120 protein-coding genes, 1 tRNA gene and 2 pseudogenes (1 of these 123 running past the window's edge) are annotated in these 110,792 nt (G+C 63.0%); 36 read left to right on the top strand and 87 right to left on the bottom strand.

Annotated elements, in window-relative coordinates; all coding sequences use genetic code 11:
• From P9273_RS08545 to P9273_RS08535, 3 genes are all read right to left on the bottom strand, one after another.
• On the bottom strand, window positions 1-244 hold the 5' portion of the coding sequence (locus tag P9273_RS08545; protein ID WP_278048500.1) for a DUF6252 family protein. The gene continues 158 nt to the left of window position 1, outside the view; 244 of the gene's 402 nt are visible here — the first part of the coding sequence; its start codon is at window positions 242-244; the stop codon falls past the left edge of the window.
• Between the two features lie 252 nt (window positions 245-496).
• Window positions 497-1,177, bottom strand: a complete 681-nt coding sequence (locus P9273_RS08540; protein WP_278048499.1) for a DsbA family oxidoreductase — start codon at window positions 1,175-1,177, stop codon at window positions 497-499.
• A gap of 107 nt (window positions 1,178-1,284) precedes the next feature.
• Entirely contained in the window at window positions 1,285-3,105 is a 1,821-nt protein-coding gene (locus P9273_RS08535; RefSeq protein WP_278048498.1) for an extracellular solute-binding protein, read from the bottom strand.
• 295 nt (window positions 3,106-3,400) lie between these two features.
• Here P9273_RS08535 and P9273_RS08530 point away from each other — a divergent pair, with 295 nt between their 5' ends.
• The gene (locus tag P9273_RS08530) at window positions 3,401-4,021 is read left to right on the top strand and encodes an invasion associated locus B family protein (RefSeq protein ID WP_040982846.1); all 621 of its coding nucleotides are present in this window, start codon (window positions 3,401-3,403) and stop codon (window positions 4,019-4,021) included.
• A gap of 200 nt (window positions 4,022-4,221) precedes the next feature.
• Here P9273_RS08530 and hspQ read toward each other — a convergent pair whose 3' ends face one another.
• Both hspQ and P9273_RS08520 read right to left on the bottom strand, forming a co-directional pair.
• Window positions 4,222-4,545, bottom strand: coding sequence for a heat shock protein HspQ (gene hspQ / locus P9273_RS08525; protein WP_040983419.1), 324 nt, complete (start codon window positions 4,543-4,545; stop codon window positions 4,222-4,224).
• Window positions 4,546-4,769: 224 nt separating this feature from the next.
• Window positions 4,770-5,981: a UbiH/UbiF family hydroxylase gene (locus P9273_RS08520; protein WP_278048497.1), complete on the bottom strand. Its 1,212-nt coding sequence runs from the start codon at window positions 5,979-5,981 to the stop codon at window positions 4,770-4,772.
• 101 nt (window positions 5,982-6,082) lie between these two features.
• Here P9273_RS08520 and P9273_RS08515 point away from each other — a divergent pair, with 101 nt between their 5' ends.
• The 8 genes from P9273_RS08515 (at window position 6,083) to P9273_RS08480 (ending at window position 14,510) form a co-directional block, all read left to right on the top strand.
• Complete coding sequence (locus P9273_RS08515; RefSeq protein ID WP_278048496.1) at window positions 6,083-6,973, top strand: DUF2182 domain-containing protein; 891 nt, start codon at window positions 6,083-6,085, stop codon at window positions 6,971-6,973.
• Between the two features lie 12 nt (window positions 6,974-6,985).
• Window positions 6,986-7,600 (top strand): DUF1326 domain-containing protein, encoded by a 615-nt coding sequence (locus P9273_RS08510; protein ID WP_278048495.1) that lies wholly within the window; start codon window positions 6,986-6,988, stop codon window positions 7,598-7,600.
• Between the two features lie 53 nt (window positions 7,601-7,653).
• Window positions 7,654-8,415 carry a phosphatidylcholine synthase gene (gene pcsA / locus P9273_RS08505; RefSeq protein ID WP_442920207.1) on the top strand — a complete coding sequence of 254 codons (762 nt, stop codon included), beginning with the start codon at window positions 7,654-7,656 and terminating at the stop codon, window positions 8,413-8,415.
• A gap of 127 nt (window positions 8,416-8,542) precedes the next feature.
• A complete protein-coding gene (locus P9273_RS08500; protein ID WP_278048493.1) occupies window positions 8,543-9,520 on the top strand; it encodes a quinone oxidoreductase family protein in 978 nt (325 codons plus the stop codon).
• Window positions 9,521-9,772: 252 nt separating this feature from the next.
• Window positions 9,773-11,347, top strand: coding sequence for an ABC transporter ATP-binding protein (locus tag P9273_RS08495; protein ID WP_278048492.1), 1,575 nt, complete (start codon window positions 9,773-9,775; stop codon window positions 11,345-11,347).
• A complete protein-coding gene (locus P9273_RS08490; RefSeq protein WP_040994781.1) occupies window positions 11,344-12,471 on the top strand; it encodes an ABC transporter permease in 1,128 nt (375 codons plus the stop codon). Before P9273_RS08495 ends, P9273_RS08490 begins: the two co-directional genes overlap by 4 nt.
• A complete protein-coding gene (locus tag P9273_RS08485) occupies window positions 12,471-13,391 on the top strand; it encodes an ABC transporter permease (RefSeq protein WP_278048491.1) in 921 nt (306 codons plus the stop codon). The genes P9273_RS08490 and P9273_RS08485 overlap by 1 nt, the downstream gene beginning before the upstream one ends.
• Before the next feature lie 51 nt (window positions 13,392-13,442).
• Entirely contained in the window at window positions 13,443-14,510 is a 1,068-nt protein-coding gene (locus P9273_RS08480) for a BMP family ABC transporter substrate-binding protein (RefSeq protein ID WP_278048490.1), read from the top strand.
• Window positions 14,511-14,589: 79 nt separating this feature from the next.
• On the opposite strand, the gene rimO is transcribed toward P9273_RS08480, so the two are convergent.
• The 4 genes from rimO to P9273_RS08460 all read right to left on the bottom strand — a co-directional run bounded on the left by rimO (window position 14,590) and on the right by P9273_RS08460 (window position 17,851).
• A complete protein-coding gene (gene rimO, locus P9273_RS08475) occupies window positions 14,590-15,903 on the bottom strand; it encodes a 30S ribosomal protein S12 methylthiotransferase RimO (RefSeq protein ID WP_278048489.1) in 1,314 nt (437 codons plus the stop codon).
• Between the two features lie 179 nt (window positions 15,904-16,082).
• Window positions 16,083-16,769 carry a TerC family protein gene (locus P9273_RS08470; protein ID WP_040994774.1) on the bottom strand — a complete coding sequence of 229 codons (687 nt, stop codon included), beginning with the start codon at window positions 16,767-16,769 and terminating at the stop codon, window positions 16,083-16,085.
• Window positions 16,770-16,936: 167 nt separating this feature from the next.
• Complete coding sequence (locus P9273_RS08465) at window positions 16,937-17,344, bottom strand: DUF930 domain-containing protein (protein WP_278048488.1); 408 nt, start codon at window positions 17,342-17,344, stop codon at window positions 16,937-16,939.
• A gap of 321 nt (window positions 17,345-17,665) precedes the next feature.
• The gene (locus P9273_RS08460; RefSeq protein WP_040994769.1) at window positions 17,666-17,851 is read right to left on the bottom strand and encodes a DUF3606 domain-containing protein; all 186 of its coding nucleotides are present in this window, start codon (window positions 17,849-17,851) and stop codon (window positions 17,666-17,668) included.
• 229 nt (window positions 17,852-18,080) lie between these two features.
• Here P9273_RS08460 and P9273_RS08455 point away from each other — a divergent pair, with 229 nt between their 5' ends.
• Both P9273_RS08455 and P9273_RS08450 read left to right on the top strand, forming a co-directional pair.
• Window positions 18,081-18,674 carry an SOS response-associated peptidase gene (locus tag P9273_RS08455; protein WP_278048487.1) on the top strand — a complete coding sequence of 198 codons (594 nt, stop codon included), beginning with the start codon at window positions 18,081-18,083 and terminating at the stop codon, window positions 18,672-18,674.
• A gap of 658 nt (window positions 18,675-19,332) precedes the next feature.
• Entirely contained in the window at window positions 19,333-19,674 is a 342-nt protein-coding gene (locus P9273_RS08450; protein WP_278048486.1) for a hypothetical protein, read from the top strand.
• 23 nt (window positions 19,675-19,697) lie between these two features.
• On the opposite strand, the gene P9273_RS08445 is transcribed toward P9273_RS08450, so the two are convergent.
• Window positions 19,698-19,787: transfer RNA gene (locus P9273_RS08445), tRNA-Ser, on the bottom strand.
• Between the two features lie 544 nt (window positions 19,788-20,331).
• Between P9273_RS08445 and P9273_RS08440 the strand changes: the two genes are divergently transcribed.
• From P9273_RS08440 to P9273_RS08405, 8 genes are all read left to right on the top strand, one after another.
• Entirely contained in the window at window positions 20,332-21,591 is a 1,260-nt protein-coding gene (locus P9273_RS08440) for a septal ring lytic transglycosylase RlpA family protein (RefSeq protein ID WP_278048485.1), read from the top strand.
• 131 nt (window positions 21,592-21,722) lie between these two features.
• Complete coding sequence (locus P9273_RS08435; RefSeq protein WP_278048484.1) at window positions 21,723-22,901, top strand: D-alanyl-D-alanine carboxypeptidase family protein; 1,179 nt, start codon at window positions 21,723-21,725, stop codon at window positions 22,899-22,901.
• A gap of 72 nt (window positions 22,902-22,973) precedes the next feature.
• The gene (tmk, locus tag P9273_RS08430; RefSeq protein WP_278048483.1) at window positions 22,974-23,648 is read left to right on the top strand and encodes a dTMP kinase; all 675 of its coding nucleotides are present in this window, start codon (window positions 22,974-22,976) and stop codon (window positions 23,646-23,648) included.
• Window positions 23,645-24,700 (top strand): DNA polymerase III subunit delta', encoded by a 1,056-nt coding sequence (locus P9273_RS08425; protein ID WP_040994760.1) that lies wholly within the window; start codon window positions 23,645-23,647, stop codon window positions 24,698-24,700. Before tmk ends, P9273_RS08425 begins: the two co-directional genes overlap by 4 nt.
• Window positions 24,701-24,827: 127 nt before the next feature.
• On the top strand, window positions 24,828-26,372 hold the full coding sequence (metG, locus tag P9273_RS08420) for a methionine--tRNA ligase (RefSeq protein WP_278048482.1): 1,545 nt from the start codon (window positions 24,828-24,830) through the stop codon (window positions 26,370-26,372).
• Window positions 26,372-27,166 (top strand): TatD family hydrolase, encoded by a 795-nt coding sequence (locus tag P9273_RS08415; RefSeq protein WP_278048481.1) that lies wholly within the window; start codon window positions 26,372-26,374, stop codon window positions 27,164-27,166. Before metG ends, P9273_RS08415 begins: the two co-directional genes overlap by 1 nt.
• 3 nt (window positions 27,167-27,169) lie before the next feature.
• Entirely contained in the window at window positions 27,170-27,991 is an 822-nt protein-coding gene (locus P9273_RS08410) for an MBL fold metallo-hydrolase (protein ID WP_278048479.1), read from the top strand.
• A gap of 334 nt (window positions 27,992-28,325) precedes the next feature.
• The gene (locus tag P9273_RS08405; RefSeq protein WP_278048478.1) at window positions 28,326-29,168 is read left to right on the top strand and encodes an alpha/beta fold hydrolase; all 843 of its coding nucleotides are present in this window, start codon (window positions 28,326-28,328) and stop codon (window positions 29,166-29,168) included.
• On the opposite strand, the gene P9273_RS08400 is transcribed toward P9273_RS08405, so the two are convergent.
• On the bottom strand, window positions 29,126-29,671 hold the full coding sequence (locus P9273_RS08400) for a lysozyme inhibitor LprI family protein (protein ID WP_278048477.1): 546 nt from the start codon (window positions 29,669-29,671) through the stop codon (window positions 29,126-29,128). The genes P9273_RS08405 and P9273_RS08400 overlap by 43 nt on opposite strands.
• Window positions 29,672-29,678: 7 nt before the next feature.
• Here P9273_RS08400 and P9273_RS08395 point away from each other — a divergent pair, with 7 nt between their 5' ends.
• Window positions 29,679-30,239, top strand: coding sequence for an arginase family protein (locus P9273_RS08395; protein ID WP_278048476.1), 561 nt, complete (start codon window positions 29,679-29,681; stop codon window positions 30,237-30,239).
• Between the two features lie 16 nt (window positions 30,240-30,255).
• On the opposite strand, the gene P9273_RS08390 is transcribed toward P9273_RS08395, so the two are convergent.
• The 5 genes from P9273_RS08390 to P9273_RS08370 all read right to left on the bottom strand — a co-directional run bounded on the left by P9273_RS08390 (window position 30,256) and on the right by P9273_RS08370 (window position 33,758).
• Window positions 30,256-30,666, bottom strand: a complete 411-nt coding sequence (locus P9273_RS08390; protein WP_278048475.1) for a hypothetical protein — start codon at window positions 30,664-30,666, stop codon at window positions 30,256-30,258.
• A gap of 3 nt (window positions 30,667-30,669) precedes the next feature.
• On the bottom strand, window positions 30,670-31,545 hold the full coding sequence (locus tag P9273_RS08385) for an aldose 1-epimerase family protein (protein ID WP_278048473.1): 876 nt from the start codon (window positions 31,543-31,545) through the stop codon (window positions 30,670-30,672).
• Between the two features lie 175 nt (window positions 31,546-31,720).
• Window positions 31,721-32,437, bottom strand: coding sequence for a Bax inhibitor-1/YccA family protein (locus tag P9273_RS08380; protein WP_278048472.1), 717 nt, complete (start codon window positions 32,435-32,437; stop codon window positions 31,721-31,723).
• Window positions 32,438-32,454: 17 nt separating this feature from the next.
• Window positions 32,455-33,228 (bottom strand): anti-sigma factor family protein, encoded by a 774-nt coding sequence (locus P9273_RS08375; RefSeq protein WP_278048471.1) that lies wholly within the window; start codon window positions 33,226-33,228, stop codon window positions 32,455-32,457.
• Window positions 33,225-33,758: a sigma-70 family RNA polymerase sigma factor gene (locus tag P9273_RS08370; protein WP_442920206.1), complete on the bottom strand. Its 534-nt coding sequence runs from the start codon at window positions 33,756-33,758 to the stop codon at window positions 33,225-33,227. The genes P9273_RS08375 and P9273_RS08370 overlap by 4 nt, the downstream gene beginning before the upstream one ends.
• A gap of 132 nt (window positions 33,759-33,890) precedes the next feature.
• Here P9273_RS08370 and P9273_RS08365 point away from each other — a divergent pair, with 132 nt between their 5' ends.
• Complete coding sequence (locus P9273_RS08365) at window positions 33,891-35,075, top strand: amino acid aminotransferase (protein ID WP_278048468.1); 1,185 nt, start codon at window positions 33,891-33,893, stop codon at window positions 35,073-35,075.
• 82 nt (window positions 35,076-35,157) lie between these two features.
• Window positions 35,158-35,982 (top strand): nucleoside triphosphate pyrophosphohydrolase, encoded by an 825-nt coding sequence (gene mazG, locus P9273_RS08360; protein WP_278048466.1) that lies wholly within the window; start codon window positions 35,158-35,160, stop codon window positions 35,980-35,982.
• Between the two features lie 8 nt (window positions 35,983-35,990).
• Here the strand turns inward: mazG and hflX are convergent, their stop codons facing one another.
• From hflX to dusB, 8 genes are all read right to left on the bottom strand, one after another.
• Window positions 35,991-37,379: a GTPase HflX gene (gene hflX, locus P9273_RS08355; RefSeq protein ID WP_278048465.1), complete on the bottom strand. Its 1,389-nt coding sequence runs from the start codon at window positions 37,377-37,379 to the stop codon at window positions 35,991-35,993.
• Window positions 37,380-37,625, bottom strand: coding sequence for an RNA chaperone Hfq (gene hfq / locus P9273_RS08350; protein ID WP_006202172.1), 246 nt, complete (start codon window positions 37,623-37,625; stop codon window positions 37,380-37,382). It abuts the gene before it with no gap.
• Window positions 37,626-37,768: 143 nt separating this feature from the next.
• A complete protein-coding gene (locus P9273_RS08345) occupies window positions 37,769-38,632 on the bottom strand; it encodes a D-amino-acid transaminase (protein WP_278048451.1) in 864 nt (287 codons plus the stop codon).
• A 162-nt stretch (window positions 38,633-38,794) separates the two neighbouring features.
• Window positions 38,795-40,156 (bottom strand): nitrogen assimilation response regulator NtrX, encoded by a 1,362-nt coding sequence (gene ntrX, locus P9273_RS08340; protein ID WP_040994731.1) that lies wholly within the window; start codon window positions 40,154-40,156, stop codon window positions 38,795-38,797.
• Complete coding sequence (locus P9273_RS08335) at window positions 40,146-42,437, bottom strand: sensor histidine kinase NtrY-like (RefSeq protein ID WP_278048450.1); 2,292 nt, start codon at window positions 42,435-42,437, stop codon at window positions 40,146-40,148. The genes ntrX and P9273_RS08335 overlap by 11 nt, the downstream gene beginning before the upstream one ends.
• A 122-nt stretch (window positions 42,438-42,559) precedes the next feature.
• Complete coding sequence (ntrC, locus tag P9273_RS08330; protein WP_040982916.1) at window positions 42,560-44,020, bottom strand: nitrogen regulation protein NR(I); 1,461 nt, start codon at window positions 44,018-44,020, stop codon at window positions 42,560-42,562.
• Window positions 44,017-45,159, bottom strand: coding sequence for a two-component system sensor histidine kinase NtrB (locus P9273_RS08325; RefSeq protein WP_278048448.1), 1,143 nt, complete (start codon window positions 45,157-45,159; stop codon window positions 44,017-44,019). The genes ntrC and P9273_RS08325 overlap by 4 nt, the downstream gene beginning before the upstream one ends.
• Window positions 45,156-46,184, bottom strand: a complete 1,029-nt coding sequence (dusB, locus tag P9273_RS08320; RefSeq protein WP_278048447.1) for a tRNA dihydrouridine synthase DusB — start codon at window positions 46,182-46,184, stop codon at window positions 45,156-45,158. Before dusB ends, P9273_RS08325 begins: the two co-directional genes overlap by 4 nt.
• A gap of 253 nt (window positions 46,185-46,437) precedes the next feature.
• Between dusB and P9273_RS08315 the strand changes: the two genes are divergently transcribed.
• Both P9273_RS08315 and P9273_RS08310 read left to right on the top strand, forming a co-directional pair.
• Complete coding sequence (locus tag P9273_RS08315) at window positions 46,438-47,667, top strand: bifunctional 2-C-methyl-D-erythritol 4-phosphate cytidylyltransferase/2-C-methyl-D-erythritol 2,4-cyclodiphosphate synthase (protein WP_040994722.1); 1,230 nt, start codon at window positions 46,438-46,440, stop codon at window positions 47,665-47,667.
• Entirely contained in the window at window positions 47,664-48,152 is a 489-nt protein-coding gene (locus P9273_RS08310; protein WP_278048446.1) for a CinA family protein, read from the top strand. The genes P9273_RS08315 and P9273_RS08310 overlap by 4 nt, the downstream gene beginning before the upstream one ends.
• On the opposite strand, the gene P9273_RS08305 is transcribed toward P9273_RS08310, so the two are convergent.
• The 17 genes and pseudogenes from P9273_RS08305 to P9273_RS08225 form a co-directional block, all read right to left on the bottom strand.
• Window positions 48,149-48,604, bottom strand: a complete 456-nt coding sequence (locus P9273_RS08305) for a type II toxin-antitoxin system RatA family toxin (RefSeq protein WP_278048445.1) — start codon at window positions 48,602-48,604, stop codon at window positions 48,149-48,151. The genes P9273_RS08310 and P9273_RS08305 overlap by 4 nt on opposite strands.
• 6 nt (window positions 48,605-48,610) lie before the next feature.
• The gene (gene lipA / locus P9273_RS08300) at window positions 48,611-49,576 is read right to left on the bottom strand and encodes a lipoyl synthase (RefSeq protein ID WP_040994716.1); all 966 of its coding nucleotides are present in this window, start codon (window positions 49,574-49,576) and stop codon (window positions 48,611-48,613) included.
• Between the two features lie 125 nt (window positions 49,577-49,701).
• Window positions 49,702-49,959 carry a GlsB/YeaQ/YmgE family stress response membrane protein gene (locus tag P9273_RS08295; RefSeq protein WP_040982931.1) on the bottom strand — a complete coding sequence of 86 codons (258 nt, stop codon included), beginning with the start codon at window positions 49,957-49,959 and terminating at the stop codon, window positions 49,702-49,704.
• A gap of 174 nt (window positions 49,960-50,133) precedes the next feature.
• A complete protein-coding gene (gene lpdA, locus P9273_RS08290; protein ID WP_278048444.1) occupies window positions 50,134-51,600 on the bottom strand; it encodes a dihydrolipoyl dehydrogenase in 1,467 nt (488 codons plus the stop codon).
• A gap of 27 nt (window positions 51,601-51,627) precedes the next feature.
• Window positions 51,628-52,266, bottom strand: a complete 639-nt coding sequence (locus P9273_RS08285; RefSeq protein ID WP_278048443.1) for an SGNH/GDSL hydrolase family protein — start codon at window positions 52,264-52,266, stop codon at window positions 51,628-51,630.
• Window positions 52,267-52,397: 131 nt separating this feature from the next.
• Complete coding sequence (locus P9273_RS08280; protein ID WP_278048442.1) at window positions 52,398-53,771, bottom strand: pyruvate dehydrogenase complex dihydrolipoamide acetyltransferase; 1,374 nt, start codon at window positions 53,769-53,771, stop codon at window positions 52,398-52,400.
• An 18-nt stretch (window positions 53,772-53,789) separates the two neighbouring features.
• Window positions 53,790-55,184 (bottom strand): pyruvate dehydrogenase complex E1 component subunit beta, encoded by a 1,395-nt coding sequence (locus P9273_RS08275; protein ID WP_278048441.1) that lies wholly within the window; start codon window positions 55,182-55,184, stop codon window positions 53,790-53,792.
• Window positions 55,185-55,199: 15 nt separating this feature from the next.
• The gene (gene pdhA, locus P9273_RS08270) at window positions 55,200-56,237 is read right to left on the bottom strand and encodes a pyruvate dehydrogenase (acetyl-transferring) E1 component subunit alpha (protein ID WP_040994706.1); all 1,038 of its coding nucleotides are present in this window, start codon (window positions 56,235-56,237) and stop codon (window positions 55,200-55,202) included.
• Window positions 56,238-56,412: 175 nt separating this feature from the next.
• The gene (locus P9273_RS08265) at window positions 56,413-56,736 is read right to left on the bottom strand and encodes an FtsB family cell division protein (RefSeq protein ID WP_040994703.1); all 324 of its coding nucleotides are present in this window, start codon (window positions 56,734-56,736) and stop codon (window positions 56,413-56,415) included.
• A gap of 157 nt (window positions 56,737-56,893) precedes the next feature.
• Window positions 56,894-58,168, bottom strand: a complete 1,275-nt coding sequence (eno, locus tag P9273_RS08260; protein WP_278048440.1) for a phosphopyruvate hydratase — start codon at window positions 58,166-58,168, stop codon at window positions 56,894-56,896.
• Between the two features lie 386 nt (window positions 58,169-58,554).
• Window positions 58,555-58,920 (bottom strand): PRC-barrel domain-containing protein, encoded by a 366-nt coding sequence (locus P9273_RS08255; RefSeq protein ID WP_040994700.1) that lies wholly within the window; start codon window positions 58,918-58,920, stop codon window positions 58,555-58,557.
• Between the two features lie 78 nt (window positions 58,921-58,998).
• The gene (gene kdsA / locus P9273_RS08250; protein WP_278048439.1) at window positions 58,999-59,844 is read right to left on the bottom strand and encodes a 3-deoxy-8-phosphooctulonate synthase; all 846 of its coding nucleotides are present in this window, start codon (window positions 59,842-59,844) and stop codon (window positions 58,999-59,001) included.
• Complete coding sequence (locus tag P9273_RS08245) at window positions 59,841-60,716, bottom strand: VOC family protein (RefSeq protein WP_278048438.1); 876 nt, start codon at window positions 60,714-60,716, stop codon at window positions 59,841-59,843. Before P9273_RS08245 ends, kdsA begins: the two co-directional genes overlap by 4 nt.
• Before the next feature lie 70 nt (window positions 60,717-60,786).
• On the bottom strand, window positions 60,787-61,077 hold the full coding sequence (locus P9273_RS08240; protein ID WP_278048437.1) for a Dabb family protein: 291 nt from the start codon (window positions 61,075-61,077) through the stop codon (window positions 60,787-60,789).
• A gap of 102 nt (window positions 61,078-61,179) precedes the next feature.
• Entirely contained in the window at window positions 61,180-61,308 is a 129-nt protein-coding gene (locus P9273_RS08235; protein WP_278048436.1) for a hypothetical protein, read from the bottom strand.
• Between the two features lie 174 nt (window positions 61,309-61,482).
• Window positions 61,483-61,989, bottom strand: a pseudogene (locus P9273_RS08230) (5'-nucleotidase C-terminal domain-containing protein); the annotation flags it as partial.
• A 34-nt stretch (window positions 61,990-62,023) separates the two neighbouring features.
• A complete protein-coding gene (locus P9273_RS08225) occupies window positions 62,024-63,289 on the bottom strand; it encodes an NAD(P)/FAD-dependent oxidoreductase (protein ID WP_278048435.1) in 1,266 nt (421 codons plus the stop codon).
• Between the two features lie 174 nt (window positions 63,290-63,463).
• On the opposite strand from P9273_RS08225, the gene P9273_RS08220 reads away from it, so the two are divergent.
• Window positions 63,464-64,126: a 5-formyltetrahydrofolate cyclo-ligase gene (locus tag P9273_RS08220; RefSeq protein WP_278048434.1), complete on the top strand. Its 663-nt coding sequence runs from the start codon at window positions 63,464-63,466 to the stop codon at window positions 64,124-64,126.
• 3 nt (window positions 64,127-64,129) lie between these two features.
• Here the strand turns inward: P9273_RS08220 and P9273_RS08215 are convergent, their stop codons facing one another.
• Window positions 64,130-64,603 carry an Lrp/AsnC family transcriptional regulator gene (locus P9273_RS08215; RefSeq protein WP_040994689.1) on the bottom strand — a complete coding sequence of 158 codons (474 nt, stop codon included), beginning with the start codon at window positions 64,601-64,603 and terminating at the stop codon, window positions 64,130-64,132.
• A gap of 203 nt (window positions 64,604-64,806) precedes the next feature.
• Between P9273_RS08215 and ald the strand changes: the two genes are divergently transcribed.
• Window positions 64,807-65,922 (top strand): alanine dehydrogenase, encoded by a 1,116-nt coding sequence (gene ald, locus P9273_RS08210; RefSeq protein ID WP_278048433.1) that lies wholly within the window; start codon window positions 64,807-64,809, stop codon window positions 65,920-65,922.
• Between the two features lie 455 nt (window positions 65,923-66,377).
• Here the strand turns inward: ald and P9273_RS08205 are convergent, their stop codons facing one another.
• The 6 genes from P9273_RS08205 to P9273_RS08180 all read right to left on the bottom strand — a co-directional run bounded on the left by P9273_RS08205 (window position 66,378) and on the right by P9273_RS08180 (window position 71,010).
• Window positions 66,378-66,845, bottom strand: a complete 468-nt coding sequence (locus P9273_RS08205) for a DUF1203 domain-containing protein (RefSeq protein ID WP_278048432.1) — start codon at window positions 66,843-66,845, stop codon at window positions 66,378-66,380.
• 145 nt (window positions 66,846-66,990) lie between these two features.
• Window positions 66,991-67,548, bottom strand: a complete 558-nt coding sequence (locus tag P9273_RS08200) for an OmpA family protein (RefSeq protein ID WP_278048431.1) — start codon at window positions 67,546-67,548, stop codon at window positions 66,991-66,993.
• Between the two features lie 140 nt (window positions 67,549-67,688).
• On the bottom strand, window positions 67,689-68,252 hold the full coding sequence (locus tag P9273_RS08195) for a GNAT family N-acetyltransferase (RefSeq protein ID WP_040994683.1): 564 nt from the start codon (window positions 68,250-68,252) through the stop codon (window positions 67,689-67,691).
• The gene (gene sseA / locus P9273_RS08190; RefSeq protein ID WP_278048430.1) at window positions 68,252-69,103 is read right to left on the bottom strand and encodes a 3-mercaptopyruvate sulfurtransferase; all 852 of its coding nucleotides are present in this window, start codon (window positions 69,101-69,103) and stop codon (window positions 68,252-68,254) included. Before sseA ends, P9273_RS08195 begins: the two co-directional genes overlap by 1 nt.
• 129 nt (window positions 69,104-69,232) lie before the next feature.
• The gene (locus P9273_RS08185) at window positions 69,233-69,976 is read right to left on the bottom strand and encodes an alanyl-tRNA editing protein (RefSeq protein ID WP_278049010.1); all 744 of its coding nucleotides are present in this window, start codon (window positions 69,974-69,976) and stop codon (window positions 69,233-69,235) included.
• The gene (locus P9273_RS08180; RefSeq protein WP_278048429.1) at window positions 69,976-71,010 is read right to left on the bottom strand and encodes a cysteine synthase A; all 1,035 of its coding nucleotides are present in this window, start codon (window positions 71,008-71,010) and stop codon (window positions 69,976-69,978) included. The genes P9273_RS08185 and P9273_RS08180 overlap by 1 nt, the downstream gene beginning before the upstream one ends.
• A 191-nt stretch (window positions 71,011-71,201) precedes the next feature.
• On the opposite strand from P9273_RS08180, the gene P9273_RS08175 reads away from it, so the two are divergent.
• On the top strand, window positions 71,202-72,050 hold the full coding sequence (locus tag P9273_RS08175; protein ID WP_278048428.1) for an SDR family oxidoreductase: 849 nt from the start codon (window positions 71,202-71,204) through the stop codon (window positions 72,048-72,050).
• Between the two features lie 69 nt (window positions 72,051-72,119).
• Window positions 72,120-73,109, top strand: coding sequence for an alpha/beta hydrolase (locus P9273_RS08170; protein WP_278048427.1), 990 nt, complete (start codon window positions 72,120-72,122; stop codon window positions 73,107-73,109).
• Window positions 73,110-73,165: 56 nt separating this feature from the next.
• On the opposite strand, the gene P9273_RS08165 is transcribed toward P9273_RS08170, so the two are convergent.
• Entirely contained in the window at window positions 73,166-74,623 is a 1,458-nt protein-coding gene (locus tag P9273_RS08165) for a DEAD/DEAH box helicase (protein ID WP_278048426.1), read from the bottom strand.
• On the opposite strand from P9273_RS08165, the gene P9273_RS08160 reads away from it, so the two are divergent.
• The 4 genes from P9273_RS08160 to waaF are packed head-to-tail and all read left to right on the top strand — an operon-like array spanning window position 74,616 to window position 78,623.
• A complete protein-coding gene (locus P9273_RS08160; RefSeq protein ID WP_278048425.1) occupies window positions 74,616-75,017 on the top strand; it encodes a hypothetical protein in 402 nt (133 codons plus the stop codon). The two genes, P9273_RS08165 and P9273_RS08160, sit on opposite strands and share 8 nt — an antisense overlap.
• On the top strand, window positions 75,014-76,546 hold the full coding sequence (locus tag P9273_RS08155; protein ID WP_278048424.1) for an acyl-CoA carboxylase subunit beta: 1,533 nt from the start codon (window positions 75,014-75,016) through the stop codon (window positions 76,544-76,546). The genes P9273_RS08160 and P9273_RS08155 overlap by 4 nt, the downstream gene beginning before the upstream one ends.
• A gap of 55 nt (window positions 76,547-76,601) precedes the next feature.
• Window positions 76,602-77,543 carry a glycosyltransferase gene (locus P9273_RS08150; RefSeq protein ID WP_278048423.1) on the top strand — a complete coding sequence of 314 codons (942 nt, stop codon included), beginning with the start codon at window positions 76,602-76,604 and terminating at the stop codon, window positions 77,541-77,543.
• A gap of 60 nt (window positions 77,544-77,603) precedes the next feature.
• On the top strand, window positions 77,604-78,623 hold the full coding sequence (waaF, locus tag P9273_RS08145) for a lipopolysaccharide heptosyltransferase II (RefSeq protein ID WP_278048422.1): 1,020 nt from the start codon (window positions 77,604-77,606) through the stop codon (window positions 78,621-78,623).
• Window positions 78,624-78,625: 2 nt separating this feature from the next.
• On the opposite strand, the gene P9273_RS08140 is transcribed toward waaF, so the two are convergent.
• Window positions 78,626-80,584, bottom strand: a complete 1,959-nt coding sequence (locus P9273_RS08140) for a hypothetical protein (protein ID WP_278048421.1) — start codon at window positions 80,582-80,584, stop codon at window positions 78,626-78,628.
• 14 nt (window positions 80,585-80,598) lie between these two features.
• Window positions 80,599-82,116 carry an NAD(P)H-hydrate dehydratase gene (locus tag P9273_RS08135; protein WP_278049009.1) on the bottom strand — a complete coding sequence of 506 codons (1,518 nt, stop codon included), beginning with the start codon at window positions 82,114-82,116 and terminating at the stop codon, window positions 80,599-80,601.
• Window positions 82,117-82,465: 349 nt separating this feature from the next.
• Here P9273_RS08135 and P9273_RS08130 point away from each other — a divergent pair, with 349 nt between their 5' ends.
• On the top strand, window positions 82,466-82,804 hold the full coding sequence (locus P9273_RS08130) for a P-II family nitrogen regulator (RefSeq protein WP_040994665.1): 339 nt from the start codon (window positions 82,466-82,468) through the stop codon (window positions 82,802-82,804).
• Between the two features lie 43 nt (window positions 82,805-82,847).
• Complete coding sequence (gene glnA, locus P9273_RS08125) at window positions 82,848-84,257, top strand: type I glutamate--ammonia ligase (RefSeq protein ID WP_278048419.1); 1,410 nt, start codon at window positions 82,848-82,850, stop codon at window positions 84,255-84,257.
• A gap of 177 nt (window positions 84,258-84,434) precedes the next feature.
• Here glnA and P9273_RS08120 read toward each other — a convergent pair whose 3' ends face one another.
• Window positions 84,435-85,475 (bottom strand): glutamine synthetase beta-grasp domain-containing protein, encoded by a 1,041-nt coding sequence (locus P9273_RS08120; RefSeq protein ID WP_040994661.1) that lies wholly within the window; start codon window positions 85,473-85,475, stop codon window positions 84,435-84,437.
• A gap of 313 nt (window positions 85,476-85,788) precedes the next feature.
• Between P9273_RS08120 and P9273_RS08115 the strand changes: the two genes are divergently transcribed.
• On the top strand, window positions 85,789-85,983 hold the full coding sequence (locus P9273_RS08115; protein ID WP_278048418.1) for a DUF2735 domain-containing protein: 195 nt from the start codon (window positions 85,789-85,791) through the stop codon (window positions 85,981-85,983).
• A 180-nt stretch (window positions 85,984-86,163) separates the two neighbouring features.
• Here P9273_RS08115 and P9273_RS08110 read toward each other — a convergent pair whose 3' ends face one another.
• From P9273_RS08110 to P9273_RS08080, 7 genes are all read right to left on the bottom strand, one after another.
• Window positions 86,164-88,053: an MFS transporter gene (locus tag P9273_RS08110; protein WP_278048417.1), complete on the bottom strand. Its 1,890-nt coding sequence runs from the start codon at window positions 88,051-88,053 to the stop codon at window positions 86,164-86,166.
• A 244-nt stretch (window positions 88,054-88,297) separates the two neighbouring features.
• Window positions 88,298-89,089, bottom strand: a complete 792-nt coding sequence (locus P9273_RS08105; RefSeq protein ID WP_278048416.1) for an ATP12 family chaperone protein — start codon at window positions 89,087-89,089, stop codon at window positions 88,298-88,300.
• Window positions 89,090-89,203: 114 nt separating this feature from the next.
• Window positions 89,204-90,079 carry a DMT family transporter gene (locus P9273_RS08100; RefSeq protein WP_278049007.1) on the bottom strand — a complete coding sequence of 292 codons (876 nt, stop codon included), beginning with the start codon at window positions 90,077-90,079 and terminating at the stop codon, window positions 89,204-89,206.
• A 45-nt stretch (window positions 90,080-90,124) separates the two neighbouring features.
• The gene (locus tag P9273_RS08095) at window positions 90,125-91,105 is read right to left on the bottom strand and encodes an RluA family pseudouridine synthase (protein WP_278048415.1); all 981 of its coding nucleotides are present in this window, start codon (window positions 91,103-91,105) and stop codon (window positions 90,125-90,127) included.
• Between the two features lie 151 nt (window positions 91,106-91,256).
• Window positions 91,257-92,084: an aspartyl/asparaginyl beta-hydroxylase domain-containing protein gene (locus P9273_RS08090; protein ID WP_278048414.1), complete on the bottom strand. Its 828-nt coding sequence runs from the start codon at window positions 92,082-92,084 to the stop codon at window positions 91,257-91,259.
• A 184-nt stretch (window positions 92,085-92,268) separates the two neighbouring features.
• Window positions 92,269-93,579, bottom strand: coding sequence for a replication-associated recombination protein A (locus P9273_RS08085; protein ID WP_278048413.1), 1,311 nt, complete (start codon window positions 93,577-93,579; stop codon window positions 92,269-92,271).
• A gap of 47 nt (window positions 93,580-93,626) precedes the next feature.
• Window positions 93,627-95,114, bottom strand: coding sequence for a DegQ family serine endoprotease (locus P9273_RS08080; RefSeq protein WP_040994647.1), 1,488 nt, complete (start codon window positions 95,112-95,114; stop codon window positions 93,627-93,629).
• 135 nt (window positions 95,115-95,249) lie between these two features.
• On the opposite strand from P9273_RS08080, the gene P9273_RS08075 reads away from it, so the two are divergent.
• Complete coding sequence (locus tag P9273_RS08075) at window positions 95,250-95,876, top strand: hypothetical protein (RefSeq protein ID WP_278048412.1); 627 nt, start codon at window positions 95,250-95,252, stop codon at window positions 95,874-95,876.
• Between the two features lie 62 nt (window positions 95,877-95,938).
• Here the strand turns inward: P9273_RS08075 and rplQ are convergent, their stop codons facing one another.
• The 28 genes and pseudogenes from rplQ to P9273_RS07935 all read right to left on the bottom strand — a co-directional run.
• A complete protein-coding gene (rplQ, locus tag P9273_RS08070) occupies window positions 95,939-96,370 on the bottom strand; it encodes a 50S ribosomal protein L17 (protein WP_040994642.1) in 432 nt (143 codons plus the stop codon).
• A 104-nt stretch (window positions 96,371-96,474) separates the two neighbouring features.
• Entirely contained in the window at window positions 96,475-97,485 is a 1,011-nt protein-coding gene (locus P9273_RS08065) for a DNA-directed RNA polymerase subunit alpha (RefSeq protein WP_040994640.1), read from the bottom strand.
• A 97-nt stretch (window positions 97,486-97,582) separates the two neighbouring features.
• Entirely contained in the window at window positions 97,583-97,972 is a 390-nt protein-coding gene (gene rpsK, locus P9273_RS08060; RefSeq protein ID WP_006205444.1) for a 30S ribosomal protein S11, read from the bottom strand.
• Window positions 97,973-98,111: 139 nt separating this feature from the next.
• A complete protein-coding gene (gene rpsM / locus P9273_RS08055; RefSeq protein WP_027170351.1) occupies window positions 98,112-98,480 on the bottom strand; it encodes a 30S ribosomal protein S13 in 369 nt (122 codons plus the stop codon).
• Between the two features lie 226 nt (window positions 98,481-98,706).
• Window positions 98,707-99,297 (bottom strand): adenylate kinase, encoded by a 591-nt coding sequence (locus P9273_RS08050; RefSeq protein WP_278048409.1) that lies wholly within the window; start codon window positions 99,295-99,297, stop codon window positions 98,707-98,709.
• On the bottom strand, window positions 99,294-100,634 hold the full coding sequence (secY, locus tag P9273_RS08045) for a preprotein translocase subunit SecY (RefSeq protein WP_040994636.1): 1,341 nt from the start codon (window positions 100,632-100,634) through the stop codon (window positions 99,294-99,296). Before secY ends, P9273_RS08050 begins: the two co-directional genes overlap by 4 nt.
• Window positions 100,635-100,891: 257 nt before the next feature.
• Window positions 100,892-101,365: a 50S ribosomal protein L15 gene (rplO, locus tag P9273_RS08040; protein WP_040994634.1), complete on the bottom strand. Its 474-nt coding sequence runs from the start codon at window positions 101,363-101,365 to the stop codon at window positions 100,892-100,894.
• Between the two features lie 22 nt (window positions 101,366-101,387).
• Window positions 101,388-101,585 (bottom strand): 50S ribosomal protein L30, encoded by a 198-nt coding sequence (rpmD, locus tag P9273_RS08035; protein ID WP_027170355.1) that lies wholly within the window; start codon window positions 101,583-101,585, stop codon window positions 101,388-101,390.
• A gap of 25 nt (window positions 101,586-101,610) precedes the next feature.
• A complete protein-coding gene (gene rpsE, locus P9273_RS08030) occupies window positions 101,611-102,180 on the bottom strand; it encodes a 30S ribosomal protein S5 (RefSeq protein WP_027046810.1) in 570 nt (189 codons plus the stop codon).
• 75 nt (window positions 102,181-102,255) lie between these two features.
• Window positions 102,256-102,615 carry a 50S ribosomal protein L18 gene (rplR, locus tag P9273_RS08025; protein ID WP_278048408.1) on the bottom strand — a complete coding sequence of 120 codons (360 nt, stop codon included), beginning with the start codon at window positions 102,613-102,615 and terminating at the stop codon, window positions 102,256-102,258.
• Window positions 102,616-102,753: 138 nt separating this feature from the next.
• Window positions 102,754-103,287 carry a 50S ribosomal protein L6 gene (rplF, locus tag P9273_RS08020; protein ID WP_040994630.1) on the bottom strand — a complete coding sequence of 178 codons (534 nt, stop codon included), beginning with the start codon at window positions 103,285-103,287 and terminating at the stop codon, window positions 102,754-102,756.
• A 90-nt stretch (window positions 103,288-103,377) separates the two neighbouring features.
• The gene (rpsH, locus tag P9273_RS08015; RefSeq protein WP_040994628.1) at window positions 103,378-103,776 is read right to left on the bottom strand and encodes a 30S ribosomal protein S8; all 399 of its coding nucleotides are present in this window, start codon (window positions 103,774-103,776) and stop codon (window positions 103,378-103,380) included.
• Between the two features lie 12 nt (window positions 103,777-103,788).
• A complete protein-coding gene (rpsN, locus tag P9273_RS08010; protein ID WP_040994625.1) occupies window positions 103,789-104,094 on the bottom strand; it encodes a 30S ribosomal protein S14 in 306 nt (101 codons plus the stop codon).
• 26 nt (window positions 104,095-104,120) lie between these two features.
• A complete protein-coding gene (gene rplE, locus P9273_RS08005; RefSeq protein WP_052457750.1) occupies window positions 104,121-104,699 on the bottom strand; it encodes a 50S ribosomal protein L5 in 579 nt (192 codons plus the stop codon).
• On the bottom strand, window positions 104,692-105,006 hold the full coding sequence (gene rplX / locus P9273_RS08000; protein WP_040983021.1) for a 50S ribosomal protein L24: 315 nt from the start codon (window positions 105,004-105,006) through the stop codon (window positions 104,692-104,694). Before rplX ends, rplE begins: the two co-directional genes overlap by 8 nt.
• A 12-nt stretch (window positions 105,007-105,018) precedes the next feature.
• Window positions 105,019-105,387 carry a 50S ribosomal protein L14 gene (rplN, locus tag P9273_RS07995; RefSeq protein WP_006205457.1) on the bottom strand — a complete coding sequence of 123 codons (369 nt, stop codon included), beginning with the start codon at window positions 105,385-105,387 and terminating at the stop codon, window positions 105,019-105,021.
• An 82-nt stretch (window positions 105,388-105,469) separates the two neighbouring features.
• Window positions 105,470-105,709 carry a 30S ribosomal protein S17 gene (gene rpsQ / locus P9273_RS07990; protein WP_023675136.1) on the bottom strand — a complete coding sequence of 80 codons (240 nt, stop codon included), beginning with the start codon at window positions 105,707-105,709 and terminating at the stop codon, window positions 105,470-105,472.
• Window positions 105,710-105,720: 11 nt separating this feature from the next.
• Window positions 105,721-105,921: a 50S ribosomal protein L29 gene (gene rpmC / locus P9273_RS07985; protein ID WP_040994623.1), complete on the bottom strand. Its 201-nt coding sequence runs from the start codon at window positions 105,919-105,921 to the stop codon at window positions 105,721-105,723.
• Window positions 105,922-105,933: 12 nt separating this feature from the next.
• Window positions 105,934-106,347, bottom strand: coding sequence for a 50S ribosomal protein L16 (gene rplP, locus P9273_RS07980; protein ID WP_040994621.1), 414 nt, complete (start codon window positions 106,345-106,347; stop codon window positions 105,934-105,936).
• Window positions 106,348-106,374: 27 nt separating this feature from the next.
• The gene (gene rpsC / locus P9273_RS07975; RefSeq protein ID WP_112129139.1) at window positions 106,375-107,109 is read right to left on the bottom strand and encodes a 30S ribosomal protein S3; all 735 of its coding nucleotides are present in this window, start codon (window positions 107,107-107,109) and stop codon (window positions 106,375-106,377) included.
• On the bottom strand, window positions 107,109-107,498 hold the full coding sequence (gene rplV, locus P9273_RS07970; RefSeq protein ID WP_010909277.1) for a 50S ribosomal protein L22: 390 nt from the start codon (window positions 107,496-107,498) through the stop codon (window positions 107,109-107,111). Before rplV ends, rpsC begins: the two co-directional genes overlap by 1 nt.
• A 2-nt stretch (window positions 107,499-107,500) precedes the next feature.
• A complete protein-coding gene (rpsS, locus tag P9273_RS07965) occupies window positions 107,501-107,779 on the bottom strand; it encodes a 30S ribosomal protein S19 (RefSeq protein ID WP_040994617.1) in 279 nt (92 codons plus the stop codon).
• 16 nt (window positions 107,780-107,795) lie between these two features.
• The gene (gene rplB / locus P9273_RS07960; protein ID WP_040970375.1) at window positions 107,796-108,629 is read right to left on the bottom strand and encodes a 50S ribosomal protein L2; all 834 of its coding nucleotides are present in this window, start codon (window positions 108,627-108,629) and stop codon (window positions 107,796-107,798) included.
• A 22-nt stretch (window positions 108,630-108,651) separates the two neighbouring features.
• Complete coding sequence (locus P9273_RS07955) at window positions 108,652-108,945, bottom strand: 50S ribosomal protein L23 (RefSeq protein ID WP_040983033.1); 294 nt, start codon at window positions 108,943-108,945, stop codon at window positions 108,652-108,654.
• Window positions 108,942-109,562, bottom strand: a complete 621-nt coding sequence (gene rplD / locus P9273_RS07950) for a 50S ribosomal protein L4 (RefSeq protein WP_040983035.1) — start codon at window positions 109,560-109,562, stop codon at window positions 108,942-108,944. The genes P9273_RS07955 and rplD overlap by 4 nt, the downstream gene beginning before the upstream one ends.
• Window positions 109,562-110,278: a 50S ribosomal protein L3 gene (gene rplC, locus P9273_RS07945; RefSeq protein ID WP_040994615.1), complete on the bottom strand. Its 717-nt coding sequence runs from the start codon at window positions 110,276-110,278 to the stop codon at window positions 109,562-109,564. Before rplC ends, rplD begins: the two co-directional genes overlap by 1 nt.
• Before the next feature lie 61 nt (window positions 110,279-110,339).
• Window positions 110,340-110,648, bottom strand: coding sequence for a 30S ribosomal protein S10 (gene rpsJ, locus P9273_RS07940; RefSeq protein WP_006205468.1), 309 nt, complete (start codon window positions 110,646-110,648; stop codon window positions 110,340-110,342).
• Window positions 110,649-110,716: 68 nt separating this feature from the next.
• Window positions 110,717-110,792: pseudogene (locus P9273_RS07935) on the bottom strand (EF-Tu/IF-2/RF-3 family GTPase); the annotation flags it as partial.

The following is a 110,792-nucleotide window of genomic DNA, read 5'->3' as shown; positions in this document are numbered from 1 at the left end:
GGCCGACCATGGCGCCGGAATCAAGGATATTGAAATTGGCGCTGCTCGCGGCCGCCCCGGCCTTGAGCTTATAGCTGCCGGCAAGGTCGTTCGGATCTCTGAGCACCAGCATCGAATTGAAGGTTTTGGTCGGCGAGCCCTGCTCGGTTCCCGACAGGTTCAGCATCGGCCTGCCGGCCATGTGCATGGTCTGGGCCAGGGTAAAGGATGCAGTCCAGGGTTTGCCTTCAAAAGTCGCCGACATGACGGCTTCCTCGGCGGACACGTGCTGCAATGTCAGCGGAAGGCCGAAGGCAAAAGGCAAGCACAGCAGCAACAATGCGCGACGCCTGACCGCCATTCGGTGCCCCCTCAAATCAGCTAAATCTTCACGGATCTTAGCGTAGCGCCGTGCTCAGGGCGATTCACCAGATCGTGTGCGGCGAGCCGACTGCTCCGTAACAGTAATCCAGGAAGGTGCGCGACGCGTTCCATCCGGAAGAGTGTGGAAGAACGCTCAGCCTGCGATGGTTTCCAACTCGCCGCGCGCTTTGGCCTGAGCCACCTGGCGGATCGCGTCGGCTAGCGTGTCGGCATCCTGCGCGCCCATCACCGCGTATTTGCCTTCGAGCAGGAAGCAGGGCACGCCGGTGATGCCCATGCGCGAGGCGGTGGCGATCTCGTTGCGGACGGCATCGACATCGGCATCGGTGGGCAGCAGCGTCTCGACCACCGATGCATCCATGCCGGCTTCGCCGGCGGCCTTCACCAGCACGGCATGGTCGCCGATATTGGCGCCTTCCTCGAAATTCAGCTGGAAGAGACTGCGCACCAGTCGGTTCTGCACGTCCTCGCCGGCAGCGCCCGCCCAGCGGATAACGCGATGAGCGTCCAGCGTGTTGGCGGCGACCTTGATGGCGCCAAATGCAAAATGGATGCCCTCGGCTTCGCCGAGCGGCTCGATGCGTGCGTGGATCTGCTGGATGCGTTCCTCGCTGCCGAACTTGCCGAGCATATATTGGCGGCGATCCATGCCTCCCGAAGGGATGGTCGGATCGAGCTGGAACGGCCGCCAGCGGACATGCACGTCGACATCGGCCGCGGCAATGGCCTTATCCAAACGCTTCTGGCCGATGAAGCACCAGGGACAGACGACATCGGACACCACGTCGACGGTGATGGAGTTCTCGGCGCTCATGCTCGTCTCCTGTTTGGTTCCGATTGGTTTGGGCTTTCTGTCGAAGAGATATGGAGCATGATGTCGTCCGAAAACCGCTTCACACTTTTCGGCATCATGCTCTGGCGTCAGTTGGGCTTTCGCCACCAGGTCGGCAGTTGATAGCCGAATATGGGGGTCTTTTGCGGATGTTCCAGATAACTCCAGTAGGCGAGCCATTGCTGCGTGTTGTATTGCATCGGCACCATGTAGTTGCCGGAGATCAGCAGCCGGTCGAGCACACGCACCGCCGCGACATAGTCTTCCTTGGTCCGGGCGTTCAGCATCGCGTCGATCGCGGCGTCGATCGCCGGATCGGCGACGCCGGCGAGGTTGAACGATCCTTCCGTTTTCGCGGCAACCGATCCCCAGCGGCCAAGCTGCTCGCTGCCCGGCGACAGCGAATTGCTGAAGCCGCTCGTGCCGATCAGAACCTCGAAGTCGAAACGCTGCTTGCGCGACTGGATCTGGTCGCCGTCGAGGGTGCGGATGCCGACGTCGATGCCGATCTTTTCCAGCGTGCGCTGATAGATGGCCGCCAGCCGCTCTTCATCCTGCGACGAAGTCAGGATCTCGAAGCTGAAAGGGTTTCCCTGCGGGTCGAGCATCTTGCCGTTCTGCACATGGAAGCCGGCGCTCTTCAGCAGCTCGAAAGCGGCTTTGAGCACCTTGCGATCCTGGCCCGAACCATCGGTGACCGGTGGACGCCAGGTGCCGTCCATCACGTCGCGCGGCACGCGGCCCGGGTAGGGGGCCAGCAGCGCCTTTTCACGGTCGTCGGCCGGATGGCCGAGCGCGGACAGCTCGGAATTCTGCCAATAGCTCATGGTGCGGTTGAACTTGCCGCCGAACAGGTTCTTGTTCGTCCATTCGAAGTCATAGAGCATGCCGAGCGCGCGCCGCACCACCGGGTTCGAGAACTTAGGCAGCCGGGTGTTGAACAGGAAGCCGGTCACCACCGGCGGAATGCCGGTGTTGAAATATTCTTCCTTCACGTCGCCCCTTTGGAACGCCGGAAAGTCGATGTCGCGCTCGCGCTTGACCGGATCGGTCTCGTCGTCGAGGGCGCAGATGCCTTTCTTGAACGCTTCCGTCTTGGCGTTGGCGTTGAGAAAATACTCGATGGTGACCTGGTCGAAATTGTCGAAGCCGCGTTTCGACGGAACGTCCTTGCCCCAGTAATCCGGATTCCGCTTGAAGACGATGCGCTGCCCCGGCAGCACCTTGTCCACGGTGTAGGGGCCGCTGCCGATCAGCGGCTTCAGCGTGGTCTTGTCGAAGGTGTCCTTGTTGAAGGCGTGCTTGGGAACGATGGGCGTCAGCGCGACGATCAGCGGGAATTCGCGGTTGGCCTTGTCGTTGAAGGTGAACTTCACGCTGTGCTCGCCGGTCTTCTCCAGCTTGGCGATCATGCTCATGCGGTCGCTATAAGGCGGGCGGCCCTTCTCGGCGAAGACGTCGTAGGTGAACAGCACGTCCTCTGGCGTCACCGGCTGGCCGTCCGACCATTTTGCGTCGGTGTTGAGATGGAACTCGATGGTCTTGCGATCCGGATCCATGTCGGCGCTGTCGGCCAGCAGCCCGTAGAGGCTGAAAGGCTCGTCATAGTTGCGCTGCATCAGCGGCTCGAAGACGAGATTGCCGTAAACCGTATCGATCATGCCGCGCGCCGTGGTGCGCAGGCTTTTCAGGATGAAGGGGTTGAGATTGTCGAAGGAGCCGACGACGCAATAGGTGACGCTTCCGCCTTTCGGCGCGTCCGGATTGACGTAGTCGAAATGCTTGTAGTCGGGCGGCAGCGCCGGCTCGCCCTGCATGGCGATGCCGTGTTTCGGCTCCGACTGTGCCGGAAGGAGCGAAAGAGCCAGAAACGACGTCGCGGCGATCAGCCGAACGAGAACGCGGTCCATGACCGTCTCCTTGCCGGGCGGCTTTGTGATTCGCCACGCACCGTAGAGCATTTCGCCAGCCGATTGAATCGGCGCGCCAACGGGAATCGGGTTCAGCCGCTCCATCGCCGATCGCACTCTTCCCCACGGACATCAAACCGGGAAGAAATCGCGGAAACCGGGCTGGATTCGGCGCCGCTGGCAGTGTAACACGCGCTCCGAAGTCATCCTGTTGCCTCATTTGGGCAACAGGTAGCTGGACCACACGGCACGAAGAAGCCGGTCCCCGGGATCATTTGAGAGGAAAGTGCACCATATGACGATCAACGCGTACCGCCTTTCGGTGCTGGCCGCAGGCGTGGTCGGCGTTCTGGGCGCCGGGCTTTTCACCGCCTCGGCCCAACAGCAGCCGCAAATTCCTCAGGGCTGGTTCAAGGCTTGCACCAAACAGGAAGACGTCGACATCTGTAATGTGCAGAACATCGTCACCGCAGGCAACGGCCAGCTCGTCACCGGCGTCAGCCTGATCGAGCTCAAGGGCAAGGTGAACCGCAAGGTCTTCCAGGTCACGGTCCCGACCGGCCGCCTGGTTCCTCCGGGCATCGCGCTGCAGATCGACTCCGGCAAGGCGCAGAAGCTCGATTATGTGATCTGCTTCCCGGATCGCTGCGTGGCGGAAGTGCCGCTGAGCGACCAGCTCGTCGCTTCCTTCAAGAAGGGGCAGGGCATCACGCTCACCTCGATCAACTTCCAGAACCAGCCGAACCCGATCAAGATCGCGCTCACCGGTTTCAGCGGCGCCTATGATGGCCCGCCGCTGCAGCAGTCGGACATCGAGGACCGGCAGAAAAAGCTGCAGGACTTCGTCGCCAAGAACAACCAGGACTTCGCCAAGAAGCTCAAGGACGAGCAGGACAAGGCCAAGACCGCGAACTGATCGCCGGAGCATGCTCTGGAACAAAAAAGCGGGGCAATTCGCCCCGCTTTTTTTGTTGTCGACGCGCTGTGCGCGCCTAGAGCAATTCCAGGAAAGTGCTAGCGGTTTTCCGTCCGGAATTGCATAAAAAGAGAAGAGGATAGGGCATTTCACAATTTCCGTGAAACAATGAAATGCTCTGCGTGGCGTGCTTTTGCGGCTCAGTGCTTCGACTGGCGCTTCGGCTCGTAGCGGCCGTCCGGCAGCTTGTCGAACATCTCGCCGATCTGCGGATGCCGCACCGGCTCGCCCGACCGGTCCTCGAGCAGGTTCTGCTCGGATACATAGGCGATGTATTCGGTCTCAGAATTCTCCGCCAGAAGATGATAGAAAGGCTGGTCCTTGCGCGGACGGACGTCGGCGGGAATGGCCTCATACCATTCCTCGGTGTTGGCGAATTCGGGATCGACGTCGAAGATCACGCCGCGGAACGGAAACAGCCTGTGGCGAACCACCTGCCCGATCGAGAACTTGGCCGTTTTCATCACGCTCACCACTTAGGTTCCGAGGCGCCATTTGTGGCTGCGCGCAAGGCGCCTAAGACCTTGAATTTACACGTCACGCCGCCAAAAATCGACCCCGACTTTCGGCTTGGGCCTATTTGGCGCAGGCGCTGCCGCAATTCAATAGCCGCACTCCATGTTGCAAGCTACGGATGGGCTACGCGTAAGGTTTCGCGCGTGGCGTGGAAGGAGGCGCTGATCGGCTTCTAATGCTCGGCCGGTTTGCGCAAGCCGCCGGCAATGGCGCGAAAGCCGCTGCCCGGCCGCAGCCCCTCGCGCATGAAGAAGGCTCGCAGCGGGGCGAAGCTGCCCAGCGCATTGAGGCCGGCGCTGCGTGCCAGCTGCGCCGGCAGCATGTCGGACAAGAGCGACATGTTGAGCAGATTCACCGCGCCGCTGCGCGCCCATATGTCGGGCCGGCGCCTCGTGTCATATGCGGCGAGGGCCCGGCGCGATCCAGGATCGGTGCTGTTTTCACTCGCGATTCCAATCAGATCTTCGATATCCCTGATGCCGAGGTTGAGGCCTTGGGCGCCGATCGGCGGAAACACATGCGCTGCTTCGCCGACCAGCGCCACGCGGTTTTGCGCGAAGCGGCCGGGCGAGGCCGCCGACAACGGATAGACCTGGCGACCCGGCTCGACGGAGACACGGCCAAGCATCGACTGCATCTGCTCCTCGACACGCGCCGACAAGGCTGCATCGTCGAGCGCCGCAAGCTCCTGCGCCGTCTCCGGCTTCACCACCCAGACAAGACTCGAACGCCTGCCGGGCAGCGGTACCTGCGTGAACGGCCCCGTTTCGGTGTGGAATTCAGTCGAGACAAAGCCATGCTCGCTGCGATGGCCAAAATTGAGAACAAGCGCCGACTGCGGATAAGGCCGCGCGGAGGCGCGAATGCCAGCGGCTTCGCGCGCCGGAGACAGGCGCCCATCGGCGGCGACCGCCAGCGCGGCCGAGATTTCGCTTCCGTCGGCCAGCCTTGCATCAGCCTGCTCGGCATCAAGGCTCCAGGACGCGACGGTGGATTTTAGCCAATGAATGCCCTCATGAGCTGAAACGGCCCTGGCAAGGATGGGCATAAGAGCCTTGTTCGGCAAATTGAGGCCGAACTGTTCCTCGCCGATCTCGCCGGCGCGGAAGGTCACCGTTGGGCTGCGGATCAGCCGCCTTGTGGCGTCGACGATACGCATCGCCTTGAGCGGCGCGGCCTGCGTCCTCAGTTCAGCAAGGACGCCCAGCCGTTCAAGGACCTTCAGCGCCGGATTCATGAGGGCCGTGGTGCGGCCGTCGGCGGTGTTGGCCTCGGGGCCGACCAACGTGACGTCGAAGCCGGCCCCGGCAAAGCCGAGCGCCGCGATCAAGCCGGCCGGACCGCTGCCGGCAACCAGGATGCGGGCTTTGTCGTTGTGCTCCACGCCAGGCTTCCACAATGAGAGGCGACCCGTCGGGCCTTCATCCGGATATAGGTCAGATCAGCCGGCTTGATCAACGCGGCGATTCAGCCCATTCGAATGCCATGAGCGGCGAGCAGCATGATTTCAGCCATCTCGACCGCGCCGGCCGCGCGACGGCGGGCGTCGCGCGCAGCCCGCGCCTCGCGGTCATGCTCACGATCGGCATCGGTATCGCCTTCGCCTGGTTCCTTCTCGGCGCAATGGCGATCCGCGGCGCCGAAAGTCGCCCTGCCGGCGCGCCCGGCGACATGCTGCTGAAAAATCTGCCAAGCCTGCCGTTGCCGGATTTTCTCGACCGGTTCTTTGCTCTGTGCCTAGCGCCGGCGCCGCTCGCAGGCCCGACCGTCCAGCAGGCGTCGGCGCTTGTGCTGATGTGGTTCCTGATGGCCGTGGCGACGATGCTGCCATCGGCGGCGCCGTTGATCCGCACCTATTGCGAAATCGCCGACACGGCGAGGATCAAGGGCGAACCCGCCGTTCATCCGCTGGTGCTTGTCGCCGGATATCTCAGCACATGGCTTGCCGCATCCGTGGGTTTCACGATGCTGACGCTCGCGGTCTACGCCTTCGCCGGTTCCGGCCGGATGCTCGATCCGGCCGTTGGCCTTGCCGGCGCCGCGGCGCTGCTTGTCGCGAGCCTTTATCAATTCAGCGGCGTGAAACGGGCATGCCTGGAAAAATGCCGGAACCCGTTCTCGATCCTCTTCGCCAACTGGAGCGCGAAACCGGGCCGCATCTTCCGTCTGGGATTGGAGCAGGGCGTCTGGTGCCTCGGTTGCTGCTGGGCGCTGATGCTGGTGATGTTCGCCGTCGGCGCAATGAACGTCTTCTGGATGGCGCTGATCGGACTGTTCACCCTGATCGAAAAACAGACCGCCGGCAGGGTGGCCAGCCGGGTTGCCGGTGCGATACTGCTTGTGTGGGCGGCAGCCCTGCTATTAGTTTCGGCGTAAGGGGAGAATTCGATGACCGACCAAAGCTGGGCAATGAAAGGGGAGCTGGTACTCTCCTGCAATTGCACGGTTTTCTGTCCCTGCGTGCTGTCGCTGGGCAGCCATCCGCCGACCGAGGGCTATTGCCAGACCTGGGCGGGCTTCCGCATCGACGCGGGCCATTTCGGCGAGGTCGACCTTTCCGGCCTCAATCTCGGCCTGATCATGGAAATTCCCGGTTATATGAGCCGCGGCAACTGGACGGCCGGCCTGTTCATCGACAAGCGCGCCTCGATCTATGCGGTGAAGGCGCTGACCAAGATCTTCACCGGCAAGGCCGGCGGCACCACCTCTTTGCTGTCGATCCTCGTCGGGAAATTCCTCGGCGTCGAGCAGGCGCCGATCACCTATGAGACGCGCGACAAGACACGCGTCTTCCAGATACCGAAAATCATCGACGGCGCGGTGACGCCTATCCCAGGCAAGGACCGCGAGAAGGATACGGTGATCACCAATTCCGAATATTGGATCGCGCCGGAGATCATCGTGGCGAAGTCCGACAAGAGCAAGATGCGCGCCTTCGGCCGCAACTGGAATTTCGGCGGCCGCTCGGCCGAAATCTGCAAGCTGGACTGGCGGGGACCGTGAGCAAGAACACAAGGGCCGGCAAGGCAGCCAAGAAGATCGCGGAACGGATCCCGTTGCCGAAGAAGAAGGTGACGTGGCCGCAGGCGCGCGCGTTCTCCGTCCATCTTCTCACCGCGTCGGGATCGTTCCTCGCGTTCCTGTCGCTGGTGGCGGCGAGCGAGGAGCGCTGGACGGCGATGTTCTGGTGGCTTGGGCTGGCGCTGTTCGTGGACGGCATCGACGGGCCGATCGCCAGGAAGCTCGAGGTGAAGGAAATCCTGCCGACATGGTCGGGCGAACTCCTCGACAACATCATCGATTACGTCACTTACGTGCTCATTCCGGCCTTCGCGCTCTATCAACGCGGCTTCATGGGAGAGAACCTGTCCTTCCTGTCGGCAGCCATCATCGTCGTCTCCAGCGCGATCTATTATGCCGACACCGGCATGAAGACGAAGGAGAACTTCTTCAAGGGGTTCCCGGTCGTCTGGAACATGGTGGTGTTCACGCTCTTCGTCATCGAGCCCGGGCAATGGGTGTCTTTCGCCGTGGTGGTGGTCGCCGGCATTTTGACTTTCCTGCCGATCAACTTCATCCATCCGGTGCGCGTCGTGCGGCTGAGGCCGGTCAATCTCGGCATCACGCTTTTGTGGTGCGCCTTCGGCGCGCTGGCGCTGGCGCAGGCCGCGCTTGCCAGCTTCTACAACAAGATCGGCGTGCTGGGTGAGCAGGTCAGCGACTTCACCAAGATCGGCATCACCATCACCGGCCTCTATCTCGCCTGCATCGGGGGCATCATGCAGATGTTCCCCAATCTGGGCGCCAAGAAGCCCTGATCCTGGATCAGGATATTTCTGGTCGAATGGTCATCCTGGCCTAACTGTCCATCGGCGCAAGCGTCCGAAAAATCGGTGCTCCCTTTCGGAACATGTTCCAGATTGTTTACCTTCAGAGAGTTGAGCGATGTCCAAGGCAATCCGCATTCACGCCAATGGCGGCCCCGAAGTCCTGGCTTATGAAAATGCCGATCCCGGCCAGCCGGGAGAAGGCCAGATCCTGATTCGGCACACGGCGATCGGCCTCAACTTCATCGACGTCTATTACCGTTCGGGGCTTTACCCGCCACCCGGCGGCTTTCCGCTGATCCCGGGCGGCGAGGCGGCGGGCATCGTGCTGGCGCTCGGCAACGGCGTCGACTGGCTGAAGCCAGGCGACCGCATCGCCTATGCCGTCAATGTCGGGGCTTATGCCGAACAACGGGTGATCGCCGCCGACCGTGCGGTCAAAGTGCCGGACGGCATCAGCGACGAGCAGGCGGCGGCGATGATGCTGAAAGGCATGACGGCGGAATATCTCTTGCGCCGCACCTTCCCGGTGAAGGCGGGCGACACGGTCCTTTACCACGCGGCGGCCGGCGGCGTCGGCCTGATCCTCGGCCAATGGGCAAAGCATCTCGGCGCGACCGTGATCGGCACCGCGAGCTCCGCCGATAAGATCGAGCTCGCCCGGGCGCATGGCTTCGACCACGTCATCAACTACAAGGAGCAGGATTTCGTCGCCGGCGTCGCCGCACTGACCGGCGGGAAGAAATGCGACGTCGTCTACGATTCCGTCGGCGCCGACACCTTTCCGGCATCGCTCGACTGCCTGCGGCCGCTCGGCATGTTCGTCAGCTTCGGCCAGTCGTCCGGACCGATCCCGCCTTTCTCCATGTCGCTGCTGGCACAGAAAGGCTCGATCTATGCGACCCGGCCGACGCTGTTCGTCTACAACGCCAAGCGCGAGGATCTGGTGAAGTCGGCCGAAGCGCTTTTCGACGTGGTCAAGAGCGGCGCCGTCGAGATCAAGATCAACCAGCGCTATGCGCTGAAGGACGCTGCAAAGGCGCAAGCCGATCTCGAAGCCCGCAAGACTACGGGCACGACAGTCCTCATCCCCTAGAGCTTCACCGCTACATACCTTTCGGCACCAAACACCTAGCCGACTGCCTTGTTTTTCAGCGGCTTGCCGTGCCCGAAGGCACGGCTTGCCTGAAAAAGCGATGCGGATTGCCGTTGTTCTCAAGAGGTCTATCTTAGCCCTTGAGTTTCCGCTGAAATTCTTGAAGCTCTTTCAAGTTGGGTGCTGCTTTCCGATGGGAGCCGGCCGCGCATACCATGACAGCGGGAACACAGAACATATCCGGGAAACTGGATGGGAGGCACTGTGAGTGCAAATCATGACAGGTCGAACCTGCTCGAGGTTCGTGGCCTTACCAAGATTTTCGGCACGCTGACGGCGTGCGATCACATCGATCTCAACATCGCGAAGGGCGAGATCCACGCGCTGCTCGGCGAGAACGGCGCCGGCAAGTCGACGCTGGTCAAGCTGCTGTTCGGATCGCTCGAGCCGAATTCGGGCGAGATTTTCTGGGACGGCAAGCCGGTCCAAATCACCAGCCCGGGGGTGGCCAAGAAGCTGGGCATCGGCATGGTGTTCCAGCATTTCTCGCTCTTCGAAGCGCTCACGGCAGCCGAGAACATCGCGCTTTCACTCAATGACGGTTCGCCGATCAGCACCATTGCGGCGAAGGCGAGGGCGCTTTCCTACAGCTACGGCCTGCCGCTCGATCCGGAGTCGCTGGTCGGCGATCTCTCCGTCGGCGAACGCCAGCGCATCGAGATCATCCGTTGCCTCTTGCAGACGCCGCAGCTCATCATCCTCGACGAGCCGACCTCGGTGCTGACGCCGCAGGAAGCCGACAAGCTGTTCGAGACGCTGGAGCGCCTGCGCTCGGAAGGCAAATCGATCCTCTACATCTCGCACCGGCTGGAAGAGGTCAAACGCATCTGCGACCGCGCCACGGTGCTTCGCCACGGCAAGGTCGTCGGCCACTGCAATCCGCGTGAGGAGACGGCCGCATCGCTTGCCCGCATGATGGTCGGCAGCGAGGTGAAGGCGGTGGTGCGCGCGCCGGCCGAAGGCATCGAGACGGCGCCGGCGCTGCTGGAAATCCGCGGCCTCAGCCGCAAGCCGGCGACGCCCTTCGCCATCCCGCTCAAGAACATCAATCTCACCGTGCGCGCCGGCGAAGTGATCGGCATCGCGGGTGTGGCCGGCAACGGCCAGGGCGAGTTCTTCGAATCCGTCTCCGGCGAAGTGCTGCAGCAGGATGCCGGTTCCGTACGCATCCGAGGCAAGGACGCCGGCGAGCTGCCGATCACCGGCCGCCGCCTAATGGGAGCCGCCTTCGTGCCTGAAGAGCGCCTGGGCCATGGCGCGGCGCCGCGCATGAAGCTTTCGGAGAACCTGCTTCTGTCCCGCCATGCCACCGACGGCAAAGCTTTCGTCGGCTCGGGCATGGTCAGGAACGGCGCGGTTTACAGCGCCGCCCAGCGCATCATCAAAGCCATGGACGTGCGCAAGAGCGCGCCCGATCCGGAGGCGGCGGCGCTGTCGGGCGGCAATCTGCAGAAATTCATCGTCGGCCGCGAGCTCGACCGCAAGCCGAGCGTCATGATCGTCAACCAGCCGACCTGGGGCGTGGACGCAGGCGCTGCCGCCCACATTCGTCAGGCGCTGATCGAGCTAGCCCGCAGCGGTTCGGCGGTCCTGGTCATCAGCCAGGATCTCGATGAATTGTTCGAACTGTCGGACGCGATCGCCGTCATGCACAACGGAGAATTGTCGGCGCCGCTGCCTATCGCCGAAGCGACGTTCGAGAAGATCGGCCTCTTGATGGGCGGCGCAGAGCCCGGCCACGCCGAACACAGAATGGAGGTGGCATGATGCGCATCGAACTCGTCAAACGCCCGCAGCGCTCGGCGCTGTTCTCGATGCTGTCGCCCTTCATCGCCTTCGCGCTGACGATAATTGCCGGCGCCATCATGTTCGCATTGCTCGGCGTCAATCCGCTCAATGCCTTCGAGATCTATTTCGTCGAGCCGATCAGCCAGGTCTGGCAGTTGCATGAGTTGGCCATCAAGGCGGCACCGCTGATCCTGATCGCGGTCGGCCTATCGGTCTGCTACAAGGCCAACATCTGGAACATCGGCGCCGAAGGCCAGTTCATTTTCGGCGCGATCTTCGGCTCGATCCTCCCGGTATTGTTCCCGCAATTCGAAGGCCCGCTGGTGATCCCGCTGATGCTCTTGCTGGGCATGGTCGGCGGAGCGCTCTACGCATCGATCCCGGCGCTCTTGAAGACCCGTTTCAGCACCAATGAGATCCTCACCAGCCTGATGCTGGTCTATGTGGCGCAGCTTTTCCTCGACTGGCTGGTGCGCGGCCCGTGGCGCGATCCGCAAGGCCACGGCTTTCCGCAGACCATCCAGTTCGGCGACTCGGCCGTGCTGCCGGAGCTGATGCCGGATGCCGGCCGCGCCAATTGGGGTTTCGTCTTCGCGCTGGTCGCCGCGGTGGCGATCTGGCTGATGATGAGCCGCATGCTGAAAGGTTTTGAAGTGCGCGTGCTGGGCTCCAGCCCTAGGGCAGGGCGCTTCGCCGGCTTCGGCTTCAACCGCATGGTCTTCTTCACCTTTCTTTTGTCCGGGGCGCTGGCCGGTCTGGCGGGCATCTCCGAGGTCTCCGGCGCCATCGGTCAGTTGCAGCCGGTGATCTCGCCCGGATATGGCTTCACCGCCATCATCGTCGCCTTTCTTGGTCGCCTCAATCCACTCGGCATCGTCGCCGCGGGCCTGGTGCTGGCACTGACCTATCTCGGCGGCGAGGCGGTGCAGAGCGCGCTCGGCATCTCCGACAAAGTGGCGCGCGTCTTCCAGGGCATGCTCCTGTTCTTCGTGCTCGGCTGCGACACGCTGATCCACTACCGCATTCGCCTGATCGGCATGGCGCTGATGAAGCCGAACGGCGCGAAGCTCGAAGCAGCGCCCAAGCTCGAGGAGGCTCGCTGATGGACATCACCGTCAACATCCTTTTGACCATCGCGACAGCGGCGACGCCACTTCTGATCGCGGCGATCGGCGAGCTTGTGGTCGAGCGCTCCGGCGTGCTCAATCTCGGTGTCGAGGGTATGATGATCATGGGCGCCGTGGGCGGCTTCGGCGCCGGCTATCTTACCGGATCGCCGTGGATCGGCCTGCTGGCCGCGATCATCGTCGGTGCGCTGTTCTCGCTGCTATTCGCCGTCATGACGCTGTCGCTCGCGACCAACCAGGTGGCGACCGGCCTGTCGCTGACGCTGCTCGGCCTCGGCCTCTCCGGCATGATCGGCACCAGCTTCGTCGGCCAGCCGGGCGTCAGGCTGCCCAACCTCAACATTCCCGGGATCAGCTCGATCCCGGTCGTCGGCAAGCTGATCTTCGGCCAGGACCCGGTGTTCTACATCTCGATCGCGCTGACCGCGGCGGTGATGTGGTTCCTGTTCAGGACGCGCACGGGGCTTACGCTGCGCTCGATCGGCGACAGCCATACGTCGGCGCACGCACTCGGCATCAAGGTGATCCGTTACCGCTATCTCGCGGTGATCTTCGGTGGCGCCTGTGCCGGCCTTGCCGGCGGGCATCTGTCGCTGGTCTACACGCCGCAATGGGTCGAGAACATGAGCGCGGGCCGCGGCTGGATCGCGCTGGCGCTGGTGGTGTTCGCTTCCTGGCGCCCGTGGCGGGTGCTGGCCGGCGCCTATATCTTCGGCGCAGTGTGGATCGGCCAGCTTCATGCACAGGCTTTTGGCATTCCGGTGCCTTCGCAGTTTCTTTCTTCGCTGCCCTATCTGGCAACCATCGTGGTTCTCGTTCTAATCTCCCGCAACAAGCGGCTGACGATGATGAACACGCCGGCTTCGTTGGGGCAGCCATTCGTTCCGGATCGTTGACGACAACAAAAAGACGGGAAGCTCCAAGGCTTAACTCAGAGAGGTAACACAATGAAAAAACTGCTTATTGCGTTGATGACCACGGCTGCGGCCCTGTCGCTGGCGGCAACCGCCGAGGCCGCCGACAAGCTGAAGGCCTGCTGGGTCTATACCGGTCCGATCGGCGACTTCGGCTACTCCTACCAGCACGACCAGGGCCGCCTTGAGGTCGAGAAGGCGCTCGGCGACAAAATCGAGACCGCCTATCTCGAAAACGTGTCGGAAGGCCCGGATGCCGACCGCGCTTTCGAGCGCCTGGCGCGTGAGAACTGCAAGATCATCTTCGGCACCTCTTTCGGCTTCATGGACGCCATGGTGAAGGTCGCCAAGAAGTTCCCCAAAGTGATGTTCGAGCACGCGACCGGTTTCAAGACCGGCGACAATCTGGGCATCTACAACGCCCGCTTCTATGAGGGCCGCTATGTGCTCGGCCAAATCGCGGCCAAGGAATCGAAGAAAGGCCTCGCCGGCTACATCGTTTCCTTCCCGATCCCGGAAGTGGTGATGGGCATCAATTCCTTCATGCTCGGCGCGCAGTCGATCAATCCCGATTTCAAGGTCAAGATCGTGTGGGTGAATTCCTGGTTCGACCCGGGCAAGGAGGCCGACGCCGCCAAGGCGCTGTTCGACCAGGGCGCCGACATCATCGTCCAGCACACCGATTCGACCGCTGCGCTGCAGGTGGCCGAGGAGCGTAAGCTGCACGGCTTCGGCCAGTCGTCCGACATGATCAAGTTCGCGCCGAACGCGCAGCTGACCTCGCTGACCGACGAATGGGGTCCGTATTACATCAGCCGGGTCCAGGCCGCACTCGACGGCACCTGGAAGCCGGACAATGTCTGGCTCGGCATCAAGGACGGCGCGGTCAAGCTCGCGCCCTTCACCAACATGCCCGACGACGTGAAGGCGATGGCCGAGGCGACCGAGAAGAAGATCGCCGGCGGCTGGAATCCCTTCACCGGACCTGTGTCCAAACAGGACGGCTCGCCTTGGCTAAAGGATGGCGAGGTCGCCGACGACGCCACGCTGCTCGGCATGAATTTCTACGTCAAGGGCATCGACGACAAGCTGCCGCAGTAAGCGGCAAGTCGCGGAACCGAAACGGAAAAGGGCGCGCGGGCGCCCTTTTCTTTGAGGCTGCGAGGGTTCGGCCGGGCTGTCAGACGGCCGAGCCGTAAAGATCATAGGCATCCGCGCGGTCGATCTTGACGGTGACGATGTCGCCGGCGCGCAACGGCCGCCGCGACTGGATGTGCACCGAGCCGTCGATCTCCGGCGCGTCGTATTTGGTGCGGCCTTTGCCGGATGTGCCATGCGCCTCGTCGATCAACACCGGTAGGCGCTTGCCGACTTTCTTGGCGAGCTGAGTGGCCGAGATCTTCTGCTGGCGCTGCATGAAACGGTGCCAGCGCGCTTCCTTGATCTCCTGCGGCACCTGCTCCAGCCCCAGATCGTTGGAGCGCGCGCCCTTGACCGGCTCGTATTTGAAGCATCCGGCGCGGTCGATCTTGGCTTCGTCCAGCCAGTCGAGCAGCATCTGGAAATCATCTTCGGTCTCGCCAGGGAAGCCGACGATGAAGGTCGAGCGGATAGCGAGGTCGGGGCAGACTTCGCGCCAGCCGCGGATGCGGTCCAGCGTCTTTTCGCCATGCGCGGGGCGGCGCATGTTCTTCAGCACCTGCGGTGAGGCGTGCTGGAAGGGGATGTCGAGATAGGGAAGGATCTTTCCCTCCGCCATCAGCGGAATGACATCGGCGACATGCGGGTAGGGATACACATAATGCATGCGTATCCAGATGCCGAGCTTGCCGAGCTCCTCGGCGAGGTCGAGGAATTTCGCCCGCACTTCGCGGTCGCCAAACATCGACGTCTGGTATTTGATGTCGATGCCGTAGGCGCTGGTGTCCTGCGAGATGACGAGGATCTCCTTGACACCGGCCTTGGCGAGCTTTTCGGCTTCGCGCAGCACATCCGCCGCCGGCCGCGACACGAGATCGCCGCGCAGTGCGGGAATGATGCAGAAGGTGCAGCGGTTGTTGCAGCCCTCGGAAATCTTCAGATAGGCGTAGTGGCGCGGGGTGAGCTTCACGCCTTGCGGCGGCAGCAGGTCGATATAGGGATCGTGGCTGGGGGGAGCGGCCTCATGCACCGCCGCCATCACGCTCTCATAGGCCTGCGGACCGGTGATCGCCAGCACGTTGGGATGCTTCTCGCGGATGACCTCCGGCTCGGCGCCGAGGCAGCCGGTGACGATGACGCGGCCGTTTTCGGAAAGGGCGGAGCCGATGGCGTTGAGCGACTCGTCGCGCGCAGAATCGAGGAAGCCGCAGGTGTTGACGACCACGAGGTCGGCGCCGTCATGCTTGCGCGCGATTTCATAGCCTTCGGCGCGCAGCCGCGTGATGATACGCTCGGAATCGACGAGTGCTTTCGGGCATCCAAGACTGACGAAACTGACGCGTGGGGCGGACATTAACTTTGTTTCCAAGAGGTGAGGGCGAGATCGAAGGTTGAGCCGCAGGCTCTGAGGATCGATCTATATGCGCGGCTCTAAGCCATTCGCGCGGCGCCATAGCACGCTTCGGCCCAGAAGCAAACCTGCCGGTCGCCCGGGACAAGAGGCGACTCGGCGACGTGTCCCCCTAACGGGCGTCAGTGGCCGTCCGGTCCGAACCATGGCGCCAGGAAGGCAAAATGGTCGGGAAACTGCTGCACGGCGCCTCCGAGCAGCATGTTGATCGCCACGTACAAGATGATCAGCAGGCCGACATAGGCGATCCAACGATATGTGTGCAGGAGGCGTGCGACAAAGGAAGCGGCAAAACCCATCAGCGCGATCGAAAGGGCCAGCCCGATGATCAGGACGGTCGGATGCTTCATGGCGGCGCCGGCGACGGCCAGAACGTTGTCGAGCGACATAGAAACGTCGGCGATGACGATCTGCCAGGCGGCTTGCGAGAAGGTCTTGCGCGGGCCCTTGCCGGAGACGGAACCGTCCTTGTTGTAATCGCTGTTCGATAGCGCTTCGGTCGCGTCGCGCTCGTCGTCGTGGCTGACGCGCAGCTCGCGCCACATTTTCCAGCATACCCACAGAAGCAGAAGACCGCCGGCGATGAGCAACATGGGGCCGATGCTCAGCAGCCATTGCGTGATCAAGGCAAAGACTATGCGCAGGACGGTGGCTGCCCCGATGCCGACAAGGATGGCGCGCTTGCGCTGATCCGCGGGAAGGCCGGCCGCCGCGAGGCCGATCACAATTGCGTTGTCGCCGGCGAGGGCGAGATCGATTGCGACAACCTGGAGGAGAGCTGAAAGGCCTGCGGCAGTGAATATTTCCATCGACTAGAAATCCTTGCCTGAAATGAACGTAGCCCTTTACCCCGACGGGCCTAAAGGCATGGTCCATCGGCGTCAAGACGCAGGTTTGGACATCGCCGGAAAACAACGTGGCGGGCGCAAGTCCTCAAGGATTTCGAGTGGTTGCCGGCAAGGGGCAAGGCCGGAAACTAGTCGTAGAGATTATATTTGGCCCAGTCCGATTCCGGGATTTCGTCGCCGATCTTGTAGCGGAACTGCAGCACCTGCATGTGGTCCGGCGCGGTCAGGCATTTGAACTTCAGCCGGTACCATTGGCCCTTGCTGCGGAAGGCGGCGCCAGAGCTCTTGATGGCATCGGCGCTCATCTGCGGCGTGGCGAAGGCGTAGGCCACGACCCGGTCGGCTTTGTAGTTGTGATCGTCGTGACTGATCCGGTCGAGCACTTCGGCATCACAGCGCTGCTCGAGACGAGTCTGCGGATCGAGTTTCAAGAGGCCGGCGCGCAACGCATTGTCCATCGCCTTGGCCGGCAAGACCGGCGTCAACGACGCCAGAACCATCAGGCAGAGCTTTTTCATGGGCGCGACAAGCAGCATATTCTGTCCGAGAAATCAAATAAACGGTGTTTTACCAATCGCCTCGGCAGGCGAGGAGGCGGCTGCCGTCGAGTCAGATCAACATCTTGGACGGTGATCGGCGAAAGTCTCGCAACGCGCTGCGAATCGTAATCATCGGCTTATCAAAAATGGGGCCGAACCCGACACTGTCATACTTCACTGGAACCTATGGGACGTGCCGCGGCGCTGGTGTCATTTGCGGGAGAGCGCTGAATCCATGCTAAGACCGAGGCCTTGGCCAACTCCGCCATTGCCCGGTTCACCGTCAACCCTTGCGGAGGGCCAAGTTCGGAAGCCTCGTCATCCTCGAAGCTTCCTTGCCTCGCGCTCCAAGGTCTTTCGGTTATTGCCATGCTCTTTAATCAGATCGAGAACCTGCTCGGGGCTGATCCGGTGCTGCTTGGCGAAATAGCGGACTTCATGGTCCTCGTCGGCTGATACGCGGTCGCGGTCACGGAAATCACGCTTGGTCTTGTCGTCTGCCATGACTGATCCTCCTGGTCAGAAGGAACAGCGATCGATTATGAATGTTCCCATTAGCCACCGCTAAAGGAACAGATGCCGCTTTGGCGAATTGAGTCCGGTCGCGCAAGGAGGTCGTGTGCAGGATGAGTGATTTGAGACGCCAGTGCGTGTCGCGCTCGGCAAATCAGGCAACACGATCGATACCGTGGATCGCGTTGCTCAGGCGCACGATCCATTCGGATGACCTTCCATGTGCAATGATTATGAGCAGCATATCGCCTGGGCCGAATATTGCCGGATGATGGAGTCGCTGGCACTGAAGATCCCGACCCATCAAACTGAGCTCGATCTTCCTCAGGCTGACGACATCCGCATCAACGATCCGGCGCCGGTCATGCGCGCCGCCGGCGACGCGATAGAACTGGCATCCATGACGTTCGGCTTTCCGCCGGCCGGCGCGAAAGGCGGACCGGTGTTCAACTTCCGGTCGGAAGGCCGCCGGTTCGCTGACAGCAAACGCTGTCTTGTGCCGGCTTCGGCCTTCTTTGAATTCACGGGCACCAAATATCCGAAAGCCAAGCATCGCTTCGCGCTGAACGGTGCCCCGTTCTTGGCCATTGCCGGGCTCTGGCGAGAGGCGACAGGTAACAAGCCGCCTTCGTTCGCAATGCTGACGACCGATCCGGGGCCGGATGTCGCACCGTATCACAATCGGCAGATTGTCGTCCTTCAGCCCGAGAACTGGTCCGCGTGGCTTGATCTGTCGAAAGCCGAGAGCGACCTTTTGCGGCCGCTTCCGGCGGGACTGCTGTCGGTAGAGACGGTGCGCCCGGAGCGCGCCTGACTAGTCTACCAGTGCGGGCCTTAGTTCCCGTGGCATTTTGGCCAGCCCGCGCAACAAGCCCTTAGCGCGGCTTGGTGGCTTCCATCCAGACCCCCGCAGGGGCAAGACGATCGGCGTCTTCAATTCACGAATTTGGCTGTGGCGCCGGAACAACGGGAGAGCTGGACGCCGCGCCCGTAGCGGCCCGACAGTTCCGCGCTCTGTTGGGGTGCGTTGGGTTGAACCGCCGGGCCTAACCGACTCGGGGGTTGGAGTTGGCTGAAGCGGAGGCTAAATTAGCATTCACGCATGGGTACATCATTTGATGCATATCCACTGATTTCGTCCGGAGAAACTCGCCGGGCGAGGCCCCCAACAACAGCCTCAAGCCCGACGAGCTGCCGGAGATCAAGCCGGCAATCATGCCTTGCAAGGCCGATGCCAACGTTCCCGTCCTAAAAGAATACAGCCTTGCTGATAAGCCGCGACTTAGCGAACTGGCGAACTGGCAACAGCAGCGCTTACACACCCTCGACGAAGGACGAGCCCGGCTGCTTCAGTGGCCGGGCTTTCAATCGCGAACGCGATTCCGAGCTATTCCTTGTGGGGAACAACATACCTGACAGCGCTTCCGCCGCGCGTAACCACTACCGACGTATAGCCTGCAGGCAGGGCGCCTGTGACTGTCGAATCCACCAACTGGCATCGTCCGATTGTTCTTCCGTCAGGAGAGCCCGCGAGTTCAGACGCCAACGACCTACGGCACTCGGTTAAAGACGCGAACATCCCACGCGGCGCATTGACCGGCTTGCAAATGGACGCATCGCCTGGGCTGCAGGAAAGCAAAACCATTACTGCCGCTGTAGCCGGGTCCATTCAAAACTCCCTTTGTTGGAGCTTTCAACGCGGGCAAAATCGCTTTGTTTCAAATTTTGCTAAAATACGTGACCTGGCGCTTCAGCTTCCGGGCCTTTTCCTTGGTTGTGCCAATGGTTATGGCAAGCCTGCGATTGGCCACTAACTAGCTGATTTTCTCGGGTTGACTGGCGGAGGGAGTGGGATTCGAACCCACGGTGAACTTGCGCCCACGCCGGTTTTCAAGACCGGTGCCTTAAACCGCTCGGCCATCCCTCCATCGTGATCTTCACGAGGCGCTTCGTCCTGTTGGTGCCAAAGGCCGTGCCCGACAGGATCGAGAGCACCCATGCTCTAGTGCGACGCGCAAAGATCTGTCAATCGCAGGAACGGCTCAATCCATTGGTTGCGGGAGCCGGGGCAGTCGCAGGAAGCCGGTCAGATGCAATTGACAATGCGGCCAAGAGCCTGTCTATTTCAATGTGCTAATATTCCGAACGGGGGCCAATCATGAAGAAAACCTACGAGAAACCCGTACTGACAAAGCGTGAGATGCTGTCTCGTGCGACGGCCCAACAGCTGCCGTCCAACGTGCAGCCGCAATAGCGGGACGAACTCTTACTCGTTAATCCGGATTGACGCGCCGGCGATATAGTGGCCGCCGGTGTTGTGTCCTCGCCATAATCTCGCCCTGTTGCGGCCATAATCGATTAACATCGTGATAAGCAATTCCTGTGCAAAAGGGATTGGGGATCAAGGTGTTGGCCTTGCGGGCGACGTCTGGCTCCGTCGAGTGGCAGCACGGTAGGGGACAATCGAAAACATGCAGACTCCGGCGCGCCCGCGTCTTCGTCGCGCTTCTGCTTTCGCTCTATGCGCCCTTTCGGGCCTGCTTTTGGCTGCGTGCGCCTCACCCGAACCGAAGGGAATGGTCCATAAAAAGGCCCGCTCCAAGGAATATTTCGCCGAATCGGAATATGGCGTGAAGGCGAGCCCGCGCGTTCAGTTCATGAGGCGCGGCGGCGGCCGCGACCAGCTTGGCAAGCCCTATCAGGTGCGCGGCAAGTGGTACTATCCCAAGGAAGACAAGAATTACGCCAAGGTGGGTCTCGCCTCGTGGTATGGCGATGCCTTCCACGGCCGTCTGACCGCCAATGGCGAAGTCTATGACATGACTCATCTGACGGCGGCGCATCCGACCATGCCACTGCCGAGCTATGCCCGCGTCACCAATCTGGAGACCGGCAGTTCGGTGATCGTGCGTGTCAACGACCGCGGCCCCTATCATGAAGGCCGCATCATCGACGTCTCCGAACGCGCGGCGCAGATGCTCGACTACGACAAGGTCGGCACGGCCAGGGTCAAAGTCGAATATGTCGGCCGTGCGCCGCTCGACGGCGACGACGATCAGTATCTGATGGCGTCCTACCGCCCCGGCAAGAACCGTCCGGATCCTTCAGACGGCCTGCCGACCGGGGTGATGGTGGCCATGAATGGTCCGTCGCCGAGCACGCCGGTGGGCGCGCCGCCGGCCGCTGTGCCGTTTCCCGGCCAGTTGACCAATTCGGGGCAGGCCTTTGCTGCGCAGCCGGGGCTGTCGGAGCAGGCCACCGTGCAGCCGGCCGCCTTCCCGGTGCAGGGCGCCAGCGATGTCGCGCTGCCCGATTTCGGGCCGATCGTGCCGGAACGGCCGGATCTGCGTCTTCCTGCGAACTCGCCTTTCGCCATGGCTTCGCTGTCCTACGCGGATGAGCGGGTAAAGCGCGCCGATGTCTTTGCCGCGCTCGATGCCGGCGGCATGTCCCCGGCCGATATCCTGCAGTCGTGGAAGAAATCGAACCGCCATGACCAGGCGCCTGCGTCCGACTATGTCGCCGCCGGTTCTTTCGACGAAGCCGCAGAGGCAAAGCGCGTCGCCGCCGCACTCAAGCCGTTCGGCCGGACCGAGATCCAGCGCACCGAGCTCGATGGCAATGACTGGTATGCGGTCAACGTCTATCCGGACGGCCATGGCAGCATCGACGACTTGCTCCAGGCAGCCTGGTCGCATGGCGCGCCGGACGCGCTGGTTGTGCGTAACTGAGCAAATTCGCACGGCCCGTTGATCCGGGCGAAAAAACCCTGATAGCTTGGCTACGGGGTAGTCCTTGCGCAACTCCGGGGCGTAAAGCCGCTCGGCACCATCCGGTGTTGCTCAGATTGGGTCGACATTTCATGCAATTGCGCATTCTTCCGCCTTTCGCCAGCCTTCTGGGATTGGTGCTGGTGCTGTTTTGCGCCGTTCCAGCGAGTGCTCAGCTTTTCGAGACCAAGGCGGCGCAGGCATTCATGATCGATGCCGACACCGGCACGGTGCTCTTCGCCAAGGATCCCGATAGGCCGATTCCGCCGGCTTCGATGGCCAAGCTGATGACGATGGAGGTGGTCTTCAACGCTCTCAAGTCGAAGCGGATCACGCTCGACGATACGTTCGTGGTCAGCGAAAACGCCTGGCGCACCGGCGGCGCGCCGTCGGGAACCTCGACCATGTTCGCCAAGCTCAAATCGGCGGTCCGCGTCGAGGATCTGATCCAGGGCGTCACCGTGCAAGCGGCCAATGACGGCTGTATCGTGCTCGCCGAAGGCATGGCGGGCTCGGAAGCAAATTTCGCGGCGCAGATGACCGATCGCGCCCGCCAGCTCGGCCTTCGGAAATCGACCTTCGTCAATTCGACCGGCCTGCCGGCAGACGGGCAGCAGACGACGGTGCGGGAACTGACAATGCTGGCGGTGCATCTGTGGCGCGACTATCCGGAGTTCTTCCACTATTACGCCCAGCCGGAGTTCACCTGGAACAAGATATCGCAGAGGAACCGCAATCCGCTGATTGCCATGGGCATCGAAGCGGACGGCTTCGTGGCAGGTGCCAGCGAACAGGGGGGGTACGGCCTGGTCGGCACCGTCAGTCACAACGGCACGCGCGTGATCGCCGCGCTTAGCGGACTGGCCAATGACCGCGAACGCGCCGAAGAGGCGCGCAAGCTGCTCGACTGGGGCTCGCGATCATTCCAAAAGACCGAGATCTTCGCCAAGGACGAGGTGATCGGCGAAGCGCAGGTTTTCGGCGGTGCCAAGTCCGGCCTGGCCTTGAAAGCCAAAGGCCCCGTGGACATCTTTCTGCCGATAGCCAACCGCGACAAGCTGACGGCCAGGATCGTCTATCAGGGTCCGGTGCCGGCGCCCGTGCAGGAGGGGCAACCGGTCGGAGAATTGCGCGTTTGGATAGGCGACACGCTGAGCCAGCAGACGCCGCTCTATGCCGCCGAATCGGTGAAAGTGGGCACGCTGCCGCAGCGTGCGCTCGACGCGGCCAAGGAACTCGCTGTCGGCTGGCTGCGCCAGAAACATTTGTGATCGGGCAAGTTCGTGGACCTTTTGCCGGACGGGAGCTATGACAGCGGCCAGCGTGAGCAAAGGCAGTCTCGATTGGCGAGCGGATTTTTCATCACCTTCGAGGGCGGCGAAGGAGCAGGCAAGTCGACACAGATCGAGCGGCTGGCGCGGCGCATGCGCGCCAAGAAATACGAGGTGCTGGTCACGCGCGAGCCGGGCGGCTCGCCGGGCGCCGAGGCCGTAAGACATGTGCTTCTGTCGGGGGCGGCCGAGCCGTTCGGCCCGAAGATGGAGGCGATCCTGTTCGCCGCCGCGCGCTCCGACCATGTCGAGCAGGTCATCCGGCCGGCGGTCGAGCGCGGCTCGATCGTGCTGTGCGACCGGTTCATCGATTCCTCGCGCGTCTACCAGGGCGTCACCGGCGGGCTCGATGCCGATTTCATGAAGGCGCTGGAGGCGGTGGCCATCAACGGCATGATGCCGGACATGACGCTGATCTTCGACATCGATCCCGTTGAAGGCCTGAAACGGGCTGCCGCACGTCGCGGCGCCGGCGACGCCGCCGATCGCTTCGAGAAGGAGACTTTGGCGACCCACCGGCGGCGGCGCGAAGCTTTCCTGGCCATCGCCGCGGCGGAGCCGGAGCGCTGCATCGTCGTCGACGCTTCCGCCGATCCCGAGACGGTTGAGAATGTCGTCACCGCTGCCGTCTTTTCCGCGCTGGAAGAGCGGATGCCGGCGCAAAGGATTGAGACGACGCCGGCATGATCTTCGAACGCATCGCCCCCGAACAGCACGATACGTTGGATGGCGTGCCCGAGCCCGCCGAAACGCCGCGGCTGATCGGCCACGCGACGGCGGCAGAGATGCTTGCCGCCGCCTACCGCGCCGGCAAGCTGCCGCATGCGCTGATTTTCGCCGGGCCGCAGGGCATCGGCAAGGCGACGCTCGCGTTCCACATCGCGCACCATCTTCTGAGATATCCGGACTTCAAGACGGCGCCCGAAACGCTTGCGGTTCCGGACCCGGCTTCCTCGCTGTTTCGCCAGATTGCCACCGGGGCGCATCCGGGGGTACTGCACCTGACCCGCCCTGCCAACGACAAGACCAAGAGCTTCAAGACGGTGCTGACCGTCGACGAGATCCGCAAGGTCAACCGCTTCCTGTCGATGACCTCGCATGACGGCAGCTACCGTGTCGTCATCGTCGATCCGGCCGACGACATGAACACCAGCGCCGCAAATGCCTTGCTCAAGAATCTCGAAGAGCCGCCGGCGCGCACTTTGTTCATCCTGATCGTGCATGCGCCAGGCAGCCTGCTGCCGACGATCCGCTCGCGCTGCCAGGTGGTGCGTCTGGCGCCTTTGACCGCCGACGAGCTGATCGCGGTATTGGAGAATGTCGAGCCGCCGCCGCCGGACGATCCCGCCTCCCGCGCGGCACTCGCCGAGCGGGCAGGGGGCAGCGCCCGCAACGCGATCCTGCTCACCCAATATGGCGGGCTGGAGATCGCCGGCGCGCTCGACGCGCTGGTGTCGGCCAGGAAGCCCGACATCGCCGGCGCCTACCGCCTTGCCGAGGCCGTGGCGGGTCGCGACCAGGCGATACAGTTCGACATCTTCAACCGCCGCGCGCTCGACCTGCTGTCGTCCGCCGCCAGCGAAGCGGCGTTGTCCGGCGACCTTACCAGGGCCAAAACGCTGTCCGAGGCTTGGCATGAGGCGCTGAACACGATATCTGAGGCTGAGACCTACAACCTCGACAAGAAGCAGCACGCCCTGACCATGATCGACCGCCTGAATTCTGCGATGCGAATGTGACGGCCCGTTCGATGCATGCCGCTGGCCCAGTTTCGGGCGGCATGCATTGGCCTCGGGATGGCAATCGACGTCCCGATGCGATATCCACCGCCACAACTCACATTCAGATATTCATGACGGTTCATTCATGTCACGCGACACGTTCTACATCACGACCGCGATCTCCTACCCGAACGGCAAGCCGCATATCGGCCATGCCTATGAGCTGATCGCCACCGACGCGCTTGCCCGCTTCCAGCGGCTCGACGGCAAGGATGTCTTCTTCCTGACCGGCACCGACGAGCACGGCATCAAGATGCTGCAGACGGCGCGCAAGGAAGGCATCACGGCGCGCGAGCTCGCCGACCGCAACTCGGCCGAGTTCAGGCGCATGGCGAGCGCGCTCAACGCGTCCAACAACGACTTCATCCGCACCACCGAGGAGCGGCATTACGCCTCCTCCCAGGCGATCTGGAAGGCGATGGCCGCCAATGGCGACATCTACAAAGGCGGCTATGCCGGCTGGTATTCGGTGCGAGACGAGGCCTATTACGGCGAGGAGGAGACCGAGGTGCGCGCCGACAATGTGCGCTACGGGCCGCAGGGAACGCCTGTCGAATGGGTCGAGGAGGAAAGCTATTTTTTCCGGCTGTCGGCTTATCAGGACAAGCTCCTCGCGCTCTATGAGAGCCAGCCCGATTTCATCGGTCCGGCCGAGCGTCGCAACGAGGTGATGCGCTTCGTCAAATCGGGGCTGAAGGACCTGTCGATCTCGCGCACCACGTTCGACTGGGGCGTGCCGGTGCCGGGCGATGAGAAGCATGTGATGTATGTGTGGATCGACGCCTTGACCAACTACATCACCGGCGTCGGCTATCCTGATGAAAAGGATGAGAAATGGCGGTTTTGGCCAGCTGACGCGCACATCATCGGCAAGGACATCGTCCGCTTCCATACGGTCTATTGGCCGGCCTTCCTGCTGTCGGCGGGAATCCCGCTGCCGAAGCGCGTCTTCGCACACGGCTTCCTGTTCAACCGCGGCGAGAAGATGTCGAAGTCGGTCGGCAACGTCATCGACCCGTTCACGATGGTGGAGCATTACGGCGTCGACCAGGTGCGCTATTTCTTCCTGCGCGAGGTGCCGTTCGGTCAAGACGGCAACTACAGCCATGAAGCGATCGTCAACCGCACCAACGCCGACCTCGCCAACGGCCTCGGCAATCTGGCGCAGCGATCGCTGTCGATGATCGCCAAGAATTGCGGCGGCGCGGTGCCGAAGCGCGGCGACCTGGCGGAGGCCGACACTGCGATCCTCGACCAAGCGATCGAAGCGCTGGCCGTTTCGCGCCGGGCGATGGCGGAGCAGGGGATCCATCTGGCGCTGGCGGCGATCTTCGGCGTGGTTGCGGAAGCCGACCGTTATTTCGCTTCCCAGGAGCCCTGGGCGCTGAAGAAGACCGATCCGGAGCGCATGGAAACGGTGCTTTGGACGACAGCCGAGGTGGTGCGCCGGGTGGCGGTGCTTTGCCAGCCCTTCATTCCCGCGTCGGCCGCCAAGCTGCTCGACCTGTTGGCCGTGCCCGCGGACAAACGTGCTTTCGAGCATGTCCATGCCGATCACGCGCTGGTGTCCGGCACTGCATTGCCTGCACCGGAGGGCGTGTTTCCGCGTTATGTCGAGCAGAGCGCCTGATGCTGGTCGACAGCCATTGCCATCTCGACTTTCCGGACTTCGCCGAGGAGCGGGCGGCCATCGTCGCCCGCGCCCTCGCCGCCGGGATCGGCCGTATGGTCACGATCTCGACGCGCGTGAAGAGATTTCAGCAAGTTATTGAAATCGCTGAATCGTTCAATGAGGTCTATTGCTCTGTCGGCACCCATCCGCACAACGCCGCGGAAGAGCTGGATGTCACCGCCGATGAATTGGTGCGGCTTTCCGGCCACCCAAAGGTGGTGGCGATCGGCGAGGCCGGACTTGACTACTATTATGACAAGGCGCCGCGCGATGCGCAGACGCAAGGTTTTCGTACCCATATCGCGGCGGCACGCCGGATCGGCCTGCCGCTGGTTATCCATTCGCGCGATGCCGACGACGATATGGCAACGATCCTCGAGGACGAAACAGGGAAGGGCGCTTTCCCCTTCATTCTGCATTGTTTTTCGTCCGGGCGCAGGCTGGCCGAAATCGGTGTGGCGCTGGGCGGCTATGTCTCCTTTTCCGGCATCCTGACCTTCAAGAATTCCGCCGAGCTGCGCGCGATCGCCGCCGATGTCCCTCGCGACAGGCTGCTGGTCGAAACAGACGCGCCCTACCTGGCGCCGATCCCGCACCGGGGAAAACGCAACGAACCAGCCTATGTGGCGAACACGGCGAAGGTGCTTGCCGAGACCATTGGCGTCAGCGAGACCGAAATCGCCGATATTACCACCGCGAACTTCTTCAGGTTGTTCGCCAAGATGCCGCGTCCCGATATGGCGGCGGGCTGAGGCATGGGCGACCGGCTGCGCTTCACCGTTCTCGGTTGCGGCTCATCGCCCGGCACGCCGCGCATCACCGGCGATTGGGGCAATTGCGACCCCAAGAATCCGAAGAACCGGCGCATGCGCACGGCTGCGCTGGTCGAGCGGGTTGCCGCCAATGGCGCGCGCACCACGGTCGTCATCGACACCGGGCCGGATTTCCGCGAGCAGATGCTGCTGGCCTCCGTCAAGCGCCTCGACGCGGTCGTCTACACGCATCCGCATGCCGACCATATCCATGGCATCGACGACCTGCGCGGCTATGTGCTCGAGCAGCGGCACCGCATCGATGTCCATGCCGACGAGCCGACCATGCTGCGGCTGCGCCAGGCGTTCGGCTATTGCTTCGAGACGCCACCCGGCAGCTCTTATCCGCCGATCGTGGAGGCTCACATCATCGACCATGGGAGACCGGTGGTAATCGAAGGCGAGGGGGGCGCCCTCACCCTTGAGCCGCTACCCCAGTTTCATGGCGACATCATCTCGCTCGGCTTTCGCGTCGGCGGGCTTGCCTATTGTCCTGATATCAGCGGCTTCCCGGACGCCACGGTCGAACGTTTGGGCGGCCTCGATATGCTGGTGATAGACGCGCTGCAGTACAATACCCATCCCAGTCATCTGTCGCTCGGCCAGGCGCTGGAGTGGATCGGAAGGCTGGCGCCCAGGAATGCCGTGCTGACACACATGCATGTGCCGCTGGATTATGCCGCTGTGATGGCCGAAACGCCGGATCACGTGGCGCCGGCTTATGACGGCATGGTGATCGAAATTCCTTACGAGTCAGAGTGCTAGCAACAGCTGTTCAGTCGGCACCGCAGTCCATCGGTCGAACGTTCGTCCGCGATCTCGAAGTTGCGAAGCGCCGCTGGGTGTTTGTCGCCGGCAGCGAAGCCGCAGCAATTCCGGGACATCCGTTAGTTCCATAATCTATCTTATGCGACTTTCCGATATGAGCGCCGAGCCGTACCGAGCCGTTTGGCGACCACATAACTGCATCTGCGCCAATCCTCCCTCACATGGGCTTTGTCGAAATATGTGATCGGCGCTGAATGGAGGCCAAGGCAACTGTTCGGAACTCAGCTACCGAACCTTGCGTTGGCGTGGTGAGCGGTTTGAGGATCTTCGGATGCGTTCACGGATCGAATTGGCAAGCGGCACGGAATTGTCTTTCCTGACGGCTGGAGAACCTTCCAAACCGGCTCTACTCCTTCTGCACGGCTTCCCGAGTTCCTCCAGGACCTTTCGCCACGTCATTCCCTCATTGTCAAAGGTGGCCTATGTGATTGCTCCCGACATGCCCGGGTTCGGCATGTCCGACGCTCTGCCCGACCTGTCCTTTGATCGTCTTGCCGATGCGATCTCGGAATTGCTCGGCCAGCTCTCAGTCGGCCCGCGTTACATCTACCTGCACGACTTTGGGGCACCGATCGGTCTGCGGATAGCCATGCAGGCTCCCGATCTGGTGCTGGGCTTGATCGTCCAGAACGCCAACGCACATCGACGCGGAATGGGACAATCATGGACAGCGACGCAGGCCTTTTGGGCCAATCCGAACCCCGACAATGAAGCGCAAGCCACCGCCCATCTGACGTTCGAAGGCACGCGGGATCAGTATATTGCTGGTGTTCCTGACGATGTTGCCGCACAGATTCCGCCCGAAAGTTGGGAAGAAGATTGGCGCGTGATGCAGCGGCCCGGAAATATGGAGACGCAGCGCGCGCTCATCGCCGACTATGGCAACTACGTAGCACGCTTTGACGAAATTGTTGAATATCTGCGGCGCCGGCAGCCTCGCGCCCTGATGCTATGGGGTCGGCATGACACGTTCTTCGATCTGGCAGAGACGCTGTCATGGATGCAGGACCTGCCAAGGATGGAAGCGCACATTCTGGACGGGGGCCATTTCCTGCTGGAAACGCATGCCGGTCAAGCTGCGTCCTTGATGGTCGACTTTCTGGATCGGCACTGATGGAGTTCTCCATCACATGCAGCTTGAACGTTCATGCCCTCGGCCGCATGTTGGCCACTTCGAGGAGATATATCTGAAAGCTCATCGTCGAGGATCAGTGCCTGCCGGGCCGTCGCATCGAGCTCGCAACTGACGATGATCTTGCTCTGACGATCGGAGTTTATGGTTTCGGCGGATGCTTCCGCCTTGCATCGCGCGTCGCGGTACGCGATCCAGGCGCGCTGCATGTTGCGATAACCGTCCCGAGCCTTGGGCGCAGCCTTGGCCACAAGCGCCGCATAGGTCGTGTTGAGACGGTTCTCCCACACGCTAACCTCGCGGTTGGCGCAATCGATCAGTCCGAGCTGCGACCGGCCGTCGTCGCTCTCGAAGGAGCACAGCTCGGTCACGTAGTTGATGCACGAAGCAGGCTCGTGTCCGGCCAGCTTGGTCGCAAAACTCCAGGCCGAAGCAACTACCCTGCCCCAAGCCGCCATCGCGCCGCGGCGCAACAGTGAAAGCACCCAGGAAATGAAAGTCTCGCCTTCCTTTCTCGGCCTTGCCGATCGCCTCGCCGACGGGCGCGTGCCGCGAGCCGTAATCTTCGGCGCGGGTCATGGAAGCACCTATCCCGACCAGGACAGCAGCGGCCATGCCTTGGCCGCCGGCGCCGTTCGAGCTGCCAGCCGGGACGACGCACCGCTGGTAGAGCACTGGGACTTCGACCTTGGCGGCCCGCTGTTCGAAGCGGCGCGGCTCTATGGCAGCCGCTTTGTGACCGCGCGCGAGATTCATGCCCACGGCGTCGAAGCCGCTTTACAGCACATACCGGAAGGAGCGAGTGTCGTCGTCACGTTTGACTGCGATAGCCTCGACCCCTCGATCATGCCGGGGGTGGCGGCGCGCACGCCTGGCGGCCTCACCTACACGCAAGTGATCGACCTGATCGCGGGCCTCGGCAAACGGGCGCGGATCGTGGGATTCGACCTCGTCGAGCTCTATCCGCCCGCCGACATTGATGGTCTGTCGGCCATCACCGCGTCGCGCCTTCTCGTCAATGCGATTGGCGCCATTATTCGGCAGAGCGGCTAAGCTCCGATCGGGCGGCCTAGAAAAAGCTGTCCAGAAACGCCGACGCCTTATCCGAAACACCAATGATCTTGTTGGTCGCCTGTCGGTAGAATTTGAAGTTGAGCTCGGTCTCGGGCCGCCCGTCCTGCCAATCCTTGAAGCGCTTGAGCTCGTCGCGCCCCAACCGCTTCATCGCCAAGGCGGTGCGACGCACGGAGACACTGACCCGCGGCGTCTGCCGTTCGAGATCGGGGCGCCTCGGGGTGGCCTCCGAGGAGGTCACGACACCGCGCGCGACAAGCCCCTGCCCGCCTTCGTTCTCGCTGGCGAACAGGAAGACGACGTCACCTTCGGCGATGTGCTTGCCGCCATACATGGTCTTCTGGGCTGCGAACACGAATGTCTCCGCCTGCGGGTCCTCGATCTCGGCCTTGATGGCGTATGGCATGTCCTACGGTTCCCGGCTGAGGCCGATCCGGTAGCTCAGCACGCGCCGGCCGCCCGGCTCGATCAACATGACACCCGGTTTGTCGGCGAACTCGCCATCGAAATCGATGGGACTGGCGACGCCATGCCAGGGTTCGATGCACAGGAAGGGCGCGCCGCCGGGCCTGGACCAGATGCCCAGCTCGGTGAATCCCTGCCACGACATCTCGATCGCCGGCCCGCGTCCGGCGGCATAGCGCACGCTGGAGCTGGCCGGACGATCGAGAATGACGGCATCGTCGACGAACAGTCTTTCGGAAAGCTGCAGCGTCTTTCCATCGATGGGCGTCGGTTGCGGGTCCGGCAGCAGCAGGCCGTCCTTCAGGCGACACACCGGCGCCGGCTCATTATCGGCGAAGGTCAGCCGATAGGCCTCCTTAGGCAGTTCCGGCAGGAGCGGCCAGTTGAACGCCGGATGGGCGCCGATCGAGGCTGGCAGCGGTTCGTTGCCGGTATTGGTTATCTCGAAGCTGACGCCAAGCTGCCTGGGTTGCAGGTCGTAGCCGATGGCGAGGCGGAAGGCGAACGGGTAGCGCGTCCGCGTCTCGGCGTCATCCGTCAGGACCAATGTGCAGGAGGTCGGCCCCTGCTCCGCCCAGGCAAAGCGCCGGTCGCGGGCAAAGCCGTGCTGCGTCATCGGATAGGTTTGGCCACGATGCCGCAGTTGGTCGCCCTTCAGCCGGCCGACGATCGGGAACAGGACCGGCGAATGACGGCGCCATTCAGGTCCCGCCTGCCAGAGAAGCTCTGTGTCCTCGGCATCGCGCAGCGAGACCAGCTCGGCCCCCTGCCCGACGATGGTCGCCGAAATGCCGTCAGCGTGAAGCGTCAGCTGTTCCATTGCGTCCTCGCGGCTGGCTGGTTTGGCCGGCAGGCTAGCAAAAGGCCGCGCGTGAACTCAAGCGCGGCAAGCTTCACCCTAGTCGCGGAGGCAATGTTGCGCAGTCGACAAAAAATGGCCGGAGGTTTCCCTCCGGCCACGCCGAGATCAGCAGTGTTGCCTGCTACGGTCCGGCTTATTCGCGCTCACCGGTGAAGTTCAAGAGCAGCTGAAAGATATTGATGAAGTTCAGATAGAGCGAGAAGGCCCCGAAGACGGCGAGCTTCTGCTGCGATTCCGCATCGAAATTCTCCGCATACTGCTCCTTGATGGTCTGGGTATCCCAGGCGGTGAGGCCGATGAAGACGGCAATGCCGATCACCGAGATGGCGAACTGCAGCGCGGTCGAGCCCAGGAACAGGTTAACGAGGCTGGCGATCACCACGCCGATCAGCCCCATGATCAGGAAGGACGAGAACTGCGTCAGGTCACGCCTGGTCGTGTAGCCGTAAAGGCTGGTGGCGCCGAACATCGTGGCCGCGATGAAGAAGGTGCGCGCGATGCTGGTCGAGGTGAAGACCAGGAACACCGAGGCGAGCGACAGGCCCATGACCGTGCAGAAGGCCCAGAACATCGCCTGCGCGCCCGAGGCCGACATTGTCTGCATCTTGAAGGAGAAGAGCATGACGAAGGCGAGCGGCGCCAGCATCACCACCCATTTCAGCGGGCTGGAGAAGATCGGCACATAAAGCGCCGGCGTCGAGGCCACAAAGAAAGCGACGAGGCCGGTAACGACCAGGCCGAGGCCCATATAGTTGTAGACGCGCAGCATGTGCTTGCGCAGGCCCTCGTCATAGACGGCTCCGGCCTGGACGCCGGTGCCCATTCGGTATCCCAGATTGGGGCTGTTCATTTGGTTCTCCTTGGTTCTCAGTAGAGGGTTCTGGCGAGTTTTTCGGCGGCACGGTCGAGATTGCCGGCGTCGCCGCGTCCGACCACCGCATAGGCAACCTCGCCGATCTGGAAATAGGCCGATGAGATGTCATCGGCGGGCGCGACCGTCGGCTTCACGACATCGAATGTGCCCGGCCTGATGGCGAACAGCGAGACAAGACCGAGGTCCCTGGTCTCGACCGCCACCTCGACGCTCGGCCCGAATTGCGAGGGGTAGACCTGGACGTCGCGGATCTTCCAATCATCGGGCAGCGAAGGCATGACGATCGCGGTAGCGGCGCGGATCTCGTCGGCATTGTAGTTCGGCGCTTCCCGCTGCGAGGGCATCGTCTCGCGCACCAGGGTCGTCCGGTGCGCCCGGACCGCATCCTCGACATAGGCCGGCGGCTGCGTCGAGGCGACCACCTTGGTCACCGCGATTGGCCCGAAAATGCCGTTGGCCAGCCAGCCCGCCGCGACCAGGACGGCCGCGGCCGCGGCCCGCTGCAGCACGGCAAGGATACGCCCCCTGGCAAGCGCCCTTTCCAGCCGCCGCGCCGCTTCGGTCGTGGCCGGACGCGCCATGCCGACAGGGCCGGCAAGTGCGACACGCAGTTCGTCGCGCGTCCTCAGGTCCGACATCACGCGCGCCGCCGCTTCCGGGCGCGCGGCAAGGTGCGCCTCGACCTCGATGCGGCGGGCGACATCCAACTGGTCGTCGACATAGGCGTCGAGATCGGCATCGGTTACGGGGTCGACAATGGCGGTCATTGATCGTCTCCCACGATCCTGAGGTGAGGCCTGTTTTTCGGCACAGCGCCCTCCTCCATCTCGCGCAGCGCCGCACGCGCGCGGCCGATGCGCGACATCAGTGTTCCGAGCGGTACGCCGATGACTTCGGCCGCCTGCTGATAGGAAAGCCCTTCGATAGCAACGAGATGGAGCGCGGAGCGCTGTTCCTCCGGCAGAGAAAGAAAGGCTTCCCGAACCTGCGACAGGCGCACCGAATGGTCCTGCGAGGCCGGCACGCTCTGGTCGGCGACAAGGCCGACTTGTTCGATGCGCGCCGCCTCGGAGCGGCGCGAGCGCATGCGGTCGATAAAGATGTTGTGTACGATCGCCAGAAGCCAGGCACGCAGATTGCCACCCGAGCGAAAGGTCGCGCGCCGCTCATAGGCGCGCACCAGCGCGTCATGGACGAGATCCTCGGCGTCGGCGCTGTCGCGCGTCAGCGAGCGCGCATAGCGCCGCAGCGACCCCAACTGCCCGACAATATCGAAGCGTGCCATCGACCGTTTCATGCCCTGTGTACGGAGCATGTAGGGATTTTAATCCCCTCCCCGGCATTTCTTTTCGTGCCGCGGGCACAGCGGAAACCGCTGGCGCGGCGGGATCGATTTGCGTATCACTCCGCCGCCATTGGAGCCTTATCGATGTTCGAGACCCTGCAGCCCGCGCCCGCCGACAAGATCCTTGCCCTGATCGGCCTCTATCGCAACGATCCACGGCCCGGCAAAGTCGATCTCGGCGTCGGCGTCTACAAGGATATTGACGGCAGGACGCCGGTGATGCGCGCCGTGCGCGAGGCCGAGAAGCGGCTGCTGGCGAGCCAGAACACCAAGACCTATCTCGGCCTTGCCGGCGACACCGGCTTCAACGCCGCCATGATCAAGCTCGCCTTCGGCGAAAAGGCAGATCATTCGCGCATCCGCGCGGCACAGGCGCCAGGCGGCTCCGGCGCGCTGAGGCTGGTGGCCGAGCTTGTGCAGCGCACGCGCCCCGGCGCCACTGTCTGGCTGTCCGACCCGACCTGGCCGAACCATCTGCCGGTGATGCGCGCCGCCGGCCTCGAAGTTCGCAACTACCCCTATTTCGATGCGGCTTCCGGCGCTGTCCGCTTCGATGAGATGCTGGCGACGCTCAGGACGGCCAGCAGCGGCGAAGTCGTGCTGCTGCATGGCTGCTGCCACAACCCGACCGGCGCCAACCTCGATGCCGCGCAGTGGGCCAGGGTTGCCGACGTTCTCCTGGAGCGCGGTCTCATGCCTTTCGTCGACATCGCCTATCAGGGCTTTGGAGAGGGCCTCGACGCCGACGCCGCCGGCCTGCGGCTGCTGGCCGGCAAGGTGCCGGAAATGGTCGTCGCCTCGAGCTGCTCGAAGAATTTCGCCGTTTATCGCGACCGCGTGGGCGCCGCGATGATCATGGCCAAGGACGGCGCCCAAGCGGATGTGGCGATGAGCCAGATGCTGGCGGCCGCGCGGGCGCTCTATTCGATGCCGCCGGACCATGGCGCGGCGGCGGTGCGCATGGTGCTCGAAGACGCTGCACTGAGGAAGGACTGGGAGACGGAGCTCGAGGAGATGCGGCTGCGCATGCTCAGGCTGCGCGTGGCCTTCACCGAGGCGCTTCGGCGCCAGTCCAACTCCGACCGCTTCGATTTCGTTGCCAGCCATCGCGGCATGTTTTCGAGGCTTGGGCTGGCCGAGGCGCAGGTCGAGCGCCTGCGCACCGAGCATGCCGTCTATATGGTCGGCGACAGCCGCATCAACGTGGCCGGCCTGCCCGAGGACGGCATGGACGATCTCGCCAAGGCGATCGTCTCAGTGCTCGACTAAGGGCCCGCGCAACTGTGGACAATGGGTTTTTGCCGGCCGGCGGGATTGGTCGCCCGCCGCGCTGCGCGCTAGGGTCTGCAGGATGAAACCCTCGAAAGACATTTCCCGGCTGATCGAGATCATGGCGGCGCTCAGGACGCCGAAGACCGGCTGCCCCTGGGATATCGAGCAGAATTTCTCGACCATCGCGCCCTACACGATCGAGGAAGCTTATGAAGTGGCCGACGCGATCGCGCGCGGCGACTTCGATGATCTGCGCGAGGAACTGGGCGACCTGCTGCTGCAAGTCGTCTACCACGCACAGATGGCCGAGGAGATCGGCGAGTTCGCTTTCGGCGATGTCGTTGAAGCCATCACCACCAAGATGATCCGCCGCCATCCGCATGTCTTCGGCGACGAGAAGGCGCGCAGCGCCGGCATGGCCAAGGGCATGTGGGAAAAGATCAAGGCCGCCGAAAAGGCCGAGAAGCGCGACGCCCGCATCGCGCGCGGGCTCGATCCGGAAGATCACGGCAAGGGCTTTCTCGACAGCGTTCCGGTGGCGCTCCCTGCCCTGACGCGTGCGCTGAAACTGCAGGAGAAAGCCGCGCGTGTCGGCTTCGACTGGAGCGAGGCGGCACCGATTCTCGACAAGATCGAGGAAGAGATCGGCGAATTGCGCGAGGCGCTTGCCACGGGCGACGCCGCGCCGATCAAGGACGAGTTCGGCGACATGCTGTTTGCCGTCGTCAATCTCGGCCGCCACCTCAAGCTCGATGCGGAAGCGGCGCTCAGCGGCACCAATGAAAAGTTCCGCTCGCGCTTCCACTATGTGGAGCAAGCCTTGGCAGCTTCGGGCGGTTCGCTGGAGAAGGCAACGCTCGATGAGATGGAAGCGCTCTGGCAGCAGGCCAAAGGCGCAAAGTAATCAGCCGGTTAGCTGCCGCTCTTGCGATGCAGGCGGTTCTCTATCTCGTGCCTGGCGCTGTGCGTGGCCGTCAGTGAAAGGGTGACGCTGCCGTCTTCATTGTCGGTGCGCGAAATGACGTCGCCATTGCGGTAGAGCCAGTCGACCTGGCCGAGCTGGGCCGGGCTCAATGTCACCGTCATCGTTTCCAGCTCGCCCGACACGCGCGCCTCGATGAGCGCTTTCAGCGTGTCCAGTCCCTCCCCGGTCACCGCCGAAATGGCGATCGGCGGCCTCCTGCCGCTTGCGCCTTCGGCAAGCAGCCGCTCGCGGTTGCCTTCGTCGAGCAGGTCGATCTTGTTCCAGACCTCGATCACGCGGTTCGTGTCGGCGGCGTCGACGCCGAGATCGCCAAGGATGCGTTCGACATCTTCCGCCTGGGCCGCCGTGTCCGGATCGGAGATGTCGCGCAGATGCAGCACCAGATCGGCTTCGACCACCTCTTCTAGCGTTGCCCGAAAGGCGGCGACCAGATGCGTCGGCAGGTCGGAGATGAAGCCGACCGTGTCCGACAGGATAATTGGCGTGCCGTGCGGCAGCCGCACGCGCCGCAAGGTGGGGTCGAGCGTCGCGAAAAGCATGTCCTCGGCCAGCACCCCTGCCCCGGTCAGCCGGTTGAACAACGTCGACTTGCCGGCGTTGGTGTAGCCGACGATCGCCACCACCGGAAACGGCACCTTCTTGCGCTTGGCGCGATGCAGGTCGCGCGTGCGCCGCACCGTTTCCAACTCGTGCTTCAGCTTGGTGATCTTGTCCTGCAGGATGCGGCGGTCGGATTCGATCTGGGTTTCGCCCGGGCCGCCGAGAAAACCGGCGCCGCCGCGCTGCCGTTCGAGGTGGGTCCAACTGCGCACCAGCCGGCCCTTCTGGTAGTTGAGATGCGCAAGCTCGACCTGCAGCGTGCCTTCCTTGGTGCGCGCCCGCTCGCCGAAGATCTCGAGGATCAGCCCGGTGCGGTCGAGCACCTTGGCGTTCAGTTCCTTTTCGAGATTGCGCTGCTGCACCGGCGTCAGCGGATGGTCGACGATGACCAGTTCCGCCTTGCGCTCCTTCACGATGTCGGCGAATTCGGCAACCTTGCCGCTGCCGAGCAGCGTCGCAGGCCGCGGATCGGCGACCGTCACCACCGCCGTGTGAACCGGGTTGAGGTCGATGGCGCTGGCCAGACCAACCGCTTCGTCGTGGCGTGCATCCGCCGAACGACTCAGACGCGGTCGGCTCGACTCATCGTCACCGCGCGGCTGGCGGGCAAGCACCGGCACAATAACAACAGCCCGGGTCGGATCCTTGGCTTCCGGCCCAAGTTGATGTCCTTGTTTTCCGCGAACGCTGCGGTCCGCGTCTTTCTCACGTGCCAATCAGGCGCCCTGGCTTTCCTCGCCATCGAACATCTGAACCGGCTGGCTCGGCATGATCGTGGAAATGGCGTGCTTGTAAACGAGCTGGGAGTGTCCGTCACGCCGCAACAACACACAAAAATTGTCGAACGAAGTGACGACGCCAGTCAGCTTCACGCCGTTGATGAGGAAGATGGTAAGTGGATTTTTGCTCTTGCGAACTGAATTCAGGAACAGGTCCTGAAGGTTTTGCGATCGTTCCGCCATTTTTCTTGTCTTTCGCCGATCCCCTTCGGTCTGCGGGCCAATGCGCCAAATTACGCGGCGTCTGTCAAGCGCGCAAACTCCCTCTTGCCGCCTGAACGACAAGCAGAACGAGATAGTTGAGATTCATTCCACCTTTGCGGTTATCAGGCTGGACTTTTTTCCGCAATGTCAAAAAAGGCCTGCCGCAACGAAAGTGTCATGGAACCGGGATGGCCATTTGCGATCGGCGCGCCGTCGATTTCGACCACCGGCATGGCGATTGTGGTTGCGGAACTGATGAAAGCTTCGCGCGCCGCCTTGGCTTCGGCCACCGAAAAACCGCGCTCCTCGATCGTGAGGCCGAGCTTGGCGGCGACATCGAAGAGCGTCGTGCGGGTGATGCCGCGCAGGATGCCGTGCTCCGCCGGCCGGGTCACCAGGACGCCGTCGCGGGTGACGATCCAGGCGTTTGACGAGCCGCCTTCCTTGACGTTGCCGTCGGTGTCGACGAACCAGGCTTCATGGGCTCCTGCTTCCTTGGCCTTCTGCTTGGCGAGCACATTGGGCAAAAGGCCCGTGCTTTTGATGTCGACGCGGTCCCAGCGATTCTCTGGAACGGTGATGACTTTGATGCCGGTCTCCGCCCGCTTCGCACTGGCAGCCGGATCGGCCTTTCTGGCGGTTATGACCAGGGAAGGCTTCGTGCCTGCGGGCGGAAAGATGAATTCGCGGCTGGCGACGCCGCGCGTCACCTGCACATAGACAAGGCCGTTGACCACGCCGTTGCGATTGACCACCTCGCGCAGCAGCATCGGCAGCACGCCTTCCGAGACCGGCCAGGCAATCGACAGTTCCTTGAGCGAACGTTTGAGCCGGGCAAGATGGCGCGGCATGTCTACGATATGGCCTCGGGCCACTTCGCAGACCTCATAGACGCCGTCGGCGAACTGGTAGCCGCGGTCCTCGATATGGACGCTGGCTTGGGCATGGACGACGTAGCGCCCGTTGACATAGGCAATGCGCGGCATGGGAATCCTCAGGGAAATATCCGACTTTCTTAGGGTGATTCCGCCCCCGCCGTAATGAACAATCGCGTGGGCCAAGCCGGTTTTGGAGTCCCGTGCAATTCCGGACGGAAGGCTCCGGCGAAGCCGCAGAGCCTAACCGCTGCACACTTTCCTGGAATTGCTTTAGACCCCGAGCGACTTCAACTTGCGATGCAACGCCGATCGTTCCATGCCGATGAACTCGGCCGTCTTCGATATGTTGCCGCCGAAGCGGTTGATCTGGGCGATCAGATAGTCCTTCTCGAACTGCTCGCGTGCTTCGCGCAGCGGCAGCGCCATGATGTGTTGGTCCGACTGGTTAGGCGTGCGTGGCATGACGTCGCCGATCTCGGAAGGCAGAAGGTCGGCGGTAATCGGGGCGTCGGGATTTTCCCCCCGCGCCAGGATCATCAGCCGTTCGACATTGTTGCGCAACTGGCGAACATTGCCCGGCCAGTTATGCGCTTGCAGCACGGCCAGCGCATCGTCGCCGATGCGGCGCGGCTTGATGCCGGCCTGGCGCGCGATCTGCTTCATGAAATTGTCGACGAGGTAAGGGATGTCCTCGCGCCGCTCGGCGAGCCCCGGCACCATGACCGGAACCACCGCCAGGCGATGGTATAGGTCCTCGCGGAAGCGGCCGTCGGCGATCATCGCCTCGAGGTTTTGCGAGGTGGACGAAATGATACGGACATCGACCTTGACGCGCTTGGTGCCGCCTACACGCTCGAATTGCTGCTCGACCAGCACGCGCAGGATCTTGTTTTGCGTCTCGCGCGGCATATCGGCGACTTCGTCGATGTAGAGGATGCCGCGATGCGCTTCTTCCAGCGCGCCGACCTTGCGTTCGGTGCCGTTCGATTCGGTGCCGAACAGCTCGATCTCCATGCGCTCGGGCGTGATGGTGGCCGCGCTCAGTGTCACGAATGGACCGCTCTTGCGCGACGACAGCGCGTGGATGGCGCGCGCCGTCAGTTCCTTGCCGGAGCCGGAAGGGCCGACGATCATGACGCGGCTGTTGGTCGGCGCGACGCGCTCGATGGTCTGCCGCAACTGGCTCATCGCCGACGACATGCCGATCAGGTCGAAGGTCTCGCCGCTGCGCTGCTTGAGGTCGGAGACCTCGCGCCGCAGCTTGGACGTTTCCAGGGCGCGCTCGGCGATCAGGATCAGGCGATCGGCCTTGAACGGTTTCTCGATGAAGTCGTAGGCGCCACGCCGGATGGCCGACACCGCCGTTTCGATGTTGCCATGGCCGGAGATCATCACCACCGGCATGTTCGGATGCATGGTCTTGATCTCGTCGAGCAGCGCCAGGCCGTCAAGGCGCGAGCCCTGCAGCCAGATGTCGAGGAAAATCAGCCGCGGCGCGCGATCGGCGATCGCCGCAAGCGCGCTGTCGGCATCATGCGCCGTACGGGTTTCATGACCCTCGTCGCTCAGTATACCGGCGACAAGTTCGCGGATGTCTTCCTCGTCATCGACGATGAGAATGTCAGACGCCATTATCGACCTTTTCAGTTTCTCGTTCGTGTTCGTTTCGGCCTTCACCGCGTGGCGGCGCGGCTGCGACCGTCGCCGGCGGCAGGATGATCGAGATCATCGCGCCCCGGCCGCCATGGAAATCCTCTGGCGCGTCGTGCAATTCGAGACGGCCGCCATGGTCTTCCACAATCTTCTTGACGATAGCGAGGCCAAGTCCGGTGCCCTTTTCGCGCGTCGTCATATAGGGCTCGAGAAGCCTTTGGCGATTCTCGCGCGGCAGCCCCTTGCCGTTGTCGATAACATCGATTCTTATGGCGCCATCTTGGCGTCCGGCCTGAATCCGGATTGTGCCGTCCGAACGGTCTTGCGCATCAAGTCCGTCGATCGCCTCGGCCGCGTTCTTGATGACGTTGCCGAAGGCCTGCGCCATCAGGCGGCTGTCGAAAGTGCCTTTCAGCGGCTCGCTGCCGAAGTCGCGTTCGAAGACGATGTCGGAGCGGCTGACCTCGACCAGGAAAGACGCCTCGCGCAACGACTCACGAAGGTCGATTGCCTTCATCTCCGGCTTCGGCATGCGGGCAAAGGCCGAGAACTCGTCGACCATGCGGCCGATGTCCTCGACCTGGCGGATGATGGTGTCGGTGCACTGGTCGAAGACCTCCCGGTCCTCGGTGATGACCTTGCCGTAGCGGCGCCTGATGCGTTCGGCCGAGAGCTGGATCGGCGTCAGCGGGTTCTTGATCTCATGCGCGATACGCCGCGCCACATCCGCCCAGGCAGACGAACGCTGCGCTTGGACGAGATCGGTGATGTCGTCGACGGTGACCACATAGGATTTCTCCTCCTCGCCGTCGTCGCCGGACTCGACCGTGACCTGGACATTGAAGGTGCGCTCCAGACCGGTGCGGAAGAAAGTCACCTGCTCGCGATAGACCGGCTTTCCGGACTGCCGTCCGATCTCGAAGACGCGGCCGACAAGCGGCAGGACCGCCGAAAGGTTCTGGCCGAGCGTCGCATTCGCCGAAATCGCCAGCATGGTCTCTGCCGAGCGATTGACGATGGTGATGATGCCGTAAGGGTCGACACCGATGACGCCGGCGGTGACGCCGGCGAGCACCGCCTCGGAGAAACGCCGGCGCTCATCGATCAGATCCTTGGCCGAGAGCAGCTCATTGCGCTGCGACTTGAGCTCCAGGATCATGTTGTTGAAGGTCTCGCCGAGCGAGGCGACATCGCCATCGGACTGGCGCACGGGAACGGCAACGTCCAGATTGCCGGTCGCCACCTCGTCGGCGGCGCCGATCAGCTGGCGGATCGGCCGCACAAGCCGGTCGGCGACCGCAATCCCGGTCCAGATCGCCGACAGCGTGATGATCAGCGTGAGCGACAGATAAGGCAGCGCGAAGGCGACTTGCGAGGTGCGGCGGTTGTCCTCCAGGTTGCGGTATTCGTCGGTGTTGGACCTGACGATCTGGCGCGCCTTGATCACGTCAGGATCGACCAGGCGGATCGTATAGAGGAAAAGCCCGTCGAGCTCGCGCAGCTTGATGATGGCGCCCATGATGTTGCGGGTGCGCGGCTCGATCAGCACCGGCTTGCCGTCGGCCGCGGTGTCGACAGCGCCCGCGGGCGGCTCCGGCATGGGAAAATCGGCATCGGTCTTGGCGTTCATGACGAACGAGCCGTCAGGCTTGATCAGGGCCGCATGCGCCAGTCCGCGGCCCACGGCTTCCTTGTTCAACAGGTCGAGGAAACCGCCCTTGTCGAGGCCATAGAGCGTGCGCGAGGCATCGAGATCATATGCCATGGACAATGTCGTGCCCTGCAGGTTGCGCGCATTCTCCTGCACATAGGCGTCGGCTATCGACAGCGACGAGTTGACGATCGTCTTGGTGCGGATTTCGAACCAGCGGTCGAGGCCGATATCGAGCGTGATCGAAGCGATGATCGCCACCATGATGGCCGGAATGGCGGCGACCAGCGCGAACATGGCGACGATGCGCACATGGAGCCGCGAGGCAGCCCTGCCGTGGCGCCGCGCCAGGACAATGCGGCGCACCTCACGGGCGATCAAGGCGATGAGGAACAGGACAAAGACGGCATTGGCCGCGATCAAGGCCCAGGTCGCGTCGGCGTTCGGCGCGATCGGTGTTGCGCCGACCAGGATCGCAAACGAGATGGCCGCCGTGATCATCGCGCCGGCAATCGCTACCACGCCTGGCAACGCCAGCAAGCGTCGCCCATCACGCGTGCCGGTCTGGTTGAAAAGCGGTTGGTTCAGGGTCGGAGCCTCAGCTGCCATGTCGCGGTACAGAGTCGGTCATAGCGTCGGATGTATGCAACGCATTGTGGCGATTATGCAACAAGTGTGGCCGGGAAGATAATCTTTCCCGGGCAAAAATTCGCCGAAAGGACGAAGTGACGCTACGGCTGCCTCGACGACTTGTAGACGTTGACGCCGAGTTCGCGAATCTTCTTGCGCAGCGTGTTGCGGTTGAGCCCCAGAAGCTCCGCGGCCTTGATCTGGTTGCCGCGCGTAGCCGTCATCGAAGCCAGCACCAGCGGATACTCGACCTCGGCAAGAATGCGCTGGTAGAGCCCGGCCGGCGGCAATTCGCCGGCGAAGGAGGCGAAATAACGCTGCAGGAAATGCTCGACCGCCTGGCCGATCGACAGATCGTCGGGAATGAGCGCGCCGCCGTCCGGCACGACCGGCCTTTCGCCGGTCTTGAGCTCGGATTCGATGATCTCCGACGAAATCTCGTCCTGCGAGTAGAGGGCGGCCAGCCGGCGCACCAGATTTTCCAGCTCGCGCACATTGCCCGGCCAGGGATAGCGCTTCATGAGCTCGATGCCGCCGGACGAAATGCGCTTGGTTTGCAAGCCCTCGCTGGCGCCCTGCTTGAAGAAATGCCGCACCAGATCGGGAATGTCCTCGGAACGCTCGCGCAGCGCCGGCAGCCTGAGCGGCACGACATTGAGGCGGTAGAACAGGTCTTCGCGGAATAGGCCCTGGTTGATGAGCGTGCGCAGGTCCTTGTTGGTGGCCGCGACGATGCGCACATCGGTCTTGATCGGCGTGCGGCCGCCCACCGTGGTGTATTCGCCCTGCTGCAGCACCCGCAGCAGCCGCGTCTGCGCCTCCATCGGCATGTCGCCGATTTCGTCGAGAAACAGCGTGCCGCCCTCAGCCTGCTCGAAACGGCCGCTGGAACGGTTCTGCGCCCCGGTGAAGGCGCCCTTCTCGTGGCCGAATAGTTCCGATTCGATGAGGTCGCGCGGAATCGCCGCCATGTTTATGGCCACGAACGGGCCGCCGCGACGGCGGCCATATTCATGCAGCGCGCGCGCCACCAGCTCCTTACCGGTGCCGGACTCGCCGCTGATCATGACCGTGAGGTCGGTCTGCATCATGCGCGCCAGCATGCGGTAGATGTCCTGCATGGCGGCGGAGCGGCCGACCAGCGGCATCGTCTCAGGCTGGTCTTCAGCGCGGGCATCGAGCTTCGGCCGCTTCGGCTCGGCCAGCGCCCGGTTGACGATGTTGAGCAGCTCGGTGAGGTCGAAAGGCTTCGGCAGATATTCGTAGGCGCCGGTCTCGGAGGCGCGGATGGCGGTCATGAAGGTGTTCTGGGCGCTCATGACGATGACCGGCAGCTCGGGTCGCGCCTTCTTGATGCGCGGCAGCATGTCGAAGGCGTTCTCGTCCGGCATCACCACGTCGGTGATGACCAGATCGCCCTCGCCCGCCGCCACCCAGCGCCAGAGCGTCGAGGCATTCGACGTCACGCGCACCTCGTGGCCGACGCGCGACAGCGCCTGGTTGAGCACGGTGCGGATCGCCGCATCGTCGTCGGCGACCAGGATATTGCCGCGAGCGCTCATTTGCGGTCTCCTTCAGCTTCGTCGCCCGAGCCCTGCGACGTCTCTTTCCAGGCCGGCATCAGGACGCGGAAAGTGGTGCCGCGCGGCGTCGAATCGCATTCGATGATGCCGCCATGCTCGCCGACGATCTTGGCGACCAGCGCCAGCCCGAGGCCGGAGCCGTTCGGCTTGGTGGTGATGAACGGATCGAACAGAATCGGCAGGATGTCCTCGGAAACGCCGGGGCCGTTGTCATGCACGCAGAATTCCAGCGGCAGCGAGACACGGTCCTGCGTGCCAGGTACCGAGACGCGGATGCCCGGACGGAAAGCCGTCGACAGCACGATCTCGCCCTGCGGGTCGGCGCCGATCGCCTCGGCGGCGTTCTTGACCAGGTTGAGAAAGACCTGGATCAGCTGGTCGCGGTTGGCGAAGACCGGAGGCAATGATGGATCATATTCCTCCAAAATCTTGATCCGCCTCGCAAAACCATTCTTGGCGATCGCTTTTACGTGATCCAGAACGACGTGGATGTTGACCGGATAGCGCTCGATCGGCCGCTCGTCGGAAAACACCTCCATGCGGTCGACCAGCGAGACGATGCGGTCTGTCTCGTCGGTGATCAGGCGGGTCAGCGCGCGGTCTTCGTCGGACGCGGAAAGCTCGAGCAGTTGAGCGGCGCCGCGGATGCCGGAGAGCGGGTTCTTGATCTCATGCGCGAGCATCGCGGCAAGTCCGGTGACGGAGCGCGCAGCACCCCGATGCGTCATCTGGCGGTCGATCTTGTCGGCCATCGACCGTTCCTGGAACATGACGACGACCGAGCCCGGGAACTCCGGCACCGGTGCGACATAGAGATCGACCATCTTCTCGATGCCGAGGCGCGGCGAGGAGACATCGACACGGTATTCATTGACCGGCGCGCGGCGCTCGCGCACCTGGTCGACCAGCGTCAGCAACGGGCTGCCGAAGGGCACCAGCTTGGAGAGCGTGTTGCGGGCAAGCATATTTGCGCTGGAGCGGAAGAAGTCCTCGGCATCGGCATTGGCGAAAGTGATGAAGCCGTCGGGGTCGACCATTATGACCGGGCGGCGGATGGTGTTGAGCACGATATTGGCGGCATCCGCCATATCGGCCTGCTGGGGGACATCGGCCTTCATGCTGCGCTCCGTAGGCCAGAGGTCGCAGCGCCCTCGGAAAGTGCCCGGCGCAATTCCGCCACGACCTCGGCCGGTTCGAACGATGTGAGGATGCGTTTGCGTTGCTCGGCTGAAACATCGGGAGCATGACGGTCGAGATACCAGCCCAGATGCTTGCGCGCCTGGCGCAGCCCGCTTTCGATGCCATAGAGCGAGAGCATGTCCTCGTAATGCGAGACGACGTAATCGGCGATCGCTTGCGGCGTTTGCGGGGTGCCTTGCGCGCCTGCGCCGGCGGCGGTCGTGGCGATGCCGCCGGCGGTCCAGGGCGCGCCATAATGCGCGCGGCCGATCATCACCGCGTCGGCGCCGGACTGCTCGAGGATTGTCGCCGCTTCTTCCGGCGAGCCGACATCGCCATTGGCCACCACCGGAATCGAGACGGCTTGCTTGACGCGCGCGATGGCGCGCCAGTCGGCCTTGCCCTGATAGAACTGGCAGCGCGTGCGGCCGTGCACCGTCACCATCCTGGCGCCGGCCTGCTCGGCGCGGCGCGCCAGCATCGGCGCATTGAGCGCGCTTTCGTCCCAGCCGAGCCGCATCTTGACGGTGACCGGCACCGAAACGGCCGCGACTACCGCCTCGATCAGCGAAAGCGCATGGTCGAGATCGCGCATCAGTGCCGAGCCGGCATACCCGCCGGTCACCTTCTTCGCCGGGCAGCCCATGTTGATATCGATGATATCAGCGCCCTCGCCCGCCGCGATTCGCGCGCCTTCGCCCATATGCACCGCCTCGCGGCCGGCCAACTGAACCATATGCACCGGTAGGCCGGAATGGCGGATGCGGAGCTCGCAGCCCGCCCGGCCCTTGGCCAGCTCGCCGCTCGCCACCATTTCCGACACGACCAGCCCCGCGCCATGCGCGTGGGCGCGCTGCCGGAAGGGCTCGTCGGTGATGCCGGACATCGGCGCGAGGAAAACCCGGTTGCGGATTTTCACGCCGCCGACATCGAGTGGCGATGCCAATGTGGTCAATTCAGCCATGCACAAAAACCAAGCATGTTCGATCATTGCACATTCTCTAGCCAGAAGTGCGGCATTGTGCAACGCGCAATGACGTCACATTAAGGCGCATTTTGGAAAAAGCTGGCCTTCGGCCATCACCCCGACTAGAGCATGATGCCGAAAAGTGTGAGCGGTTTTCGGCCGACATCATGCTCTACTTCTTTGATTTAGAGACGGATTCAGATTTCAGGTCGAATCGACCTGAAATCATCCGGCTCTAGGACCGATCGGAATGAGCGAGGCAAGCGAAAAGCAAGCGGCGTCCCCACGCGGCGGGATCGGGGTGGTGATCGTCGCCGCCGGCCGCGGTGCGCGCGCCGGACAGGCCGACGGCCCGAAGCAGTATCAGCGCATCGGCGGTCGTGCCGTCATTGCGCATACGTTGGATATGTTCCTTTCCCATCCCCTGATAGGGCCGGTCGTCGTCGCCATCCATGCCGACGATGCCGAGCTTTTGCAGCGCGCGGCGGGGGCGCATGCCGAGCGTCTCATCACTGTTATCGGCGGCCCCTCGCGCCAGGCATCCGTCCGTCTCGGCCTCTTAGCGCTGCGGGAGCAGGCACCGGCAAAAGTGCTGGTGCATGACGCCGTACGCCCGTTCGTCGACGCCGGGCTGATCGACCGCACCATAGAGGCCATCGGCGAGCGCCAGGGCGCGTTGCCGGCGCTGCCCGTCGCCGATACGCTGAAGCGAGAATCGGCCACCGGCATGATCGACGAGACGGTGTCGAGGGCCGGCCTTCATGCCGCGCAGACGCCGCAGGGTTTTCCGTTCTGGCCGCTGCTCGCCGCGCATGAGAAGGCGCATCATCTGGGCAAGAGCGAGTTCACCGACGACGCGGCGATCGCCGAATGGGCACAGATACCGGTCAAGATCGTTCCCGGATCGCCGGACAACGTCAAACTCACCTGGGCAAGGGACATTGCATTGGCCGACCAGCGGCTCTCGAACGCACAGCAGCGCTTCCCGGATATTCGCACCGGCAATGGCTACGACGTGCATGCGTTCGAGCCCGGCGACCATGTGACGCTCTGCGGCGTCGCCATTCCCTATGAGCGAAAACTCTCTGGCCATTCGGACGCCGATGTCGGGCTGCATGCGCTGACCGACGCGCTGCTTGCCACCTGCGGCGCCGGCGACATCGGCACGCATTTCCCGCCATCGGACCCGCAATGGAAGGGGGCGGCCTCGAAGATCTTCGTCGAGCACGCGGCGAAGCTGGTGCGTGAGCGCGGCGGCCGCATCGCCAATGCCGACATCACGCTGATCTGCGAGGCACCGCGCGTGGGGCCGCATCGCGCGGCGATGACGGAGGCGCTTTCGGCCATGCTCGGCATTGCGCCCGAGCGCATTTCGATCAAGGCCACGACCAACGAGAAGCTCGGCTTTGTCGGGCGCGGCGAAGGCATTGCCGCGATCGCCACGGCCAGCGTCGTCTATCCGGGAGAAGTGCCGGCATGAGCAACGCCGAACTCGCCATTGCATTGCTCCAGGCCTGCCAGCAACGCAGCATCATGCTGGCGACGGCCGAGAGCTGCACCGGCGGCCTGATCATCGCCGCGCTCACCGACATCGCCGGGTCCTCCGCAGTGGTCGATCGTGGCTTCATCACCTATTCCAACGAAGCCAAGATGGAGATGCTCGGCGTCTCCGCAGCCACGCTCGACGCGCATGGCGCGGTCTCGCGCGAGACCGTGCTGGAGATGGCGGCAGGCGCGCTGACGCATTCGCAAGCAAGCCTGTCCCTCGCCGTCACCGGCATTGCCGGCCCCAGCGGCGGCTCGGCGGACAAGCCGGTCGGTCTGGTCTGGTTCGGGGTTGCATTGGCCGGGCAGCCGGTGGTCGCCGAACAACAATTGTTCGGCCAAAAGGGCCGCGAATTCATCCGGCATGAGACGGTGCGGCATGCGCTGCAACTCGGATTGCGGACGCTTGGCGAACGTTAGGCCGGTTTCGCGCCGTAGATGACGTCGGCGCGCTTCTCGAAGGCTTCCGAGAACATGCGGAAAGCGCGGTCGAACATCGTGCCCATCAGAGCGCCCAGGATGCGGCTCTTAAATTCGTAGTCGATGAAGAAATGCACCTCGCAGCCACCCTCGGCGGGATCGAAGCGCCAGATGTTGCTCAGATATTTGAACGGGCCGTCGATGTATTTGACATCGATCGCGTTCTCGTCGGGCTTCAGCAGCACCTGCGTCGTGAAGGTCTCGCGGATCGCCTTGTAGCCGATGCTCATGTCGGCGACCAGGATGGTGCGGCCGTCGCGCTCTTTGCGCGAGCGCACGGTGAGCGATTCACAGAGCGGCAGGAATTGCGGGTAGGCCTCGATGTCAGCCACCAGCGCGAACATCTCTTGCGGCGTATGCGCGACGCGGCGTGTCGCCTCGAATTTCGGCATTGAAGGTCAGCTGGCCTTCGCCAGCTGCGCCTCGCGCGCCGCGCGCAGCCTGGCGAAATCCTCGCCGGCATGGTGCGAGGAGCGCGTCAGCGGGCTCGACGCGACGAGGAGAAAACCCTTGGTCTTGCCGATCGTCTCATAGGACTTGAACTCGTCCGGCGGAATGAAGCGAATCACCGGATGATGCTTCTTGGAAGGCTGCAGATACTGGCCGATGGTCATGAAGTCGACATTGGCCGAACGCAGATCGTCCATCAATTGCAGCACCTCGTTCCGCTCCTCGCCGAGGCCGACCATGATGCCGGATTTGGTGAAGATCGACGGGTCGAGTTCCTTGACCCGCTGCAAAAGCCGAATCGAGTGGAAATAACGCGCGCCGGGACGGACCGTCAGGTAGTTCGACGGCACGGTTTCGAGATTGTGGTTGAAGACGTCGGGCTTGGCCGCAACGACGATCTCCAGCGCGCCGTCCTTGCGCAGGAAGTCGGGCGTCAGGATCTCGATCGTCGTCAAAGGTGCCGCCGCGCGGATGGCGTGGATAACGTCGGCGAAATGCTGCGCGCCGCCGTCGGCCAGATCGTCGCGGTCGACGGAGGTGATGACGACGTGGCTCAGCCCCATTTGCCTGACGGCGTGCGCCACGCGTGCCGGCTCATCGGGATCGAGCGCCGTCGGGATGCCGGTCGCGACATTGCAGAAGGCGCAGGCGCGCGTGCAGATCTCGCCCATGATCATGAAGGTGGCGTGCTTCTTGTCCCAGCATTCGCCGATATTCGGGCAGCCGGCTTCCTCGCACACCGTCACCAGCTTGTGCGATTTCACGATCTCGCGCGTTTCGGCATAGCCTTTGGAAACCGGCGCCTTGACGCGGATCCAGTCGGGCTTGCGCAGCACCTCCTGGTCGGGCCTGTGCGCCTTCTCGGGATGCCGCGGGCGCGGCCGGTTGGCGATCGTGTCTACGACTGTGACCATTTCAAATCCTTCGCGGCCGCGGTGTCGGCGGCCGCCTGTCCTTCGTCATCTAAGACTTTTCGAGGCAAAGAAAAAGGCCGCGCCGGCGCATGCCGCCACGGCCTTTTCCGCATAGCGGCATGCGTTCAGCGCCGAACAAGCCGCCCCACGAAGATCAGCAGGCAGGCGCCGATGAAACCGGTGATCAGATAGGCGACCCAGCCGACGCCGAAGGACTGGATGTTCAGAGCCTGCAGGATCGCGTTCAGCACCACGGCGCCGACGATGCCCATGATGATGTTCATGAAGATGCCGGTGTTGCTCTTCATAACCATTTCGGCGAACCAACCCGCCAGACCGCCGACGATGATGGCCGTGATCCAGCCGACGCCATTCATATGCATGTGCCAATTCCTCCTCGATCAGATGAAAATGCATCCGGATATGAACTGCCTTGCCGTCAGTTTTCTCCGGCTGCCGCGTGTGAGTCTCGCCCGACCAATTTAGCACAGATCGGCCACCTATCGCCGATCGGCGATTCATCACCGATTGGTGGCCTGTCACCAATCGGTGACCTGTCATGCGTTCAAAGCGCGGCTATAGGCGTCGAGCACGCTCTCCTTCATCATCTCCGACAGCGTCGGATGCGGGAAGATCGTGTGCATCAGTTCTTCCTCGGTCGTCTCCAGGTTCATCGCCACGACAAAACCCTGGATGAGCTCGGTCACCTCCGCGCCCACCATATGCGCGCCGAGAAGCTGCCCGGTCTTCTTGTCGAAGATGGTCTTGACGAAGCCCTGGTCCTCGCCGAGCGCGATGGCCTTGCCATTGGCACTGAAGGGGAAGCGGCCGACGCGAATATCCTTGCCTTCGGCCTTGGCCTTCGCTTCGGTCAGGCCAACGGACGCGACCTGCGGGCTGCAATAAGTGCAGCCGGGGATCTTCAATTTGTCGATGGCGTGCACGCCCGGGAAATTGGCTATCTTTTCGATGCAGACGACGCCCTCATGCTCGGCCTTGTGGGCGAGCATCGGTGGGCCGGCGACATCGCCGATGGCATAGATGCCGGGCACATTGGTCTTGCCGTAGCCGTCGACGACGACACAGCCGCGGTCCGTCTTCACGCCGAGCGCTTCCAGGCCAAGATTTTCGATGTTGCCCTGCACCCCGACCGCCGAAATCATGCGATCGGCGCTGATCTTCTCGACCTTGCCGTCCTTCATCTCGACATGCGCGGTAACCGAATTGGCTGATTTCTCGACCTTGGTCACCTTGGCTTCGAGGATGATCTTCATCCCCTGTTTCTCGAACTGCTTCTGCGCGAATTTAGAGACCTCGGCATCCTCGACCGGCATGACCTGCGGCAGCAGCTCGACCACGGTCACGTCGGCGCCCATGGTGCGGTAGAAGGAGGCGAATTCGATGCCGATGGCGCCGGAACCCATGACCAGCAGCGATTTCGGCATTTCCTTCGGCACCATGGCCTCGAAATAGGTCCAGATCAGCTTGCCGTCCGGCTCGATGCCGGGCAGCGCGCGCGGGCGGGCGCCGGTCGCCAGGATGATGTGCTTGGCGGTGTAGGTACCCTCGCCCTTGACGTTCTTCGGCACCGGCGGCTGCGGCTCCATCGCCTTCTTGGCGGTCTTCGAAACGACGACCTCGCCCGGTTTGTCACCGGAAGGAGCCTTCGAAAGCTTCGCCTCGCCCCAGATGACATCGACCTTGTTCTTCTTCATCAGGAAGCCGACGCCGGTGTTCAGCCTGAGTGACACTCTTCGCGAGCGGTCGACCACGGCGGCCGTGTCCGGGCTGATCTTGCCGCCTTCGAGCTTCAGGCCGTAATCCTTGAGGTGATCCGAATAATGCATGATCTCGGCCGAGCGCAGCAGCGCCTTGGTGGGGATGCAGCCCCAGTTGAGACAGATGCCGCCCAGATGCTCGCGCTCGACGATCGCCGTCTTGAAGCCGAGCTGGGCGGAACGCACCGCCGTGACATAGCCACCGGGGCCCGAGCCGATGATGATGACGTCGTAGGATTCAGCCACGGGTTTTCTCCCTGATCTTTCTGGGGGTTAGAGTGAGAGCATGACACGCACGAGCGGCGCCAGCGCCTGGCCGATACGTCGCGTGTTCTCGGCATCGAGATGAACGCCATCGAGCGGCGTGGTGGTGGCAACCGTGCCGGCATCGAAGAAGCCGCAGCCGGCTTCGTCGGCCAGCAGGGAATATTGCGGCGCCAGACGCTTGGAGGCGTCGTCGCCGCCGGCGAACATTTCCTTGAATTCGGCATTGTCGGTGCGGGTGACCGCGGGCGGCGCGACGATAAGGATCTGCGGCGCCGGCCAGTCGAAGGGATAGTCATGGCCGCGCACGATATCGATCAGCCGCTGCATGCCCTGCTTGGCCGCGACCGGATTGCCGTGGATCCAAGGCTTCATGTCGTTGGAGCCGAGCATGATAACGACGAGATCCAGCGGCGCATGGCTGGTTAGGATCGTCGGCAGAATACGGGCGCCATTGCGGTCGGCACCGGCCAGATGGTCGTCGAAGGCCGTGGTGCGGCCGTTGAGACCTTCAGCGATGACCTCGACGTCGCCGCCGAGCTCGGCCGCGAGCACGCTCGGCCAGCGATCTTCGAGCGCATGGCGGCCGAGGCTGGCGGCGTCGTAGCCCCAGGTCAGCGAGTCGCCATAGCACAGAATTGTCTTCATGCGGTTGCCTCACCCCTGCCGAAACCTGGCCGCGAACGCCTGACGCCGCGGCGAGCACACGGCTCGCCGGGGGGATCGAAAATGATCAAGGCGAAAAGGCCGGTGAAGAATTTCCACACCGCCTTTCCTTCCTAGACCAGCATGCCCATCGGGTTTTCGATCATGCGCTTGAAGGCGCCCAGCAGCTCCGCGCCGAGCGCGCCGTCGACCGCGCGATGGTCGGTCGAGAGCGTCACCGACATGACCGTGGCAATCTTGATCTCGCCCTTCTTCACCACCGCCCGCTCCTCGCCCGCGCCGACCGCCAGGATCGTCGCATGCGGCGGGTTGATGACGGCGGCAAAGTCCTTGATGCCGAACATGCCGAGATTGGACACCGCCGTCGTGCCGCCCTGATATTCTTCCGGCTTCAGCTTGCGGCTCCTGGCGCGGCTCGCCAGGTCCTTCATCTCGTTGGAGATGGTCGACAGCGTCTTTTCATCCGCATGGCGGATGATCGGCGTGATCAGGCCGCCGGGAATCGACACCGCAACGCCGACATCGGCGTACTTGTGCTTGACCATGGCGTTCTCGGTCCAGGAGGCGTTGGCATCCGGCACCGCCATCAGCGCCATGGCCATCGCCTTGATGACCAGGTCGTTGACCGAGAGCTTGTAGGCCGGAACCTCGCCCTTGTCGGTCTTTCTCATCGGGGCGGCGGCATTCAACTGCGTGCGCAGCGCCAAGAGCGCATCGAGCTCGCAGTCCAGCGTCAAATAGAAATGCGGGATGGTGGACTTTGCCTCGACCAGGCGACGCGCAATGGTCTTGCGCATGTTGTCATGCGGCACGAGCTCGTAGGAGCCTTCGGCGAACAGCTTCAGCACCTGGTCGTCCGACATCGGCTTCGCAGCAGGAGCCGGAGCGGACGGAGCGCCGGCGGGCGCCTTCGCAGTCGGCGCGGCCTTTGCGCTGCCGGACGCGATCGCCGCCTCGACGTCGACCTTCACCACGCGGCCATGCGGACCGGAGCCGGTCAGCGCCGTCACGTCGACGCCGGCATCCTTGGCGATGCGGCGGGCCAGCGGCGATGCAAAGACCCGATCGCCGGCGGCGTGGCCGTTGGCGGCGGGACCGGGCTCAGCCTTCGCCGGCGCGGGCGCCGCAGCGGCCGCCGCTTTGGGCGCTTCCTTGGGCGCTTCGGCCTTCGGGGCTTCCGCTTTCGTTGCTTCGGCCTTGGGCGCCGCATCGCCGCCGCTCTTGGCCGCGGCGGCGGTATCCTCGCCCTCGCCGGCCAGGATGGCGATCAGCGCGTTGACCTTGACGCCCTCGGTGCCGGCCGGCACCACCAGCTTGGCGACCGTGCCTTCATCGACGGCCTCGACTTCCATCGTCGCCTTGTCGGTCTCGATCTCGGCGATCACGTCGCCCGGCGAAACCTTATCGCCTTCCTTAACCAGCCACTTTGACAGGTTGCCTTCTTCCATGGTCGGAGAGAGCGCCGGCATGGTGATGTTGATTGGCATGATGTCCTCCGGACCGGCTCAGCGATAGGTGACGGCTTTGACTGCCTCGACGACCTCGCCGACATTGGGCAAAGCCAGCTTTTCCAGATTCGCCGCATAAGGCATCGGGACATCCTTGCCGGCGATGGTGATCACCGGCGCGTCGAGGAAGTCGAAGGCGCGCTGCGAGACCTGGTTGGCGATGTGATCGCCGACCGAGTTCTGCGGGAAACCTTCTTCCACCACCACGAGACGGTTGGTCTTCTTCACGGAGGCGATGATCGTGTCGAAGTCGAGCGGCCGGATTGTCCTGAGATCGATGATCTCGGCATCGATGCCCATGCCGCGCAGTTCGGCCTCCGCCTTGACCGCATAGGTCATGCCGATGCCGAAGGAGACGAGGGTGACGTCCTTGCCCTGCTTGTGGACACGCGCCTTGCCGATCGGCAGCACGAAGTCGTCGAGCTTCGGCACCTCGAAGGAGTGGCCGTAGAGGATCTCGTTCTCGAGGAAGATGACCGGGTTCGGATCGCGAATCGCGGCCTTGAGCAGGCCCTTGGCGTCGGCTGCCGTATAGGGCATCACCACCTTTAGGCCGGGGATATGGCTGTACCAGGCGGCGTAGCACTGCGAGTGCTGAGCGGCGACGCGGGCCGCGGCGCCGTTCGGGCCACGGAAGACGATCGGCGCGCCCATCTGGCCACCGGACATATAGAGCGTCTTGGCGGCAGAATTGATGATCTGGTCGATCGCCTGCATGGCGAAGTTGAACGTCATGAACTCGACGATCGGCTTCAACCCCGCCATCGCCGCGCCGACGCCGACGCCGGCAAAGCCGTGCTCGGTGATCGGCGTGTCGACGACGCGGCGCGGCCCGAATTCCTGCAGCAGGCCCTGCGTGATCTTGTAGGCGCCTTGGTACTCGGCAACCTCCTCGCCCATGACGAAGACATCGCCGTCGCGGCGCATTTCCTCGGCCATGGCGTCACGCAGCGCTTCGCGCACCGTGGTCGAAACCATTTCGGTGCCGGCGGGAATGTCCGGATCGGCGGCGGCTTCCGTCTTCGGCGCGGCAGCGACAGGAGCGGGAGCCTCGCGTTTTGCCGCGGCTTGTGCCGGAGCCGGCGCTGCCTCAGCCTTGGTTGGCGGCTCCTCTTCACCGATACCTTCGCCGGCCGTGTCGACATCTTCGCCATCGACCGCAAGCACGGCGATGACCGCGTTGACCTTGACGCCTTCAGTGCCGGCGGGAACCACGATCTTGGCGAGCGTGCCCTCATCGACGGCTTCGACTTCCATCGTCGCCTTGTCGGTCTCGATCTCAGCGATCACGTCGCCGGCGACGACCTTGTCGCCTTCGTTCTTCAGCCATTTGGAAAGATTGCCCTCTTCCATCGTCGGCGAGAGCGCGGGCATGAGAATTTCGATCGGCATGTCCTTGCCCTCTCCTTAGAGTACGATGTCGGTCCAGAGCTCGGACGGATCCGGCTCGGCGTCGTTCTGGGCGAATTCGGCGGCGTCGGCGACGATGTCGCGGACTTCCTTGTCGATGGCCTTGAGCTCGTCCTCGCTTGCCCACTTCTTGTCGAGCAGCCGCACCCGGACCTGCTCGATCGGGTCGTGCTCGGAGCGCATCTTCTGCACTTCCTCCTTGGAGCGGTATTTGGCGGGGTCGGACATCGAATGGCCGCGATAGCGGTAGGTCTGCATCTCGAGGATTAGCGGGCCATTGCCGGCGCGGCACCATTCCGTGGCGAGCTCGCCCGCGGCCTTCACGGCGCGAACGTCCATGCCATCGACCTGGAAGCCGGGGATCTTGAAGGAAGCGCCGCGATTGGAGAAGTCGGTCTCCGCCGACGAGCGCGACACCGACGTGCCCATGGCGTAGCGGTTGTTCTCGATGATGTAGATCACCGGCAGCTTCCACAGCGAGGCCATGTTGAAGCTTTCATAGACTTGGCCCTGGTTGGCCGCGCCGTCACCGAAATAGGTGAGCGAGACGTTCTTGTTGTCGCGGTAGCGGTTGGCGAAGGCGAGACCGGTGCCGAGCGACACCTGGGCGCCGACGATGCCATGGCCGCCATAGAAATGCTTCTCCTTGGAGAACATGTGCATGGAGCCGCCCTTGCCTTTCGACAGGCCGCCGCGGCGCCCGGTGAGCTCGGCCATGACGCCGCGCGGCGACAGGTCCATCGCCAGCATGTGGCCATGGTCGCGATAGGCGGTGATCATCTGGTCGCCTTCGACCAGCGCCATCTTCATGCCGGTGACGACGGCCTCCTGGCCGATATAGAGATGGCAGAAGCCGCCGATGAAGCCCATGCCGTAGAGCTGGCCGGCCTTCTCCTCGAAGCGGCGGATCAACAGCATGTGCCGATAAGCGGAAAGCTCTTCTTCCTTGGTGAAATCAGCGGGCTTGGGCGCTGAGAGATTGGGCTGTTTGTCGGATCTGGATTTGGCGGGCGCTTTTTTGGCGGCGGTGGCCATGCGTCACTCCCTGTTGGCGTCTCTTCGCGGACATTCAGGGAGATCGATCGCCTCCCCACCGATTTGCGCGAGGCTAACATGCAAGAATGCATTGCGCCATGCTGAAAAATGCATGGCTGGCATGCATCTAAGCGATTAGAATCATTGCGAATAAAGACGATTAACCGAAGTTCGGTTATTTCGTTGGTGCGGGCAGCATGATGGTGATTTCGTCGGGCTGGGACAGATTGAGCGCCTTTCGGGCCTGCTCGTCAAGCATATCCTTCTCCAGCGTGCCTTCGTGCATCAGCTGGACACGGCGCTCGAAGTCAATCCGGCGCGCCTTCACGGCATCGAGCTGCGCCTGCAACTCCACCGCCTGGGCCTCGAGCCGATATTTGGAATAGATGCCGAATTCGCCGTGATAGGCATGGAAACCGAAATAGGCCAGGAATAGCACGCAGAGCGAGGGGATGATCAGCCTGCCGGTGTTTCTCTGCTTGTGCTGACGTGTCCACATGACCCGAACCCTCGCGGCCGCGAACGCAAGCGACCATGAGTCTTATTTCGCCCGATTGTGCTTAATGGACGGTTACGGACGACCCATTGCACGGTGGCCGGAAACGAAAAGGGCGGGAGTGGCCCGCCCTTTTTGAGGATCGTCAGAACAGGCCGGATCAGCCCTTGATCACCGACTTACCGGCGTAACGCGCCTGCTTGCCGAGCTCTTCCTCGATGCGAATAAGCTGGTTGTATTTGGCCATGCGGTCCGAACGCGACAGGGAGCCGGTCTTGATCTGCCCGCAATTGGTGGCAACCGCGAGGTCGGCGATGGTCGAATCCTCGGTCTCGCCCGAACGGTGCGACATGACGGCGGTGTAGCCGGCCTTGTGCGCGGTCTCGACCGCGTCGAGCGTCTCGGTCAGCGAGCCGATCTGGTTGACCTTGACCAGAATGGAATTGGCGACGCCCATGCGGATGCCGTCGCGCAGCCGCGCCGTATTGGTGACGAACAGGTCGTCGCCAACGAGCTGGACCTTCCTGCCGATCAGGTCGGTCAGGATCTTCCAGCCTTCCCAGTCGTCCTCGGCGAGGCCGTCCTCGATGGTGATGATCGGATAGTCGGCAGCCAGCTTGGCGAGATACTTGGCTTGCGCTTTCGGGTCACGGGTCTTCTTCTCGCCTTCATAGACATAGTTGCCGTCCTTGAAAAACTCGGTCGCCGCGCAGTCGAGGCCGAGCGCGACATCCTCGCCCGGCTTGAAGCCGGCCTTCTCGATCGATTCCATGATGAAATCGAGCGCCGCCGGCGCACTCTTCAGGTTGGGGGCGAAGCCGCCCTCGTCGCCGACATTGGTGTTGTGGCCGGCGTCCTTGAGCTTCTTGCGCAGCGTGTGGAAGATCTCCGAGCCCCAGCGCACACCGTCGCGCAGCGTCGGCGCGCCGACGGGCAGGATCATGAACTCCTGGAAGTCGATCGGGTTGTCGGCATGCGCGCCGCCATTGATGATGTTCATCATCGGCACCGGCAGGATGTGCGCCTTCGTGCCGCCGACATAGCGGTAGAGCGGCAGGCCGGCGGCCTCGGCCGCGGCCTTGGCGACCGCCAGCGACACGCCGAGGATGGCGTTGGCGCCAAGGCGGCTCTTGTTCGGGGTGCCGTCGAGCTCGATCATCGTCTGGTCGATATGGATCTGGTTCTCGGCTTCCATGCCGCCGATCGCCTCGAACAACTCGCCGTTCACGGCCTCGACCGCGCGCTGGACGCCCTTGCCGAGATAGCGAGGCCCGCCGTCGCGCAGTTCGACCGCCTCATGCGCACCGGTCGATGCGCCCGACGGCACCGCGGCGCGGCCCATCGAGCCGTCTTCCAGCACCACATCGACCTCGACGGTCGGATTGCCACGGCTGTCCAGGATTTCACGCCCGACAATGTCGATGATGGCGGTCATTGCGATGTCCCCGATTGATCGATTGAAGCGTCGCGCCCCTCTTAGCCAAAGCGGCGCAAAAGGCAATCGGCGGCTTGGCAATTATTGCCGCGGGCCGGATTCACGAAGCGCAAATTTCTGTCATCATAAGTCATGCGCGTCGCGTACCGTTGTCATCTATGGTCGTGTTCGCGCGGGGCGAAACAGGAGGAGTTTCGCCATGTCCCAGTTGAGCGGTATCGTGAGTTTGTTCCTGATCGCAGCGGCGTTCCTGACGTCATGCGACCATCAAGAGCCGCAGCAAAGCTCGATGGAATTGTCTACTCTCCACGCAGCAGAATAGAGCGAGAAGAGAAGGCCCCCGCATCGCGTATGCGGGGGCCTTTCGATTCGCGATGTGCCGCCTGTCAATGCCAATAAGGCTTCACATGGTAATACTCGAAGGACGCATCGCGCGCAGCTTCGCCATCGGCACCGGTCAGTTCCTCGATGGAATAGGCCGGTGCGGCTTTCAGCTGCTCCTTGGTGAACGGCACGACGTAGCCGCCCTGGTTCTCGTCATAGTCGAGGCTTGCCCAGGGAATTGCGTGGTACTTTTCGCCCATGCCGAGGAAGCCGCCGAAGCCGATGACGGCGAACATGATGCCGTTCGACATCTTGTCGAGCATCACGTCCTCGATGCTGCCGATGTTGTCGCCAGCGGTGTTGTAAACCGAAGTGCCAATGACGCGTGAAGCGGCGATGGCTTCGGTGTGGCCAGACGGAGTAGTCATTCTTGTGCTCCTCTCATTGGAATGTCCGTCTGGACAATGAGGGGAGCGGGCTAAGGTTCCAGACTTTTGCGTTCCGCCCTACTGGCCCTTGGCTATCCGGTCGAAGGCCATCAGCTTTTCAAGCAGCGCCGGCATGTCCTTCAACGGAACCATGTTTGGACCGTCGGAAGATGTCGAGTTGTCGGGATCCTGATGGGTTTCGATGAAGACACCGGCCACGCCGACGGCAACGGCCGCGCGCGCGAGCGTTTCGACGAAGCGCCGTTCGCCGCCGGACGAGCCGCCCTGTCCTCCGGGCTGCTGGACGGAATGGGTCGCGTCGAAAATCACCGGGGCGCCGATCTCGGCCATGACCGGCAGCGCGCGCATGTCCGAGACCAGCGTGTTATAACCGAACGAGACGCCGCGCTCGGTGGCAAGCACGTTCGGATTGCCGGAGCCGGTGATCTTGGCGACGACGTTCTTCATGTCCCAGGGCGCGAGAAACTGGCCCTTCTTCACATTGATGACCTTGCCGGTCTTGGCCGCGGCCACCAGCATGTCGGTCTGGCGCGACAGGAAGGCCGGAATCTGCAGGACATCGACATGCGGCGCGACGATCGCGCATTGTTCCTCGGTATGGACGTCGGTCAGCACCGGGAGCTCAAACTCCTTGCGCAGATCGTCGAAGATCGGCATCGCCGCGTCGAGGCCGGCGCCGCGCGTCGCCAACAGCGAGGTGCGGTTGGCCTTGTCGTAGCTTGTCTTGTAGACGAGGCCGATACCCAGACGTTGCGTCAATTCCTTCAGCGCGCCGGCCATGTCGAAAGCGTGCTGGCGCGATTCAAGCTGGCACGGGCCGGCGATCAGCGACAGCGGCGCATTGTTGGCGAAGACGACCTTGCCGACGGTTACCGATGCATTGGGCGCCAGGGGCTTGCTCATGGGATCTCCCGGAAGATGAAGGCGGCGCCCTGCCCGGGCGCCGGGGCAACGACGATATCCTTGCCGCTCATGTTGTGATCGATGGCGTTCTTCGCAAGCAGGCGCATCACGGCAGCTTTGTCGCGCACCGAGAGGACGATGGCCACGAAGCGCAGATGCCGTGATGGCTTGGCCATCAAGCCGAAGCGCGAGCCATAGTCTTCAGACGAGAGAACGCTGAGGACCGCATTCGGCAGCCGCACGGCATCGCCGCCGCTTGCATCCGCGCCGGCAGCGGTGGCGATCAATCCAATCTGCGTGGCTGGTCTGTCGCTGACGGCGACGATTTCGAGAATACCCGTCACGCCATTACCGTGCGCCTGCAGGGCCGTTCGGTCGATTTTCGGCGCGTTGATGCGCTGGCAGGCAAAGAGAAACGCCTCATCGGCCTCCTTGTCGGATATGAATGCCAGCTTGAAGGAAGCAGTGTCGCTTTTGCCGTTTGCGTCGGTGAAGGCGCGGGAGAAGCTCAGCATCTCGCCGGCCGAGAGGCCAGCCTCGACATAGCGCGCATGATCGGCATCGGCATTGGCGGTGGCGAACACGACAGCGGAAAAGCCTTCATCGCCAAGGGTCTGACGGTAAAGGCGGTCGCGTGCGACGAAGACATTACCCTCGCCTATGGCGCGGTCCGTCGTCTGTTCGTTGCCGATAGCAAGTGGCTCCAGGTAAGTGCCGTCGGCAAAAAAGACGCAGGCATTCTCCGTGCCGAACGGGTGGATGCCCGTGGGCGCGACAACAAAGCCAAGTGAGGTCAGACGCGAACGTACGGTATCGAGGCTCCGTGTCGGCAGCACGAGATGGTCGAGCGGATGGGCGGAGCTTTCGATCATGCCGGCGGGATGTGCCCCATTCCGGCCCGCGGTTCAAGAGCAGCGGACCGACGGGAAGCGCTCCGCCGGTTCAGGCCGCAGCCACGATATCGGCCGAATAGCGCAGTTCGCGCAACGGCTTCACCTTGCTGGTTGTATCCGCGTAAATCGGATGCGCCTTGTAGGCGGCAAGGGCGGCCTCGTCCTCGAACTCCGCATAGACGACCACGTCGATCGCGTTGGAGAACAGATCGACCTTGGTGTTGAGCGTCACCTCGAAATGCTTCGAGTGAGGAATATTGCCGAGCGCCTGCAGGCCCGAGCGCACAGCCTCGATATCTTCCTTGCGCCGCACGCTGAAGAAAACGATGTGCCGGATCAAGCCAGCCTCCCTGCTCGTCGGTTCAGCGGGGTTTCTGTGGGAGCAATGCCCAGACGTCAACCGGCAACGATGTCGCGCCCGCAGCGCGAACCCAGCGAGACCTTACCCGGTGACGTAGCGCACGATGCGCGACATTTCCCGCACGGTCACATCGAGATAGTGGCCGTGATTGTAAAGACCGTCCCAGATCAGGAAGAAGGTGATGGCGACGATGACGATCACATAACGCATGGCTAAAAATTACCGCATGTGAATGGCCGGAACCAGAGCGGGAGCCGCAGCGATCTTGCCAGTTCACTGCTTTTTGCCTGGTGCCGCTTTTGCCTTTGTGCCGGCTTGAGGCGAGGCAGTGCCGCACGGAGTGCACGGCCGGCTCTAGTCGAACCGCCCACTAGGTTGGCCGGATCAAAGCGGGATGCGATACCTGGCGAAGCCTGCCTCGCCTTCGCCGGCAGGCTCGATCTTCAGGGATTTCACCTCGGTGATGAAATCCTTGGCCCTCGGCCCTGTCTCGAAGACGACGCTGGCGCCGGGCAGCGGTGCGAACGACCAGTTGCCGTCCGCGGACGGGTTGATGGTGCCTTCGCTGACGACATAGCGCACGATCACGTCGCGGTTGGTGTCAGGCGCCTCGTAGATGATCTTCGAAGCGTTGATGCCGGGGAAATTGCCGCCGCCGCCGGCGCGGTAATTGTTGGTGGCAACGACGAATTTCGCCGCCGGATCAATCGGCTTTCCGTCGAATTTCAGGTCGACGATGCGGTTGGAACCGGCATTCGCCACGCCACCCTTGGCATCGTATTTCGGCGGTTGCGACAGGTCGATCCTGTAAGTGACACCGTCGATGACGTCGAAATTGTAGGAGGGGAAGTCTGTGTTGATGAGCGGCTGGTCCGCTTTGCCCGGCTCGATCACGACAAGGTGACGTGTCGATGAAGGCGAAGAATTAGCTTTTGTCGTCGTCGCCCTGGGTGATCAGGCGCGCGCTGCGCTGACCTGTGAGATAAATCCATAGCCAGCTAAGCGAGACCGCCAGGCGGTTGCGGAAATCGATCAGGAAATAGATATGCGCTATGCCCCAGAGCCACCAGGCGAGCCAGCCGGTGAGCTTGATCCAGCCGAAATCGATGGCGGCGGCGCGCTTGCCGATTGTCGCAAGGTCGCCGGCATGCCGGTACTGGAAGGGACGCGTCGCCGTGTCGCCGGCGAGCCGCGCCTTGATCGTCGCGGCGACATGCTTGCCCTCCTGCTTGGCCGAGGGCGCCACGCCCGGCACCGGCTTTCCATCCGGCCTCAAGACATGCGCGGTGTCGCCGATGACGAAGATGTCGGGATTGCCCGGCACCGTCAAATCGGGCTCGACCAGCACCCTGCCCGCCCGATCGGCCGCCGCCCCCAGCCATTCGGCAGCCGGCGAAGCGGCAACGCCGGCCGCCCAGATGATCGTCCTAGCCGGCAGGCGCTTGTCGCCGAAGACGACGCCTTCGGCATCGAGTTGTGTCACCGGGCGCCCAAGCTCGACGGTGACGCCCAGCCGTTCCAGCGCCTTGCGGGCATAATCGGAGAGCTGCGGCGCGAAATTGGCCAGGATTCGGTCGCCGGCCTCGATCAGCACCACGCGTGCCTGACGCGTGTCGATGTTGCGGAATTCGCCGCGCAACGTGTCATGCGCGAGCTCGACAATGGTGCCGGCGAGCTCGACGCCCGTCGGCCCGCCGCCGACGATGACCAGCGTCAGCAGCGCCTGGCGCTTCGTCGGGTCGGCCTCGCGTTCCGCCTGCTCGAAAGCGAGCAGAATGCGGCGCCGGATCGCGGTGGCATCCTCGAGCGTCTTCAGCCCGGGCGCGAACGGTTCCCACTCGTCATGGCCGAAATAGGCGTGGCGCGCGCCGGTGGCGAGCACGAGCGTGTCATAGGGGATCGCACTGCCGTCTTCGAGCAGCACGCGCTTGCCGGCGCGGTCGACGCCGGTGACATTGCCGAGAAGCGTCGTCACGTCCTTGCGCCTGCGCAGGAGATGGCGGATCGGCCAGGCGACCTCCGAGGTTGCCAGCGACGTCGTCGCCACCTGGTACAGCAGCGGCTGGAACAGATGGTGATTGCGCTTGTCGATCATGGTGATGCGCACTGGCGCGCCATGCAGCGCGCGGGTGAGCTCGAGCCCGCCGAACCCGGCGCCAACGACCACGACATGATGCTCGGTTTCGCTCATTTCATCCATCTCGCGACGTAGAACGATCACTCAGGGATGTAGGTATTTTTGTGCACTGCAACAACATCGTGCCGGACAGGAAACATGCCCCAGAGTCGTCGCGTCGCGTCGTGAATGCACATGTAGCGCGCCCTGCCACAGGTATAGCGTGAGACAGCACGACAGGAACCTATCATGGCTGATAATCGCGACGACGAAGGGCCGGCCCAATACGCATCGCCGCCCTGCTTCATGCATGAGCTCGAACCGGAATATCGGGAGCCGCTCTCCGACTGGACGGATGTCAGGCGATGGCGCAAGGCCGAGCGCGAGCGGCTCATCAATGCCCGCCTCGCCGTCTCAGCCGACGCGCGCGCCGCCATGTCGGCACGCATCGCGGACGGCATCGACGCGCTGATCGGCGATATAGACGGCCGGATGGTCAGCCTCTATTGGCCGTTTCGCGGCGAGCCGGATCTGCGCGGCTGGATGGCCTCGATCAATGAGCGCGGCGGCCGCACCGCGCTGCCTGTCGTCATCGAAAAGGGACAACCCCTGGTGTTTCGCGCCTACAGACCGGGCGACCGGCTGGAAAAGGGTGTCTGGAACATTCCGATCCCGGCCGAAGGCGATCCGGTGCTGCCCGACATCGTGATCTCGCCGATCGTCGGCATCGATCCCGGCAAATACCGACTGGGCTATGGCGGCGGCTTCTACGACCGGACGCTCGCCGCGATGCCGTTCAGGCCTTTGGTCATCGGCGTCGGCTACGAATTGCAGCGCATCCCGACCATCTACCCGCAGCCGCACGACATTCCGATGACGACTGTGGTGACGGAGGCTGCCGAAGGTAAGTGAGGGTCAAGCCATCTCGGGCCGCAGCCCAACCGCCGTGCGATCGACGATCTCGCGCAAGGCGAAGGATGAGTTGATCTTCGTCACATGCGGCATGGCCGACAGCCATTCCTTGTGGATGCGCTCGTAGTCGACGAGGTCCTTGGCCGCGATGCGCAGGATGTAATCGTATTCGCCCGACATCAGGTGGCAGGAAAGCACATTCGGGCAGCGCTTGATCGCCGCCTCGAAATCCGACAACGTCTTTTCGAATTGCCCCGACAGCGATATGTGCACGATTGCCGTCATCTGGTGGCCGAGCGCGGAATTGGACAGCCGGGCGTGATAGCCGCGGATGGTTCCTGATTTCTCCAGATTGTCGAGCCTGCGCGAACAGGCCGATTGGGAAAGACCGACCTTCTCTGCAAGCGCCGCATTGGGAATCCGTCCATCCTTCTGCAAAGTCTCCAGAATGGCGATATCAATCCTATCGAGCGGCATTTTTCGTGATTCCTGCGAATTTCCAGTCGTTTCGCGCAACGATTATCGAAGAGCGACCATCGCTGCAAGTGCATTCGCAAACACATACGGAACGATTCGTGGTTGACTGCGATTATTGCGTGTCCATCTCCGCGTTCGGAGCCGATGGCATGCGCGAATGACAGGGAGAGCGCCCTTTGAAAGGGCGCGGACAGGAGAAGAAGATGCGTGTCGGCTGCCCCAAGGAAATCAAGAACCATGAATATCGCGTCGGTATGACGCCCGGCTCGGTCCGCGAATATGTCGCGCATGGCCACGAAGTGCTGGTCGAGACGGGTGCCGGCGCCGGCATCGGCGCCGACGACAACGCCTATCGCGCGGCCGGCGCCACCATCGCCAAGACGGCCGCCGACGTGTTCGCCAAGTCGGACATGATCGTCAAGGTCAAGGAGCCGCAGCCCAACGAATGGGTCCAGCTGCGCGACGGCCAGATCCTCTATACCTATCTGCACCTCGCTCCCGATCCGGAGCAGACCAAGGGTCTTCTCGCTTCGGGCGTCACCGCGGTTGCCTATGAGACTGTGACCGACGATCGCGGCGGCCTGCCGCTGCTCGCGCCGATGTCGGAAGTCGCCGGCCGCCTGTCGATCCAGGCCGGCGCCACCGCGCTGCAAAAGGCCAATGGCGGCCGTGGCGTGCTGCTCGGCGGCGTGCCCGGTGTGCTGCCCGGCAAGGTCACCGTGCTCGGCGGCGGCGTCGTCGGCCTGCATGCGGCCAAGATGGCAGCCGGCCTCGGCGCCGACGTCACCATCATTGACCGCTCGATCCCCCGCCTGCGCCAGCTCGACGACATTTTCGGCGGCCGCGTGCATACGCGCTATTCGACGGTCGAGGCGCTGGAAGAGGAATGCTTCTCGGCCGACGTCGTCATCGGCGCCGTGCTTATCCCGGGCGCAGCCGCGCCCAAGCTCGTCACCCGCGAAATGCTTTCCGGCATGAAGAAGGGCTCGGTGCTGGTCGATGTCGCGATCGACCAGGGCGGATGCTTCGAGACCTCGCATGCCACGACGCACGCCGATCCGACCTATGAGGTCGACGGCGTGATCCACTATTGCGTCGCCAACATGCCGGGCGCCGTGCCGGTCACTTCGGCGCATGCGCTCAACAATGCGACGCTGCATTATGGGCTTCAGCTCGCCGACAAGGGCCTCAAGGCGCTGGTCGACGACCACCACCTGCGCAACGGCCTCAATGTCCATAAGGGCAAGATCACCAACCGTGCCGTCGCCGAGGCGCTCGGCTATGAAATGGTCGAGCCGAAGGCCGTCCTCGCCGCCTGACATCCGGCCTGAACTTACTCCTGCCGCGCCCGCCGGGTCATTCCGGCGGGCTTTTTCTTGCGCGCAGAACTGGCACCCAATCCGGGCAACAAAAAAGCGGAGCAAAAGCCCCGCTTCCTCGATGTTGCGATCTGTCGCCGGTCCATCCGCGGTCGACAAATCATCAACGCTTACTGTTTAGCGCAGTAGTACGACGGGAATACGACAGTCTTGGAAGGCCCGGTTCCCATCTTGCCCGCCATTATGCTTCCTTGTGTGAAATGCTTCACATTCGGCTGTCAGGAAAGACGCCTAGACACGCGCCGTTACTGGGCGGCCTGCGCTGCTTGCCGGGTCGGACAAGTCCGACCGGACGGCACTTGCCGACAGCTTCTGTCAGACCCTCCAACGGCCCGCCTGACCATCGGCGGGCTTCTTTTTGGGGTCACGCCGGTTTGGATTGGGCCGGTTTGGGATCAGGCCCGCTCGATCCGGCATTGATAGCAATTGTTCCGCGCAGAACGGACGTGGATGTAGGCGATGTCGTCGCGCCCAAACAGCGTCTGCGCACGGGTGGCGATGTCACCCGTCGGCGTGACCGCGCCGCTGCCATAGACGATGCGATCGTCCTTGCCGTAGCCCCTGACGATATAGTCGCTGCTTTCCAGCATCTGCGGCAGCACTTCCCCGTCTGCGGCGCGCTCGCATTCCTCGGCGTGAAGGAAGATCGGGCCGGTTTCGGCATAGGGCTGCAGTTCCGGGAACGGCCTGTAGGCCACGATCAGGTAGCCCTCGCCCGCTGCGACGTTCTTGAGGCAATGCCTGTAGGGCACGCCGTCACCGTCGGAAATCCGGTGCTCGGGGATGCGGCCATAGGCATCGGGCCCTCCCCGCTGCAAGGCGCGCACGGCTTCGGTCGGCAAGGCTTTGAACTGGATGCTCATGGCAAATCTCCGGTGTCGATGCCCGGAATTATGCCTTGGCGATTGTGCCTCCCACCCGATTCCTGACTGGCGGCGCGCGCATGTGAAAGAGCCCGGCTGCTTTGCACAACCAGGCCCTCGAATATTGGCGGCGTCGGACTAAGCGTTACCGCACGAAATCGTCGAAGCGGCGCAGCGTCACGCGGCGGTTGCGCCAGTTCTCCTGCTGGGTCGGCACGAGCAGGAATTCCTCGCCATAGCCGACGGTCTCCAACGCGAAGGAGGGAACGCCGAACTCGCCTACCAGCGTCCGCTTCAACGAGGCGGCGCGGCGTTCGGACAGGATCTGGTTCGACTCGAAAGAACCCACGGCGTCGGTGTGGCCCTCGATCAGGATGCGCGCGCCGCGGTCGCGGCGCAGGATGCGATGGAGCGCGTCAGCGATGATTTCGACCTTGCCGTATTGCGAGGGGGCGATGGCGGCCGAGCCGAACTCGAAATTGATTGATTGGATGTCGATCGAACGCGCCATGCGCCGCAGATCCGGCCGGCGCTTGAACTCGCGAATGGTGACGCGTTCATTGGGGCGCAGCCTCTTCCTGGGCGCGGCATCGAGTTGCCGCTCGATCGTCGTGGCCGAAGGCGTGGTCGCCTGCGCCGATGCGAGGCTCGGCATGGCAATCGCCGCAATCATAGCCACGGCAAATGTACGTCGGGTCAACATGTCTTTGTCTCCTATAAGCCCGGCCTTAATGCGGCCGGACAATGGCAAAGACACTCTGAAGCGGCGATGAACGGGATGTTCAGGCGCAGGCGGTTCCGGGAAAGGCGTGTTGCGGCTTTTCCGGAAGCGCTTGAACGGCTTTAGTCTCGCATGACGCTGGCAGAGCGCTCGGCGAAGGTCAGCGGGTGCACGACCTCCTTCTTCTGCGCCACCGGCGTGAAGCCGAGCTTCTGGTAAAGCGGCAGAGCCGCCGGATGGTCCAGCGTGCAGGTCTGTACGGTGACACGCCTCGGCCCATGCGCCCAGGCCGCCGAGATCGCGGCGCCAAGGAACCAGCGGCCGATGCCCTGGCCGTGCGCATGTTCCATCATGCCGAAATAGGCGAGCTCCACTTCGTCCGGAAGATGCGGCTTGAGGTCGAAGAAGCCGGCGGGAGCGCCGTCGAGATAGAGCACGCGGATGTCGCGGTCCTCGCGGTGCAGGCCGGCGGCAAGCTCCTCGTCGCTTAGCCTCAGCACATTGACCCAATGCCATTTGCGCCCGACGCGATCCATCAGATAGCGGTAGAAATGGAGCGGGATATCTTTCGTCTTCAGCAGCGCGATCTGGCGATTGTAGGGGATCGGCGGCGAAACCGCCGGCGCCGCATGCATCTCCAGGAATGTGACCGTGACATCGATATCTTGCGGCGTGCCGTTTTCCATCATTCTTTCCCTGTCACCACCGGCGTGTCGCTGAGACCGCCCCATTCAGTCCAGGACCCGTCGTAAAGCCGGTTGTCGGTATGGCCGAGCGTCTCCAGCGCCAGCGTGATCGCCGCCGCCGTGATGCCCGAGCCGCAAGACGTGACAACGGGCTTCGAGAGGTCGATACCCGCATCCTCGATCACCTTGCGCAAGCGGTCCTTGGGCAGCAGCTCGCCATTCTCGGCAAGCGCGGTGATCGGGACATTGTGCGCACCCGGCATGTGGCCCGAGCGGACGCCCTGGCGAGGCTCCGGATCGGTTCCGGCAAAGCGGCCGGCCGAGCGCGCGTCGGCGATCTGGCTCTCTTGGCTGCCAACGATCCTGCGCATTTCGTCGAGACTAACGACCCGGCCCTTGTCGAAATCGGCATAGAACACACTCGGCGCGATCTTGGTCGGCTCGGCCGTCACGGGCCGGCCCTCGGCCTTCCAGCGGTCAAGTCCGCCATTCAGGATGTAGACCTGGAAGACGCCCATGACGCGGAACATCCACCAGGCGCGCGGCGCCGAGAACAGGCCGGGCCCGTCATAGACGACGATGGTGTCGTCGGCCGATACGCCCATGGCGCCGACATATTGGGCGAAGTGCTGCGGCGAGGCCAGTGTGTGCGGCAGTTTCGAATCCGGATCGGAAAGCGCATCCTGGTCGAGGAAGCGCGCTCCGGGAATGTGGGCGGCATCGTATTCGGCGCGGGCGTCGCGTTTTTGTGCCGGCAGATACCAGGAGGCGTCGATGATGGTGAGGCCGGGCTCGCCAAGCCGCTTTTCCAGCCAATCGGCGTCGACGATGAACGGACTGTCCTGCGCCATTCTGTTCTCCCTGCCTTCGCGCTCAGAGCCTGATGCCGAGGAATGTGGAGCGGTTTTCGGGCGACAACATGCTCTACCTCTTTGGCTTCGGATGTTTTCAGGTCGTTTCGACCCGAAATTGTCCGGCGGTCAGTTCGCCGGCATCGGTCCAAAGCGTATGCGGAAGCGCCGGTTCTCGCGGCCCTTCTTCTCGATCTTGCCGATATGTATGTCGCCGACCTCGCCGGTCGACCTCACATGCGTTCCGCCACAGGGCTGGCTGTCGATCGAACCGTCGTCGCCGATGCAGACCAGGCGAATCCTGCCGGTGCCGACGGGCGGGCGGACGTTCTTCGATTTGACGAGGCCGGGATTGGCGGCGAGCTCCTCGTCGGTGATCAGCCGGGTGAAGATCGGATGGTCGGCGCGCACCAGCTCCATCAGCCGGGCCGTCACATCCTCCTTGGTGAAGCCGGCGTCGGGGATATCGAAGTCGACACGGCTGTCGTCCTCGGCGACCGCCGCCCCAGTGATCGGAAACGGACAGACGACGGTCAGCAGGTGACAGGCGGAATGCATGCGCATCAGGAGGTGCCGCCGCTCCCAGTCGATCAGGAGCTTCAACCTTTCGCCGACTGCCGGTAAGCCCTCTTCCGGCGCCGGCACATGGATGATCTCGTCCTTGGTCTCGCCGGTGATGGTAGCGGCGATGGCGATGCGGCGGCCGTCGGCACGTTCGAGCATGCCGGTGTCGCCCGGCTGCCCACCGGATGTCGCATAAAAGATCGTGCGGTCGAGAAGAATGCCGCCGCGATCGTTGATGCCGACGACCTCGGCTTCGGCCGTCTTCTGATAGGCGTCGTCGCGAAACAGCGCCTCGGTCTTGCGCGCCATCATGCTACCTTTTCGAACGGCAGGGAAATCTCGGTCTTCGCTTCCATCCAGCCCGGCACCGGAAGATTCTTGCCGCGCAGGAACTCCGGATTGAAGAGCTTGGACTGGTAGCGCGTGCCGTAGTCGGCAAGGATCGTCACGATCGTGTGGCCGGGTCCGAGCTCGCGCGCCAGCCGGATGGCGCCGGCGATGTTGATGCCGGTCGAGCCGCCGACACAGAGACCCTCTTCCTGGATCAGGTCGAAGATGATGGGCAATGCTTCCTCGTCAGGGATCTGATAGGAGAAGTCGGGCATGAACCCGTCGAGATTGGCCGTGATGCGGCCCTGCCCGATGCCTTCGGTGATCGAGTTGCCATCGGATTTCAACTCGCCGCTGGTGTAGAAACTGTAGAGTGCAGCGCCCAGCGGATCGGCAAGCGCGATCTTGACGTCCTTGCTCTTGCCCTTGAGCCCGAGCGCGACACCGGCGAGCGTACCGCCGGAGCCGACCGCCGAGACAAAGCCGTCGATCCTGCCGCCTGTCTGGGTCCAGATTTCCTGCGCGGTCGTGCGGACGTGACCGTCGCGGTTGGCGATATTGTCGAACTGGTTGGCCCAGATCGCGCCGTTGGGCTCGGAGCGCGCCAGTTGCTCGGCAAGACGGCCGGACAGTTTTATGTAATTGTTCGCGTTCTTGTACGGCACCGCCGGCACTTCGATGAGTTCCGCGCCCAGGATTTTGATTGTGTCCTTCTTTTCCTGGCTCTGCGTTTCGGGGATGACGATGACGGTGCGGTAGCCGAGCGCCTTGGCAACCAGCGTCAAACCAATGCCGGTGTTGCCGGCAGTGCCTTCGACGATGACCCCGCCAGGCTTGAGCAGGCCGCGCTGCTCGGCGTCGCGGATGATGAACAGGCCGGCGCGATCCTTCACCGATTGCCCTGGATTCATGAATTCGGCCTTGCCGAGGATCTCACAGCCGGTCGCATCCGAAGCCTTGTTGAGCCGGATCAGGGGCGTGTTGCCGATCGCTTCGATCACAGAACGGGGCATGTGGGATTCCTTCATGTGTGCGGCGAGACCCTAAAAACCGGACGCCGCGGTTTCAAGGCAAGATTTTGCCTGGTCCAGTCGCATTCCGGATGGTGCAATGCTCGCGATCATTTCAACGCCAGGCGCAAAACCGCTCTTTTCATTCGATTTCGCCGCCGCTAGAGCAAACCGGAGCATCCGCAGGACACCCCATGACACTCTACCGGGCCAATCCGAAAGACGGTGTCGCCTGGATCACGGGCGGCAGCAGCGGGCTTGGCCGGGCGCTGGCCAGGGATCTCGCCAATCAAGGCTATGCCGTGGCGGTGACCTCCCTGCCGCAAGATCCGGCCGACACGCTGATCGTCGAAACGGCGCAAATGCCCGGGCATGTGAGGTCCTTTCCCTGCGACGTGACCGACGAGCAAGGCATGGCGCGCACGGCCGCCGCGATCGAAGAACAGATGGGGCCGATCGTGCTTGCCGTCTTCAACGCCGGCAACTACATCGCGACCCCCGGCGAGAATCTGGTGGTGCGCGATTTCCATCGCTCCTTCGCCGTCAACTATTTCGGCATCGTCAACGGCGTGGTGCCTGTCGTCGAGCATATGCGCGTGCGCGGACGCGGTCACATCGTTCTGGTCGGATCTGTCACCGCCTATTCCGGCTGGCCGACAACGGCGGCCTATGGCGGCACCAAGGCTGCGATCAACATCCTGGCGGAGTCGCTGAAATACGATTTCGACAAGATGAACATCCGAGTCCAGGTCATCAATCCGGGATTCATCGATACGCCTTTGACCGAAAAGAACAAGCTGCCGATGCCGGGCCTCATGCCTGTGCACCGCGCGTCCCGCCGCATGGCGCGCGGCATCCGGAATGGCCGCTTCGAAGTCACCTTCCCGTATCACATAAGCTGGCCGTTGAAGCTGCTCGGCCTGCTGCCGCGGCCAATCGGCCGCTTCGTCATCGGCCTCACCACCCACTGGTGGGGGCGGCCGCTGCATTTCGATCGCAGGCTGCCCGGCGGAAAGGATCCGTCCCGCGACAAGGCATCATGAGCCGGCGAAACCGCGATTGCCTGCCGGCGGAGGCGGCCATAGGTTGAGAATCATTGCTTGGAGATCGGAATGGGGCGGCGGATCGTGCTGGCGGTGCTTGGCCTTGCAGTCATCCTGGTCGCCGGCTTCTTTCTCGGCCCGCGCGTGCCGGTCGACACCACCATCCGTTTCAATCCATCGGTGATCGGCGATGATCCTCAGGCCTATCTGGCGCGTAAGGAGGCTGCGATGCCCCACATCCGCGACGGGCTCGACAAGGAGATCATCTGGGCGAACCCGATGGTCCACGCCAAGACGCCTTTGGCCATCGTCTACATCCATGGCTTTTCGGCCTCGAAGGGCGAGGTTCGCCCCTTGCCGGACGATATCGCGGACGAATTGGACGCCAACCTTTTCTATACGCGCCTGACCGGTCACGGCCAGGACGGCGCGGCGATGGCGCAAGGCAGCGTCAATGCATGGATAAACGACTATGAGGAGGCTTTGGCCATTGGCCGCGCCATCGGCGACAAGGTGATCGTCATCGGAACCTCGACCGGCGCCTCGCTGGCGGCGTGGGCCGCAACGCAGCCGGGCGCATCCGACGATGTTGCGGCGATCGCGTTGATATCGCCGAATTTCGGGGTCAAGGCCTCCGGCGCCGAGCTCCTGACCATGCCCTGGGGCAGGCAGATCGCCGAGCTTGTCGGCGGCAAGGAGCGCAGCTTTCCGGCGCGCAACGCGCTACACGAGAAATTCTGGACCACCAAGTATCCGATGAGGGCGGTGCTGCCGATGGCAGCGCTCACTAACCTTGCCTATGAGGCGCCGGTCGAGACGGCGAAAATCCCTGCCCTGTTCATCTTCTCGGATGCCGACAAGGTGGTGCGGCCGGACCGCACGCGTGAGATCGCCGGGCGCTGGGGCGCTCCGCACGAGCTGGTGCCGGTCGACGACACCGGCGATCCGGACAATCACGTCATCGCCGGCGATGTGCTGTCGCCGCAGACCACGGCTTTCCTCACCCAACGTATCGTGGTGTGGGTGAAGGCGCTGATGCAGCAGCAAGCAAGCCAGTGATACGAAAACGGCCGGAGCATCGCCCCGGCCGTTCCTCGGATCGGATTTGATGGGCTTTAAGCAGCCCGGTTCGCCGGACGCTTGCCGCCGAAGCGGCGCTTGTTGTTGCCCTTGAAGCGCTTGAAGCCGTCGGGCTTGCGCTGGCCATTCGGCTGGGCGGCCGCTGGGCGTTCGCCTTGCGGCTTCGGTCCGCGCTCGCCATTGGGCTTGCCGGCGAAACGCTTCCTGCCGCCACCATTGCCCGGGCGGCGACCATCGCGACGGCCGCCATGATGCTCGCGGTCATTGGCCGGCTCGAAATGGCGCTCGGTCTTTTCCCTGGGCTCGCGCTGCGGATCCGGACTGCCGAGATGATCGGCAATGACCGGCAGCTTCATGCGGATGATGCGCTCGACCTGCCGCAGCTTGGCATTCTCCGAAGGATCGCAGAGCGTGATCGCGATGCCGTCCCTGCCGTTGCGGCCGGTTCGGCCGATGCGGTGGACATAGCTCTCCGCCTCGTCCGGCAGGTCGAAATTCACGACATGGCTGATGCCGGGCACGTCGATGCCGCGCGCTGCGATATCGGTGGCAACCAGGATGCGAACCGAGCCCTCGCGGAAATCGTTAAGCGCCTTCTGGCGGGCATTCTGCGACTTGTTGCCGTGGATCACGGCAGCCTCGAAACCGTCGCGTACAAGATCCTTGGTGACGCGGTCGGCGCCGTGCTTGGTGCGTGAGAACACGATCACCGTCCGCATCGCCTCGTCGGCCAGCATCTTGGACAGCACCTGGCGCTTCTGCTTGGTGCGGGCAAGCACCACGCTCTGCACGATTTCAGCGGCGGTCGTGCTTTGCGGCGCGACCTCGATGCGGACCGGATCCTTCAAGAGGCCCTTGGCGAGCTCGGCGATCTCGTTCGGCATGGTGGCCGAGAAGAGCGCCGTCTGGCGATCCGGCGCGGTCGCCTTGGCGATGCGCTTGACGTCGTTGATGAAGCCCATGTCGAGCATGCGGTCGCCCTCGTCGAGGACCAGCCATTTGGTGTCGGCAAGGATCAGATCACCCTCGCGGACCAGATCGGTCAGTCGTCCGGGCGTGGCGATCAGGATGTCGACGCCGGGCGCGATCTTCTTCACCTGGCTGAAGCGCGAAACGCCGCCGAGCACGAGCGCGGTCGAGATATGCGCGCCCTTGGCGAGCAGCTTGATGGTGTCCTCGATCTGCACGGCAAGCTCGCGCGTCGGCGCCAGGATCAGCGCGCGCGCCGTCGTCGGCCGGCGCTTGGTGCCGAGGCCGATGATCTTCGACAGGATCGGCAGCGCGAAGGCCGCCGTCTTGCCCGAGCCGGTCTGCGCGATACCGAAGATGTCGCGGCCTTCGAGCTGCGGCGGGATCGCCTGCACCTGGATCGGCTTCGGCTCGGTGAAGCCCGCGGCAAGCGTGGCCTTCAGCAGCGCGCCGCCGATGCCAAGAGCCGCGAAAGCGGAGAGTTCCCCAGTGTCGTTGTTGGGGAGAGTGTTTTCGTTGGTCAAATCTATCTTCTTTCAAGCGGCGCAATGCCGCAAACGTCAAATGGCGGCAGGGCGCAACCTGCCGTCGAAACAATCATCAGGAAACGACAAGGCGGCGGACGGGAAACGTCCGCGCGGCTGCGCTGTCGTGCCCGCGAGCTTCATGCCCCGGGGCTTTTTCGCCGTCTTGCCGATCGGCCGAGGCCGACTTCAAAGAGGGAAACAGACGCAACCAGTCTCATTCGTGGAGAAAGCCGGACAGGCCGGCCCAAGCGCCTATGCCGCCGCATATGGCCGAGTCCAGTCTGAAATGCAAGAGGCGATGTTGCAGCGCAGCAAAACAAAGGGCGCTTGCGCTGCCCTGCCCTCGCCATTACCACAAACCCACTTATCCGTTTGGGGAACCGTGCGATGAAAGACGTGCTGAAGGAACTCGAGCGCCGTCGTGAGATTGCCCGCATGGGCGGCGGCCGGAACCGTATCGAGGCTCAGCACAGGAAGGGCAAGCTCACCGCCCGCGAGCGTATCGAGGTCTTCCTCGACGAGGGGTCGTTCGAGGAGTTCGACATGTATGTCGAGCATCGCTCGACCGATTTCGGCATGGAGAAAACCAAGATCGCCGGCGACGGCGTCGTTACTGGCTGGGGCACCGTCAACGGTCGCCCGATCTATATCTTCGCCAAGGATTTTACCGTGTTCGGCGGCTCGCTGTCGGAGGCGCATGCCGAAAAGGTCATCAAGGTCCAGGAAATGGCGCTGCGCAACCGCGCGCCGATCATCGGCGTCTATGATGCAGGCGGCGCGCGCATCCAGGAAGGCGTAGCCGCGCTCGGCGGCTATGCCGAGATCTTCCAGCGCAATGTGCTGGCCTCCGGCGTCATCCCGCAGATTTCGTTGATCATGGGTCCTTGCGCCGGCGGCGATGTCTACTCGCCGGCGATGACCGATTTTATCTTCATGGTGCGCGACACCTCCTACATGTTCGTCACCGGACCGGATGTGGTGAAGACGGTGACCAACGAGACGGTGACCGCGGAGAGCCTTGGCGGCGCTTCCGTTCACACCACCAAATCCTCTATCGCCGACGGCGCCTATGACAACGACGTCGAAGCACTGCTGCAGATGCGCCGGTTGGTCGACCTTCTGCCGGCGTCGAACACAGCCGAAATCCCCGAGATCGAGTGCTACCAGTCGGTGACGGATCGCGACCTGTCGCTCGACCGGCTGATCCCCGACAATGCCAATAAGCCCTATGATATCAAGGAGCTGATCCTGAAGGTCGCGGACGAAGGCGATTTCTTCGAGATCCAGCAGAGCTTTGCCAAGAACATCGTCACCGGCTTCGGCCGCGTCGAGGGCCGAACCGTGGGCTTCGTCGCCAACCAGCCGATGGTGCTGGCCGGCGTGCTCGATTCCGACGCTAGCCGCAAGGCCGCACGCTTCGTGCGCTTCTGCGACTGTTTTTCGATCCCGATCGTCACCTTCGTCGACGTACCGGGCTTCCTACCGGGCACCGCGCAGGAATATGGCGGGCTGATCAAGCACGGCGCCAAGCTGCTCTTCGCCTATGCCGAAGCGACCGTGCCGAAGATCACCGTTATCACCCGCAAGGCCTATGGCGGCGCCTATGACGTGATGGCTTCGAAACATTTGCGCGGCGACATGAACTATGCCTGGCCAACGGCGCAGATCGCGGTGATGGGCGCCAGGGGCGCGGTCGAGATCATCTATCGGAAAGACATCGGCGATCCGGAGAAAATCGCCGCTCATACAAAGACTTACGAGGATCGGTTCCTGTCGCCTTTCGTCGCCGCCGAACGCGGCTATGTCGACGAGGTGATCATGCCGCATTCGACCCGGCGCCGTGTCGCCCGGGCGCTGCGTATGCTTCGCAACAAGGACATGCAGAACCCCTGGAAGAAGCACGACAATATCCCGCTGTGAAAAGACCTCCACCAGCCGAAAGGACGACAACCGCTAATATGGGCGCGGAGACGAAATGCGAATAACGCTCGCGGCCCAGGGCCTTATACCGTGCAAAGGCTATGGCGGCATCCAGCGGCAGGTCGAATGGCTGACCACGGAAATGGTCAAGATGGGGCATCGGGTGACATTGATCGCCGGCCCGGGATCGTCGCATCCGATGTGCGAGGTCCGCCACGCGGTGACCAATGACGAGTGCCGCGCGGCTGTGCCCAAGGACACCGACATCGTCCATCTCCACGCCTGGAAGGTCGATGTCCCTTTTCCGACGCTCAATACCGAACGCGGCCATCTGCCGGATTACCCGCGGCCGCAGCCGAACTGGAGCTTCATCAGCGCCCGCCATGCCGAGCTGCATGGCCGCAAGACCTTCGTCTACAACGGCTTTCCGGTGGATGCCTATCGCCTGGCTGCGACGAAGAACGACCATCTGTTTTTCATGGCGGCCATCGCGCGGGCCGGAAAGGGCCTCAACCGGGCGGTGGACCTGGCGAAAAAGTACGATTTCAAGCTCGATATCGCCGGCGGCTCGCGCTGGAAGCTGCTCGGCCGCAGCAAGACGCGACGCGAGGGCGTGTTCTTCAAGAGCCTGTCGCCGCGCTTCCGCTACCACGGCATGGTCGACGGCGAGCCGAAGGTGCGCCTGCTGGGCGAGACCAAGGCCTTTCTGAACCCGATTTCCTGGGAAGAGCCTTTCGGCAATGCGCCGGTCGAATCCATGCTGTGCGGCACGCCGGTCTTGACCACGGCACGCGGTGCGCTGCCGGAAACCGTCGATGCGGACACCGGCCGGTTCTTCGACACGGATGAGGAGTTCGCGCGCGGTTTCGGTGAAATCGCCGGTTTGTCGGCGCAAAGATGCCGCGAATCCGCGGCAGACCGGTTTCCGATCCAGAAGGCCGCCAAAGCCTATCTGGAGCTCTACCGCCGTATTCTTGATGGCGAAGCGCTTCCGTGAGACATCACGCAGGCGTCCCCTGTCAGAGGTGGCCGTTCCGGATCGAAAAGGTTTCGCGCATTGCGCCCCATCCTGGTTTTCTGCCTGCCGGCGATCGGTGATTTCATCCGCTGTCACTCGGCCATCCGGATCATCGCCGAAAGATTCCCGGGCCAGCCGGTCGATATCATCACCTCGAGGATTGCCGCGCCGCTGGCGCGGCTGATGCCGCATGTCCGCAAGGTCTGGATTGCGGAAAAGCACTGGAAGCCGGGGCTGAAGGAGCGGGCTGGCTTGGCGCGCGAAATCCGCAAGGAGAATTACCAGGCGGCTTATATGCTCACCAGCAGCACCAAGGCTTCGCTGGTGCCGTGGCTGGCCGGAATACCGGAGCGCATCGGCTATCCGCGCGAGTTCCAGTTTGGCATAGTCAACCGACTGCCCGCCGGTTGGCTGAAATCGATGGTGGCCTTCGGTACGCGCAAGACGCGGCTGGTGGAACAGGTCTGTGCAATCGCACGTCTCGGCAAAAGACCGGCCGAAGACCTACCGTTGCCGGCGCCGCAGCTTGTCGTTTCCGCCGAGGAGCTTGCCGGTTGGCGCCAGCACAACGGGATCGACCCGGCGAAACCGGCGATTGCCCTCTATACGTCCGATTTTGCCAACAAGCGCTCATGGCCGATGGAGCGCTTCGTCTCGATTGCGCGCGACTATATTGCCCGAGATTGGTCGGTCTGGCTGATCGGCGGGCCGCGCGAGCGGCAGGCTGCGGCCGAGATCAAGGCTCAGTTGCCCGTGGCAGTCGATTTCACCGCGACACCCGATATTGCGGAGGCCATGTGCCAGATCGCGGCCTCGACCATCTTTCTCGGCGTCGATGGCGGCATCTCTCATGCCGCCGGGGCGCTTGGCGGCCCGTGTGTGCTCATATACGGCACGAACCGCGCCTATGTGCACGGCCCGGTGAACGAACAGGTGATCTTTCTCGAACCGCCGATTTCGACGCCGGATTGGGTGGAGAGCACGCGCGCCGTGAGCGAAGACAGGGTTCGCGAAGCGCTGGCGGCGGCGATCCGAAAACACGCGCCGCAATTCGCCTGACCTTATTCCTCGGCTGCCGCGCCAAAGCCGGCACCCATGCTCGCACGGGCCGTGGTCGCCCATGGCGTGGCGTGATTGTCGATGCGCATCTGGAAAATGAAATAGGTCGGTGAGCAGAAGCCTATGCCCTTGACCTTGGCCGCGCCCGGCGTGTCCGCCGGCAGTGACTGGCACATATAATCCTCGCGGCAGAAATGGTCGGCCGAGCAGGCCGGCCGGTTGCCGCGATTGACGGCGCCGCCCAGACACTGGTCGAAATTGTTGGTGGCCACGCAGACGTCGAACTTTTTGCCCCCGACCAGTCCGCAGATTTCGCTGGGCATCGGCTTGCCTGGTTTGAAGGCGGCGAAGGCGCGATCCTTGTCGTCGCAGGCACGATAGGCGAAGCCACCCGGCACGCCGATCTTAGGCGGCCGGCAGGTATAGGCGGTGCGCGAGATCGCCGGCGCAGGAGCGGCGAACTGGCCGGTGATCTTGTAGCGGTCGTTGAAAGGCTGCGCCGCGTTGCTGGCGATCTCGCCGGTAAGGCAAGGATGGCCGGAAAACATCGCCGGACTGTCTTTCGGCAGCAGGCATTGCGCCAGTTTGGTCCTCACCCCCGAAGCCGTCGCGATCGGCGTGCAAACCGTGCCGGCGCCGCATTGCCAGGTGCCGCCGAAGCGGCTTGCGTCTTCCGGCATCAGGCATGGCATCGCCGGTTCGGCCGGCGCATAGGCGATCTCGCCAGTGTCCTTCCAAGCAGCGGGCGGCGCGAAGGAGAGCGGGCGAAAACGGTTGGGCTCCCTGCCCTCGGCGGTCGCTTGCAGCCATGCCTCGCGGCGCGGAATCTCCGCATGGAGATGCGGCGAGATGCCGACCTCGAGACGGTTGAGCGGCGAGGTCGTGGCATCGTCGAGGCCGATGAAATGGAAGCCGGCGGTCGAACCCGCCTGATGACAGCCCTGGCAGGCGCCGTTGTCGAGCCGCTCGACCAGGGCTTCCGGTGTGCGCAGCAGGGACAATTTCGAGTAGTCGAGCCCGGCGAAGTCCTTCGGATCGAACAAGGGCGTGAACGGGTGATTGGCTTGCCTCGCGCTGCCGAAGGTCGACCAGGAGATGACTTTCCGGGCCAGGAACTCATCGGGAATTTCGTAGACGCCGAGATCGACTGCCGCGGCATTGGCGCGAACATAGTCGGCAAGCCGGGCTTTCAATTCCGCATCCTGCGCAAGCTTCTCGCCGACCGTCGCGCCGTCGATGCTGAAGATGCGCATCAGGTAAGCGGCCTGCCCGCCGAATTCGGTTTCCTGGCCGGAAGGAAAGCGCACCACCTGCGCGTTGAGCTCGAGCTGCTTGAAGGATAGCGAAGCCTTTTCGAGCGGCCCGCCAGTCAGCCAGCCGGCATCGACCGTTTCGTCGAGCTGCGGCTTCCAGAGGCCGGCAGCGCCTGTGCAACCGCCGTCGGCGTCCGGAGCGACGCCATATATGGCGCTGAAGTTGAACGGCAGGCGCGAGGCCAGTTGCTTGCCGTTCTTCTTGAACGAATATGCAAGGCGATAGATGAACCTCACCTCGCCGCAGCTCGTCTCGCTGCCAAATGCTGCGAAATCGCGCCGGTCGAGCCGGTTTACGACGCCTACCAGACGGAAGCGCGCGGCGCTCGTCTTCAGCCAGCGCATGTCGATGATGCGGCCGACATTGCCGTCGGTCACTTCGTAGAGGGTGCGGCCGCCGGCCTTCATGTCGGCGCGCAACGCGGCGACGTCGGCGGCCACGGTGTCGACGATGGCGTGGTAGGCCGGTGCGGAGTCGTAGAGGGATTTCAGGTCATCCTTGCCGTCGACGCCAAAGAGACCGGCGAAACCATATCCGTTGGCGTCAAGCGTGGCGAGCAAGCTCGGGTCATCGACGATGGTGACAGGACGATCGGCGGCGCGCGCCGATTGCGCAGCGGAAGCCGTCAGGAGAAGGACCGCAATCATGAACCCCAGCCGTTTCATCGGACATCGCTCTGCGTCAGTTCGCTGAGAACAGGCACGATGGCCAGAGGCAGGTCCTCTGCGATCAAACCCGGCCCAAAACGACTGCCGGCTTCGGCATGGATCCAGACTCCCGCGCAAGCCGCTTCGAAGGGCGGCATGCCTTGCGCGAGAAGCCCGGCGATAATGCCCGCCAGCACATCGCCTGAACCCGCGGTGGCAAGCCAGCGCGCGCCGTTGCTGTTGATCGCGGCGCGGCCGTCGGGCGCGGCGATCACGCTGTCGGCGCCCTTATAGACGATCACGGCATTGGCGCGCTGTGCGGCTTGGCGCGCCCTGGCCAGCTTCGACAGCGCCTTGTTGTCGGCAATGTCCGCAAACAACCTGCCGAACTCGCCCTCATGCGGCGTCATGATCAAGGCCGGCGCGTCCGGCCTGCCGGCGGCCTCGAACAGCGTCGGGGCCGCATTGCGGAAAGAGGTGATGCCGTCGGCGTCGAGCACGAGGCCCTCGACGCCGCCGTCCCGGCGGTTCTTGGCGAGCACGGCGAGCGTGAAATCGCGCGCCTTGTCGCCGATGCCGAAGCCGGGGCCAAGGACGAAGGCGGACGGCCGGCGATCGCCGACAAGGTCATGCACGTCCTCGACCGCATCGACCTTGCGCAGCATGATCGAGGTCAGATGCGCCGCATTGACCTGCATGGCGTTGGCAGGCGACAGCACGGTGACGGCCCCGGCCCCGCTTCTTGCGGCCGCAAGCGCTGAAAGGCGCGCCGCGCCCGTCGCCGACGGTCCGCCCGAAAAGACGCTGGTGTGGCCGCGCCTGTATTTATGCGTGTCGACGGCCGGCGCGGGAAAGTTCTGGATCCAGAGCCTGGGCAGGTTCTCGAAGGCTTGCGGCGCGATCTCGTCGATGATCTCGTCGCGAATGCCGATGTCGGCCAACACGACCTCGCCGCATCGCTCGCGGCCGGGCAGAAGCAGGTGCCCAGGCTTCTTTCGCGCGAAGGTCACCGTGAGCGCCGCGCGAAATGCCGAGCCCAGGACTTCGCCGCTTTCGCCGGAAACGCCCGAAGGCAGGTCGATCGCGACAACCGGCAGGTCCATCGCCGTCACGATGTCGACCGCGCCCTTGACGTCGCCGGTGAGAGGTTTCGACAAGCCTGCGCCATAGATCGCGTCGACGACCAGCGAGCCGGCTTCCGCGGTGAAGGCCGCAAGCGGACGCCGTTCCAGGGCACAGTCAGCCGCCGCGAGCGCGGCGTCGCTGCCTGCCCGCGGTTTGCCCGATGCCCACAGGGCCACATCGACGCCGGCCTCGGCCAGCAGCCGCCCCACGACATAGCCATCGCCGCCATTGTTGCCTGGGCCGCACAGCACGTGCACCTTCTTCGCGCCAGGGTAGCGCCCAAGCACGACGGCAGCGACCGCCTCGCCGGCACGCTGCATCAACCCATAGCCGTCGAGCGGTCCGGCCGCGATCGCCAGTCTGTCGGCCTCGGCCATTTCGGCCGGCGATAGAAGTTCATTGCGCATGGGATTGCCGATCTCCATGCGATCAAGCATTGTCCAGTTTTCGGTTCGAAGCAAACCAGTGCGATCGCGGCATTATCCTGCACATGCGATGGCATACGGGAGGGATTCTGCCTGCAAATTGCGCCGTTTGCCCATTTTTTGCGCAGACCTGAGGAGGAGCGATGTATAGGCTTTGGGCGTCCATGACGCATCCGATGCAGCGGATGACGCGAATTTGTATCCGTATGCGGCATGGGCTCGAAAACACCCCTCGCCGCCTGCACTCCTCACGATTGGCACAGTTCGTGCTTGATGGAGGCGCAAGCGGGGCACACAACCCGTCTTCTTGGCAGTGGAGGCCACTTTTTACATGAAAAAGATCGAAGCGATCATCAAGCCATTCAAGCTGGACGAAGTGAAGGAAGCGCTTCAGGAGGCCGGATTGCAAGGCATCACGGTCACCGAGGCCAAGGGCTTCGGTCGCCAGAAGGGTCATACCGAGCTTTATCGCGGCGCTGAATATGTCGTCGACTTCCTGCCCAAGGTGAAGATCGAGGTGGTGCTCGGCGACGACGCCGTCGAAGGGGCCATCGAGGCCATCCGCAAGGCGGCGCAGACCGGCCGCATCGGCGATGGAAAAATCTTCGTCTCCAACGTAGAGGAAGTCGTGCGCATCCGCACTGGCGAGACCGGCATCGACGCCATCTGACCTTCAACCCATTCCGGACGTCATCACACAGGGAAGAAATGACATGACGACAGCCAAAGACATCATGAAGCAGATTAAGGACAACGACGTAAAATTCGTCGACCTGCGCTTCACGGATCCGCGAGGCAAGCTGCAGCATGTGACGATGGATGTCGTCGAGGTCGAGGAAGACATGTTCGCCGATGGCGTCATGTTCGACGGCTCCTCGATCGCCGGCTGGAAGGCGATCAACGAGTCCGACATGGTGCTGATGCCCGACACCGACACCGTCCACATGGACCCGTTCTTCGCGCAGTCGACCATGGTGATCCTGTGCGACATCCTCGATCCGATCTCGGGCGAGGCCTATAACCGCGATCCGCGTGGCACCGCCAAGAAGGCAGAAGCCTATATGAAATCCGAAGGCATCGGTGACCAGGTCTTCGTCGGCCCGGAAGCAGAGTTCTTCGTGTTCGACGACGTCAAATACAAGGCCGATCCCTACAACACCGGCTTCCGCCTCGACTCGACCGAGCTGCCGTCCAACGACGACACCGACTACGAGACCGGCAACCTCGGCCACCGTCCGCGCATCAAGGGCGGCTATTTCCCTGTGCCGCCGATCGATTCCTGCCAGGACATGCGCTCCGAAATGCTGACCGTGCTCGCCGAGATGGGCGTGCGCGTCGAGAAGCATCACCATGAGGTTGCCGCCGCCCAGCACGAGCTCGGCATCAAGTTCGACACGCTGGTGCGCAACGCCGACAAGATGCTGATCTACAAATATGTCGTGCACCAGGTCGCCAATGCCTACGGCAAGACGGCAACCTTCATGCCGAAGCCGGTGTTCGGCGACAACGGCTCGGGCATGCATGTCCACCAGTCGATCTGGAAGAACGGCAAGCCGACCTTCGCCGGCAACGAATATGCCGGCCTGTCGGAGACCTGCCTCTATTACATCGGCGGCATCATCAAGCACGCCAAGGCGATCAACGCTTTCACCAACCCGCTAACCAACTCCTACAAGCGTCTGGTGCCTGGCTATGAGGCGCCGGTGCTGCTTGCGTATTCGGCGCGCAACCGTTCGGCTTCCTGCCGCATTCCGTTCGGCTCCTCGCCGAAGTCGAAGCGCGTCGAGGTCCGCTTCCCCGATCCAGGCGCAAACCCCTATCTCGGCTTTGCCGCCATGCTGATGGCAGGCCTCGACGGCATCAAGAACAAGATCCATCCGGGACAGCCTATGGACAAGGATCTCTACGATCTGCCGCCGAAGGAACTGAAGAAGATCCCGACCGTCTGCGGTTCGCTGCGCGAGGCGCTGCAGAACCTCGACAAGGACCGCGGCTTCCTGAAGGCCGGCGGCGTCTTCGACGACGACCAGATCGACTCCTATATCGAGCTGAAGATGGCCGAAGTCATGCGCTTCGAAATGACCCCGCATCCGGTCGAGTACGACATGTACTATTCGGTCTAAGCGACTGCATTTCCGACAAAAAAGGGCCCCGGCGCAAGCCGGGGTTTTTTCGTGGCCAAATGCATGGAAGCCGCAATCGGCCTAGCACGACGTTCACGAAAAAGCCCCGGTGGTCATTGCCACCGGGGCTTTTTCCATAGGCTGACTGCAGGCCTTCCGGCCCGCACCGATAAGGAGTCAGGCCGCTGCCGAGACCTTCGCGTCGGTCGGGACTTGCGAGATCGTCTTCAGGACCTGCGAGGCGATCTGGTAGGGGTCGCCCTGCGAGTTCGGGCGACGGTCTTCCAGGTAACCCTTGTAGTCGTTCTTGATGAAGGAATGCGGCACGCGGATCGAAGCGCCGCGGTCGGCGACGCCGTAGGAGAACTTGTTCCACGGCGCGGTCTCGTGTTTGCCGGTCAGGCGCTTGTCGTTGTCCGGACCGTAGACGGCGATGTGGTCCATCAGGTTCTTCTCGAACTGCGCCATCAGCGCCTCGAAATAGGCTTTGCCGCCGACTTCGCGCATGTATTTGGTCGAGAAGTTGCAGTGCATGCCCGAACCGTTCCAGTCGGTGTCGCCGAGCGGCTTGCAGTGGAACTCGATGTCGATGCCGTATTTTTCGGTCAGGCGCAGCAGCAGATAGCGCGCCATCCAGATCTGGTCGGCGGCCTTTTTGGAGCCCTTGCCGAAAATCTGGAATTCCCACTGGCCCTTGGCCACTTCGGCGTTGATGCCTTCATGGTTGATGCCGGCGGCGAGGCACAGGTCGAGATGCTCCTCGACGATCTGGCGGGCGACGTCGCCGACATTCTTATAGCCGACGCCGGTATAATACGGGCCCTGCGGCGCCGGATAGCCGCTTTCCGGGAAGCCGAGGGGACGGCCGTCCTTGTAGAAGAAATATTCCTGCTCGAAGCCGAACCAGGCGTCCTCGTCGTCGAGGATGGTCGCGCGGCTGTTCGACGGGTGCGGCGTGACGCCGTCGGGCATCATGACCTCGCACATGACGAGGGCGCCGTTGGTGCGGGCCGGATCCGGATAAACCGCCACCGGCTTCAACACGCAGTCCGAGCTGCGGCCTTCGGCCTGGTTCGTCGAGGAGCCGTCGAAGCCCCACAGCGGCAGCTGCTCGAGCGTCGGGAACTCGGCAAACTCCTTGATCTGGGTCTTGCCGCGCAGATTGGGGGTCGGGGTGTAGCCGTCGAGCCAGATATACTCGAGCTTGTATTTGGTCATTCCAGTGCCTCTCGTTGCTTGGACGCCGCCATGACGGCATCGACGCATGGCCGGACCGAGCCGGCCTGCCGATGGTTAAAAAAGCAAGTCGTATGCCACTCCGATCTTGCGGGGTGCGGCAAAATGGTCAGGGCAAAGCATTGATTTTCCTGAGCCGCCTCAGCAATGCGTTCTGATCGTTCAGCGACCGGTGTTGCTCAAATAATGTGCATATGATGATCTTTTCGTAGGCATATTGCCTAAAGGAATCGCAGAACCTATCTTGGTGGAAAGGTGAATCGAGACGCTCCTGGAAAGACAAGGAGGATCGGCAGTGCAAGTTACGCCATCGCGTCCGTCGGCAAAAATCCTGATGTTCCCGCTTGCAGCACGCAAGTCTGCCTCAAATTTAGGCACCAAGGCTAAATTCGCAGCAGAACTTGCAGCGCTTCGCGGCGAACTGGCCGACTTCGACGGCTGGTACCACGAAGCGGCGATCGAGGAAGAGAACCAGCAGCGTAAGAGCTGATCGCCTCTTTGAGTTCAGGAACGAAAAAAGCCCGGCGCGATCGCTCGCGCCGGGCTTCTGGTTGAGCGGATGACCAGAGCAATTCAGCGCTTGATAGGTCAGCCGAACTGCTCTGACTCATTGTTTTTACGCAATTCCGGACGGAAAACCGCTGCGCAGTTTTCCTGGAATTGCTCTGGGTCACTCCTTGGCGTGGAGGTCGGTGCCGAGCGTGTCCCTGACGAAGATCATGCCGATGATGAGCGACATCGCCGCGATAATCACCGGGTACCAGAGACCGTAGTAGATATCGCCCTTATAGGCGCTGAGCGCGAACACCGTTGCCGGCAGCAGGCCGCCGAACCAGCCATTGCCGATGTGGTAAGGCAACGACATGCCGGTATAGCGGATGCGGGTCGGGAACATCTCGACGAGGATCGCGGCGATCGGCCCATAGACCATGGTGACGAACAGCACCAGGATGAACAGGATGCCGATCGTCAGCGGCCAGTTCACGGCGGGGGGGTCGGCAACCATGGCGAATGGACCGCCGCCCGGGATGTTATAGACGGTGATCTCGGGCGCGCCGGCCGCTTCCTCCTTGGTCAGCAACTTGTCTGCGATCGCCTTGTCCACCGGAACGGTCGTCTTCTCGCCGCCGCGGATCGCCGCGGCATCGAGCTTCAGTTCCGGATTGGCCGCGATGAAGGCGTCAAGCTTCTGGTCCGGCACCTTGGCCGCCGCGCGCTTCAGCGGATAACCGCCGTCCTGCAACGACATGTTGACTGCCTTTTGGAAGGCGGCTTCTTTGGCCTTGGCCTGATCGCCGGCGGCGACGGCGTCATAGGATTCCACCGTCTCGTTGCCGATCTTGACGGTGGCCGCGGTCCCAGGCGCGGCTGTCGTCACGACGTCATAAGGCACCGAGTTCTTGGTCAGGAACGAAGTGGCGATATCGCAGGATGTCGTGAACTTCGCCGTGCCGACCGGATTGAACTGGAACCTGCAATCGCCGGGAGCCGCCGTCACCGTAGCGCGCGTGTTCTGCTGGGCGGTGGCCAGCGCCGGATTGGCGGCCCAGGTCAGCGCCTTGAACAGCGGGAAGGTGCAGACGATGGCGAGCGCGAGGCCAGCCATGATGATCGGCTTGCGGCCGATCTTGTCGGACAGCCAGCCGAACACGACGAAGAAGATCGAACCGACCGCAAGCGCGATCGCGATCATGATATTGACCGACTGCGCGTCGACCTTCAGCACGTTCGTCAGGAAGAACAGCGCATAGAACTGGCCGTTGTACCAGACGACCGCTTGGCCGGCAGTGAGGCCGAGCAGCGCCAGGAGCGCGATCTTGGCGTTCTTCCACTGGCCGAAGGCTTCCGACAGCGGCGCCTTGGAGCCCTTCCCCTCTTCCTTCATGCGCTGGAAGGTCGGCGATTCCGAAAGCGATAGCCGGATCCAGATCGAAATGGCGAGCAGGAGGAAGGAAACGATGAAGGGAATGCGCCAACCCCAAGCCGCGTAGGTTTCCTTGCTGAGCGAGCCCTGCACGATCAGGATGACGACCAGCGACAGGAACAGGCCGAGCGTTGCCGTGGTCTGGATCCAGGAGGTGTAGAAGCCGCGGCGGTCGTCAGGCGCATGCTCGGCGACATAGGTTGCGGCGCCGCCATATTCGCCGCCCAGCGCCAGACCCTGCAGCATGCGCAGCACGATCAGGATCACCGGCGCCGCGATGCCCCAGCTGGCATAGCCGGGCAAAAGGCCGACCAGGAATGTCGACAGGCCCATGATCGTCATAGTGACGAGGAAAGTGTATTTGCGGCCGACGAGGTCGCCGATGCGGCCGAACACCAATGCGCCGAACGGACGGACAAGGAAGCCGGCGGCGAATGCCAGCAGCGCGAAGATGTTGCGCGTCGCTTCGGGGATGGTCGGGCTGAAGAAGGTCGCGCCGATGAAGGCGGCCAGCGAGCCGTAAAGATAAAAATCGTACCACTCGAACACGGTGCCGAGCGAAGAGGCAAAGATGACCTTCTTTTCCTCCCGCGTCATGCCGCGGCTTGTTCCGCCGGCAGTCGAAGCCATTGCCATTGATGTATCCTCCCGTGGATCCCGTCTGTCCTCGATGGCTGCGCGCCAGCGTCCGCGCACCTGCGAACGCGGACTCGAAAAAGCAGCCAACGAAGGAAAAAATGACAGAAAGGGCGGGCGAAAGGCACCGCGACGATGGGATTATGACTTTGGTATTAGGTGCGCTGCGAGAGCGGCGCGACGCTTGTGGGGTGGCCTAGCCTCGCGCAATTGTTGGACGGAAAGCCGCTGCCCTGGAATTGCTTTAGCCTTGCAGCGCCTCGAGCAGGCTGACCGCCGCCATCATGTCGCGCTTGCGGGCCGAGCGACGTGCCATCGCCTCGGCGTCCTGGCCCCAATGCTCGATCTGCCAGTCCTCGTCGACATGGGCCGCGGCCCAAGCCTCCTCGGCGTCGATCTCGCCGAAATCGACGGCCAAAGCCAGCAGCGCCGAACCGGTCAGTGCCGTCATGACATGGATGGCGGCCAGCCGCACCGGCTCGGATCGTTGACCAAGATGCGCGCCGAGGATGACGATCGCTTCGCGCGGCTGCTCGACATGGATGACACCTTCGGCGAGGTTGAAGCGCGCCCCGAGGCTGCTGCGTGCCCAATCGAGCACCGGATCCCAGAGCTTGTTCTGACGGTCGATCAGGCCTTGCGGACTGTCGGCGCGATAGCAGAGCAGATCGGACGAGGCGAAGCGCAGCACATCCTCCAGCACCGCCTGCGGGTCGGAGGCGACGCCGTCGATGGCGGTGTTGACGAGCCGCATCACAGGCATCGTCACGGGATCGATGACTTCGGACTGGGCGCTGAATTCATCGGCCACCAGTGCTGCAGCCTTTTCGGTCGGCAGCACCATCACGGCCTTGCCCGGCGTGCGCACGGGCCGGCCGTCGAGATGCACCGCAAAACCGTTTTCCACTGGGACAACCGAAACGGCCTTGTAGAAACGCTTCGGCAGCGGTGTCTTCATCTGGATCTGAGCGCGCCGCACCGGATCGGGATCGGAAAGCAATTTTCCGGCTTCGAGGTCTTCGAAAATGTCGCGCATGCCGAACTCCTAGAGCAATTCCAGGGAAAGTGTGAAGCGGTTTTCCGTCCGGAATTGCTCCAAAACAACAAACAGATAAAGCAGCTTGCCGTTTCCGCGAAGCGGCGAGCTGACTTAGGGTGCTGGCTGCCTGCGTGCCGGTCGGTTGACGATGATCAGCCCAGCCGCGATCAGGCCGAGTGCCAGGATTATCCTGACCGTCGGCGGCTCGCCCAACAGCACCGCGCCGCACAGAACGCCGAACACCGGCGACAGGAAGGCGAAGCTCGACAGGCCGGCCGCCGGATAGCGCGTGAGCAGCCAGAACCACAACACATAGGTGAAGGCGACGATATAGAAAGACTGGAACAACAGCGCGAGGGTCGGCAAGGCGGCCACCGCCCGGATCGGCGGGCCGGCGAAAGGCATCGCCAGGACACCGACGACAGCGGCGCCGGCCAGTTGATAGAGCAGCAGCTTCTCTGCGCGCGTCTCGACCAGCTTCGATCGCTTGATGACGATGCTGGTCGCCGCCCAGAGAATGCCCGAGCCGAGACTGAGCAGATCGCCGGTCAGTGTCGCGTCGCTGCCCGCAACGATGCCGTCGGAGAAAACCGCCGCCAGGCCGCAGAAGGCGAGAACAAGACCGCCGAGCTTGCGCGCGTTGATGCGCTCGCCAAGCAGGAAATGGCCGCCGATCAGCACCCAGAAGGGCATGGTGTTGACCAGGAGCGTGTTGCGGGCAACGGTCGTGTATTCGAGCCCGATATAGAGGCACAGGAACTCGACGCCGAAGAGCACGCCGACGACGATGCCGGCGGCCAGCGTCCCATCCGCTTCGAACAGCTTGATGCCGCGCAGCCGGCACCAGGCGAAGACGCAAGCTCCCCCGATGAGCGAACGGGCGATCGAGACGAAGACAGGGTCGTAGCCTGCATAGGAGACCTTGGCGGCGACGTAGTTCAGCCCCCAGGAGAAGGTCAACCCGACCATGATGGCCGCCGCCGCCATGTCGACCGCGTCGCGGCGATCCAATACGGACGCAGCAGTCAAATCTCAATCCTCCGCGCTTTGTTCGTCGAAGCCGAGCAGGTTCCAGCTCTGGCGCATATGCGGCGGCATCGGCGCCGTGACGTCGATCACGCCCTGGTCGGGATGCGGGATGACGATGCGGCGGGCATGGAGATGCAGACGGTTCTGGATGCCGCCCGGGAATTCCCAATTGGTGTCGGCTTCGAAGTATTTGGGATCGCCGATGATCGGGCAGCCGATATGGGCGGCGTGGACGCGAAGCTGATGGGTGCGGCCGGTGTAAGGCTCCATTTCCAGCCATGACAACGACTGCGCCGCCTGCTCGACGACACGGTAATAGGAGACGGCATGATCGGCGCCCTTCTCGCCATGCTTGGCGATGCGTACGCGGTCGCCGTCCGGCGTCGCCTCCTTGACCAGCCAGGTCGAGATCTTGTCTTCGCGCTTCGCCGGCACGCCCTTGACCAGCGCCCAATAGGTCTTCTTGGTGTCGCGTGCGCGGAACGCTTCCGAAAGCTTCATCGCAGCGAGACGGGTGCGGGCCACCACCAGCACGCCGGACGTGTCGCGGTCGAGGCGGTGGACGAGACGGGGCTTCTCACCCTTCTGGTTCCGCCAAGCCTCCAGCATGTCATCGACATTGCGGGTGACGCCGGAACCGCCCTGCACGGCGAGCCCCGCCGGCTTGTTGAAGACGAAGACTTTCGGGTCCTCGTGCAAAAGCATCTTGGCGAGCACGTCGGCATCGCCCTGGTTGCGGATCGAGTGGCCGGTGAGCGGCGCATCGCCCTTCTTGTCGACGTCGAGCGGCGGGATGCGCACGGATTGGCCGGGCTCGACGCGGGTATCGGCCTTTACCCGGCCGCCATCGACGCGAATCTGGCCCGAACGCAAGAGCTTTTGCAGGTGGCCGAAGCCGAGGCCCGGATAATGGACCTTGAACCAGCGGTCGAGCCGCATGCCCGCCTCGCCGGCCTCAACCGTGATCTGTTCAACACCTGCCATGGATACGCTTTTCCGTTTGAAAGCGGCGCCATAGCACTAAGGCGAGGATGTTGCGAGCCAAAGACCCAACAAAGCCGGACGATTACCCCAAGAGCAGACATCCGAGGCTCGGCCCATCCGGCCAGGCCACGAGATTGAAGAGGCGTCGTGATCAGTTGGCGGCGGCCTTCGGCTTGGACGAGCCGATCATCTTCCAGTTCTTGTAGAAGACCGAATTGATGCGCTCCACGCTGACCGAGACGATGGAGAGGAGGCCCGCGATAAGCCTTGGGAATGGAGACGGGCGGATGATGTCGACGAAGACGCAGTAGCGGCGGCCGTCATATTCGTTGACCGAACGATGGAACAGTGTGTCGTCGAAGATGAACAAAGGATTGTCGTACCAATAGTTCTTCTTGCTGCCGCACTGGACGAAGATCTCCGCCTGCACCGGGATCAGATTGTAGAGAATGCGCAGGCTGAGACGAAGCGGACCGAAATGCCAGGACGTGGATTCACGCTTGCTGAAAACGGATACCGCGATCGTCTTGATGTATTTGTAGTCCTTGTTGAACTCGGGAACGTTGTCGATCTTGTGCTTGCCGTACCACTGGTAGACATACATGCCGCGCCGGCCGGCGCCGAAATTGGCGTCGATGTCGGCGATGATCTCGTCCTTGCGAGCCTTGAAGACGCCCAGGACCTCGTTGATCTCGCGCTGGTAGTCCTCAGGGAACTGCTCGGGCTTCCAGACGCCGGGGTTGCGGTAGCAGAGAAGGTCGACGATCAGGTTGAACGGCGACAGCAGCCAGGTGAACAGGCCATTGCCGAGGAAGTAGCGGTCGAAAAGCTTCCAGTCCTTCTGGTCGTTGCGCATGACATCGATCAGGCCGCAGACGACCCAGATCGCGGTCAGGATCGGGATGAAGTAGAAGGCGAGCGCGAGAACCACGATCGCGACGGCGGCCTTGCGGAGCGACTTGACGGTTTGCTTTTTCATTGTCATTCGCGCGGGAGCGCGATCCTGTTCCATGGGACAAAATCACGGCGACCCCCGCCAGCCGTGCGTCTTGATAGGATTTTTTATTTCCCGGCACAATGCCGTCGCGCAGGCCCATCGGCCGGCCAACATAAATATTCGGAATTGGAAGGCTCGAAGCATGCCGACCACCGGGCCGCGCAAGTCAGCTGTTCCGTTCGCTGCGCAGCTTCGCCCAATATTCCAGCCGCTTGCGGATATCGCGTTCGAACCCGCGTTCCGGCGGATCGTAGAAAGTGTGCCGGCCCATCTTTTCCGGAAAATAATCCTGGCCGGAAAACGCGTCCGGCTCGTCATGATCGTAGCGGTAGCCGGCGCCGTAATCCTCCTGCTTCATCAGCTTGGTCGGCGCATTGAGGATGTGCTTGGGGGGCAGCAGCGAACCGAACTCCTTGGCCGCCGCGGTCGCAGCCTTGAAGGCCGTGTAGACCGCGTTCGATTTCGGCGCAGTGGCGAGATAAACGGCGGCCTGGGCGAAGGCGAGCTCGCCCTCGGGCGAGCCAAGATAGTCATAGGCGTCCTTGGCCGCATTGGCGACAACAAGCGCCTGAGGATCGGCGAGCCCGATATCCTCCACCGCCATGCGCACCAGCCGGCGGCCGAGATAGAGCGGATCCTCGCCGGCATCGAACATGCGGGCAAGATAATAGAGCGCCGCATCCGGATCGGAGCCGCGCACCGATTTGTGGAGCGCCGAGATCAGATTGTAATGGCCATCCTGGCCCTTGTCGTAGATCGGTGCGCGGCGCTGGATGACGCGCTGCAGTCCTTCCGGGCCGAACACCTCGCCTTTCTTGGCGGCGCGCCACACTTCCTCGGCCAGGGTCAGCGAGGCGCGGCCATCGCCGTCCGCCATGCGGATCAGCATCGCGCGCGCCTCGTCGTCGAGCGGCAGCGCCCTGCCCTCGGCTTCTTCCGCCCGCGCCAGAAGCTTGGCGATGCTGTCCTCGCCCAGTGAACGGAACACCAGCACGCGCGCTCGCGACAGAAGCGCTGCATTCAGTTCAAAGGACGGGTTCTCCGTGGTGGCGCCGACCAGCACCACGGTGCCGTCTTCCATCACCGGCAAAAACCCGTCCTGCTGGGCGCGGTTGAAGCGATGGATCTCGTCGACGAAGAGCAGCGTCTGGCGGCCGTTGGCGCGCCTGAGCTTCGCCGCCTCGAACACTTTCTTGAGGTCCGCGACGCCGGAGAACACGGCAGAGATCTGCTCGAAGGCAAGGTTGGTTTCGCCGGCCAACAGCCGCGCCACCGTCGTCTTGCCGGTGCCGGGCGGACCCCAGAAGATCATCGAGCCGAGCGAGCCGGAATCGATCAACCTGGTCAGCGCGCCGTCGGGGCCGGTCAGATGCTCCTGGCCAACGACCTCGCCGAGGTTTTTTGGGCGCAGCCGGTCGGCCAGCGGCCGCCCGGGCGGCGCCTTTTCCGGCTCATCGGAACTGAACAGATCGGCCATGCAAGTCTTTTGTTTGAAACGCGATCTTCAGAGATGGGAAGACCGCCTCAATAGCGCAACACCTGGCGCAGTATCTGCCCACCGCGCTCGACGGTAAAGCGCCACCAACGCGTGTCCTGCTGGGCAACCTGCGCCAGCGTCGCCGCGGTGTCGATGGTGGTGCCGTTCACCTCGCGCACGATATCGCCGGGCTGGAAGCCGAAATCGGCGGCCGGCGAATCGTGGCTGATATCGACGACGGTGACGCCCTTGAGATCGGTGCGCAGGCCAAGCCGCTGGGCAAGCCTGGGCGACAGCTCCGCGACCTTGGCGCCGGAAAAGGGACTGCGGCCACGCAGGGTGACCTCGCTGGGCTTGGCGCCTTCAGGCGCGCGCTCCAGCGGGATTTCGAGCGTCGCCTGCTGCCCCTTGCTCAGCACGGCGAACGTCGCCTTGGTGCCGATCGACAGCGTCGCCATGCGGTAGTCGAGCGCTTCGATGCTTTCGACCGGCGTGTTGTTGAGCGACAGGATGACGTCGCCGGGCTTCAGGCCGGCCTTGCCGGCAGGCCCGGCCGCATCCACGGACGACACCAGGGCCCCGGTCGGCTTCTCCATGCCGAGCGATTCGGCGATCTGCGGGGTCACCAGTTCGAATTCCGCACCGATATAGGGACGCTCGAAGAAGTCCAGCCCGGCCTTGGCGGCGTCGGCGAAGGCGCGCACCATGTTCGAAGGAATGGCGAAGCCGATGCCGATCGAGCCGCCGCTGCGGCTATAGATCGCCGTGTTGATGCCGACCAGCTGGCCTCCCATGTTGATCAGCGCGCCACCCGAATTGCCCGGATTGATGGCCGCATCGGTCTGGATGAAATAGCCCGAATCCGAGACGCCGATATGGCTGCGGGCGAGTGCCGAGACAATGCCGCTGGTGGTGGTCTGGCCGACGCCGAACGGGTTGCCGATGGCGAGCACCAGGTCGCCGACCTCGAGCGCGTCGGAATCGCCGATTGCAATCACCGGGAAAGGCTTGTCGGCCGAGATCTTGAGCACGGCGAGATCAAGCGTCTCGTCCTTAAGCATGACCTTGGACGTGAATTCACGTCCGTCGGCGGTCGCGACCTTCACCTCGTCGGCGTCCTTGATGACGTGGAAGTTGGTGACAATGACGCCGCTCGGATCGACGAGCACGCCTGAGCCCAGCGAGGACTGCGCGCGCGGCTGGGCGCGGCCGAAGAACTCCTCGAAGAAGGGATCGCCTTCGAAAGGCGACGTCACCTTTGCGGTTTGCGAGGCATAGACGTTGACGACGGCCGGGGCCGTCTGCTTGACCAGCGGCGCAAAGGAGAGCTGCACCTCCTCGCGGCCGAACGGCACGCGCTTGTCGGGGCCGGACGTGCCGTTCTCGCCTTCGACTCCATGCAGCAGATCGGTCAGCACATCGGAGAGGCCCGGATCGGCCGGCTTGGCGGCATTCTCGGCAAAAGCCTGTCTTGCGGCCGGTGCCGCGGCGAAGACGGCCAGCGCGGCAACAAGAAACAGTCGTTTGAGGCGCATTTTCGAATCCCTCCAAATCGGGCGCCATTGTCCCGACGAATGTGCAGAATGAAAGGCTAAGGCGATGAAACCGAATTATTTTCAGCCAGTAACCGGCTATAGCTGCATCCGCAATCAGGTACCGTGGCCGATCTCATGAAAAAACAACTCGCTTCATTCCGCGATCTTTTGGCTACCGGCAACTTAGGGCCGGTAACCCCTGACATGACGCTCAAGGACATCGCCACGGCGCTCGGTCCACCAGACGGCTGGAATGTCGATCATGACCACCCTGTCCCTGTCTACTGGTTCTTCGGCAAGCTGGAGATTTCCTTCGACAGTGCAGCTCCGTACCAGATGAACTGGTTTCAGATCGAAGGGGCAACCCAACTCAGGGGCAAATCTGCAACACTGACCGAGAGGCTGAGATTGTCTTTGGACGGATTCTCCGGTGAGACGAAGCCTTCGGAATTCCTCTCGGCGGGCTTATGGGATTCCAGACAGGCAACCGTCTATTATGCAGCGTTGAGCGACGATATTCTGCTGAACATCTGCACCGGCTGCATCCAGATTCACTTTCAGGTCGACACCGCTTTCATCGATGATCGAGAGGCGATCGAATATTTGGGCGAGTCGACGTTGTCCCAGCTTGTTAGAGATGTCGATTCTCGAACGAAGGTCGATAGCATCTACTCGTACCCGCAGGCTGCCACAGAAGAGATACCTGGAGCATTCAACTGGCGCTCGCTGAGCGGTCAGGACTATCTTGATCTGCTTCGATAGCTGCTCACAAAACGCAAAAAGGGGCCCGAAGGCCCCTTGAAGCCATTGAGGAAACGCGGGGCTCAGGCGGCCGCGGCTTCCTCATTGGCGCCTTCCGCCTCGATGCGGGCGCGGTCGGCGGCGCCCTTGGCCGAGGTGTCGCGATCGACGAATTCGATGACCGCCATCGCGGCGTTGTCGCCCTTGCGGAAGCCCGCCTTCATGATGCGCAGATAGCCACCGTTGCGCTGCGCGTAACGCGGCGCAATCGTGTCGAACAGGCGCTTCACGATCGGCTCGTTGCCGATCTGGGCGATGACCTGACGACGGGCGTGCAGGTCGCCGCGCTTGCCGAGCGTGACGAGCTTCTCGACGATCGGACGCAGGTCCTTCGCCTTCGGCAGCGTGGTGACGATCTGCTCGTGCTCGATCAGAGACACGGCGAGGTTGGCGAACATCGACTTGCGGTGGCTTACGCTGCGGGCGAAGCGACGGCCTTTGAAACCGTGGCGCATGGCTCTTTTCCTTCTTCAGTTGTTCAAGAGGCCACGGCCTCTGATGGTTTTCCGCATGACCGTCGGATCAAGCGGCTTTCGCCGCCGATCCTTGGAATTCATGCTCAATATTGGTCTTCGTAACGCTTGGCGAGGTCTTCGATGTTTTCCGGCGGCCAGTCCGGCACTTCCATGCCGAGATGCAGGCCCATGGCCGCCAGCACTTCCTTGATCTCGTTCAGCGACTTGCGGCCGAAGTTCGGGGTGCGCAGCATCTCGGCTTCGGTCTTCTGGATCAGGTCGCCGATATAGACGATGTTGTCGTTCTTCAGGCAGTTGGCCGAACGCACCGAAAGCTCGAGCTCGTCGACCTTCTTGAGCAGCGCCGGATTGAAGGCGAGCTCGGTGACGGCTTCGGTGGCGACTTCCTTCTGCGGCTCGTCGAAGTTGACGAACAGCGCGAGCTGGTCCTGCAGGATGCGAGCGGCGAAAGCCACTGCGTCCTCGCCGGAGATCGAGCCGTTGGTCTCGATGGTCATCGTCAGCTTGTCATAGTCGAGCACCTGACCCTCGCGGGTGTTCTCGACCTTGTAGGAGACCTTCTTGACCGGCGAGTAGAGGCTGTCGACCGGGATCAGGCCGATCGGCGCGTCCTCGGCGCGGTTGCGCTCGGCCGGCACATAGCCCTTGCCGGTGTCGACGGTGAATTCCATGCGGATCTCGGCGCCCTCGTCCAGCGTGCAGATGACGTGGTCGGGGTTGAGGATCTCGACGTCGCCGACGGTCTGGATGTCGCCTGCGAGCACCGCACCCGGCCCCTGCTTGCGAACGACCATGCGCTTGGGGCCATCGCCTTCCATGCGGATGGCGATTTCCTTGATGTTGAGCACGATATCGGTCACGTCCTCGCGCACGCCGGCGATGGACGAGAATTCATGCAGCACGCCGTCGATCTGCACGGCGGTCACAGCCGCGCCGCGCAGCGAAGACAAAAGCACGCGCCGCAGCGCGTTGCCCAGCGTCAGGCCAAAGCCGCGCTCGAGCGGCTCGGCCACCAGCGTGGTCAGCGTCTTCTTCTTCGACGAGAACTCGATCTTGTTCGGCTTGATCAGTTCCTGCCAGTTTTTCTGGATCATAAATGTCTTCCTTCCTTTGCCCCGCCACCATCCAATCGTGGCGGGCGACACGGAAAACCGCGGAGGAACGCCGTGGCGTTCGCGCGGCGCTTAAAAATCAGACGCGGCGCTTCTTGCGCGGACGGCAGCCATTGTGCGGGATCGGCGTCACGTCGCGGATCGAGGTGATGGTGAAGCCTGCGGCCTGCAGCGCGCGAAGGGCAGATTCACGGCCCGAGCCGGGTCCGCAGACCTCGACCTCGAGCATGCGCATGCCATGTTCCTGCGCCTTCTTGGCGACGTCCTCGGCAGCCATCTGGGCGGCGAAGGGGGTCGACTTGCGCGAACCCTTGAAGCCCTGGGCGCCAGCCGACGACCAGGCAATCGAATTGCCCTGTGCGTCGGTGATGGTGATCATGGTGTTGTTGAAGGTCGAATTGACGTGGGCAACGCCCGACGAGATGTTCTTGCGTTCGCGACGGCGAACACGAGCGGCTTCCTTGGCCATGGTAGTCCTTTCAGTTGATCTCTACACCGCCGTAATGCCAGCGGCTCCACCTTGGAAAGGCAGTAGGGGAATAGGGCAGTAAGGGAGTAGGGAAACGCTATCCCTATTGCCTTACTGCCCTACTCCCTTACTCCCTTAATTACTTCTTCTTGCCGGCGATCGCCTTGGCCGGGCCCTTGCGGGTGCGCGCATTGGTGTGCGTGCGCTGGCCGCGGACCGGCAGCGAGCGGCGGTGACGCAGGCCGCGGTAGCAGCCGAGGTCCATGAGCCGCTTGATGTTCATCGAGACTTCGCGGCGCAGGTCGCCTTCGACCTGGTAGTCGCGGTCGATCGTCTCGCGGATCTGCAGCACTTCCGCGTCGGTCAGCTGGTTGACGCGGCGGTCCGCCGGGATGCCGACCTTGTCGACGATCTCCTGGGCAAACTTCTTGCCGATGCCGTGAATGTACTGAAGCGCAATGACGACGCGCTTGTTGGTCGGAATGTTGACGCCGGCTATACGAGCCATTTTCTTCTCTTTCTCCATGTGGGCCGGATAAGCCGGCGCTGTTGCCCCGCGTCCGGTGGAGGCCGGCCCTTGCGGGAGTTTCCTGGTTCAAAGCCGATGCCTTGCCCGCAAGGGCAAGCAAAGTCCATGCCTGATAGGAAGACGGGCCGCCATACCCCAACGGTCCACTCCAGTCAAGCGCAATCTTCAATTGTCGCCAAGCGCAATCTTCAATTGCCGGCGCGGCCTACTTCGCCGCGGCCGCGAGAACCTTGCCGATCTCGGCGGTCACGGCATCGATACTGGCCATGCCGTCGACGGTCTTGAGCTTGCCTTTGGCGTAGTAGTAGCCGGTCAGCGGCGCCGTCTTCTTGTAATATTCGCGCAGGCGTTCCTCAAACACCGCCGGGTTGTCGTCCTTGCGCACCGGCTGGCCGGCGGCCTTGGCGTCGTCGGCGCGTTTGACGATTCGGCCAACCAGCGCCTTGTCGTCGACGACAAGCTCGATGACGGTGTCGAGTGCGATGCCGCGCTCGGCAAGCATGGCCTCGACCGCGTCGGCCTGGACCAGTGTGCGCGGATAGCCGTCGAGGATGAAACCCTTGGCGCAATCCGGCTGATCGATGCGTTCGGCGACGATGGCGTTGACGATCTCGTCCGAGACCAGCTCACCCGCATCCATCACCGCCTTGGCACGCTTGCCGACCTCGGTTCCGGCCTGGACGGCGGCACGCAGCATATCACCCGTCGAGAGTTGCGGAATGCCGTGTTTTTCTACCAGTCTTTGTGCTTGCGTCCCCTTGCCCGCTCCTGGCGGCCCAAGCAATATCAGCCTCATCTGCTCCTCTTACCCCCGCGCAACTTCGACTTCTTGATCAGGCCCTCATACTGGTGCGCGATCAGGTGGCCCTGAATCTGCGCCACCGTGTCGAGCGTGACACTGACCACGATCAGAAGCGATGTGCCACCGAGATAGAAAGGTACGCCAGTCGCCGAAATCAGGAACTCCGGCAACAGACAGACCAGCACCAGGTAGATGGCGCCGACGACGGTGATACGCGTCAGAACATAGTCGATATATTCGGCCGTGCGCTCGCCCGGACGATAGCCCGGAATGAAGCCGGAATGCTTCTTGAGCTGGTCGGCCGTGTCCTTCGGGTTAAAGACGATCGCCGTATAGAAGAAGGCGAAGAAGACGATCATGCCCGCATAGAAGATCATGTAGAGCGGCTGGCCATGGCCGAGCGAGGCCAGGATCGTGCTTGCCCAAGCCGGCAGGTTCGTCGTCTGCGAGAAGCCCGCGACGGTCGCCGGCAGAAGCAGCAGCGAGGACGCGAAGATCGGCGGGATGACGCCCGAGGTGTTGAGCTTCAGCGGCAAATGCGAGGTATCGCCCTGGAACATGCGGTTGCCGACCTGGCGCTTCGGATACTGTATGAGCAGGCGGCGCTGCGCGCGCTCGAAGAAAACGATCAGCGCGATGACGACGATAGCCAGCACGATGATCGCCAGAATGAGGCTCGTCGACAGCGCGCCGGTGCGGCCGAGTTCCAGCGTGCCGGAGATCGCCCGCGGCAAGCCGGCGACGATGCCGGAGAAGATGATCAGCGAAATGCCGTTGCCGATGCCGCGCGCGGTGATCTGCTCGCCGAGCCACATCAGGAACATGGTGCCGCCGACCAGCGTGACGACGGTCGAGATGCGGAAGAACATGCCCGGATCGTTGACGATGCCGTTGCCGCCTTCGAGGCCGATCGAAATGCCGTAGGCCTGGATCAGCGCCAGAAGCACGGTGCCGTAGCGCGTGTACTGGTTGATGATCTTGCGACCCTGCTCGCCTTCCTTCTTCAGCGCTTCCAGCGACGGGATGACCGAGGTCATCAGCTGCATGATGATGGAGGCGGAGATGTAGGGCATGATGCCCAGCGCAAAGATCGCCATGCGCTGCACGGCGCCGCCGGCGAACATGTTGAACATGCCGAGGACGCCCTTGCTCTGCGAAGAGAAGGCCTGGGCGAAAGCATCGGGATTGATGCCGGGAAGCGGGATATAGGTGCCGAGGCGGTAGACGAGCAGCGCGCCGATGGTGAACCAGATGCGCTTCTTGAGATCCTCGGCCTTGGCGAAGGCCGCGAAATTCAGATTGGAGGCTAGTTGTTCAGCAGCCGAAGCCATGCCTGATTCTCCGCTAGAGCATGATGCCGAAAAGTGTGGAGCGGTTTCCGGACGATATCATGCTCTACTTCATTGATTTCCGTGTCACGCTCGATGCCTGCAGCTCAGGCGGCGCGTGTCACCGAAGCTCACGAGATAAGCTCCGGACCGTAAACATGCAAGCGGCCGCGTTGACGCGGCCGCCCAATTCATCCGGTCAAAGCCCGGTTCGACGGAAAATGCGAAGTCATCCCGGTCGGCCGTGCTTCAAATCGCCGTTACTCGGCGGCGGCCGCTTCCGGCAGCTTCACCGAACCGCCGGCCTTCTCGATCTTCTCGATCGCGGCCTTGGAGGCGCCGGCGACGTCGAAGGAGAGCTTGGCCTTGAGCTCGCCGTCGGACAGCACGCGCACGCCGTCCTTGGCGCGGCGGATGACGCCCGCGGCAACCAGGGCCTCGGCCGTCACGGCCGCCTTGGCGTCGAGCTTCTTGGCGTCGATCGCCGCCTGGATCTTGGCGAGCGACACAATCGCGAAGCTCTTGCCGAACAGGTTGTTGAAGCCGCGCTTCGGCAGGCGCCGATAGAGCGGCATCTGGCCGCCCTCGAAGCCATTGATGGCAACACCCGACCGGGCCTTCTGACCCTTGACGCCGCGACCGGCGGTCTTGCCCGAGCCGGAGCCGATGCCGCGACCGAGGCGCTTCCTGGAATGCGTGGCGCCGTCCTTGTCACGCAGATCGTTGAGTTTCATCATTCTTCTCCTGCGCTTCCGTTCACGCCTCGTCCACGACGCGGACGAGGTGCTGGACGGCGGCGATCATGCCGCGCACGGAAGGAGTATCTTCCAGCGTGCGCCGCTTGTGCATCTTGTTCAGGCCGAGGCCGACCAGCGTCGCGCGCTGCTCCTTCGGCCGGCGGATCGGGGAGCCGATCTGCTCGACGGTGATGGTCTTGGTAGCTTTCTTGGCCATGGTCGAAATCCCTGGTCAGCGTCGACTATTCTTCAGCCGCAACGGCGGTGCCGCGGCGGGCCTGAAGGGTCGAGTACTTGATGCCGCGCGCGGCAGCCACATCCTTCGGATGCATCTGGCTCTTCAGCGCGTCGAAGGTGGCGCGAACCATGTTGTAGGGGTTCGACGAGCCCATCGACTTGGCGACTACGTCATGCATGCCGAGCGTCTCGAAGACGGCGCGCATCGGACCGCCGGCGATGATGCCGGTACCCTGCTTGGCGGCGCGCAGCAGAACGCGTCCGGCGCCCCAACGGCCCTCGACGTCGTGATGCAGCGTGCGGCCCGAACGCAGCGGCACGAAGATCATGTCGCGCTTGGCCGATTCGGTAGCCTTGCGGATGGCTTCCGGCACTTCGCGCGCCTTGCCGTGGCCGAAGCCGACGCGGCCCTTCTGGTCGCCGACGACGACGAGAGCGGCAAAGCCGAAACGACGGCCACCCTTCACCACCTTGGCGACGCGGTTGATGTGGACGAGCTTGTCCACCATGCCGTCGTCACGCTCTTCGCGTTCACGCTCGCGGCCGCGGCCGCCTTCCCTACGTTCCTGTGCCATATCCTAGTCCTTGTTCTTTTCCGGAAGCACGGGTTGCTAATTACTGACGCCGCTTTTGGGCCGCCAGCGGCGAAATTAGAAGCTGAGACCGCCTTCGCGGGCAGCTTCGGCCAGCGCCTTGACGCGGCCATGATAGATATACGGGCCGCGGTCGAAGACGACTTCCTTGACGCCGGCCTTCGCGGCGCGCTCGGCGATCAGCTTGCCGACGGCAGCGGCGGCAGCGGTGTCGGCGCCGGTCTTGAGCGAACCCTTGAGATCCTTCTCGAGCGTCGAGGCGGCGGCCAGCGTGTGGCCCTTGGTGTCGTCGATCACCTGGACATAGATGTTTTTCGAGGTGCGATGCACCGACAGACGCGGACGCTCGCCGGCGACCTTCTTGATCTGGCGGCGGATGCGCTGCGCGCGGCGCTGGGTGGCTTCTTTCGTGCTCATACTATCAGTTCCCTGCCTTCAGAAAACGGGGGCAACCCTGTGCGGTAGGCCAAGCCTCCCGCGGCCGCTCCCCGCGGCGTTACACTTCTGCAGCTTAACCCTTTGCGAAAAGTCCGAAACTTTTCGGGGCCACGCCTGTTACTTCTTCTTGCCTTCCTTGCGCACGATGCGCTCGTCGGCATAGCGCACGCCCTTGCCCTTGTACGGCTCCGGACCGCGATATTCGCGGATCTCGGCGGCGACCTGGCCGACCTGCTGCTTATCGATGCCCGAGACCGTGATTTCGGTCGGCTTCGGCACCGAAATGGTGATGCCCTGCGGCGTCTCATAGATCACGTCGTGGCTGAAGCCCAGCGCGAGTTGCAGGTTCTTGCCCTGCATGGCGGCGCGGTAGCCGACGCCGGTGATCTCAAGCTTCTTCTCGAAGCCGTCCTTCACACCCTGCAGGATGTTGACGATCTGCGTGCGCGACATGCCCCACTTGGAGCGGGCGGTCTTGGTCTGGTCGCGCGGCTGGACGGAGATCTCGTTGTTCTCCATCTTCACCAGCACTTCGTCGTTCACCACGAACTTCAGCTCGCCCTTCGGGCCCTTCGCCGTCACGGTCTGGCCGTTGACGGTCGCGGTCACGCCCTGGGGCAGCGAAACGGGTTTCTTTCCGATACGAGACATTTTGTTGTCCTCGTCATTTCTTTCGTTTCAGGTTCCAGTTCCCGGGCGCGATCCCGAGAACCGAAGCCCATTCATCAATCTCTTGGCCGATCAGAAGATCTGGCAGAGGATCTCGCCGCCGACATTCTGCTCGCGCGCTTCATGGTCGGCCATGACGCCCTTCGGCGTCGAAAGGATGGCGATGCCGAGGCCGTTGGCGACCTGCGGGATCGACTTGGCCGAGACATAGACGCGGCGGCCGGGCTTCGAGACACGCTCGATTTCGCGCACGACCGGGGCGCCGTCGAAATACTTCAGCTCGATCTCGATTTCCGACTTGCCGTTTTCGAAGTCGGTCTGGCTGTAGTCGCGGATATAACCTTCCGACTTCAGCACGTCGAGGACGCGGGCGCGCAGACGCGAGGCCGGAGTCGAAACGCTCGACTTCTTGCGGCCATAGGCGTTGCGGATGCGGGTCAGCATATCGCCGAGAGGATCGCTCAATGACATCTCAGTGTCTCCTTACCAGCTCGACTTGACCAGGCCCGGGATCTGGCCCGTGTTGCCCAGATCGCGAAGCGCGATACGCGAAAGCTTGAGCTTGCGATAGTAGGCGCGCGGACGGCCCGTGACTTCGCAGCGGTTGCGGATGCGGATCTTGGCCGAGTTGCGCGGCAGCGCCGAAAGCTTCAACTGGGCGCGGAAACGCTCTTCCATCGGCTTGGACTGATCCATGACGATGGCCTTGAGCGCCGCACGCTTGGCGGCGTACTGACCGGCAAGCTTGCGGCGCCGGTTGTTCTTCTCGACTGAGCTGGTCTTTGCCATTTCAGATTTTTCCTTTTTCGCTGCCGTTACTGGCGGAAGGGGAAGTTGAAGGCCTTGAGCAGCGCTCTGGCCTCGTCATCCGTCTTCGCCGTCGTACAAACGATGACGTCCATGCCCCAGACCTGATCGACCTTGTCGTAGTTGATCTCCGGGAACACGATATGCTCCTTGATGCCCATGGCGTAGTTGCCACGGCCGTCAAAGCTCTTCGGGTTCAGTCCGCGGAAGTCGCGAACGCGCGGCAGCGCGATGTTCACGAGGCGGTCGAGGAACTCGTACATGCGTTCCTTGCGCAGCGTGACCTTGGCGCCGATCGGCATATTCTCGCGCACCTTGAAGCCCGCGATCGACTTGCGCGAGCGGGTGACGACGGCCTTCTGGCCGGCGATCAGCGCGAGATCCTCGGCCGCGACCGAGGGCTTCTTGGAATCGGCGGTTGCTTCGCCGACACCCATGTTCAGCACGATCTTGTCGATGCGCGGAACCTGCATGTCGTTCTCGTAGCCGAACTGCTCCTGCAGCGCCTTGCGGATGGTCTCCTGATAGACCTTCTTGAGGCGCGGCTCGTTCTTGGCAGCCGCCTGCTTGGTTTCAGCCTTAGCCATTGATGACTTCTCCCGAACGCTTGGCGACGCGCACCTTTTTGCCGTCCTTCTGGATGGTGAAGCCGACGCGGGTCGGCTTGCCGTCCTTGGGGTCGGCCAGCGCGATATTCGACAGGTGGATCGGCGCTTCCTTGGTGATGATCCCGCCCTCTTGGGACTGGGTCTGCTTCTGGTGGCGGCGAATGAGGTTCACGCCGCGGACGACAGCAGTGTCTTCCTTCGGCTGCACCGACAGGACTTCGCCCGAACGGCCCTTGTCCTTGCCGGCAAGCACGACGACCTTGTCGCCTTTTCTGATCTTTTGCATTGGTCCGGCTCCTTACAGCACTTCAGGCGCGAGCGAGATGATCTTCATGTGGTTCTTGGCGCGCAGCTCGCGCGGAACCGGCCCGAAGATACGGGTGCCGATCGGCTCTTTCTTATTGTCGACGAGAACGGCCGCGTTCTTGTCGAAACGGATCACGCTGCCGTCCGGACGGCGGATGTCCTTGGCCGTGCGAACCACGACCGCCTTCATCACGTCGCCCTTCTTAACGCGGCCGCGCGGAATGGCTTCCTTGATCGACACCACGATGATGTCGCCGACGGAGGCATACTTCCGCTTCGAGCCGCCCAGCACCTTGATGCACATGACACGACGCGCGCCGGAATTGTCCGCGACGTCGAGGTTTGTTTGCATCTGAATCATGACTGGCCGCCTTCTTCTTTTCTAACGGGACGGGTTCTTCACCCCTCCCCGGTCTGTCCAAAATTCGGTTCGTTCGCCCGGATCAAGCCTGATCCGAAGAGACGACAACCCAGCGCTTGTCCTTCGAAATCGGCTTCGATTCCTGGATGAACACCTGGTCGCCGACCTTGTGAGCGTTGTTTTCGTCGTGCGCCTTGTACTTCTTGGTCATGCGCACGGTCTTCTTCATCACCGGATGGGTGAAGCGACGCTCGACCTTGACCACGACCGTCTTCTCGTTCTTGTCGCTGACGACGGTGCCCTGCAGGATGCGCTTTGGCATGGTTCTCGTCCTTAAGCCTTCTTGGCCGCGGCTTTTTCCGCGGCGATGGTCTTGATGCGCGCGATGTCCTTGCGAACCTGCTTCACGCGCGCGGTCTTCTCGAGCTGACCGGTGGCCTTCTGGAAGCGCAGGTTGAACTGCTCCTTCTTGAGGGCGGCCAGGTCGTCGGCCAGCTGATCCTGGGTCTTGGTCCGGATGTCTTCGGCTTTCATGATCGCCTGTCCTTATTCTGCGATGCGCTGCACGAAGCGCGTCTTGACCGAGAGCTTGGCGGCGCCGAGACGCAGCGCCTCACGCGCGGTCTCCTCGCTCACGCCGTCGATCTCGAACATGATGCGGCCGGGCTTGACGCGCGCCGCCCAATAGTCGACGCCGCCCTTGCCCTTACCCATGCGGACTTCGGTCGGCTTCGAGGTCACCGGCAGATCCGGGAACACCCGGATCCAGACGCGGCCGGCGCGCTTCATCTCGCGGGTGATCGCGCGGCGGGCCGCCTCGATCTCGCGCGCGGTGACGCGGTTCGGCTCAAGCGCCTTCAGCCCGAAACCGCCGAAATCCAGGTTGGTGCCGCCCTTGGCGGCACCGTGGATACGGCCCTTGAACTGCTTGCGGAACTTTGTGCGCTTTGGCTGCAGCATCGTTCTAACTCCAAATTCTCAAATGTCTCAGGCGTTCTCGCGACGACGGCCGCGTTCGCGCTCGCCACCAGCACCACCGCCGCCATGCGCGGCATCGCCCTCGGTTGCACGGCGCTCGGAAGCCATCGGGTCGTGCTCGAGGATCTCGCCCTTGAACACCCACACCTTGACGCCGCAGATGCCGTAGGCCGTGTTCGCCTCGGCCGTGCCGTAGTCGACATCGGCGCGCAGCGTATGCAGCGGCACGCGGCCTTCGCGGTACCACTCCATGCGCGCGATTTCGGCGCCGCCGAGACGACCGGAGCAGTTGATGCGGATGCCTTCGGCGCCGAGACGCATGGCCGACTGAACGGCGCGCTTCATGGCGCGGCGGAACGCGATACGGCGCTCGAGCTGCTGGGCGATCGACTGGGCGATCAGCGTGGCGTCGATTTCCGGCTTGCGCACTTCAACGATGTTGAGATGCGTCTCGGACTTCGTCATCTCGGTCAGCTTCTTGCGAAGCTTCTCGATATCGGCGCCCTTCTTGCCAATGATTAGGCCCGGACGCGCGGCGTGGATGGTGACGCGGCACTTCTTGTGCGGACGCTCGATCACGACCTTCGAGATCGCGGCCTGCTTGAGTTCCTTCTCGAGATACTTGCGGATCTTGAGGTCCTCGTGCAGCAGCTGGCCGTACTCGCCGGTGTTCGCGAACCAGCGCGAATCCCAGGTGCGGTTGATGCCGAGACGCAGCCCGATCGGATTGACTTTCTGGCCCATTATGCGGCCTCCCCTTTTTCCTCGACTTCACGGACGACGATCGTGAGGTGCGAGAACGGCTTTTCGATACGGCTGGCGCGACCGCGGCCACGGGCGTGGAAGCGCTTCATGACGATCGACTTGCCGACATAGGCTTCCGCCACGACCAGCGCGTCGACGTCGAGGTCGTGGTTGTTTTCCGCATTGGCGATCGCCGATTCCAGCGTCTTCTTGACCGTGCCGGAAATCCGCTTGGCCGAGAATTCGAGGTCGGAAAGCGCTGTCGCGACCTTCTTGCCGCGGATCAGCGCGGCAACCAGGTTGAGCTTCTGCGGGCTGATGCGGATCGTGCGCAGAACGGCACGCGCCTCGTTATCAGCAAGCCTGCGCGGAGCTTTGGCCTTGCCCATGATTATTTCCTCTTCGCCTTCTTATCCGCGCCATGACCGTAATAGGTCCGGGTCGGAGCGAATTCACCGAACTTGTGGCCGACCATGTCCTCGTTCACCGAGACCGGGACGTGCTTCTGGCCGTTGTAGACACCGAAGGTGAAGCCGACGAACTGCGGCAGGATGGTGGAGCGACGGCTCCACATCTTGATCACCTCATTGCGACCACCCTCGCGAACCTTGTCCACCTTCTTGAGAAGGTAGCCGTCGACGAAGGGGCCTTTCCAAATCGAACGAGTCACTTGGCGTTACCTCTTCTTAGCTCTTGCGCTGATGGCGCGAGCGCACGATGAACTTGTCGGTCGCCTTGTTGGACCGCGTCTTCTTGCCCTTGGTCGGCTTGCCCCAGGGCGAAACCGGGTGGCGGCCACCCGAGGTGCGGCCCTCGCCGCCGCCATGCGGATGGTCGACCGGGTTCATGGCCACGCCGCGATTGTGCGGGCGCTTGCCGCGCCACACAGTACGACCGGCCTTGCCGTCATTGATGTTGCCGTGGTCGGGGTTCGACACCGCACCGACGGTGGCCATGCAGGAGCCGTGCACGACGCGCTGCTCGCCCGAGTTGAGGCGCAGGATCGCCATGCCCTGGTCGCGGCCGACGAGCTGGGCGTAACCGCCGGCCGAACGGGCGACCTGGCCGCCCTTGCCCGGCTTCAGCTCGATGTTGTGGACGATGGTGCCGACCGGCATCGAAGCCAGCGGCATCGCATTGCCCGGCTTCACGTCGACCGCTTCGCCGGCCACGATCTTGTCGCCGGCAGCAAGGCGCTGCGGGGCCAGGATGTAGGACAGCTCGCCGTCGTCATACTTGATCAGCGCGATGAAGGCGGTGCGGTTCGGATCGTATTCGATACGCTCGACCGTGCCGACGACGTCGTACTTCTTACGCTTGAAGTCGATGATGCGGTACGAACGCTTGTGACCGCCGCCGATGAAGCGGGCCGTGATGCGGCCGTAATTGTTGCGGCCACCCGACTTGGTCAGGCCTTCGGTCAGGCCCTTGACGGGCTTGCCCTTGTAGAGGCCCGAGCGGTCGACGATGACCAGCTGACGGGTGCTCGGCGTTACCGGGTTGAATTTCTTAAGTGCCATTGTCCTGTCCTCGCGGCCTTGCTCAGAGACCCGTCGCGACGTCGATCGACTGGCCGTCGGCCAGCGTCACAACCGCCTTCTTGACGTCGCCCTGGCGGCCAACCGTGCCGCGGAAGCGCTTGATCTTGCCCTTGCGGACGAGCGTGTTCACAGCCGTCACCTTGACGCCGAAGAGAGCTTCCACGGCAGCCTTGATTTCCGGCTTCGACGCCTTCTTGGCGACGTTGAAGACGACCTGGTTCTGCTCGGAAGCCATGGTCGACTTTTCGGTGATCGCCGGCGAGACGATCACGTCGTAGTGACGGAGGTCGGTCATTTAAAGCGCTCCTCGAGAGCCTCGACGGCGGCCTTCGAAAGGACCAGCGTGCCGCGGCGCAGAATGTCGTAGACGTTGATGCCCTGAATGGGCAGCACGTCGATGTTCGGAATGTTGGTCGCGGCCAGCTTGAAGTTCTGGTCAAGCTCGGCTCCGCCGATCACCAGGGCGTTGGTCAGCCCAAGCGTCTCGAGATTCGCCGCCAGCGCCTTTGTCTTGGCCTCGGCGAGCTTCAGCTCGTCGACGATGATGAGCGAAGCGCTCTTGGCCTTGGCCGAGAGAGCGTGCTTCAAACCCAGCGCGCGCACCTTCTTCGGCAGCTCGTGCTCGTGGCTGCGCACGACTGGGCCGTGCGCCTTGCCGCCGCCGCGGAACTGCGGAGCGCGAGCCGAATGGTGACGGGCGCGGCCCGTACCCTTCTGCTTGTACATCTTGGCGCCGGTGCGCGCGATCTCGGCGCGGCCCTTGGCCTTGTGCGTGCCCTGCTGCTTCTTGGCGAGCTGCCAGCGCACGACGCGCTGCAGGATGTCTTCACGCGGATCAAGGCCGAAAATCTCCTCGGAGAGTTTCACCTTGCCGGCGTCCTTGCCGCCGAGCGTTGTGATCTTGAGGTCCATTATTCCGCTCCCTCAGTGGCCGGGGCTTCGTTCTTGGCGGCAGCGGCACGGATCGCGGCGGGCTTCGGCGCATTGGCCGGCAGCGCCGCCTTGGCAGCATCGCGAACCAGGATCCAGGCGCCCTTGACGCCGGGAACCGCGCCGCGGATCAGGATCAGGCCGCGGTCGGCGTCGGTCGAGACGACCTCGACATTCTGCGTGGTGACGCGCGTGTCGCCCATGTGGCCGGCCATCTTCTTGCCCTTGAACACCTTGCCGGGGTCCTGGCGCTGACCGGTCGAACCGTGCGTGCGGTGCGAGACCGAGTTACCGTGCGTGGCGCGGCCACCACCCATGTTGTGCCGCTTGATCACGCCCTGGAAACCCTTACCGGTCGAGGTGCCGGTCACGTCAACCTTCTGGCCGGCGACGAAATGCTCGACCGTCAGCTCGGCGCCGACGTCGATCATGTTGTCGGCCGAGACACGGAATTCGGCGAGCTTGGCCTTCGGCTCGACGGAAGCGGCAGCGAAATGGCCGCGCATCGCCTTCGACGTGTTCTTCACCTTGGCAAGGCCAACGCCGAGCTGGACGGCGGTGTAGCCGTTCTTCTCCTGCGTGCGCTGAGCCACGACCTGGCAGTTCTCCATCTGGAGAACGGTGACGGGAACGTGCTCCCCGGCATCGTTATAGATGCGGGTCATTCCCACCTTCTTTGCAATCACACCTGAACGCATCGGTTCAATTCCTTTAGAGTTCCGGGCCAGGGGCAGCGCCCCTTACCGCGCTCTCGTTCCCTTAGAGCTTGATCTCGACGTCGACACCGGCCGCCAGATCGAGCTTCATCAAAGCATCGACCGTCTGCGGGGTCGGATCGACGATGTCGAGCAGCCGCTTGTGCGTGCGCATTTCGAACTGCTCACGGCTCTTCTTGTCGACGTGGGGCGACCGGTTGACCGTGAATTTTTCGATCCGCGTCGGCAGCGGAATGGGGCCGCGGACGTTGGCGCCGGTGCGCTTGGCGGTCGACACGATTTCGCGCGTCGAGGCGTCGAGCACCCGGTGGTCAAACGCTTTAAGGCGGATGCGGATATTCTGTCCGTTCATGCGTCAATTCCTTGTTCTGGCGCGGCGCGGGCAGCTCCCGCGCCCGCGACAGATCCGTTTCAGTCCAATTATTCCTTGATGGTGACGACGATGCCGGCACCGACGGTGCGGCCGCCTTCACGGATGGCGAAGCGCAGCTTCTCT

The sequence above is a fragment of the Mesorhizobium sp. WSM4935 genome, from assembly GCF_029625735.1.
Lineage (GTDB): Bacteria > Pseudomonadota > Alphaproteobacteria > Rhizobiales > Rhizobiaceae > Mesorhizobium.
This window is presented reverse-complemented; position numbering and strand designations above follow the sequence as displayed.

Bases quoted from the DNA above. Each gene is read 5' to 3' on its own strand.
- ntrX (WP_040994731.1), bottom strand. From the start codon at position 40,156: ATGGCGTCTGACATTCTCATCGTCGATGACGAGGAAGACATCCGCGAA.
- P9273_RS08305 (WP_278048445.1), bottom strand. From the start codon at position 48,604: ATGCCGAAATTCGAGGCGACACGCCGCGTCGCGCATACGCCGCAAGAG.
- P9273_RS08480 (WP_278048490.1), top strand. From the start codon at position 13,443: ATGAAAAAACTGCTTATTGCGTTGATGACCACGGCTGCGGCCCTGTCG.
- P9273_RS08345 (WP_278048451.1), bottom strand. From the start codon at position 38,632: ATGCCGCGCATTGCCTATGTCAACGGGCGCTACGTCGTCCATGCCCAA.
- P9273_RS08535 (WP_278048498.1), bottom strand. From the start codon at position 3,105: ATGGACCGCGTTCTCGTTCGGCTGATCGCCGCGACGTCGTTTCTGGCT.
- P9273_RS08235 (WP_278048436.1), bottom strand. From the start codon at position 61,308: ATGCGTTATGTGATCGTCATCGTCGCCATCACCTTCTTCCTGATCTGG.
- P9273_RS08150 (WP_278048423.1), top strand. From the start codon at position 76,602: ATGCGAATAACGCTCGCGGCCCAGGGCCTTATACCGTGCAAAGGCTAT.
- P9273_RS08510 (WP_278048495.1), top strand. From the start codon at position 6,986: ATGACCGACCAAAGCTGGGCAATGAAAGGGGAGCTGGTACTCTCCTGC.
- metG (WP_278048482.1), top strand. From the start codon at position 24,828: ATGTCACGCGACACGTTCTACATCACGACCGCGATCTCCTACCCGAAC.
- rplE (WP_052457750.1), bottom strand. From the start codon at position 104,699: ATGGCTAAGGCTGAAACCAAGCAGGCGGCTGCCAAGAACGAGCCGCGC.
- P9273_RS08200 (WP_278048431.1), bottom strand. From the start codon at position 67,548: ATGTTGACCCGACGTACATTTGCCGTGGCTATGATTGCGGCGATTGCC.
- rplR (WP_278048408.1), bottom strand. From the start codon at position 102,615: ATGAGCACGAAAGAAGCCACCCAGCGCCGCGCGCAGCGCATCCGCCGC.
- P9273_RS08460 (WP_040994769.1), bottom strand. From the start codon at position 17,851: ATGGCAGACGACAAGACCAAGCGTGATTTCCGTGACCGCGACCGCGTA.
- secY (WP_040994636.1), bottom strand. From the start codon at position 100,634: ATGGCTTCGGCTGCTGAACAACTAGCCTCCAATCTGAATTTCGCGGCC.
- glnA (WP_278048419.1), top strand. From the start codon at position 82,848: ATGACGACAGCCAAAGACATCATGAAGCAGATTAAGGACAACGACGTA.
- rpmC (WP_040994623.1), bottom strand. From the start codon at position 105,921: ATGAAAGCCGAAGACATCCGGACCAAGACCCAGGATCAGCTGGCCGAC.
- rplN (WP_006205457.1), bottom strand. From the start codon at position 105,387: ATGATTCAGATGCAAACAAACCTCGACGTCGCGGACAATTCCGGCGCG.
- P9273_RS08170 (WP_278048427.1), top strand. From the start codon at position 72,120: ATGGGGCGGCGGATCGTGCTGGCGGTGCTTGGCCTTGCAGTCATCCTG.
- P9273_RS08185 (WP_278049010.1), bottom strand. From the start codon at position 69,976: ATGGCGCGCAAGACCGAGGCGCTGTTTCGCGACGACGCCTATCAGAAG.
- rplD (WP_040983035.1), bottom strand. From the start codon at position 109,562: ATGGACCTCAAGATCACAACGCTCGGCGGCAAGGACGCCGGCAAGGTG.
- P9273_RS08065 (WP_040994640.1), bottom strand. From the start codon at position 97,485: ATGATCCAGAAAAACTGGCAGGAACTGATCAAGCCGAACAAGATCGAG.
- P9273_RS08140 (WP_278048421.1), bottom strand. From the start codon at position 80,584: ATGATTGCGGTCCTTCTCCTGACGGCTTCCGCTGCGCAATCGGCGCGC.
- P9273_RS08275 (WP_278048441.1), bottom strand. From the start codon at position 55,184: ATGCCGATCGAAATTCTCATGCCCGCGCTCTCGCCGACGATGGAAGAG.
- P9273_RS08310 (WP_278048446.1), top strand. From the start codon at position 47,664: ATGAGCAACGCCGAACTCGCCATTGCATTGCTCCAGGCCTGCCAGCAA.
- P9273_RS08135 (WP_278049009.1), bottom strand. From the start codon at position 82,116: ATGCGCAATGAACTTCTATCGCCGGCCGAAATGGCCGAGGCCGACAGA.
- P9273_RS08380 (WP_278048472.1), bottom strand. From the start codon at position 32,437: ATGAACAGCCCCAATCTGGGATACCGAATGGGCACCGGCGTCCAGGCC.
- P9273_RS08195 (WP_040994683.1), bottom strand. From the start codon at position 68,252: ATGGAAAACGGCACGCCGCAAGATATCGATGTCACGGTCACATTCCTG.
- rpsC (WP_112129139.1), bottom strand. From the start codon at position 107,109: ATGGGCCAGAAAGTCAATCCGATCGGGCTGCGTCTCGGCATCAACCGC.
- sseA (WP_278048430.1), bottom strand. From the start codon at position 69,103: ATGGCGCAGGACAGTCCGTTCATCGTCGACGCCGATTGGCTGGAAAAG.
- P9273_RS08220 (WP_278048434.1), top strand. From the start codon at position 63,464: ATGGCTGATAATCGCGACGACGAAGGGCCGGCCCAATACGCATCGCCG.
- P9273_RS08455 (WP_278048487.1), top strand. From the start codon at position 18,081: ATGTGCAATGATTATGAGCAGCATATCGCCTGGGCCGAATATTGCCGG.
- rplO (WP_040994634.1), bottom strand. From the start codon at position 101,365: ATGAAACTCAACGATCTGCGTGACAAGGACGGCGCCACGCATTCCAGG.
- P9273_RS08365 (WP_278048468.1), top strand. From the start codon at position 33,891: ATGTTCGAGACCCTGCAGCCCGCGCCCGCCGACAAGATCCTTGCCCTG.
- P9273_RS08415 (WP_278048481.1), top strand. From the start codon at position 26,372: ATGCTGGTCGACAGCCATTGCCATCTCGACTTTCCGGACTTCGCCGAG.
- P9273_RS08370 (WP_442920206.1), bottom strand. From the start codon at position 33,758: ATGAAACGGTCGATGGCACGCTTCGATATTGTCGGGCAGTTGGGGTCG.
- P9273_RS08245 (WP_278048438.1), bottom strand. From the start codon at position 60,716: ATGATCGAAAGCTCCGCCCATCCGCTCGACCATCTCGTGCTGCCGACA.
- eno (WP_278048440.1), bottom strand. From the start codon at position 58,168: ATGACCGCCATCATCGACATTGTCGGGCGTGAAATCCTGGACAGCCGT.
- P9273_RS08335 (WP_278048450.1), bottom strand. From the start codon at position 42,437: ATGGCAGCTGAGGCTCCGACCCTGAACCAACCGCTTTTCAACCAGACC.
- rplC (WP_040994615.1), bottom strand. From the start codon at position 110,278: ATGCGTTCAGGTGTGATTGCAAAGAAGGTGGGAATGACCCGCATCTAT.
- P9273_RS08500 (WP_278048493.1), top strand. From the start codon at position 8,543: ATGTCCAAGGCAATCCGCATTCACGCCAATGGCGGCCCCGAAGTCCTG.
- hspQ (WP_040983419.1), bottom strand. From the start codon at position 4,545: ATGAAAACGGCCAAGTTCTCGATCGGGCAGGTGGTTCGCCACAGGCTG.
- P9273_RS08090 (WP_278048414.1), bottom strand. From the start codon at position 92,084: ATGAAAAAGCAAACCGTCAAGTCGCTCCGCAAGGCCGCCGTCGCGATC.
- P9273_RS08265 (WP_040994703.1), bottom strand. From the start codon at position 56,736: ATGTGGACACGTCAGCACAAGCAGAGAAACACCGGCAGGCTGATCATC.
- P9273_RS08175 (WP_278048428.1), top strand. From the start codon at position 71,202: ATGACACTCTACCGGGCCAATCCGAAAGACGGTGTCGCCTGGATCACG.
- rpsQ (WP_023675136.1), bottom strand. From the start codon at position 105,709: ATGCCAAAGCGCATCCTGCAGGGCACCGTCGTCAGCGACAAGAACGAG.
- P9273_RS08515 (WP_278048496.1), top strand. From the start codon at position 6,083: ATGAGCGGCGAGCAGCATGATTTCAGCCATCTCGACCGCGCCGGCCGC.
- P9273_RS08540 (WP_278048499.1), bottom strand. From the start codon at position 1,177: ATGAGCGCCGAGAACTCCATCACCGTCGACGTGGTGTCCGATGTCGTC.
- P9273_RS08440 (WP_278048485.1), top strand. From the start codon at position 20,332: ATGCAGACTCCGGCGCGCCCGCGTCTTCGTCGCGCTTCTGCTTTCGCT.
- P9273_RS08295 (WP_040982931.1), bottom strand. From the start codon at position 49,959: ATGCATATGAATGGCGTCGGCTGGATCACGGCCATCATCGTCGGCGGT.
- P9273_RS08465 (WP_278048488.1), bottom strand. From the start codon at position 17,344: ATGCTGCTTGTCGCGCCCATGAAAAAGCTCTGCCTGATGGTTCTGGCG.
- P9273_RS08110 (WP_278048417.1), bottom strand. From the start codon at position 88,053: ATGGCAATGGCTTCGACTGCCGGCGGAACAAGCCGCGGCATGACGCGG.
- P9273_RS08095 (WP_278048415.1), bottom strand. From the start codon at position 91,105: ATGGCAGGTGTTGAACAGATCACGGTTGAGGCCGGCGAGGCGGGCATG.
- mazG (WP_278048466.1), top strand. From the start codon at position 35,158: ATGAAACCCTCGAAAGACATTTCCCGGCTGATCGAGATCATGGCGGCG.
- P9273_RS08180 (WP_278048429.1), bottom strand. From the start codon at position 71,010: ATGCCCCGTTCTGTGATCGAAGCGATCGGCAACACGCCCCTGATCCGG.
- P9273_RS08425 (WP_040994760.1), top strand. From the start codon at position 23,645: ATGATCTTCGAACGCATCGCCCCCGAACAGCACGATACGTTGGATGGC.
- rplF (WP_040994630.1), bottom strand. From the start codon at position 103,287: ATGTCTCGTATCGGAAAGAAACCCGTTTCGCTGCCCCAGGGCGTGACC.
- rpsM (WP_027170351.1), bottom strand. From the start codon at position 98,480: ATGGCTCGTATAGCCGGCGTCAACATTCCGACCAACAAGCGCGTCGTC.
- P9273_RS08285 (WP_278048443.1), bottom strand. From the start codon at position 52,266: ATGAAGACAATTCTGTGCTATGGCGACTCGCTGACCTGGGGCTACGAC.
- P9273_RS08315 (WP_040994722.1), top strand. From the start codon at position 46,438: ATGAGCGAGGCAAGCGAAAAGCAAGCGGCGTCCCCACGCGGCGGGATC.
- P9273_RS08105 (WP_278048416.1), bottom strand. From the start codon at position 89,089: ATGCGCGACATTTTCGAAGACCTCGAAGCCGGAAAATTGCTTTCCGAT.
- P9273_RS08530 (WP_040982846.1), top strand. From the start codon at position 3,401: ATGACGATCAACGCGTACCGCCTTTCGGTGCTGGCCGCAGGCGTGGTC.
- P9273_RS08485 (WP_278048491.1), top strand. From the start codon at position 12,471: ATGGACATCACCGTCAACATCCTTTTGACCATCGCGACAGCGGCGACG.
- rplP (WP_040994621.1), bottom strand. From the start codon at position 106,347: ATGCTGCAGCCAAAGCGCACAAAGTTCCGCAAGCAGTTCAAGGGCCGT.
- P9273_RS08325 (WP_278048448.1), bottom strand. From the start codon at position 45,159: ATGAAGGCCGATGTCCCCCAGCAGGCCGATATGGCGGATGCCGCCAAT.
- P9273_RS08375 (WP_278048471.1), bottom strand. From the start codon at position 33,228: ATGACCGCCATTGTCGACCCCGTAACCGATGCCGATCTCGACGCCTAT.
- P9273_RS08050 (WP_278048409.1), bottom strand. From the start codon at position 99,297: ATGAGGCTGATATTGCTTGGGCCGCCAGGAGCGGGCAAGGGGACGCAA.
- P9273_RS08225 (WP_278048435.1), bottom strand. From the start codon at position 63,289: ATGAGCGAAACCGAGCATCATGTCGTGGTCGTTGGCGCCGGGTTCGGC.
- P9273_RS08385 (WP_278048473.1), bottom strand. From the start codon at position 31,545: ATGGAACAGCTGACGCTTCACGCTGACGGCATTTCGGCGACCATCGTC.
- rpsK (WP_006205444.1), bottom strand. From the start codon at position 97,972: ATGGCCAAGGAAGCCGCTCGTGTTCGCCGTCGCGAACGCAAGAACATC.
- P9273_RS08155 (WP_278048424.1), top strand. From the start codon at position 75,014: ATGAAAGACGTGCTGAAGGAACTCGAGCGCCGTCGTGAGATTGCCCGC.
- ald (WP_278048433.1), top strand. From the start codon at position 64,807: ATGCGTGTCGGCTGCCCCAAGGAAATCAAGAACCATGAATATCGCGTC.
- P9273_RS08470 (WP_040994774.1), bottom strand. From the start codon at position 16,769: ATGGAAATATTCACTGCCGCAGGCCTTTCAGCTCTCCTCCAGGTTGTC.
- ntrC (WP_040982916.1), bottom strand. From the start codon at position 44,020: ATGAGCGCTCGCGGCAATATCCTGGTCGCCGACGACGATGCGGCGATC.
- rplV (WP_010909277.1), bottom strand. From the start codon at position 107,498: ATGGGCAAGGCCAAAGCTCCGCGCAGGCTTGCTGATAACGAGGCGCGT.
- rpsJ (WP_006205468.1), bottom strand. From the start codon at position 110,648: ATGAACGGACAGAATATCCGCATCCGCCTTAAAGCGTTTGACCACCGG.
- rplQ (WP_040994642.1), bottom strand. From the start codon at position 96,370: ATGCGCCACGGTTTCAAAGGCCGTCGCTTCGCCCGCAGCGTAAGCCAC.
- pdhA (WP_040994706.1), bottom strand. From the start codon at position 56,237: ATGGCCACCGCCGCCAAAAAAGCGCCCGCCAAATCCAGATCCGACAAA.
- rplX (WP_040983021.1), bottom strand. From the start codon at position 105,006: ATGCAAAAGATCAGAAAAGGCGACAAGGTCGTCGTGCTTGCCGGCAAG.
- kdsA (WP_278048439.1), bottom strand. From the start codon at position 59,844: ATGAGCAAGCCCCTGGCGCCCAATGCATCGGTAACCGTCGGCAAGGTC.
- P9273_RS08100 (WP_278049007.1), bottom strand. From the start codon at position 90,079: ATGGCGGCGGCGGCCATCATGGTCGGGTTGACCTTCTCCTGGGGGCTG.
- P9273_RS08495 (WP_278048492.1), top strand. From the start codon at position 9,773: ATGGGAGGCACTGTGAGTGCAAATCATGACAGGTCGAACCTGCTCGAG.
- P9273_RS08075 (WP_278048412.1), top strand. From the start codon at position 95,250: ATGAAAAAACAACTCGCTTCATTCCGCGATCTTTTGGCTACCGGCAAC.
- lipA (WP_040994716.1), bottom strand. From the start codon at position 49,576: ATGGTCACAGTCGTAGACACGATCGCCAACCGGCCGCGCCCGCGGCAT.
- rpsE (WP_027046810.1), bottom strand. From the start codon at position 102,180: ATGGCACAGGAACGTAGGGAAGGCGGCCGCGGCCGCGAGCGTGAACGC.
- rimO (WP_278048489.1), bottom strand. From the start codon at position 15,903: ATGTCCGCCCCACGCGTCAGTTTCGTCAGTCTTGGATGCCCGAAAGCA.
- rpmD (WP_027170355.1), bottom strand. From the start codon at position 101,585: ATGGCCAAGAAAGCTACCAAGACCATCACCGTCGAGCAGATCGGCTCC.
- P9273_RS08410 (WP_278048479.1), top strand. From the start codon at position 27,170: ATGGGCGACCGGCTGCGCTTCACCGTTCTCGGTTGCGGCTCATCGCCC.
- P9273_RS08120 (WP_040994661.1), bottom strand. From the start codon at position 85,475: ATGACCAAATACAAGCTCGAGTATATCTGGCTCGACGGCTACACCCCG.
- P9273_RS08080 (WP_040994647.1), bottom strand. From the start codon at position 95,114: ATGCGCCTCAAACGACTGTTTCTTGTTGCCGCGCTGGCCGTCTTCGCC.
- P9273_RS08405 (WP_278048478.1), top strand. From the start codon at position 28,326: ATGCGTTCACGGATCGAATTGGCAAGCGGCACGGAATTGTCTTTCCTG.
- rpsH (WP_040994628.1), bottom strand. From the start codon at position 103,776: ATGTCATTGAGCGATCCTCTCGGCGATATGCTGACCCGCATCCGCAAC.
- rplB (WP_040970375.1), bottom strand. From the start codon at position 108,629: ATGGCACTTAAGAAATTCAACCCGGTAACGCCGAGCACCCGTCAGCTG.
- hfq (WP_006202172.1), bottom strand. From the start codon at position 37,625: ATGGCGGAACGATCGCAAAACCTTCAGGACCTGTTCCTGAATTCAGTT.
- P9273_RS08280 (WP_278048442.1), bottom strand. From the start codon at position 53,771: ATGCCAATCAACATCACCATGCCGGCGCTCTCTCCGACCATGGAAGAA.
- P9273_RS08255 (WP_040994700.1), bottom strand. From the start codon at position 58,920: ATGACTACTCCGTCTGGCCACACCGAAGCCATCGCCGCTTCACGCGTC.
- P9273_RS08130 (WP_040994665.1), top strand. From the start codon at position 82,466: ATGAAAAAGATCGAAGCGATCATCAAGCCATTCAAGCTGGACGAAGTG.
- P9273_RS08205 (WP_278048432.1), bottom strand. From the start codon at position 66,845: ATGAGCATCCAGTTCAAAGCCTTGCCGACCGAAGCCGTGCGCGCCTTG.
- P9273_RS08395 (WP_278048476.1), top strand. From the start codon at position 29,679: ATGAAAGTCTCGCCTTCCTTTCTCGGCCTTGCCGATCGCCTCGCCGAC.
- P9273_RS08215 (WP_040994689.1), bottom strand. From the start codon at position 64,603: ATGCCGCTCGATAGGATTGATATCGCCATTCTGGAGACTTTGCAGAAG.
- P9273_RS08390 (WP_278048475.1), bottom strand. From the start codon at position 30,666: ATGCCATACGCCATCAAGGCCGAGATCGAGGACCCGCAGGCGGAGACA.
- dusB (WP_278048447.1), bottom strand. From the start codon at position 46,184: ATGGCTGAATTGACCACATTGGCATCGCCACTCGATGTCGGCGGCGTG.
- rpsN (WP_040994625.1), bottom strand. From the start codon at position 104,094: ATGGCAAAGACCAGCTCAGTCGAGAAGAACAACCGGCGCCGCAAGCTT.
- P9273_RS08490 (WP_040994781.1), top strand. From the start codon at position 11,344: ATGATGCGCATCGAACTCGTCAAACGCCCGCAGCGCTCGGCGCTGTTC.
- P9273_RS07955 (WP_040983033.1), bottom strand. From the start codon at position 108,945: ATGACCGACCTCCGTCACTACGACGTGATCGTCTCGCCGGCGATCACC.
- P9273_RS08435 (WP_278048484.1), top strand. From the start codon at position 21,723: ATGCAATTGCGCATTCTTCCGCCTTTCGCCAGCCTTCTGGGATTGGTG.
- P9273_RS08085 (WP_278048413.1), bottom strand. From the start codon at position 93,579: ATGGCCGATCTGTTCAGTTCCGATGAGCCGGAAAAGGCGCCGCCCGGG.